Origin of the sequence: Pseudoalteromonas sp. SR45-6, from assembly GCF_014163545.1 — a bacterium.
GTDB lineage: Bacteria > Pseudomonadota > Gammaproteobacteria > Enterobacterales > Alteromonadaceae > Pseudoalteromonas > Pseudoalteromonas rhizosphaerae.
Genome location: NZ_JACJDM010000012.1, coordinates 1 through 86,897, shown reverse-complemented (window position 1 = coordinate 86,897; position 86,897 = coordinate 1). Strand labels below are relative to the sequence as shown.

At 40.4% G+C, this 86,897-nt stretch carries 78 protein-coding genes; 54 read left to right on the top strand and 24 right to left on the bottom strand.

Annotation, left to right across the window (positions count from 1 at the left end):
• The first annotated feature begins 246 nt into the window (after positions 1 to 246).
• On the top strand, positions 247 to 498 hold the full coding sequence (locus H5158_RS08075; RefSeq protein ID WP_182739804.1) for a hypothetical protein: 252 nt from the start codon (positions 247 to 249) through the stop codon (positions 496 to 498).
• Here the strand turns inward: H5158_RS08075 and H5158_RS08070 are convergent.
• A protein-coding gene (locus H5158_RS08070; RefSeq protein WP_182739803.1) for an IS3 family transposase occupies positions 491 to 1,671 on the bottom strand; the annotation gives its coding sequence in 2 pieces (ribosomal slippage) (positions 491 to 1,413 and positions 1,413 to 1,671; 1,182 coding nt in all). The two genes, H5158_RS08075 and H5158_RS08070, sit on opposite strands and share 8 nt — an antisense overlap.
• 66 nt (positions 1,672 to 1,737) lie before the next feature.
• Here H5158_RS08070 and H5158_RS08065 point away from each other — a divergent pair.
• From H5158_RS08065 to H5158_RS08030, 8 genes are all read left to right on the top strand, one after another.
• Entirely contained in the window at positions 1,738 to 2,103 is a 366-nt protein-coding gene (locus H5158_RS08065; RefSeq protein WP_182739802.1) for a DUF413 domain-containing protein, read from the top strand.
• 454 nt (positions 2,104 to 2,557) lie between these two features.
• The gene (locus H5158_RS08060) at positions 2,558 to 2,815 is read left to right on the top strand and encodes a type II toxin-antitoxin system Phd/YefM family antitoxin (protein ID WP_145241243.1); all 258 of its coding nucleotides are present in this window, start codon (positions 2,558 to 2,560) and stop codon (positions 2,813 to 2,815) included.
• Entirely contained in the window at positions 2,803 to 3,102 is a 300-nt protein-coding gene (locus tag H5158_RS08055) for a type II toxin-antitoxin system RelE/ParE family toxin (RefSeq protein WP_182739801.1), read from the top strand. The genes H5158_RS08060 and H5158_RS08055 overlap by 13 nt, the downstream gene beginning before the upstream one ends.
• A gap of 315 nt (positions 3,103 to 3,417) precedes the next feature.
• Positions 3,418 to 3,933: a hypothetical protein gene (locus H5158_RS08050; RefSeq protein ID WP_182739800.1), complete on the top strand. Its 516-nt coding sequence runs from the start codon at positions 3,418 to 3,420 to the stop codon at positions 3,931 to 3,933.
• A 563-nt stretch (positions 3,934 to 4,496) separates the two neighbouring features.
• Positions 4,497 to 5,492, top strand: coding sequence for a fatty acid desaturase (locus H5158_RS08045; protein WP_149981415.1), 996 nt, complete (start codon positions 4,497 to 4,499; stop codon positions 5,490 to 5,492).
• 83 nt (positions 5,493 to 5,575) lie between these two features.
• Positions 5,576 to 5,953, top strand: coding sequence for a VOC family protein (locus H5158_RS08040; RefSeq protein WP_182718282.1), 378 nt, complete (start codon positions 5,576 to 5,578; stop codon positions 5,951 to 5,953).
• 50 nt (positions 5,954 to 6,003) lie between these two features.
• Entirely contained in the window at positions 6,004 to 6,252 is a 249-nt protein-coding gene (locus H5158_RS08035) for a TIGR03643 family protein (protein ID WP_145241233.1), read from the top strand.
• Positions 6,253 to 6,339: 87 nt separating this feature from the next.
• Positions 6,340 to 6,747, top strand: coding sequence for a GFA family protein (locus H5158_RS08030; protein ID WP_182718283.1), 408 nt, complete (start codon positions 6,340 to 6,342; stop codon positions 6,745 to 6,747).
• Between the two features lie 28 nt (positions 6,748 to 6,775).
• Here the strand turns inward: H5158_RS08030 and H5158_RS08025 are convergent, their stop codons facing one another.
• The gene (locus H5158_RS08025) at positions 6,776 to 7,294 is read right to left on the bottom strand and encodes a carboxymuconolactone decarboxylase family protein (protein WP_182718284.1); all 519 of its coding nucleotides are present in this window, start codon (positions 7,292 to 7,294) and stop codon (positions 6,776 to 6,778) included.
• A 310-nt stretch (positions 7,295 to 7,604) separates the two neighbouring features.
• Here H5158_RS08025 and H5158_RS08020 point away from each other — a divergent pair, with 310 nt between their 5' ends.
• Positions 7,605 to 8,498 carry an AraC family transcriptional regulator gene (locus H5158_RS08020; protein WP_182739799.1) on the top strand — a complete coding sequence of 298 codons (894 nt, stop codon included), beginning with the start codon at positions 7,605 to 7,607 and terminating at the stop codon, positions 8,496 to 8,498.
• Between the two features lie 8 nt (positions 8,499 to 8,506).
• On the opposite strand, the gene H5158_RS08015 is transcribed toward H5158_RS08020, so the two are convergent.
• Positions 8,507 to 9,721: an MFS transporter gene (locus H5158_RS08015; RefSeq protein ID WP_182739805.1), complete on the bottom strand. Its 1,215-nt coding sequence runs from the start codon at positions 9,719 to 9,721 to the stop codon at positions 8,507 to 8,509.
• Between the two features lie 157 nt (positions 9,722 to 9,878).
• Here H5158_RS08015 and H5158_RS08010 point away from each other — a divergent pair, with 157 nt between their 5' ends.
• From H5158_RS08010 to H5158_RS07990, 5 genes are all read left to right on the top strand, one after another.
• On the top strand, positions 9,879 to 11,618 hold the full coding sequence (locus tag H5158_RS08010) for a VWA domain-containing protein (RefSeq protein ID WP_182739798.1): 1,740 nt from the start codon (positions 9,879 to 9,881) through the stop codon (positions 11,616 to 11,618).
• A gap of 180 nt (positions 11,619 to 11,798) precedes the next feature.
• The gene (locus H5158_RS08005) at positions 11,799 to 12,380 is read left to right on the top strand and encodes a sigma-70 family RNA polymerase sigma factor (protein WP_182718286.1); all 582 of its coding nucleotides are present in this window, start codon (positions 11,799 to 11,801) and stop codon (positions 12,378 to 12,380) included.
• The gene (locus tag H5158_RS08000) at positions 12,370 to 12,999 is read left to right on the top strand and encodes a hypothetical protein (protein WP_182739797.1); all 630 of its coding nucleotides are present in this window, start codon (positions 12,370 to 12,372) and stop codon (positions 12,997 to 12,999) included. Before H5158_RS08005 ends, H5158_RS08000 begins: the two co-directional genes overlap by 11 nt.
• Before the next feature lie 87 nt (positions 13,000 to 13,086).
• A complete protein-coding gene (locus H5158_RS07995; RefSeq protein WP_145241219.1) occupies positions 13,087 to 13,350 on the top strand; it encodes a helix-turn-helix domain-containing protein in 264 nt (87 codons plus the stop codon).
• A 2-nt stretch (positions 13,351 to 13,352) separates the two neighbouring features.
• Positions 13,353 to 14,570, top strand: coding sequence for a type II toxin-antitoxin system HipA family toxin (locus H5158_RS07990; RefSeq protein WP_182739796.1), 1,218 nt, complete (start codon positions 13,353 to 13,355; stop codon positions 14,568 to 14,570).
• 25 nt (positions 14,571 to 14,595) lie between these two features.
• Here the strand turns inward: H5158_RS07990 and H5158_RS07985 are convergent, their stop codons facing one another.
• The 3 genes from H5158_RS07985 to H5158_RS07975 form a co-directional block, all read right to left on the bottom strand.
• Positions 14,596 to 16,650: a TonB-dependent receptor gene (locus H5158_RS07985; protein WP_182739795.1), complete on the bottom strand. Its 2,055-nt coding sequence runs from the start codon at positions 16,648 to 16,650 to the stop codon at positions 14,596 to 14,598.
• Between the two features lie 65 nt (positions 16,651 to 16,715).
• On the bottom strand, positions 16,716 to 17,573 hold the full coding sequence (gene rhlP / locus H5158_RS07980; RefSeq protein WP_182739794.1) for a rhombotarget lipoprotein: 858 nt from the start codon (positions 17,571 to 17,573) through the stop codon (positions 16,716 to 16,718).
• A gap of 69 nt (positions 17,574 to 17,642) precedes the next feature.
• Entirely contained in the window at positions 17,643 to 19,223 is a 1,581-nt protein-coding gene (locus tag H5158_RS07975; protein WP_182739793.1) for an ATP-binding cassette domain-containing protein, read from the bottom strand.
• A gap of 400 nt (positions 19,224 to 19,623) precedes the next feature.
• Here H5158_RS07975 and H5158_RS07970 point away from each other — a divergent pair, with 400 nt between their 5' ends.
• The 3 genes from H5158_RS07970 to H5158_RS07960 all read left to right on the top strand — a co-directional run bounded on the left by H5158_RS07970 (position 19,624) and on the right by H5158_RS07960 (position 21,580).
• Complete coding sequence (locus tag H5158_RS07970; RefSeq protein ID WP_145241209.1) at positions 19,624 to 20,043, top strand: hypothetical protein; 420 nt, start codon at positions 19,624 to 19,626, stop codon at positions 20,041 to 20,043.
• Between the two features lie 101 nt (positions 20,044 to 20,144).
• On the top strand, positions 20,145 to 20,477 hold the full coding sequence (locus H5158_RS07965; RefSeq protein WP_182739792.1) for a hypothetical protein: 333 nt from the start codon (positions 20,145 to 20,147) through the stop codon (positions 20,475 to 20,477).
• Positions 20,478 to 20,491: 14 nt separating this feature from the next.
• Positions 20,492 to 21,580, top strand: a complete 1,089-nt coding sequence (locus tag H5158_RS07960; protein WP_182718292.1) for an endonuclease/exonuclease/phosphatase family protein — start codon at positions 20,492 to 20,494, stop codon at positions 21,578 to 21,580.
• Between the two features lie 88 nt (positions 21,581 to 21,668).
• Here H5158_RS07960 and H5158_RS07955 read toward each other — a convergent pair whose 3' ends face one another.
• The gene (locus H5158_RS07955; RefSeq protein ID WP_145241204.1) at positions 21,669 to 23,045 is read right to left on the bottom strand and encodes an NAD-dependent succinate-semialdehyde dehydrogenase; all 1,377 of its coding nucleotides are present in this window, start codon (positions 23,043 to 23,045) and stop codon (positions 21,669 to 21,671) included.
• A 190-nt stretch (positions 23,046 to 23,235) separates the two neighbouring features.
• Here H5158_RS07955 and H5158_RS07950 point away from each other — a divergent pair, with 190 nt between their 5' ends.
• The 3 genes from H5158_RS07950 to H5158_RS07940 are packed head-to-tail and all read left to right on the top strand — an operon-like array spanning position 23,236 to position 25,390.
• Positions 23,236 to 24,273, top strand: coding sequence for a nitronate monooxygenase family protein (locus H5158_RS07950; protein ID WP_182718294.1), 1,038 nt, complete (start codon positions 23,236 to 23,238; stop codon positions 24,271 to 24,273).
• Positions 24,266 to 24,832 carry a Crp/Fnr family transcriptional regulator gene (locus H5158_RS07945; RefSeq protein WP_149981224.1) on the top strand — a complete coding sequence of 189 codons (567 nt, stop codon included), beginning with the start codon at positions 24,266 to 24,268 and terminating at the stop codon, positions 24,830 to 24,832. The genes H5158_RS07950 and H5158_RS07945 overlap by 8 nt, the downstream gene beginning before the upstream one ends.
• Positions 24,833 to 24,883: 51 nt before the next feature.
• Positions 24,884 to 25,390, top strand: a complete 507-nt coding sequence (locus tag H5158_RS07940) for a YgjV family protein (RefSeq protein WP_149981223.1) — start codon at positions 24,884 to 24,886, stop codon at positions 25,388 to 25,390.
• Positions 25,391 to 25,411: 21 nt separating this feature from the next.
• Here H5158_RS07940 and H5158_RS07935 read toward each other — a convergent pair whose 3' ends face one another.
• Positions 25,412 to 25,924, bottom strand: coding sequence for an NUDIX hydrolase (locus tag H5158_RS07935; RefSeq protein WP_182718295.1), 513 nt, complete (start codon positions 25,922 to 25,924; stop codon positions 25,412 to 25,414).
• Positions 25,925 to 26,077: 153 nt separating this feature from the next.
• Here H5158_RS07935 and H5158_RS07930 point away from each other — a divergent pair, with 153 nt between their 5' ends.
• The 5 genes from H5158_RS07930 to H5158_RS07910 are packed head-to-tail and all read left to right on the top strand — an operon-like array spanning position 26,078 to position 31,608.
• Positions 26,078 to 27,418 (top strand): sigma-54 dependent transcriptional regulator, encoded by a 1,341-nt coding sequence (locus H5158_RS07930; RefSeq protein WP_145241198.1) that lies wholly within the window; start codon positions 26,078 to 26,080, stop codon positions 27,416 to 27,418.
• A gap of 31 nt (positions 27,419 to 27,449) precedes the next feature.
• Entirely contained in the window at positions 27,450 to 27,659 is a 210-nt protein-coding gene (locus H5158_RS07925; protein WP_145241196.1) for a histidine kinase, read from the top strand.
• Between the two features lie 21 nt (positions 27,660 to 27,680).
• A complete protein-coding gene (locus H5158_RS07920) occupies positions 27,681 to 29,165 on the top strand; it encodes an ATP-binding protein (protein WP_149981220.1) in 1,485 nt (494 codons plus the stop codon).
• Positions 29,166 to 29,627 (top strand): response regulator, encoded by a 462-nt coding sequence (locus H5158_RS07915; RefSeq protein ID WP_145241192.1) that lies wholly within the window; start codon positions 29,166 to 29,168, stop codon positions 29,625 to 29,627.
• A gap of 19 nt (positions 29,628 to 29,646) precedes the next feature.
• Positions 29,647 to 31,608, top strand: a complete 1,962-nt coding sequence (locus H5158_RS07910) for a hybrid sensor histidine kinase/response regulator (RefSeq protein ID WP_182718296.1) — start codon at positions 29,647 to 29,649, stop codon at positions 31,606 to 31,608.
• On the opposite strand, the gene H5158_RS07905 is transcribed toward H5158_RS07910, so the two are convergent.
• The 3 genes from H5158_RS07905 to H5158_RS07895 are packed head-to-tail and all read right to left on the bottom strand — an operon-like array spanning position 31,595 to position 35,309.
• Entirely contained in the window at positions 31,595 to 32,599 is a 1,005-nt protein-coding gene (locus H5158_RS07905) for a LacI family DNA-binding transcriptional regulator (RefSeq protein ID WP_182718297.1), read from the bottom strand. The genes H5158_RS07910 and H5158_RS07905 overlap by 14 nt on opposite strands.
• Before the next feature lie 11 nt (positions 32,600 to 32,610).
• Entirely contained in the window at positions 32,611 to 33,942 is a 1,332-nt protein-coding gene (locus tag H5158_RS07900; RefSeq protein ID WP_182739791.1) for a glycoside-pentoside-hexuronide (GPH):cation symporter, read from the bottom strand.
• A 20-nt stretch (positions 33,943 to 33,962) separates the two neighbouring features.
• The gene (locus H5158_RS07895) at positions 33,963 to 35,309 is read right to left on the bottom strand and encodes a GH1 family beta-glucosidase (protein WP_182739790.1); all 1,347 of its coding nucleotides are present in this window, start codon (positions 35,307 to 35,309) and stop codon (positions 33,963 to 33,965) included.
• A gap of 278 nt (positions 35,310 to 35,587) precedes the next feature.
• Here H5158_RS07895 and H5158_RS07890 point away from each other — a divergent pair, with 278 nt between their 5' ends.
• The 3 genes from H5158_RS07890 to H5158_RS07880 all read left to right on the top strand — a co-directional run bounded on the left by H5158_RS07890 (position 35,588) and on the right by H5158_RS07880 (position 40,044).
• Positions 35,588 to 36,802, top strand: a complete 1,215-nt coding sequence (locus H5158_RS07890) for a sugar MFS transporter (protein ID WP_259397251.1) — start codon at positions 35,588 to 35,590, stop codon at positions 36,800 to 36,802.
• A 16-nt stretch (positions 36,803 to 36,818) separates the two neighbouring features.
• Complete coding sequence (locus tag H5158_RS07885) at positions 36,819 to 39,326, top strand: exo 1,3/1,4-beta-D-glucan glucohydrolase (RefSeq protein WP_182739789.1); 2,508 nt, start codon at positions 36,819 to 36,821, stop codon at positions 39,324 to 39,326.
• Positions 39,327 to 39,447: 121 nt separating this feature from the next.
• Positions 39,448 to 40,044: a fumarylacetoacetate hydrolase family protein gene (locus H5158_RS07880; RefSeq protein WP_149981213.1), complete on the top strand. Its 597-nt coding sequence runs from the start codon at positions 39,448 to 39,450 to the stop codon at positions 40,042 to 40,044.
• Here H5158_RS07880 and H5158_RS07875 read toward each other — a convergent pair.
• The 3 genes from H5158_RS07875 to H5158_RS07865 form a co-directional block, all read right to left on the bottom strand.
• Entirely contained in the window at positions 39,983 to 40,924 is a 942-nt protein-coding gene (locus H5158_RS07875) for an ABC transporter substrate-binding protein (protein ID WP_182739788.1), read from the bottom strand. The genes H5158_RS07880 and H5158_RS07875 overlap by 62 nt on opposite strands.
• A 209-nt stretch (positions 40,925 to 41,133) precedes the next feature.
• Positions 41,134 to 42,186 carry an aldo/keto reductase gene (locus H5158_RS07870; RefSeq protein WP_149981211.1) on the bottom strand — a complete coding sequence of 351 codons (1,053 nt, stop codon included), beginning with the start codon at positions 42,184 to 42,186 and terminating at the stop codon, positions 41,134 to 41,136.
• A gap of 15 nt (positions 42,187 to 42,201) precedes the next feature.
• Positions 42,202 to 42,633 carry a thioesterase family protein gene (locus H5158_RS07865; RefSeq protein WP_182718304.1) on the bottom strand — a complete coding sequence of 144 codons (432 nt, stop codon included), beginning with the start codon at positions 42,631 to 42,633 and terminating at the stop codon, positions 42,202 to 42,204.
• 146 nt (positions 42,634 to 42,779) lie between these two features.
• On the opposite strand from H5158_RS07865, the gene H5158_RS07860 reads away from it, so the two are divergent.
• The 3 genes from H5158_RS07860 to H5158_RS07850 all read left to right on the top strand — a co-directional run bounded on the left by H5158_RS07860 (position 42,780) and on the right by H5158_RS07850 (position 45,801).
• The gene (locus H5158_RS07860) at positions 42,780 to 42,983 is read left to right on the top strand and encodes a hypothetical protein (protein WP_259398497.1); all 204 of its coding nucleotides are present in this window, start codon (positions 42,780 to 42,782) and stop codon (positions 42,981 to 42,983) included.
• 66 nt (positions 42,984 to 43,049) lie between these two features.
• Entirely contained in the window at positions 43,050 to 44,102 is a 1,053-nt protein-coding gene (dinB, locus tag H5158_RS07855; protein ID WP_182739787.1) for a DNA polymerase IV, read from the top strand.
• A gap of 175 nt (positions 44,103 to 44,277) precedes the next feature.
• Positions 44,278 to 45,801 (top strand): leucyl aminopeptidase family protein, encoded by a 1,524-nt coding sequence (locus H5158_RS07850; RefSeq protein WP_182718306.1) that lies wholly within the window; start codon positions 44,278 to 44,280, stop codon positions 45,799 to 45,801.
• Between the two features lie 70 nt (positions 45,802 to 45,871).
• Here H5158_RS07850 and H5158_RS07845 read toward each other — a convergent pair whose 3' ends face one another.
• Positions 45,872 to 47,509, bottom strand: a complete 1,638-nt coding sequence (locus H5158_RS07845; RefSeq protein ID WP_182718307.1) for a methyl-accepting chemotaxis protein — start codon at positions 47,507 to 47,509, stop codon at positions 45,872 to 45,874.
• 188 nt (positions 47,510 to 47,697) lie between these two features.
• Positions 47,698 to 49,923, bottom strand: coding sequence for a S9 family peptidase (locus H5158_RS07840; RefSeq protein WP_182718308.1), 2,226 nt, complete (start codon positions 49,921 to 49,923; stop codon positions 47,698 to 47,700).
• A 116-nt stretch (positions 49,924 to 50,039) separates the two neighbouring features.
• On the opposite strand from H5158_RS07840, the gene H5158_RS07835 reads away from it, so the two are divergent.
• Together H5158_RS07835 and H5158_RS07830 are read left to right on the top strand one after the other, a co-directional pair.
• Positions 50,040 to 50,435, top strand: coding sequence for an HIT domain-containing protein (locus tag H5158_RS07835; protein ID WP_182718309.1), 396 nt, complete (start codon positions 50,040 to 50,042; stop codon positions 50,433 to 50,435).
• Positions 50,436 to 50,570: 135 nt separating this feature from the next.
• Positions 50,571 to 51,314, top strand: coding sequence for an ABC transporter substrate-binding protein (locus H5158_RS07830; RefSeq protein ID WP_182739786.1), 744 nt, complete (start codon positions 50,571 to 50,573; stop codon positions 51,312 to 51,314).
• A gap of 67 nt (positions 51,315 to 51,381) precedes the next feature.
• On the opposite strand, the gene H5158_RS07825 is transcribed toward H5158_RS07830, so the two are convergent.
• On the bottom strand, positions 51,382 to 53,082 hold the full coding sequence (locus H5158_RS07825; RefSeq protein WP_182739785.1) for a dipeptidyl-peptidase 3 family protein: 1,701 nt from the start codon (positions 53,080 to 53,082) through the stop codon (positions 51,382 to 51,384).
• Between the two features lie 283 nt (positions 53,083 to 53,365).
• On the opposite strand from H5158_RS07825, the gene H5158_RS07820 reads away from it, so the two are divergent.
• Positions 53,366 to 54,205 (top strand): HDOD domain-containing protein, encoded by an 840-nt coding sequence (locus tag H5158_RS07820; RefSeq protein WP_182739784.1) that lies wholly within the window; start codon positions 53,366 to 53,368, stop codon positions 54,203 to 54,205.
• A gap of 66 nt (positions 54,206 to 54,271) precedes the next feature.
• Here H5158_RS07820 and rdgC read toward each other — a convergent pair whose 3' ends face one another.
• Both rdgC and H5158_RS07810 read right to left on the bottom strand, forming a co-directional pair.
• Complete coding sequence (gene rdgC, locus H5158_RS07815) at positions 54,272 to 55,183, bottom strand: recombination-associated protein RdgC (RefSeq protein ID WP_145241151.1); 912 nt, start codon at positions 55,181 to 55,183, stop codon at positions 54,272 to 54,274.
• A gap of 121 nt (positions 55,184 to 55,304) precedes the next feature.
• Entirely contained in the window at positions 55,305 to 57,068 is a 1,764-nt protein-coding gene (locus tag H5158_RS07810; protein WP_182718311.1) for a HAMP domain-containing sensor histidine kinase, read from the bottom strand.
• 281 nt (positions 57,069 to 57,349) lie between these two features.
• Between H5158_RS07810 and H5158_RS07805 the strand changes: the two genes are divergently transcribed.
• The 14 genes from H5158_RS07805 (at position 57,350) to H5158_RS07740 (ending at position 73,706) form a co-directional block, all read left to right on the top strand.
• Positions 57,350 to 57,715 (top strand): response regulator, encoded by a 366-nt coding sequence (locus H5158_RS07805; RefSeq protein ID WP_179959161.1) that lies wholly within the window; start codon positions 57,350 to 57,352, stop codon positions 57,713 to 57,715.
• Between the two features lie 230 nt (positions 57,716 to 57,945).
• Entirely contained in the window at positions 57,946 to 60,363 is a 2,418-nt protein-coding gene (gene thrA, locus H5158_RS07800) for a bifunctional aspartate kinase/homoserine dehydrogenase I (RefSeq protein ID WP_182739783.1), read from the top strand.
• A 9-nt stretch (positions 60,364 to 60,372) separates the two neighbouring features.
• Complete coding sequence (gene thrB, locus H5158_RS07795) at positions 60,373 to 61,299, top strand: homoserine kinase (protein WP_182718313.1); 927 nt, start codon at positions 60,373 to 60,375, stop codon at positions 61,297 to 61,299.
• A gap of 18 nt (positions 61,300 to 61,317) precedes the next feature.
• The gene (gene thrC / locus H5158_RS07790) at positions 61,318 to 62,601 is read left to right on the top strand and encodes a threonine synthase (protein ID WP_182739782.1); all 1,284 of its coding nucleotides are present in this window, start codon (positions 61,318 to 61,320) and stop codon (positions 62,599 to 62,601) included.
• A gap of 735 nt (positions 62,602 to 63,336) precedes the next feature.
• Entirely contained in the window at positions 63,337 to 64,593 is a 1,257-nt protein-coding gene (glyA, locus tag H5158_RS07785; protein ID WP_145241140.1) for a serine hydroxymethyltransferase, read from the top strand.
• A gap of 102 nt (positions 64,594 to 64,695) precedes the next feature.
• Complete coding sequence (gene nrdR / locus H5158_RS07780; protein ID WP_016708083.1) at positions 64,696 to 65,145, top strand: transcriptional regulator NrdR; 450 nt, start codon at positions 64,696 to 64,698, stop codon at positions 65,143 to 65,145.
• A 1-nt stretch (position 65,146) separates the two neighbouring features.
• The gene (gene ribD, locus H5158_RS07775) at positions 65,147 to 66,289 is read left to right on the top strand and encodes a bifunctional diaminohydroxyphosphoribosylaminopyrimidine deaminase/5-amino-6-(5-phosphoribosylamino)uracil reductase RibD (RefSeq protein WP_182739781.1); all 1,143 of its coding nucleotides are present in this window, start codon (positions 65,147 to 65,149) and stop codon (positions 66,287 to 66,289) included.
• A gap of 12 nt (positions 66,290 to 66,301) precedes the next feature.
• On the top strand, positions 66,302 to 66,955 hold the full coding sequence (locus tag H5158_RS07770) for a riboflavin synthase (RefSeq protein ID WP_182718316.1): 654 nt from the start codon (positions 66,302 to 66,304) through the stop codon (positions 66,953 to 66,955).
• A 29-nt stretch (positions 66,956 to 66,984) separates the two neighbouring features.
• Positions 66,985 to 68,097: a bifunctional 3,4-dihydroxy-2-butanone-4-phosphate synthase/GTP cyclohydrolase II gene (ribBA, locus tag H5158_RS07765; RefSeq protein WP_145241135.1), complete on the top strand. Its 1,113-nt coding sequence runs from the start codon at positions 66,985 to 66,987 to the stop codon at positions 68,095 to 68,097.
• A 101-nt stretch (positions 68,098 to 68,198) separates the two neighbouring features.
• Entirely contained in the window at positions 68,199 to 68,663 is a 465-nt protein-coding gene (gene ribE / locus H5158_RS07760; RefSeq protein ID WP_145241133.1) for a 6,7-dimethyl-8-ribityllumazine synthase, read from the top strand.
• Between the two features lie 15 nt (positions 68,664 to 68,678).
• Positions 68,679 to 69,089, top strand: a complete 411-nt coding sequence (nusB, locus tag H5158_RS07755; protein WP_145241131.1) for a transcription antitermination factor NusB — start codon at positions 68,679 to 68,681, stop codon at positions 69,087 to 69,089.
• Between the two features lie 44 nt (positions 69,090 to 69,133).
• Positions 69,134 to 70,108 carry a thiamine-phosphate kinase gene (gene thiL, locus H5158_RS07750; protein WP_182739780.1) on the top strand — a complete coding sequence of 325 codons (975 nt, stop codon included), beginning with the start codon at positions 69,134 to 69,136 and terminating at the stop codon, positions 70,106 to 70,108.
• The gene (locus H5158_RS07745) at positions 70,105 to 70,590 is read left to right on the top strand and encodes a phosphatidylglycerophosphatase A (RefSeq protein ID WP_145241127.1); all 486 of its coding nucleotides are present in this window, start codon (positions 70,105 to 70,107) and stop codon (positions 70,588 to 70,590) included. The genes thiL and H5158_RS07745 overlap by 4 nt, the downstream gene beginning before the upstream one ends.
• Positions 70,591 to 70,619: 29 nt before the next feature.
• Positions 70,620 to 73,706, top strand: a complete 3,087-nt coding sequence (locus tag H5158_RS07740; protein WP_182739779.1) for a ligand-binding sensor domain-containing diguanylate cyclase — start codon at positions 70,620 to 70,622, stop codon at positions 73,704 to 73,706.
• Positions 73,707 to 73,830: 124 nt separating this feature from the next.
• Here H5158_RS07740 and H5158_RS07735 read toward each other — a convergent pair whose 3' ends face one another.
• The 4 genes from H5158_RS07735 to H5158_RS07720 form a co-directional block, all read right to left on the bottom strand.
• Complete coding sequence (locus H5158_RS07735; protein WP_179959160.1) at positions 73,831 to 75,993, bottom strand: hypothetical protein; 2,163 nt, start codon at positions 75,991 to 75,993, stop codon at positions 73,831 to 73,833.
• Positions 75,994 to 76,389: 396 nt separating this feature from the next.
• Positions 76,390 to 78,255 (bottom strand): 1-deoxy-D-xylulose-5-phosphate synthase, encoded by a 1,866-nt coding sequence (gene dxs / locus H5158_RS07730; RefSeq protein WP_145241123.1) that lies wholly within the window; start codon positions 78,253 to 78,255, stop codon positions 76,390 to 76,392.
• Positions 78,256 to 78,360: 105 nt separating this feature from the next.
• On the bottom strand, positions 78,361 to 79,248 hold the full coding sequence (gene ispA, locus H5158_RS07725; protein ID WP_182718318.1) for a (2E,6E)-farnesyl diphosphate synthase: 888 nt from the start codon (positions 79,246 to 79,248) through the stop codon (positions 78,361 to 78,363).
• Positions 79,249 to 79,251: 3 nt separating this feature from the next.
• Positions 79,252 to 79,494 (bottom strand): exodeoxyribonuclease VII small subunit, encoded by a 243-nt coding sequence (locus tag H5158_RS07720; protein ID WP_145241119.1) that lies wholly within the window; start codon positions 79,492 to 79,494, stop codon positions 79,252 to 79,254.
• Between the two features lie 301 nt (positions 79,495 to 79,795).
• On the opposite strand from H5158_RS07720, the gene pomA reads away from it, so the two are divergent.
• The 4 genes from pomA to H5158_RS07700 all read left to right on the top strand — a co-directional run bounded on the left by pomA (position 79,796) and on the right by H5158_RS07700 (position 84,099).
• Positions 79,796 to 80,563, top strand: coding sequence for a flagellar motor protein PomA (gene pomA / locus H5158_RS07715; RefSeq protein WP_145241117.1), 768 nt, complete (start codon positions 79,796 to 79,798; stop codon positions 80,561 to 80,563).
• A 2-nt stretch (positions 80,564 to 80,565) separates the two neighbouring features.
• Positions 80,566 to 81,486, top strand: a complete 921-nt coding sequence (locus H5158_RS07710; RefSeq protein WP_145241115.1) for a flagellar motor protein MotB — start codon at positions 80,566 to 80,568, stop codon at positions 81,484 to 81,486.
• A 147-nt stretch (positions 81,487 to 81,633) separates the two neighbouring features.
• Complete coding sequence (locus tag H5158_RS07705) at positions 81,634 to 82,116, top strand: hypothetical protein (RefSeq protein WP_149981193.1); 483 nt, start codon at positions 81,634 to 81,636, stop codon at positions 82,114 to 82,116.
• A 72-nt stretch (positions 82,117 to 82,188) separates the two neighbouring features.
• The gene (locus H5158_RS07700; RefSeq protein WP_182718319.1) at positions 82,189 to 84,099 is read left to right on the top strand and encodes a DNA topoisomerase III; all 1,911 of its coding nucleotides are present in this window, start codon (positions 82,189 to 82,191) and stop codon (positions 84,097 to 84,099) included.
• 16 nt (positions 84,100 to 84,115) lie between these two features.
• Here the strand turns inward: H5158_RS07700 and H5158_RS07695 are convergent, their stop codons facing one another.
• Positions 84,116 to 85,426 (bottom strand): M20 family metallopeptidase, encoded by a 1,311-nt coding sequence (locus H5158_RS07695; protein ID WP_182718320.1) that lies wholly within the window; start codon positions 85,424 to 85,426, stop codon positions 84,116 to 84,118.
• Positions 85,427 to 85,526: 100 nt separating this feature from the next.
• On the opposite strand from H5158_RS07695, the gene H5158_RS07690 reads away from it, so the two are divergent.
• Positions 85,527 to 86,384, top strand: coding sequence for a tetratricopeptide repeat protein (locus H5158_RS07690; RefSeq protein ID WP_145241107.1), 858 nt, complete (start codon positions 85,527 to 85,529; stop codon positions 86,382 to 86,384).
• Positions 86,385 to 86,897 lie beyond the last annotated feature (513 nt).

Here is an 86,897-nt window from a genome sequence, read left to right as displayed (position 1 = left end):
GAAAAGCTGCAAAACAGGACGCATTAATAAAGGTAAGCTGCTACCTCTCCAAATAAGCCACTTAAACACCTGTCATACCTTCCAAAACGCCCATTAAAGCAACAGCAAATCCTCTTTTTATATTTTACGTAAAATCGAAGTAACCGATTGAATCAAAATAGGAACTCGGCTATGGTTAATGCATCAATAAAAATAAATTAAAAACGAGTTATTCTACAGCCTCGTTAGGGCTGCAAGGAGGGTTTTGTGGATTATTTGATACCAAAAGATTTGCCTTATGAATTCTTGAATTCACTTGGTATATCAACGGTTGAGCGAGTTTCTATTGAGCCGTTCAGTGGTAGTAAGAAGGTTGAGTGCTACAACAACGTTCTAAAATTCTTAGAGACAAACAGCGGTGATATCCAATTTGGTTGGTCATTTTCTCAACTTGGGAAGATAGTCCTTAAACTTACGGGTCATGTTGTCATAAAGCTTCCTGATGTAGTGGTCAACTAATTTTGGCCACAGTTTTAGAATCTTGGTATCTAACCTCAGATTCATTTGGTGCTAAACCTGCATTATAATGATGTGGTCTAACATTGTTGTAATATCCGTTGATATAATCACTCACACTATATTTAGCTTCTTCAAAGTTTTCATATCCAACTTTTGGCATCCACTCCGTTTTAAAGCTTCTAAAAAATCGTTCCATTGGCGCATTATCCCAACAATTTCCGCGCCGACTCATGCTTTGTGTGATTTTATAGCGCCATAAACGTTGGCGATACTTCAAGCTTGTATAGTGGCTTCCTTGGTCTGAGTGAAACATCAGTCCTGTCGGTTTTCCTCTGCTTTCATACGCGAGTTCAAGCGCTTTTAGCGTTAAGTTAGTATCTGGCGACAATGACATTGCCCAACCAACGACTTTGCGTGCAAATAAATCAACAACGACCGCTAAATAAGCCCAGCGATTGCCTATCCAAATATACGTCACATCACCGCACCACACCGTATCCGGCTCAACAACATCAAACTGTCTATCTAGAAAATTCGGGATTTCAAGGTGCTCATTACCACCGCGTTTATATTGATGTTGTGGTACTTGGCAGCTCTCTAGTTTTAGTTTAACCATCAGCTTAGCGGCGCGATAACGGCTTAATTCAAAACCGTTATTCGTTGCAATTGCTGCGATTGTCCGTGCCCCAGCCGAACCACCACTCATTGCATGTATAACTTTAACTTCCGCTTCTAACCTTACTTGCTCTGGTGTCGATGTTGTATCCCGTATGGCCCAATATTTATAGCTGCTGCGATGCACATTGAATACGCTACACAACACGCTGATTGGGTAACGCTCTCGTTGATTTAATTTCTCAATTAACGAGAATTGCTCAGGGAGTCGGACATCAAGAGAGCGGTAGCCTTTTTTAATATATCCTTTTCTAATTCAATGCGTTGGATTTGCTTTTTAAGTTCGCGGATTTCAATTTGTTCAGGCGTCATTGGTGAAGCCAATGGGGACTGGCCATTCCGTTCTTGCTTTAATTGAGTTACCCACTTACTTACAGTTGATTTACCAACCCCCATAGCTTTAGCTGCATCTTCTTGCGTGTAGCCTTGATCAACTACAAGCTGAGCTGTTTCTAATTTGATTGCAGCAGAATACGTTGCGCGTTTTAATTTCGTCATTTTTTCACCCAAATTTGTATGCTTATTAGCATAACATTTCTTTCTTAATGGGTGGCCAAATTAACTATGCCACTACAGTATAGCATGCAATGTAAAACAGAGGTGTTTACACTTGCCGAGCTTGAAATTATTAATAAATATGGAGCATGGTTAAGCGCTCTTGCGTCAAATCAGATTAATCCTGAAACCAAAGGTCAAAAGCTATTTGTAGAAGAGTGTCAGCGCTTCAGAGCACTTAATTTGAAGGAAATGCTTTCTTATTTTAGCAATCGTGATAAGGGTGGTTCAATTCAATCTGTATGGTTTAAGTATCTTTGTCGTTTAAAATTTGAAAGAGACAATCCAAGTATTATCAACGATAAAATAAAAGTTGATTGGGGTTGGCAAGGGCCACCAATAGAGTCAGGTGAATATGTTTTCTTTTCCAGATAGAGCATATAACACATATGAGCCTTAACTCTGTCAATAGGCACTAGTATTCTTTTTGACCGTTTTTATAAATGGACGGTCAATTTTAAATCAATAAACAAATTCGTTTACTTCGTCTGTCGATGTGGCTGTTAAGCAAGTTGCTTACGGCAAACACATATAGGCGCGTTACGCAGTAATAGATTATTGCGATCTCATCGCAGCCAGGTTTTTCCCATATCCTTTTGGGGTCGCTGGGGCACTACGACCAAATGGATTTAGAAGGTAGAGCGAAGCAGTATGCCTGAGCCGAGACATTCATCGGTTAACTTCATCATGGCACTACTCAAGGGGGCTGGTTTCATCAATCGAATATGTCGTCTCGTTTAGTTTAATTTTAATCTACATGCTCGTTAGCCGTGTTTCCTAAATTGCTTACTCAGTGCTACTATAGTGATACATTTTTGTGGAGGTTATTATGAGAGTAGAGTTAGTAACAACATTGAAACGCCAAGCGACGAAAATATTATCTGAACTGCATTTAACTAAAGAGCCCGTATTAATCACCGAACATGGGCAACCGTCAGCGTATCTTGTTGATGTTGATGACTTCGAATTCATGCAAAAACGTATGCAAATCCTTGAGGCGTTAGCTAAAGGCGAGCAGGCAATAAGTAGAGGAGAAACTATGTCTAATATTGAAGCTAAAGAGAAAATGAATAAATGGCTGAAATAATCTGGACAAATCCTGCTCTGGAAGATCTAAACGATATCGCTGAATATATTGCATTGAGTAACTTGCTGTCAGCTAAAAAGTTGGTGGCGAAAATCTTTGCTAAAGTTGAACGCCTTGAAGAGTTCCCTGAATCAGGGAAAACACCGATTGAACTATCAAATCTGAATTACCGTGAAGTGATAGTTAATCCTTGTCGTATATTTTACAAAATAGACAATGATAAGATTTTTATTTTACACATAATGAGACAAGAGCGTGATTTACGTAAGTTCTTGTTGCAAATGTAGCTTACACTAATCGGGTAGCCTGAGCTCTTTCAACATCACCCATATGCGCTTATTATTTACAGTAAGTGCAGTGGGCGGTTCATATCCTGTAATCACGATGTACTGATAAGGCTAGGCACTTACCGCCTAAAATAAGCCACTCAAACACTTGTCAGACCTTCCAAAACGCCAATTAAAACAGCAGCAAATCGTCTTTTATATTTTACGTGAAAGCCAGTTGTCGATTGAATCAAAATAGCAACTGGGCTATGGTTAATGCATCAATAAAAATAAATTAAAAACGAGTTATTCTACAGCCTCGTTAGAGTTTTCTGTATGTCTCTTGTAAACGGAATTCCAATTTCAGAACTACCAAAGGTTCTTAATCTTATCTTTGAAGATGATGTTCTTATTTACGAAGCTTATTCAGATTTCGATAAAGAAATACAAATTTTTTCTAATCGGAAGGATTTGAATGAATATGCTAATTTCAAACTATCTGAGAATGACTTTAGGTGTAAAGATATCAACTTGACTCTCCACTACTCTGACACTGGTGGGGAGGTTTACATTGAGAAACATGATTTGGTTCCAGATAAGTGTGATGGTGCTACCTATAGATATACAGCAGATGGCTGGGGCACAATCAATTTCAATATTTTTATTGAAGGAGATTACTTCGTGTTGTTTTCGCTTCATGCAAGAGATAAAAAGGAAGCAAAAGAGTGGCAGGATACTTATCCAGAGTTTGGGTCTTTTTTAGTTTGGGAATGGAAAAATGTCAGTAAGCATTTAAAAAGACTAGAGACGTCATACAGTGCAATTCATAATAAGTTGGCAAAAAAACTCTAACAAGTCGATTATGTTCGCCCAACAATTTGGGCTGAGACTGCAAACCCGCGCGCCATATCGAAGAAAAACAGCATCAGGTCTTGCATCTTGCATTTTATTATAAAAGTCAAAAAGAAAGACCTGCCGACGGAACCATGCGAAGGTTATAGTCTCTGAAAAGGCAAAAGCTATCCCAACTTGTCAGCTAGTGATTCAAATTACTCATGCTCTAAATATCAACCGTGGGAAGCTGAAGCGTTTGAACTAGAAGATAGAGTAAGAGAAGCTTTATATAACAGGATCCCAGAATTAAAATGCTAATAACAAGCAATTAGGATCGGCAACGTCCGTTCATGGCACTCTGTCGCCATAATAATTCTTACAGGTCAAAAGACTGCTATTTTAATTTAAGTCGATTTAGCTACGGCTAACTTAACCAATTGTAGTTAAATTAAAAAAACATGCTTGACTTAAATTAACGGCACTTTTATTTTTTCGTTGCTCGTTGCTCGTTGCTCGTTGCTCTAGCAGCTTTTTATTTATTCGGGTATCATTTGCGCAACTTTGATTATCAGTTGCTATTTATGACCACGTTAAGTGCTAAGGAAAATATTCAAGCCATTGTTAAGGCTATTAAAGCTGAAGAAGCTAAGCTTCGTCAAAAGCACCCGTTATTAGCCCATCAAAATACTATCGGGATGGCTATTTTATTATTATCACTCAGTGCGTTAATTGGGGTTGGTGCGCTTTATTACTTTGCTATTATCCCCGCGTGGTTATGTATTATTTTAGCTGCTATTGCTGCGTCAATTTCCCACGAGCTTGAACACGACCTGATCCATAAACAGTATTTTAGTAACCAGCCTTTTCTACATAACTTTATGATGCTAACAGTGTGGCTAATGCGCCCAAATACTATTAGCCCATGGTATCGCCGTAAAATGCATTTACATCATCATAAAGTGTCGGGTACTGAGCAAGACTTAGAAGAGCGCTTAGTGGGTAATGGCATTAAAAAGCCATTGTTACGGGCGTTGGTAATTGTTGATGGCTTACTCGGCTTGTTGATTAACGCTAAACGTTTTAGTAAGGAAATCAAAGGGTTTAGCTTTTTTAAGGTATTTAACGCAGGGTTTCCGGTTACCACAGCGTACTTTGCTATTTTATATAGCGTAATTGTGTTCCATTTAGTTGATTTATTTACCCCACTTGCGGCTAATTCGCCGGCGTTGTTGCTGGACATTATGGCGGTGTTTGAGTTTTTAATGGTGGTGTTGATTGTGCCTAATATTGTGCGTTCAAGTTCATTAAATTTTGTGACTTCATCAATGCATTACTATGGCGGCGTTAATAACATGCTGGAGCAAACGCATGTTTTAACGAGTCGCTTGTTCGCACCGTTTAACTTGTTTTGTTTTAACTTTGGCCATACCCATACGATCCACCATTTTGTGCCGAATCAACCGTTTTATTTACGCCAAATGATCAGCAAGAAAGTACTTGAGGTAATGAAAAAACACGGTGTTCGCTTTAACGATTTTGCTAGCATCAAACAAGCAAATCGCTATCAAGCTTCTTAATATCAAGATACAAATTACTAATTGACCTCAAGTTAAGTTAAGGTTTTAAAGTCGTTATCTAACTCAATATTTAGGTAACGACTATGAACCTTAATCAAATCACTTTACCTGTCTGTGACATCGAAAAAGCAAATCAATTTTACCTGGCCATGGGCTTTACACAAATTGTAAAAACGGATCATTACTCACGCTTTGAGTGCCCTAATAAAGCTACATTTTCTTTATTATTAACTGATGATGTGTTTAGTAATGGTGCGGTTATATATTTTGAAAGCGCAGAACTAGAAAAGTGGGTCGCCTCCTTAAAAGCTAAGGGCTTTGAGTTTGAATCAGTGATCACCGTGCAGCGTTATTTATGGCGAGAAGCGGTGTTAAAAGACCCATCAGGCAATAAAATTAAACTTTATTGGGCGGGGTGTAATCGGCTGAATCCATCATGGCGAGTTGAAGTTACAGATTGATCGTATTCTTGCTATGTCGGGTATAAAGATATTTTGTAGAAGAGTCTGTTATGTTTGATAGTAGCCAAGTGTCTAGAATTATCGAGATGGCATGGGAAGATCGCACGCCATTTGAAGCCATTGAAAACCTTTATGGTTTAAATCATTCCCAGTTAGTTAGTTTTATGCGCGACAATATCTCATCGGGTTCGTTTAAAGTCTGGCGCAAGCGCCATGCTGGCCGTACAACAAAACATTTAAAATTACGCAATCCCGCTATTATGCGCAGCCACTGTAAAACCCAGTATAAAAACCGTTAATGACCTAAACGTTTGTTGAAAATACAAGGGAAGTTGGCGTAAAGTGATACCACTTTAGTTAGTTAAAATTCTATGTAGGGATCTTAAATGCAAATTACCGGACGTTGTCATTGTGGTGAGGTTACTTACCATGCTGAAGTTGATGAAAATAAAGTAATAAATTGTCATTGTACTGATTGCCAAATTATCGCAAGTTCCCCATTTCGCACTGTGGTTATATCACATCCTAACGCGGTTACGTTTACTGCAGCTGCGCCGAAAGAATATATAAAAACAGCCGAAAGTGGTAATAAGCGTGCACAGGGATTTTGTGGTAATTGCGGCACCTCTTTGTATGCAACGTCAGTCGGTGATGGCGATAAAATTTATGGCCTACGTATTGGGGCTATTGAGCAGCGTGAGCAACTTATTCCTAAAGCACAAATTTGGTGTCGTTCAAGCCCATCTTGGTTAAAAGAGCTAAACACTATAACTGGCTTTGATACTGTGCCTTAAGCGTCTAATTTCGTAATGTATATTACTACTATGCGCGCTCTAACAATTTTGCAAAAGATAAATTAGCGCGCATTGCTACGTTTATATCTGCTTTAATAGCCAGTGAATTGATCACGGCATTTATGTGTGCTGCTTCAAATTGCGAATCAAGACATGTAACTAAATGGGCTTGAAGCAGAGCTTGAAAATTATCTTCCACTGCCAATGCCCCCAGCTTTATTGCCAAGTAACAGTGATGAGAAAGCCTGCTTTGGGCGCTGTTTATTTTAGTCGTGGATAGGTGTTCAATTTCTTGCTCAACCAATGCTGTACGATTTGGCTGTCTTTGCAAACATATTTGTTTTAGCACGTTTAGGCTATTTAACGACCGAGGGACACCAATGTAGGTAACCATATAAGAAAATGCACTATTAAGCTCATCAATGGTATGTCCTTTATCTAAGGCTTCGTTCAACAAGTTTTTTAGACGATATAACTCCCCCATTGCTGCAAGTGCGGCAATAGCTGCAACAAACGGGTATTTTGTGTGGTTATTTACTTTAAGCATAATGTCTCTTTAAAAATTAAATTGTTAAAAAGCAAAAATATCGCAGTAGGTAAGCTTTACCTTAGGCTGCTTAATTTGCTGTTTAAAATAGTGCGTAGAGAAGTGAATTATTTGGGTTTTTATAGTGATAACCTGTCAGCGCATTAATATGCCTGAGCGAATATTTATTATTACTGATAATGGCTAAATGTGTTTGTTAAAACCAATGTGTTTTTTGCCTAAAACAACAGATCGTGATTGTTTTTAATATTTATGAGTGTGCTTAGTGCTAAGCTTTGATTAAAGTATGATGAGATCAAATTAAAACGCGATGACTAGTAAACAGACCTTAACCGAATCCGTGTTAGCAATTGCTACACACGATGGTATTTTTAACACTCAGATAGATGCGCTTAAATTAGTACGTCGCAGCAATGTGTCTGAGCCTATGCCATGTGTTTATGGGCTTGGTTTAGGCATTACTGTGCAAGGTGGCAAGCGTGTTATCTTGGGCGAAGATATTTATGATTATGCAGAAGGACAAACATTAGTTGCCTCTGTTGATGTGCCAGTTGTAAGCCATATTACTTCAGCGTCTATACAACGACCTTTTTTAGGGTTGCACTTATGTATCGACAGTAAAGTTTTAGGTCAAGCAGTTGCTAATATGGATTTTTCATCTCAAGATCATGTAGCTCGTCAATGTGCTATGTCGGTAGTCGATGCTGATGAGGGGCTTTTAGATGCTATAAATAGGCTGATTAAATTATTAAACGAGCCTAAGCTGCTTTTGCAACTCGCCCCTTTAATCCAAGAGGAGATTGTTTTTCGGTTATTACAAAGCCCACATAGTTATCAATTAAGGCAAATAGTAACCGCAGGATCCGCTAGTCAAAAAATAGCTAAAATTTTATATTGGTTAAAACAAAATTATAAAGATGATTTTTCGATAGTTGACTTAGCTGTTGAGGCGCATATGAGTGAATCAACGTTTCGCCAGCACTTTCGAGAAGTGACTAAACTCAGCCCTTTGCAATATATCAAGAATTTACGTTTACAAGAGGCGAGGCAATTAATGCTGAATCAGCGCCTTGATGCGAATACGGCTGCTTTGCAAGTGGGCTATGAAAGCGCCTCACAATTTAGCCGAGAGTACACCCGATTTTTTGGTCGTCCTCCTCTTAAAGATATAAATGCATTGCGTTTAAGCAATGCATTTATTTAGGCATGTAGTTAGGTATTGCTGTCACTTCTCATGGTGATATTACGTCCACCTAAATAACCAAATACGGCGCACAATGCACTCGCAAAAGCACATAACCATAAGGTGGTTGTCCAATTGCCAAAGTAGCTATGTAATGAGCCTGCGATAATCGGCCCAGAGGCGGCAAGTAAATAGCCCAAGCACTGTGCCATGCCTGAAAGTGATGTAGCCTGACGGGTGTCATGAGTACGTAAGCTAATAAACGATAAACCTAAAATAAAGCAGGCGCCTGAGCAAAATCCTAAGGTGACTGCCCACAAAGAGGCAAACTCAGGTAAATAGAGCAGCCCAAGTGAGCATGTTGCGGCTATTAGTGCTAACAAGCTGGTTAAAATACGTTGATCTTTAAGCTTTGCCAGCAGTGGTATTAAGATAATGCCAGGCACTGCAGACGCTACTTGAAAGGCACCTTGTAGCGCACCCGCATGCTGAGCTGTATGGCCACCTTCAAGCAAAATGCTCGGCAACCAACTAATCATAATATAGGTAAAAAATGAATTTAATCCCAGCAGTAAGGTAATCTGCCACGCAAGCGCCTCGTGCCATACTTTGTTGGTGTTGACACTCGCCAGTAGATCTTTTGTTGGCTTAGTATGAAGTTTTAACTGTGGTAGCCAAATAACAATACTCACTAGGGTAAGTAAGCCATAACAAGCAAGGGCTAATTGCCAGCCGATACTTTTATATTCAGCCAGCGGAATAATAAGCGCGGCATAACTACCACCAAAAATTCCCATCGCTAGTACGTAAGTAGAGGTCATCACTGCCACTTTATGCGGGAAGTCGCGTTTAATTAAGCTCGGTAACAGTACGTTACCAATTGCGATACCGATGCCAATGACTGCTGTACCTAAGTAAAGCATTGGCATAGAGTCAATTAGCCGCGAAGCCAAGCCCAAACCAATCAGAATAAGCGCAATAAACAGTGATATTTCTAAGCCTTGTTTTTTAGCAAGACTTGCCGCCATCGGGCTGGCTAAAGCAAAGGCAATTAACGGCAGTGTTGTGAGCATACCGGCTTGCGAAGGGCTTAAGTTAAAGGTCAAAATTATTTGCTCAAGCACAGGAGCAATCCCTGTAACCGGTGCGCGTAAGTTAGCGGCAATAAAGATAATGCCTAAAATTAAAATAGCAGAAGAAAAAGCAGTTCTTTTAATGGCAGTCGAGTTCAAAACTAAAATCATCAATAAGAAAGAGGGAGCGCAATTATAACTCAGCACTCGTAACGTAGATATTAAATGGGACGAATAGATGCTCATTAAAAAATAATTAACCCCACTTTTTAAAGTCATCCGTTAATAGCCTTAGTGAACCTCATTTGATAGACAACAAGGTGATTTTATGAATAACAAAATTAGTAACACCCAATCAATTAATTTGCGTTTAACTGTGCTGAGCCTTGCGGTTATAGTTGGTTTAACTGGCTGTGATCACACATCACGTAGCTCTGTTAAAGAGCAAGAGCAACAAACAGATGCGATCGAAGTAACGCAAACTGAAGTAGATAGTCAACAGGGGCTTGAGCAGCAAGTTCAGCTGCAAAAACGACAACGATTACACCCGGTAAGCTACGCAGCAAGCCCTCAAGGTTTAACGCATGCAAGTGTTATGTTAATGCCGCAAATGCCACAACCAATGCCTATTGATGATGTGGTATTTGCTACTGAACAAGAACGTGAAAACTATTTGAAATCCCAGCAAAACCCAGTAAAACAAGTTGGTACTGAACCGGTTTCAACCTTTTCAATTGATGTTGATACGGGCAGTTACAGCAATACTCGGCGTATGCTCAATATGGGGAAATTACCACCTAATGACGCAGTACGTGAAGAAGCTTTTATTAATTATTTTGACTACGGTTACAGTGCACCCAATAGCATAGCTACACCTTTTAATGTTCATACCGAGATGGCAACAGCTCCTTGGAATGAGCATCGGCAACTATTAAAAATTGGCATTAAAGGTTTTGAGATTGAAAAAGCCGATTTAAAAGCGGCGAATTTAGTGTTTTTACTGGATGTATCTGGCTCTATGAATACACCAAATAAGTTACCCTTATTAAAAACCAGTTTAACCATGTTAACTAAACAGTTAGATGAAAATGATTCAGTTGCAATTGTCGTGTATGCCGGTGCCGCAGGCATGGTTTTGCCAGCAACGAAAGGCAATGAGCAACAAACTATCAGCGCCGCGTTAGATAAACTGGCAGCAGGCGGCTCAACTAATGGCGAGCAAGGTATTGAACTGGCTTATCAAATTGCGGCCGAAAATTTTAAAAAAGGAGGTATTAATCGGGTGATTTTAGCCACTGATGGCGACTTTAATGTGGGCACCCAATCAATCGATAAACTCAAAGAGCTGGTGGCATCTAAGCGCAAAACGGGGATTGCCTTAACTACTTTGGGGTTTGGCCAAGGTAATTATAATGATGGCCTAATGGAGCAACTGGCAAATATAGGTAACGGCCAGCATGCTTACATAGATAACATAAACGAAGCACGCAAAGTACTGGTCGATGAACTCAGTAGTACCATGCAAATTATTGCCAAAGACGTAAAAATTCAAGTGGAATTCAATCCACAGCAGGTGGCTGAATATCGTTTAATTGGTTATCAAAATCGCGTACTCGCTAATGAAGATTTTAATAACGATAAGGTCGATGCCGCAGAGTTAGGGGCTGGGCATAGCGTGACTGCGCTGTATGAAATAACCTTAGCCAACTCTGATCATAAACAAATTGATGAGCTGCGTTACCAATCTAAAGAAGACAAAAAACTGGCTACCAGCAATGAACTCGCCTTTGTAAAAGTGCGTTATAAACAGCCTGACGCTGAGCAAAGTAAGTTGATTACTCAAGCTGTTGCAACACCTAAAGGTGAGCTGCCTTTATCGCAAGCCAGCCAAGACTTTAAATTTGCCGCCGCAGTGGCTGGTTTTGCGCAGTTATTAAAAGGTGCAAAATATACCGGAGACTGGCAGTATGAAGATTGCGCTAAATTAGCAACCGCTAACAAAGGCATAGACACATTTGGCTATCGTAGTGAGTTTGTGCAACTCGTTAATAATGCTGCGGCACTGTGATACCAATCAACTTAAATATTTAGCCATTCTAGCGTGCTAAATAAAGCGCTAACTGTGTTATAAATTTCTCAAATAGAACAACTATATGTCAAAGTTTATGCCTTGTTATCACTCTATTTATATGTCGCTATAAATGACTAATAACTTAACACGATTGGTATGATTTAAGTAAAGGACGTTATGACAGAACTAGCTGATGAGCAATTAATGTTGAGTTATGGACAAGGTGATGTACAGGCTTTTACCCAGCTGTACCTGCGCCATAAAAATAGCTTATATCGTTATTTTTTACGCCAGTGCGCAAGCCCGCAAGTAGCTGAAGAGCTCTATCAAGAAGTCTGGAATAAGCTGATAAAAGCGCGCTCACAGTATCAAGTGAGCGCTAAATTTACCACTTGGTTGTATCGTATTGCGCACAATGAATTGATTGATCATTACCGCCGTACTGGTACGCAAAACAAATGGTTAGACGGTGATAATCAAGACATTGAAATTGCCGAATTTGCTGATCATAACAGTCGACCAGATACTGAAAAGCTCGAGCAGGCTCAGCAAGCAGCGCAGTTAAAAGTGTGCCTAGCGCAATTACCACGTGAGCAAAAAGAGGCGTTTTTACTTAAACACGAAGCTGATTTTACCCTCAAAGAAATTGCCGAACTAGTTGTAGAAACAACTGAAAATATCAAAAGCCGCATCCGTTACGCGCTAGCCAAGCTAAAGCAATGTATCAAGTATAAAATGGAGACTAACAATGAGCGATAAGTTAACCGATCATGATATTGCTTCACTTTATAAACGTGGTGCAACGGAGCAACCAAGCTTACAACTTGATGAGCAAATATTAAAACGCGCAGCTGATGAGGTTGCAGATAATAACGTAACCAATATTAATAAGCGCAAACGCTTTTACCAAACGTGGTATGGGCAATTATCTACTGCGGCATCACTGGTGTTAGTCGCGGTTTTATATATGCAAAATACTACTCAGTATCTTAAGCCGTCAGAGGCAATGAATGATCTACAAATTTTAGCCGATGAACAGACTGCTTTAGCACCTGCAGCCTCGCCTGAAATGATGCAAAGCGAAGTGCTAGAACAAAAGCAGCTAGAGCAATTAAAGCAAACTCAAAGGCTTCAACGCAGTACACAGTCTTACATGGCAGGACGGCAATTTGAGCCGCAAAGCATGACCGCTAAAAGTGAAGTATTATTAGAGCTTGAAGTGATCACCGAAGACGTTGCGAATAAATTTAAGCGTATAGATAAACTTATTGCTGATGGTGAAACAACCGCCGCTAAAGCTCAGCTTGCTGAGTTATTAGTAGCGCACCCAGAACTCAAGGTGCACTTAACTGAGCAGTATAAACAGCTATTACAGTAAAAGGTAATCTAGTTATGTTCGCTATATAGCTATATTTTTTGTTTTATACTACCATGTTCGCTATATGGCGAGTTTCTGGTGGCTGCGATGAATAGAATAGAAATAGGAAAAGCGCTTGCTCAGGCGCGAAAAGAAAAACAACTAACACAACGAGAAGTGCAAAAATTGACGAACATTAATAAAAGCACACTATCTGAAATTGAAAACGGTAAATTTACAGGATCATTGGATATCCTTGAGCGTTATACTCATTATTTAGATTATGAGCTAGCTGTAGTACCAAGAACTTTGTCTAAATCACGGTTACCTCGTTGGGATGAATTAAACGATCTTTTTAGTGAGGATAGCTAGTGATGGCTTTTAACCTACCTGAAAAAGTACAAAAGTTGACAGTGTGTATAGATGACAAAGAGCTGGGTGTGCTAACTCATGATGCAATACACGATTATAAGCAAACGCAAAATGAGTTTAATCTATCATTAACTATGACTGAAAAAGGCATGGATGATAGTTATCGATCTGGTGCATTGCATCCTATTTTTGCGCAAAATTTGCCTGAAGGGCATAACCGTAGATACATTGCACAAAGGCTTGCTCGTTACGCCAAAGTTAACGACATGTACTTATTAGCTTTGCAAGGAAGTGATGGTATTGGCATGTTATCTTACCAAGGTGACTTTAAATTACCGCAAGTTGATAGCGTGTCACTTAACGATATTCTTACGTATTCGCATGCACAGCCTTTATTTCCGCAGTTATTAGAAAAATACTATCTCAGGAATACCTTGTCAGGAATGCAACCCAAAGTAAGTATTCCAAGTGTTGAGCGAACAGTTCATCAAAAAGATCTGATCGTAAAATCATTTGATGAAGAGTTTGAGCTGCTTACTGTTAATGAATATGTGTGCATGCAAGCAGCTAAATATTGCGGTCTAGCACCGCCAAATACGTATTTATCTGATAACCTTGAAACATTTGTGATTGAACGCTTTGATCGTGGTGAAAGTGGCACTCAGTTGCTAGGTTATGAAGACTTTACAACTTTGATGAAGCGCTCTTCAGATCCCGATGAAAAATATCGGGGAAGTTACGAAACCCTACTGAAAGCAACCTATTTGTACACGAATAATATGCTCGAAGTTGAAAAAATGTATAAGTACATCGTTTTCAGTTGTTTAATTGGTAACGGTGACGCCCATCTTAAAAATTTTGCGCTGCAGTACACGCCAGATATGAGCAATATTTTTGTTTCTCCACCTTTTGATATTACTCATACATTAATTTATCCAACCATCAATAATAAAATGGCACTTAATATTTGTAAGAGCAAAGAGTTTCCAGACTGTGATCACTTAATTAAGCTGGCTAATCAAGGTCATATCGTAATTAGGAATGCGCAAGAGATTGTTGAATCGTTAGCTCAAGGGGTTATAGAGTATGTTTCAAGGTCACAAGAAGTCTTGCTCTTAAGTGGTTTAAAAGAGTCGATTTTAGCTGGAGTTGATAAAGTGATGACTGCAACTTACAATTCAAAATCATATCGACATGATAAAAAGAAAAAGTTTGAGTAATAGCAGAAATCACTTAATTCAATATTTACCAAGCGTAACTTGCTGAGAACATTATATTACGTGGTCGCCCAGGAAAATAACGGTCGCCAGTAAAGCTGGTGTAATCGGCACGCTCTGCATAGGCGGTATCAAATAGATTGTTAATGCGCGCGGTTAGTTTCAATTGTTCAGTCAGTTGCCATGCTGCGCGTAAATTTAGTAAGTCATGGCCTGCGTAACTGTGTTGGTTTTCAGGATCGGTGAAATAGTCACTGACATGATGCCACTCAATAGCAATTAAGGTGTTATTGGTGACTTGCCAGTTAGCTTGTAGGTTGGCGATATTACGCGGTGCTGTGTCTATGTCGTTACCGTTAATGTTTACTTCAGATAAAACTTGGTCATAGTCGTATGTGTGTATTGCATGGCTTGCTGCTAGGGCAAGTTGAATCGACTGAGTAAGTTGATAATCCAGCTCCAGTTCAATACCACGGTGCTGAGTTTGCCCATCATTAATGGTAAAAAAGTCGCTGTCGCGAAAAATCACGTTTTGTTTATTCATCGCATACGCTGAGAATACATAATGCAGTTGTTGATATTGCCCTTTGAGGCCCACTTCTAGATTGTCTGCTGTTTCAGATTCGAGATCAGCCACTTGTTGTTCGCGCTGTAGCTGATAAAGTTCAGCCGCTTGCGGCGCACGGTAACCGCGAGATAGGTTTGCATATAAATAATTATCAGCACTTAATTGATAACTCAAGCCAAGTTTAGGCGATGTATTTGTAAAGGTATTCTTACTACTTGGCGGGCGCGAGTAACGACAACCGCCAAATCCACATTCGCTGCCATTCTCGTCAGTGCGACCAGCCAGCATATTATTGGTGTAGTCGTAATCAAGCTGCTCAAAGCGTGCGCCTAAACTGATAGCGAGTTGTTGCCATTGCCAATCAAGGCTAATAAAAGGGGCGAGTAGGGTGCTGGTTACATCGTAATCGTAATGCTTACCTTGTGGCACAGTTGCTACTAAAAATGCTGAACCTTGAGTTGGCTCGTCTTGATATTGCAAAAAATCTGCACGGGTGTATTCGCTGTCTAGCCCTAAATTAACAGTTAATTCGTTTGAATACGCATGCTGCCAAAGTGATTGCACGCCAACGCCATTTTGGCTGTTTTCTTCAAGCGGTGTGCCCGGTAAAAAATGCTTAAAGAAGGTCATACTTTGATTGCGCACATACGGGGTAATGGTTAGCGTATCTTTTGCTGTTTGCCATTGTGTTTTTGACCAAAGCCGAAATGAGCGGGCTTTTCTAAATGCATCAGGATCAAAGTTTTGCTGGGCTATTTCATCGTTTTTATAGCTTTCAAAGCCTTCAATAAATCCGGCAGTTTTTTGATCTAAGTGGGTATAGCTCAATCCTGTAGTGACGGATAGATCATCACTTGTATAGCGATGGCGCAGATTGAGCTTTTCTTGGTCTACGCTTTCGTCATCACGGTATCCGGTATCGCGAGTGATACTGGCATTAATACCAAATCCTTGATTGCCTAAATCTTTTCCGCTGCGCAGTTTGAACCGGTTGTAACCGTAAGAGCCTAAATCAACGCCGAGCAAATGTTCATCATAAGTGGTATCAGGGGTGATCACATTAATTACGCCATGCACAGCATTTGAGCCGTAAAGGGCAGAGCCTGGGCCTTTTAAAACTTCAATACGTTGCGCCATTTCGGTGTGCGCTTCAAACAATTCGTTAATATTGCAAAAGCCTGCCGCACGCAGGGGGATGCCATCTTCGGCTGTTAAAATACCGCCACAGGCGCCAGCGCCAGAAAGCACCGGAGAGCGCAGTGCGGGCAAATATTCTTGACCGTTACCATGTTGTACATTGGCACCTGCAACTTGCTTTAATACTTGCTCGATATGGGTCGGTGCGATTAAATCTAACTGCGCTTTAGTGATACTGCTTATTACTAAAGGTAGAGGATCGGCGCGTACCTCAGCACGAGATGCTGTAGTGGTAATGCGTTCAATGTCGTTTTGCGCGGCGAAAGAATTAAAGGCTGTAGGTGTGATCAGCGCCAGAGGTAATAATCGAGAAAGCATGAAAGCCCTTTATCTAAGATATTTCAAAAGGGCAGGATATAACCTTTTTTAGGAATTCTAAAGCTTTAGCGATAAACGCTTGTTAGTTTAATGTAGAGCTGTTTAGTTATTTGCTCGTGTTGTTTTAAAATTAACATAGCAGTTAGTAACATTAATAAGAAATATAAACTGCCACCACTGCTGCCGTCTTTATGATTAACATTGGCTATTTTGTCTTCTTTGACACGGGTTTTAAATGACCCAAGTTCAGCATCTAAGTTTGTGATCATGTCATCAACAGCTAAGCTAAAGCTGCCTTGCGACTGCTCGTTTAAGGTTTCATCAATACCGACGGCTGTACTGCGTTGCTCTACTTTGTTAATTCCCGGAGCTCGAAACAGCATTTTTCTACTTTTCACATCGAAAACAGCTGTATCAACAAAAGTTTGTACGGTGTTTTCGTTGCCAGGAATAACGTATAACCCCACAATTGTTAAATATAAGAATGCAGCATTATTTTCGAGAGTTTGTGATACTTGGTCATATGATACCAGCGCAATAATATCAACGTCATATAATCTAGATACTTGCTCAAGAGTGGTAAATCCTTGACCTCCTTTTAAATAACTACTAGGAATAACTTCAATACGGTCAATGTAGTCATATTGCATAAACTGTTTTTTTACTTTCTCAAGCAAGGCAATTTCGTCGTTACTGCGAATGCCAGAGTCATATTGGTTAGGAATAAATGCGATACCTACAGTTGCGGGTAAGTTAAGCGTTGGTATGCTTGGTTGATGAGCCTGACGGCTTTGTTCATCAGGGTATAGAAAATCCACGAGACTACTTGAGCGAGTTTTTTGATTCGTATTTTGGCTGAGCATACTACTGCAGCCAGCTAACGAAGTAATTACAATCACCAAAACCAATTGTAGAGTTTTCATATTATTCCTTTTTATAATTAAGTGATCCGATGAGTTTGAACCTGAAACGATGAAAAAGTTCTCGCTGTGCTATTTTAAGATAATGTTAGTTAGTACATTAGATTGCTTAATAAACTCCTCATCGTGGCTCACCAATATAAAGCTGCCAGTAAAATCAGCCAGATTTTGCGCAAGATGTTGCTTGTTAGCCAAGTCCAAGTGGTTATCGGGTTCATCGAGTAACAATAAAGAGTGCTGCGCATTTTGCGCCGCTATAAGCATGGCTAATTGCATTTTCTCGCCGCCGCTTAATTGGCTAATTGGCCGATAAATATTCTCTCCCTTAAAGCCAATATTCGCAAGCAAATGGCGTACTGTTTGTTGTTTTAGCTGACAGTGTTTTTCTAATGCATTGCATAAAGTGTCTGTTGCTCCTAAAAAAGAGCTGTGTTGATCTATATAAAGCACTTTACTATTTAATTGAAGCGCTGTTGATACTGGTGAATTTGCCGAGTCATTAATCATCCGGAGTAATGTTGACTTACCGCTGCCATTGGATCCTTTTAGGTGTAACTTATCACCACTAAAAATTTGCAGGGTGATTGCTTTATTAGCGCTTGAAAATGGCAAAGTAAGTTTTTCAATAAATAGTAGGCGTTTATTGCTAGTCGGTTGCGTAAACTTTACTGTTTTAGCTTTACTATTTGGTAACTGCTGTTGAAGTGTTTGGCGTTTTTCGGTTAGGGCTTTGCGTTTGGCTGAGGCTAGCCGCTCAGAAGCGCCTTTACTTGCTTGGGCACTGTTTTTCTTAAAGTCTAACATCACTTTTGGTTGGCTGGTGGTGTTACGTTTTTTATTACCTTGTGCTGCTCTTTGTTGGGCTTTTTCACGATTAAGCTGGGTTTGCTGAAGGTGTTTTTGTCGCTCCTTGTCAAGATTATTAATTTGCTTTGTAAGCGCAGTTTGTTGCAGCGATTTCTGTTGGCTAAAATGCCGATAGTTACCCGTTTCATAATGAACACCTTGGCTGCTGAGCTCAATAATAGCATCGCATTGATTAAGTAATTGGCGGTCATGACTTACTACAATTACTTGCCCTTTAAACGCATGTAATTGGTCAATTAGCCATTGCTTTGCTGATTGGTCTAAATGGTTACTTGGCTCATCTAAAATCAGTAAATCAGGCTTTGTTTGCAACGCGCAAAATAGCATCAAACGCCGCTGTTGACCGCCGCTTAAATGCTTAATTGGCTGGTTTAATGAGGTATCAATAGCAAGGGCTAAAAGTTGTTGTTTGTAATATTGCTCGCATAACCAATCATCATCGATTAGGTTAAAGTCAGCCTCATGGCAGCTTCCTTGTTCAATACGATTAAGGGCGGCTAACTTTTTATCAACTCCTAATAGTTGTGCAATCGTGGATGACGATGTTTGAAGGTGCTGCTCACTTAATTGTTGCTGTGAAATAAGCACGCGAGTACCACTAAATTCAACATGTCCCGAACTAGGTTGTTGTTGGTTTGCCAATATACTCAACAATATTGATTTACCGCTGCCATTAGCACCAATGATCGCGGTGAGCTTTTCATTTATTGAAAAACTAAGTTGTTTAAATTGAGTTTGGCCATCTGGGTGTTGATAGCTTAAATTGTGGATGTGTAATGTATGCATAATGCCTCTGGAGTGTTCAGGGCATGGCGCGCAAAGCAATTAAAATTAACTAGGTATCGTTAAGTCGATAGCAAGATATATGACGAATTTTGCGCCCACTAACCCTGTAAATTCAAAAAATAAAACGAATTTCAACAGGTGTTAGTTATTCATTAATGCGCAAACTCCAGTAAGGTCAGTGAGTTAATAATATACGAATATGTTGTGAGCTGTCAGCCAGTTTTTATTATTTATTGTTTTACAGCATTTTATTTTCTTTAATATAGCTAACTAATTGTTTGTTAAAACACAAAACTGTAAGCACTCACTATCTTTACAAAGTTTACAATTCATTTCATCTTTCATTCAGGCTGACTTGTTAGGCTTTAGTTATTCACACAGATTATGCTAGGAAGTAGCTATGAATAAATTAATCCCCCTGTCTTTGGCTGTACTTGGTTTGAGCCTATTACCGTTTGCAGCAAATGCTAAGCACGAGCGCGAACATGATCGTTATGAACATCGCCATGAGCATCATCATGAGCATAAAAAGCACAGTAAAAAGTACCATAAAAAATATTATAAAAAACACCATAAGTCAGCAGATTATAAAAAGTTGCCGCCGGGTTTATACAAGAAAGTAGGCTACGGGCATGGCTTACCGCCGGGTTGGTATAAAAAATATCATCGTGGCGATCGCCTTGATAGAGATATTTACCGCCGTGGTCGAGTTGTTGAGCGTCATGACCGAAAGGGGATAATTTTACTGGAAGTTGATGATCAGCTAATTCATTTAGTGCATGACACTCGAGAGATTCTCTCTATTGTTACTCGTCACTAAATTTTTACCAAGTCACAACTTGATGTCGGTTATTTAATTTACTTCATAACGAGTTCATGAATTATTGCTATTCTTTAAATGAACTAAATAGGGAGTAAAATATGAAAGCACTTCTATCTACTGCTTTGCTTGGCTTAGTGCTTTGCAGCGGCGCAGCTTTTGCAAAAAATGATAACCATGACAAAGACAAAAATAAAGGTAAAGGGAGTTTACCGCCAGGATTACAAAAAAAAGTTGATAATGGTGGTCAATTGCCTCCTGGTTGGCAAAAAAAGTACCACAAAGGTGACAGATTAGATTACGATATCCATCGCCATGGTCGAGTAGTAAAACCGATAGACCGTGATGGTCGTATTACGATTGAAATAGACGATACCATCATTCATATGGTGCATGATACTCGCGAAATTTTGTCAATTTTAAGTCGTTATTAATAAAGGGTTATTGAATGCTAATTGTGCTGGTAAGTATATTAAGTGTGTTATTAGTTGTGACACTTTTACCTATGTCTTTCAGCCAGCATTATTTAATTCGTAGTTGCGACTTTGTTCGTTTACAGGTTTTTTATCTTGCATTGGCTGGGTTGCTTTTAGGTGTTTATTTTGCATTAAGTGGACTATCGCCTTTGGTTGTATCGTCGCTAATCATGGCAACTGTAATTTTGCTTATTCAAGGTAAATGGATATATCCTTATACTTGGCTTGCTAAAAAAGAAGTGGCGCAAAGTCCCGCAGGCAGTGGGCATAGTATTCGTATTATGTCGGCTAATGTGTTGATGTCGAACACTCGCTACCAAGACTTAATAGATTTAGTCCATGAACACCAGCCAGATTTACTTATTACGCTTGAGTCAGATACTAAATGGCAACAGCAACTTGCAGCCATTGAAGAAGATTATCCATACAAAATATTTTGCCCGAAAGATAATCGCTACGGCATGCATTTATACAGTAAATATAAGATAAAAAAACAACAAGTATGTGAGCTTGTAGAAAACGATATTCCCTCAATTCACGTTCTATTTGAGACTGCAGAAGGTCTTGAAGTACAAGGTCATTTTATTCATCCTGCTCCTCCAAGTCCTACTGAAGAAGATACCTCTAGGCCACGAGATACCGAACTTATTTTGCTTGCTAAGGCTTTAAAGAACAACAAACGTCCAACAATTGTTGCCGGCGATTTAAATGACGTTGCTTGGTCAAGAAGTACCCGTTTATTTATGGAAATCAGTGACTTTTTAGATCCACGCAAAGGCCGAGGTTTTTTTAATACCTTTCATGCTGGGTATTTCTTTATGCGCTGGCCGCTTGACCACTTATTCCATAGCCATGGCTTTACTGTTAAACGTATAAAACGGCTAGAAAAATATGGCTCGGACCATTTTGCTCTTTTAACTGAGTTAGTGCACAAACCTGGTAATAGTAACCAGCAACTAGATGACGACATGGACATTCAAAAGGCGGTTAATGAATTGCAAATGGAGAATACTTCTAGCCGAGAAGTGCCTACCTTTAATGATGAAGTAAGTAAAATATAGCGAATAACAGTTATTGTACACTTAACTTATTTAGTCATAAAAAAAAGGGCCAATTAAGGCCCTTTAGAGTATTTTTTATTAGGAGTAGTTAGCTATTAATCATAATCGCTTTAATATTAACAAACTCTCTCATACCAAAACCGCCGTGCTCACGACCATAACCACTGTCTTTAACACCACCAAATGGTAAGTTTGGCTGGGCCAGCCCATAACCATTTATGTTAACCATACCGGTATCAAAATGCTTTTTAGCAAGCTCAATGGCTTTCTTTTCATCTTTACAAAGTATGCCGCCACCTAGACCATAGCGAGAGTCGTTGGCAATGCGCATCGCATCTTCGTTATCTTTGGCTTTGATGAGTGAAGCGACCGGGCCAAATAATTCATCGTCATAGGCCGGCATGCCGGGAGAGAGATTCTCAAGTAATGTGGCTGGATAGAAATAACCCGTTTGCTTAGGTATTTCGCCACCAGTCACAATAGACGCACCAGCCTCAACTGATTGCATTACTTGTTTATGAATTTTGTCTCTTAAATCCTCGCGTGCCATTGGGCCAAGATCGGTGTTTTCATCCATAGGATCGCCAACTATTAAGGCGTTAAATTGCTCTGTTATGCCTTTTTTAAACTCATCGTATAAGGCTTCAACAACCACAAAACGTTTTGCAGATACACAAGTCTGACCATTATTGATCATCCGTCCTTGCAGGCAGGTTTTAATTGCCAGCTCTAAATCTGCATCATCAAGTACTAAGTAAGCGTCGTTACTACCAAGCTCTAGGACAGTCTTCTTCACGTGTTTACCTGCTTGCTCAGCCACTTTTTTACCAGTGCCATCACTGCCAGTAAAGGTAACACCACGGATTGCTTTATGGCTAATAAGCTCGCTGGCTGTTTTACCGTCAATCAGTAAATTTTTAAATACATGACTAGGGAAACCTGCATCGGAGAACATTTCTTCAATTTTTTCAGCCATACCAAACACGTTACTAGCATGTTTAAGTACTGCCGTATTACCAGCCATAATGTTAGTCACGGCATAACGAATTACTTGGTAGAGAGGAAAGTTCCAAGGTTGTATGCCTAGTAACACACCTGTCGGTTGATATGTAATTATAGCGCGACCGTTTTCCATAGGGCGTTCTTCATCCGCTAATATCGTTTGGCCATGTTCGGCGCTGTAACGACATATAGCTGCACAAAGCTCTACTTCTTGTAGACCTTGATTGTATAATTTGCCCATTTCTTGAGTCATCAATGTTGCTAGTGACTCTTTTTGTTGCTCGAATACATGTGCAAGTTTGTTTAAATACTTAGCACGATCGGTCAATGAAATATGGCGCCACTCTAAGAAAGCCTCATGACTTTTATCTATCTCATTTTTTGCTTGCTCTAGGTTAAGCAATGTATAGTCTGCAATAGTTTGTTCAGTGGCAGGATTAATTGTCGTTACTGTGTTAGTCATTTTCATCTCCTTACAAATAATATTGAGTAAAGGAGTGCAAAGCTAACGCCAACTCTGCGCTAAACTATTTAATTATTTTAAGTTGTTGCTATAAAACAGCTTTTAATTTTTTCATTATTATTTTTACTCAGCTATTATTTTTGTATCGGTAAAAAGTTCTGGTGGCTGAAAAAGTTACAAGGAGAAAGTGATGGCGTTATCTTTATTTAATACTCAACGACCCCTCATTCAGGCGCCAATGGCGGGTGTGCAAGATTTTCGTTTAGCTGCTGCGGTGAGTAACGCAGGTGGTTTAGGATCATTACCCTGTGCAATGCTCTCAAAACAACAGTTAGTGAGCGAGCTTGATAAACTGACTCAAGCGACCAGTAATCCCTATAACCTTAACTTTTTTTGTCATACGGTCGGTGATTACACCAGCCAACAAAAGCAGCAATGGCATAATTTGCTAGCGCCTTATTTTGATGAGTATGGTATTGATGCTGAAAGCTTAACTGCAGGGGCTTCTCGTCAACCTATTAGTCAACCGGTTGTTGATATTATTGCCCCTTATAAACCCGCAGTGGTGAGTTTTCATTTTGGTTTACCTGAGCAAACGATTATGGCGCAAATCAAAAGCTGGGGCACTAAAGTGATTTCAACTGCTACCACTTTAGATGAAGCTATTTGGCTGAGTGAAAATGGCGCTGATGCTATTATTGCGCAGGGTTTAGAAGCAGGTGGCCATCGAGGACATTTTTTATCAATGGATTTGGCTTTGCAGAAATCTACCGCAGTATTAGTCGAGCAATGCGTGGCTGAACTAAATGTACCCATCATTGCGGCAGGTGGTATTGCAACCACTGAAGATGTACAGCAGATGTATGCGCTAGGCGCCGAGTTGGTGCAAGTAGGAAGTGCCTACTTATTGGCTCAAGAGGCAACTACTTCAGCGCTGCACCGCGACGCTATTTTACAGCAGTCAGCGAATAGCACGGCGCTGACAACGGTGTTTTCTGGGCGCGCTGCCCGAGGGATTGAAAACCGCATTATGCGTGAACTTGGCGCCATGCCGCAGCAAGCTCCTGCATTCCCATTTGCCAGTATTGCGCTAAGTGCATTGCGATCTAAATCAGAAGCACAAGGCAAAAGTGATTTTTCGCCGTTATGGTGCGGGCAAAAATACATTGCAAGAGAGGGGATTAGTGCTGCTGAAATCACTGAACTGTTAGCACCAGCCAATGCATAATTTAGCGATGTTGCCGTTAGGAGATAGTTATCATGCATTGGCTAATGATTTGCTTGTTAAATGTGAGCAGCAATTTGCAGTGAAAACATTTTCTCGCGGTGAGGTGATCTTACAACAAGGCGATAAGCAGCAGTATGGTTACTTAATTTTAGAAGGCGTACTCGCTGCATTGCACACTACTGAAAGTGGCGGGCAAAAATGCAAAGAATATTATTTTAAGGACGAGTTTGCTCTTTTATTTGCTAACTGGCTTACCAATACTCCTGGGCTTTATCAGTTGCAAGTGGTTAAATCAGCGCGATTAATTGCCATTCCGTTAGCTGTATTTGAGCAGCCCGATTGGCAACAACTAAAACAACATTTATTGACCCAACAATTAGTGTTTAAAGAAGCTAAAGAGGCTTTTTTATTATTAAATACACCAGAGCAGCGCTATCGCTATTTATTAGCGCAAAAACCACACTGGATTGCGCAATTGACGCTAACCGAAGTGGCGATGTATATCGGCATTTCTGCTATTTCTTTATCACGAATTCGTCAGCGCCTTAACTTAAGTTAAGGCGCTGCAAGGCTAGGTTAAATTAGACTGCTGTTTTTTTCAGGAGTCACTATGTTTTTAGTTTCACAATGCTTAGTCGCTATCGCTACTTTATTAGATTTAGCGTCATTTCAATTTAAATCTCGAAAATTAATATTGCTGTGCTTATTCAGCTCTGTGCTTTTAACCGCTACACACTTTTTTTTGCTGGATAAAATAAGTGCTAGTTTATTAATGTTGATAGCGGCAGTTCGTTATTTTTATTGTATTTTTAATCGTAGTCAGTGGGCAATGTTGGGTTTTATGTTGTTAAGCACTGTGGCTGTTATATTAACTTGGCAGGGTTGGTTAAGTGGTTTAGCATTGCTAGCAACATTAATACAGACGTTTGCTTCTTTCCAACCGCGAGATATGTTGTTGCGACTATTTATGGTGTTCGGCACTGCATTGTGGATAAGCCATAATCTACTGGTGGGTTCACCGATGGCAGTATTGATGGAGTGCTTGTTTTTGCTCAGTAATTTAGTCGGGTTATGGCGTTTTTACTTCTGGTCGAAAGAAGCTAACAGAGCAGATTAACTTCTTTACAGGGCTGTGATCCTAAAGTTGCTTAGCTATCTGTTTTAATAAGTAGGTTTCGCGAATGATTGATAGCCCTTGCTTATAGCTGTTTGCTAGCGTTCGCTCATTATGAGCAATGGCATCATAAATATTAACCCATTTAGCAACCATGCCATTTTGTTGCTCATAATGTTCTAGTTGCGCTTGCCCTAATTGCGTATCAAGACTACAAAAATAGCAGTAAGACTTTATATGGATCACTGCATAATCATCTTTATACCAAGGGCGGTATTCTTCATAAAGGCCAAACTCACCGAGTACTTTGATGTTTTGTGCGCCAGTTTCTTCTTGTAGCTCGCGGATTAATCCTTGCTCTATGCTTTCACCTTCATCAATGCCGCCGCCAGGCAAGCTGAAATCTTCATAGCGGGCAGTGTACATTAATAAAATATCAGTGCCTTTTAAGGCAATAGCACGGCTCGTTAGGCGAGTAAATTGACGTGGCTCGCTGGCACTCACACTGGGATGAACGGTGCTTTTAAGTAAGCGCATCAGAATGTTCCTTAAAATTTAATTTAAAAATTATATCTCAAAAAAGATCTAAATCTATTTAGATAGCGTAAATTTCCAGTTAAGCATCGATTTTGTAGAATAAGGCAGTTAAGATGTGGGGCTGGGCAATGATAATAAGCATAGGGATTTATCATGTTAAACATACTGTTAGTTGATGATGATAGCGAGTTTAGTGATGTCGTTTGTCATATCGTAGAGTTTTTAGGACATAACATTAATACTGCTGCTAATTTAGCAGAGGCTGAGCAGTGGTTTGTAAATAATACCTTTGACCATGTATTGTTAGACTTTATGCTGCCTGATGGAAGTGGTTTACACTTGGTTGAGCACCTTAAAAGTATTGGTCAAAAACCAAAAATAACCCTTATTTCAGGTCATCCTTCAGTCAAAGGTAAGTTGGCTGAAATGTGTGAGCCTAACGTTGGTCATCTAGTTAAGCCCTTGCAGCGCGAAGATATTGAGCGCCTTCTCAACCCTAAAAAAACCACGGCTAAGAAAAAAGCCGAGCCAAGTATTAAAAAGCATTTTGGCACCTTAATAGGTGAATCGCCGCAAATGCAGCATTTGTATACCATGATTGAGCGCGTTGCTAACACCAACGCCAACGTAATGTTAATGGGTGAAAGTGGTGCTGGTAAAGAAGTTGTCGCACAAGCGATTCACAATGCTAGCGCATGTACAGGACCTTTGGTGGCTACTAACTGCGGTGCGTTATCGAAAGAACTTATTGGTAGCGAATTATTTGGCCATGAGAAAGGGGCTTTTACTGGTGCTATTGCCCGTAAAGACGGTGTATTTGAGCAAGCAACCGGCGGAACATTATTTCTAGACGAAGTGACTGAAATGCCAATAGATATGCAGCCTAATCTATTGCGCGTGTTAGAAACTAAAAAAGTAACCCGAGTAGGTGGCAGTAAAGAAAGTGCGGTAGATTGCCGAGTGATTTCTGCGACTAACCGTTCATTAGAAGATTTAGCGCAAAATAATGTTATTCGTGAAGATATCTACTTTCGGTTAGCGGTATTTCCTATTGATATTCCACCACTGCGTGAAAGAAAAGAAGATATTGCCTTATTAGCCAATGCTTTTTTAAATCAATTAAATGAAGAAAACAATACCGACTTTCAATGGCAAACTGCACAATTAAAGTTACTTGAAAGCTATGATTGGCCAGGCAATGTTCGAGAACTGCGCCACGGCATTCATCGTGCTTTTATTATGAGTGATCCAAAAGGTAAAGCGATTACTTTGCCAGATAACTTAGAGTCACCATTTTCACGAGTGAATAAGCAAACTCAAGCAAATCAAGTGACTGCAGGGCAAACTATTGAAGAAGTTGAAAAAGAGCTGATCCACGCTACGTTGGATAAAGTACAAGGTAATAAAACGCTTGCAGCGCAAATGCTAGGTATAAGTACTAAAACTTTATACAACCGTCTAAATGCCTATGGTGGTATTGGCGAATATAGCTAAATTAAACTCAAGTAATCAATAAAGGGGTAGCATGGCTAATAACGATAAAATCAATAAGTTGATTCATGATGCACGCGGACCACTGAATCGTATATCGATGAATGCAGAATTGATTAAATTAGTGCTAGAAAATGATATGCCAAAAGAAAAAGCATTGGCAGCACTTGATAAAATAATAAGTAATTGCCAGCAATGCAGTGACAGCTTAGAACAAATATCGAATCTCGGCGTCGTTGAATAAGATAATATAAAAGGATTATAAATGAAGCTGCAAAAGCAACAAGGTAAGGTCAAGGTAACCTGGGCCAGTTTTATCGCGGTGCTGCTGTGTATTGTGGTGGGGAATGCGATTTTGGCAATGAATACCATTCAAAGCCTGACTCAAACCCAACAGCGTTTAGATGATACTAATATGTTAAACACCGCAATTGAGAAGCTTCATCTTTCAATTGTGCAGGCAGAATCAGGACAACGTGGTTACTTATTAACGGGCGATAAAGATTATTTAGCACCCTACAACGACGCTATTATGCAGCTCAACTCACAAGCTACACTGGTTAAAAATTTACGTACTGAAATTGCAGGCCAAGCAGATAAAGTAGCGCGATTACTATTTTTGGTTGATGATAAAGTTGCGGTATTAACCAGAACCGTTGATTTAGCATTAGCAGATAAAGAACGCCGTGCTCATTATTTACTAGAGACGCATCAAGGCCGTAAGCTTTACGAGCAAATTAGAGAGCTCGCTGATGAAATTCAAGATGCGGAGTCTGCTTTTAAAGCTGTGCAGTTTCGAAAGTTAGGGCAAATTAAAAAAGAAGCCAAACTCACTTTTGCAATTACTGCCGTAACCAGTGCTTTATTGATCCTTGGTATGTTTATGCTCACGCGTATTAACTTACATACAGCGGCAAAATATCAGCAGGAACTTGAATATCAAAACGAAACACTGGCTAGTAAAGTGACCGAGCGTACACAAGAGCTGACCTTGTACTCTGATGAACTAAGTCGCAGTAACCGTGAGCTTGAAGAGTTTGCCTTTGTAGCGAGTCATGATTTGCAAGAGCCACTGCGCAAAATTCAAGCATTTAGTGATCGCTTAGAAACCATGTTTAAAGACGAATTGGGTGAAAAAGGCATTGATTATATCGCGCGTATGAAAAATGCAGCGCAAAGAATGTCTAATTTAATTAATGACTTGTTAGAGTTTTCGCGAGTGACAACACGTGGTAAAGACTTTGCCGATACGGATTTAAAGCAAGTACTTGATGATGTGCTAAGCGATTTAGAAATTGCGATTAAAGAGTCAAATGCGCAGGTCAACGTGGGCGAAATGCCAGTAATACAAGCAGATCTGAGCCAAATGCAGCAGCTATTTTTGAATTTGATTTCAAATGCGGTGAAATTTAGACGTCCAGATGTGGCACCAATTATCACTATTGAGTATCAGCATCAGACTGAATTTAATGATGATTATAATACAGAGCTGGAATGGCAAATCATTACAGTTAAAGATAACGGTATTGGTTTTGCGCCAGAATATACCGACAAAATTTTTGTTCCGTTTCAACGTCTGCATGGGCGTTCGCAATATAAAGGCACTGGGATTGGTTTATCCGTGTGCCGACGTATTGTAGAGCGTCACGGCGGTACGATAGCGGCACAAAGTGAAACCGGTGAGGGAGCAACCTTCATCATAAAACTACCTGTGGAAAGCGAGCTTTTCACATTGCAAGGAGAGGCTTAAATGCCATTTTCTAAAGTAAAGCCAATCACCATTTTAATGGCTGATGATGATGAAGATGATCGTTTATTAACGCAAGACGCACTCGCTGAAAGCCGTGTATTAAACGAGTTATACTTTGTTGAAGATGGTGTGGAGCTTTTGGAGTACCTAGAGCGTAAAGGTAAGTTTGAAGACAAAAACTCATCGCCACGACCTGGGTTGATTTTATTGGATTTGAATATGCCACGCATGGATGGACGCGAAGCGTTGCAAGCGATTAAAGGCAATTCAAACTTAAAAGGTATTCCTGTAGTTATTTTAACCACGTCTAAGCAAGAGGAAGATATGGTTAAGGGTTACGATTTAGGCGCGGCTTCATACATTACTAAACCAGTTACGTTTGATGGCTTAGTTGAACTAATGAAAACGTTAGGTAAGTACTGGGTGGAGTTTGTAGAGTTACCTAGTACGTTTAATGACTAAATAAAAAACTGGAGACGCTATGTTAGATAAGGCAACCAGACTGTTACTTGTTGAAGACGATGAAGATGATTATATTTTAACCTGTGATTATCTAGAGCAGCTGAGTTCGCATACATTTGATATAGAGTGGATCAGTGATCCCAAGCAGGCAGTTAAGGTGCTGAGTAAAAATCATCATGATATTTGCCTGCTTGATTACCGCTTAGGGGCTTCAGACGGCTTAGCAGTATTAAAACAAGCTGTAGAAAATGGTTTTAATGGCCCTATCATTATGCTCACCGGGCAATCAAACGACGCCCTTGATTTAGCCGCTTTGGATGCAGGAGCTGTTGATTACCTCGTAAAAAGTGAAATGAGCTCAAGTCGCTTTGCCCGCTCTATTCGCTACGCATTAGCCCGACGCGATGTTGAAGATGAACGCCTTGAACGACTTAAAGCAGAGGCTGAGAATCGTTCTAAAGACCGCTTTTTAGCACATTTAAGCCATGAGCTACGCACCCCGTTATCGTCAATCTTGGGCTATACCGAGTTGCTTATGCAAAGTGAATTTAACAATCATGCCAATAATGAGTTAGGGGTTATTTATCGTAATGGTAAGCATCTACTTAGCTTGTTAAATGATGTTCTCGATTTATCAAAAATAGCTGCCGATAAACTGGAGCTCAGCTGCAGTGATGTCAACCTTGATAGTTTAATGGCTGATGTGTTTACCTTAATGCGAGTATCTGCGCTGGATAAAGGGCTGTCGCTGCGTTTTGAGTCATTACAACCTTTGCCTCTTGTAATTAGTATTGATGCGACACGGTTTCGGCAAATTTTAATTAATATCATCAATAATGCGATTAAGTTCACCGAGCAAGGCGATATCATTGTTCACGCATGGACAAAAGTTATTGATGGCCGTGAAATGCTGTTTTTTAGTATTAAAGATTCTGGAATGGGTATTGCCCCTGAGAAACAAGCACTTATATTCAAACCATTTGAACAAATAGCCGATGTAGAATCGCGCTCAGTTGGCGGCGCGGGGTTAGGTTTAGCTATTTGCTCTGAATTGTTGAGTCGTATGCAGGGCGGGATCACATTAGAGTCTGCTATTGGTCATGGATCTGAATTTACTATTTCAGTGTATCCGGGCAATATTCAATATGTAGAGCGCAGTGTATTGAAGCTCGATTTGACACCTAATATGCAGCAAAAAATGGCCCCTTGTAAAGTCAGTGGCCGAGTATTGGTGGTTGATGATTTACGAGATTTACGGGTGTTAGTTGGGCATATGATCTCTTCTGCTGGTGCAAAGGTTGATTATGCTGAACACGGTAAGCAAGCACTTGATAAAGTAACTAAAGCACAACAGCAAGGTGATCCGTACGACATTATATTTTTAGATATTCATATGCCGGTGATGGGGGGCAAAGAAACTACGATTGAACTTAGAAAAATGGGTTTTAAGGGTGCGGTAATCGCGCTTACTGCTGCCACGATGAAAGGTATACATAGCGAGTTATTGGCGCTGGGCTTTAACGATGTGATAGGCAAACCTGTTGATTCAAGCTTACTTTATCAGTGCTTAACTAATTACTCTATGGCGGCTAATAAGCCCGTTGATAAATTAGCGCAACCAGCGCGAGTAAAAAGTTGTGCGCGTTTTTTATTGGTTGAAGATGATGCAGATGCGGCGCAAATCACCCAGTTATTACTGGAAAGTTTAGGGGTTGAAACCGTTGTTGCAACTAGTTATGAGCATACTTTAGCAATTCTAAAAAATGACTCTCAATTTGATAAAGTGTTATTAGATATGCATTTGCCTGATGGCAGTGGCTTGGATTTAGCTCGTTATACAAAGCAGTATTATCCAGATTTAAAGCGAGTAATCGTCAGTGGTATACAGCCAGAACCGAAGCAAATTGAACTCCTTGAGATAGAGCAAGTATTACTTAAACCGATTAATTTAGCATTACTAACCCAACTTATTGAGGGTTAGTAATAATTGATTGACGGACGATCAGTTCTGGCTCAAATAATGTTTGTAACGGTAATTCACCCTTACCGTAAACTTTGCTTAAAATCCACTTTGCTGCCATTTTTCCTATATCATTAATTGGGTAGTTAATAGTCGTTAGTGGCGGGTAAATATGACGGGTAAAAAATACGTTGTCATAACCCATGATCGACAATTGTTCGGGAAGCTTAATGCTATATTCTCGGGCTGTGGCCATTGCACCAATGGCCATTTCATCATTAGCACAAATTAAAGCTGTAAAAGCGTGGTTACTTTCATGGAATAACTTAAAACCTGCCGAGCCGCTGGTTTCCATAAAATCGCCTTGATAAAGCAATTGTTCATTAAATTCTAAGTCAAATTCAGCGAGAGCCTGTTTATGGCCGGTTAAGCGATCCTGAGCATCTTTTTTCCAAAGTGGCCCGCTAATGTAAGCTATGTCACGATGGCCTTGCTCAAGGACATACTTGGTTGCTAAATATCCACCTTTGATATTATTTAAAACGATACACCGATCGGCAAGCTCTGGGATCAAACGGTTGATCAGTACAAAGGGGGTGCTGCCTTTACTCAGTTCTATCAAGTAGTCGTCGCTGATGGCTTCAACATGTAAAATCAAGCCATCACAATTGCGACTAATTAAAAACTCAATCCCTTGCTGTTCACGATCGGCATCACTGTGGCCTGCGGTAATAATGACGTGTTTACCTTGATTACGAAACGCATTTTCAATGTCGCTCATCATCGGTCCATAAAATGGCCCGTGTAGCTCAGAAACGAGCAAGCCTACGCTATTCGAGCAATTAGATGCGAGAGATTGTGCAATGGAATTAGGCCGGTAACCAAGCTGTGTCATCGCAACGGTTACCTTTTTTCGCGTTGCATCACTGACATTAGTATTATTATTCATTACCCTTGAAACGGTCGCTAATGAGACCCCAGCAAGTTTTGACACCTCATAAATGGTCGCCATGATATTCCTTGTTAAGTACTACTTCTTTGGGCTAAATCAGCGTTTATTTTCTCTAAGGTATTATTATCAAGAATATACCTTTTCATGATCAACGCGACAAGTACACTACCAATTGCAGGAAACAGTGTAAACGAGGTTAAAATACCGGCTTTAGTTGCTTCATTAAGCTCAGTGTTAGCCTGATAGCCATAGTAAGCCAGTAACCAACCAGCAATAGCTCCGCCCAGTGCAAGGCCTAGTTTAATAAAGAACACCACGCTTGCATAGACCAAGCCAGTTAGCCGATGGCCATTTTGCCATTGTCCGTAGTCAATTGCATCTGCCATTTTTGCCCATAACAATGGAGTTGCCATTTGGGTGAAAAAACACCATAAAAAATAGACTGCAAACGCGAGCACTAATTGGTCGTCAGATAAGAAAAATGCAAAACAGCTTATGGCCGCAGAGATGTATTGGAGATATATATATGCTGCTTTTTTATCAACCCGTTTACTCAGTGGTTGTGCGCAGGCGCAGCCAAGGATATTACCGATCATTCCCAAGGTAACAAATTGCGTAACTAAGTCGGCTTCACCAAGAACATATTTTACGTAATAAATTGCTAAAGTCGTACGCAGCACCATACTCGTGAGCAGCATAATGGCAGCACCACAGAGTATTTTAAAAGGACCGTTTTGCCACAACGTTGCCATTTGTGCTTTGAGGCTAAGGGTTTGTTGCTGTGGTGCAACCACGCGTTCTTTAGTAAAGCGAAAGCAGGTCAAAAATAATATCACACCGAAACAGCTCATCAGTAACATAGTAAGCTGATAGCCAAGAGCATTATCGCCTTTACCAAACCAGCTTACTAATGGCAATGTGCAAGCACTGACGAGTAAGCCACCGAGCATACCAAATACAAAACGATAAGATTGAATGGATACGCGTTCACTCGGATCGCGACTTAGTACTCCACCCAAAGCTGAATAAGGAATATTAATTGCGGTATAAACCAGCATTAATAGCGTATAGGTGACAAACGCGTAGATGACTTTTCCTGTCGCGTTTAAATCTGGTGTGGTAAAAGTAATTACACTAACCAGCCCAAACGGGATCGCGAGCCACAATAGGTAAGGCCGGTAGCTACCATATTTGGTTCGGGTTGCATCGGTGAGCGCCCCCATTAACGGATCGGTGATTGCATCAATAACTCGCACCACTAGGAACAGAGTACCAACGATGGCCGGAGAAATACCAAATATATCGGTATAGAAAAAAGTTAAAAATAGCATCACGGTTTGAAAAATGATGTTACTTGCAGTATCACCTAAGCCATAGGCTATTTTTTCTTTTCTAGTTAGCATAATTGGCACTCATGTTGTTATTATTTTTTGCGCTGTGTGAGCAATGCGCGATATTGTATTGCGCTCTCTTTTAGTATGCGTTGCTGGTTTTCATAATCAACATAAACGAGACCAAAGCGTTTTTCATAGCCGTATGCCCATTCAAAGTTATCCATTAAGCTCCATGCAAAATAGCCTTGTATATCAACCCCTTGCTCAACTGCGTCATGCACTGCATTGAGGTGGCTATGATAATAACTAACGCGCTCTGTATCGAGTACTTGGCCATCTCGTAGTGTATCTGCCATGGCCGCACCATTTTCAGTTACATAAACTTTAGGTAGTTGGTATAGCTCATTTAATGATACTAACAACTCAGTTAAACCTTGTGGATAGACTTCCCAGCCCATGTCAGTCACAGCTATGTTGTTGATTTGTGCTTCGGCAAACCAGTTATCATCAGTGTTTTTGTAGTGTATGCGGGTATAGTAATTAACGCCAATAAAGTCGATTTTTTGACTGATTATCGCCATATCATTAGCAGCTATATGGGGTTGCACTTCACTACTGAGGCTATTTAAAAGCGCCGGATACTGACCTTCTAAAACTGCTTTGATATACCACTGATTGTGATATTGATCGGCTAATAATGCTGCTTGTGTATCGTTTTCTGTCATTGGATAAGCTGGGCTGAAGTTAAGAACAATACCAGCTTCTATATTAGGGCAATTGGCGCGCAGTACTTGCATGGCAAGACCATGGGCTAACAATAAATGATGAGCCGCCTGACGACCTGCTTGTTGGCTTTTAATACCGGGTGCATGTACACCCACTTCATAGCCTAAATAGGCACTGCAAAAAGGTTCATTTAAAGTCGCATAAGAGTCAACTAAACCTGTCAACTGCTTGGTAACTAAATCAGTATAGTGAGCAAATGCATAGGCGGTGTCACGGTTTAACCAGCCACCGTTATCTTCCAAGTGTTGGGGTAGATCCCAGTGATATAAGGTGACATAGGTCTTGATATTGCGTGCTTTTAAAGCCGTTAATAAATCACGATAAAAGCCAATGCCTTGCTGATTAATACTGCCATCTTGATGCAATACGCGCGGCCATGAAATTGATAATCGGTACGCATCAACGGCTAAGTCAGCAATCATTGCGATATCTTGTTGCCATAGTTCAACATGGTTACAGGCTGTATCGCCATTGCTATTGTCGGTGATAGCCCCTGGTTGGTCACAAAAAGTATCCCAAATAGATGTCAGGCGTGCGTTGCGAGCTCCCTCAATTTGAAATGAGGCTGTGGCTACACCAAAGGTAAACTGAGGTTTAAGTAGCGCAGAGCTAGGCGGCAGAGAAATAGTTTTAAACACGATTAGGTGCATCCTTTAACATTCAGTTTTGGCAATTACTTTTACATTAAGCGCAGCATAGTTATTAAAATGGAAGCGCTTACAGAATATTTGTAAATAAATTGCTAATTTCGATTTATATGATATAAATGTAAGCGCTTACATTTTATGTTGCAACTATTATTTGCTTTTTTTAAGTAATGAAAAAGTACTTTAATAAACGTAACGAACTGATAATTAAAATAATTAGAGAGTTTAATATGGCAAACGTCACACACAATTTGGCAACGAATGAACATAGCCTACAACCAATGGGCAAACAAACGTTTGCTTTAACGTCGTTGACCACCTTATTTTTTATGTGGGGGTTTATTACGTGTCTAAACGATATTCTGATCCCCTATTTAAAAGGGATGTTTTCACTCAATTATACCCAAGCGATGTTAATCCAATTTTGTTTCTTTGGGGCTTATTTTGTGATGTCGATACCCGCTGGTAAGTTGGTGAGTAAAATAGGTTATCAATTTGGTATTGTGGTGGGCTTGGTGGTGGCAGCGGTTGGTTGTGCATTATTCTATCCCGCAGCCGTAGCGCATGTTTATGAGCTGTTTTTATTGGCGCTATTTGTACTGGCCTCGGGGATTACCATCTTACAAGTGTCAGCCAATCCATACGTAAGCGTACTTGGCGCTGCAAAAACAGCGTCGTCGCGTTTAACCATGACCCAAGCATTTAATTCGTTAGGTACTACGGTTGCGCCAATCTTTGGTGGCTGGCTTATTCTAACCGAAGTCAGCCAAGCAACCGCAGAGCAAGTTAAACTTCCTTATCTAATGCTTTCAGCAAGCTTGCTGGTACTTGCGGTTATTTTTGCTTTTTTAAAATTACCTAAACTTGGCAAAGCAGCAGATGCTGAGAGTGAAAATCAATATGTTGAGAACTTTATTGATTTAGGTAGTGTTTGGCAGTATCGCCATTTAATTTTAGGAGCCATTGGCATTTTTGTTTATGTCGGTGCTGAAGTCGCAATCGGCAGCTTTTTAGTAGGCTTTTTAACCTTAGATCATATTGCGGGTTTTACTGAGCAGCAAGCAGCACATTATATTAGTTATTACTTCGCTGGCGCCATGATAGGTCGCTTTATTGGTGCTGCCATCATGCAAAAACTCAATGCCGGTAAGGTATTGGCATGTCATGCACTACTTGCCATGGTACTGGTGTTAATGGCGATGACAGGACAAGGGGCATTAGCAATGTGGGCTATTTTGTTGGTCGGATTATGTAACTCAATTATGTTCCCAACCATCTTCAGTTTAGCCCTACAAGGCCTTGGCAAATATACCTCTCAGGGTTCAGGTATTTTATGCTTAGCTATTGTCGGTGGTGCAATTATTCCATTATTACAAGGCGTCCTAGCTGACAATTTTGGTGTGCAATTAGCACTATTACTGCCGATCGGCTGCTATTTATATATTACTTACTTTGCGCTATTTGGCTCAAAAGTAACAACCTCAACTCGTCATTGATAACTAGGTGGACAACATGACAATAACAAAACCACGTACTCTTTTGGTAATGATGATTGCAGCAATGGCGATGAATGGCTGTTCGCAATCAGAACAAACAGCAGCGACCAATGATATTTGGCCGATGATCAAAAGCGGTGTTAAAGACGATGCCAATATGGAGCAAAAAATTGCTGACTTGCTCGGCTCAATGAGCTTAGAACAAAAAATAGCCCAGATGATCCAACCTGAAATTCGCGATATTACAGTGGAAGATATGCGTCAATATGGTTTTGGTTCTTACCTTAATGGCGGTGGGGCTTTTCCTAATAATAATAAACATGCCACGGCTGCTGATTGGATTGAACTAGCCGAAAAAATGTACCAAGCATCAGTAGATGATTCCCTTGATGGTAGCCGTATCCCAACTATGTGGGGAACCGATGCAGTTCATGGTCATAATAATGTTATTGGTGCGACGTTATTTCCACACAATATCGGTTTAGGTGCGGCTAACAATCCACAATTGATTGAAAAAATTGCTGCAGCGACCGCGCAAGAAGTGATGGTAACCGGTATAGATTGGGTGTTTGCACCTACCGTTGCTGTGGTACGAGATGACCGCTGGGGCCGCACTTATGAAGGGTATTCAGAAGATCCACAAATTGTTAGAGATTATTCAGCCGCAATAGTAAAAGGCTTACAAGGCGCAGTTGATCAAGACTTTTTATCAGATAGACGGGTGATCAGTACGGTTAAGCATTTTATTGGTGATGGTGGTACACAAGGCGGTGATGACCAAGGTAATAATATTACCAGCGAAGCAGAGTTATTTACCATTCATGCGCAAGGTTATGTGGGAGGCTTAGGTGCTGGAGCACAAACAGTTATGGCGTCGTTTAATAGCTGGCATGGCGAAAAAATCCATGGCAGTAAATATCTCTTAACTGATGTGCTAAAAGGCAAAATGGGTTTTGATGGCTTTGTTGTGGGTGATTGGAATGGTCATGGACAAATTCCTGGTTGTACCAATGGAAACTGTGCACAAGCCGCTAATGCCGGCCTTGATGTATACATGGTGCCTACTGATGCATGGAAGCCACTTTATGAAAACCTTATCGCACAAGTTAACAATGGCACAATTGCGCAATCACGAATTGATGATGCGGTAACGCGTATTCTGAGAGTAAAAATGCGTGCGGGTTTATTTGATAAACCAAGTCCTGCAAATCGTCCACTTTCAGGAAAAACAGAGGTCATTGGTAGTGCTGAACATCGTAAAATCGCAAAACAAGCAGTTCGCGAATCTTTAGTACTCCTAAAAAACAAACAACAGTTACTGCCGCTTTCGCCAAAAGCAAATGTGTTAGTAGCCGGTCTAGGTGCTGATAATATCGGTATGCAATCTGGCGGTTGGAGCATTACTTGGCAAGGTACGGGGAATCAAAATAGCGATTTCCCAGGTGGCACGTCGATTTTGGATGGTATTGAACACACTGTTAAGCAAGCGGGCGGGCAAGTTCAGCATGACTTAAACGGTGAGTTCAATACTCGTCCAGATGTCGCTATTGTAGTATTTGGTGAGCAACCTTACGCAGAAGGCAATGGGGATTTAGATAATCTTGAATATCAGCGGGGTAATAAAACGGATTTAGCGCTACTGCGAAAATTAAAGCAAGCCGGTATTCCCGTTGTATCATTATTTATTAGCGGCCGCCCAATGTGGGTAAACGCAGAACTTAATGCCAGTGATGCGTTTGTCGCGACGTGGTTGCCAGGTAGCGAAGGGGATGCAATTAGCGATGTGTTATTTGCAAATGTAGATGGCTCAGTAAATCATGATTTTAAAGGCAAGCTGTCGTTTTCTTGGCCGAATAACCCAGTTGATAACGAAAATCGTGGTGATAAAGATTATTCGCCATTATTACCGTATGGTTTTGGCTTAACTTATTCAGATAAAAACACCTTGCAAGATGATCTTGTTAAGCAAACAGGAATATCACAGCAGCTTGATGATTTAGTATTGTTTGAGCGCGCGGTTAAAGCGCCATGGAGTCTGCATTTACAAAGTGGTGAGCAGCAAAAAGTGATGGCAAGTAGTCGCGAATCAATCGGAGCTGTTAGCGTTAAAACCTTTGATAAAGACGTTCAAGAAGATGCGCGTGCAATTACCTTCAGCGGCGATGAACTAGCAGCAGTGCGTTTAAGTGCGGCATTCCCATCTGATTTACGTTCGTTTGTTGAAAAAGCAGGGCAATTACAAATGCAAATTAAGGTTGAGCAAAGTGCCGATGCCCCGCTTTGGCTTGGTATGCAATGTGGTGATGATTGCCAAGGTAAATTGGATATTGCTAAGCAGCTAAATGCAACCAACGAATGGCAGACTTTAAACATTGATTTACGGTGTTTTGCACAGCAAGGTGTTAATTTAGGTCAAGTATTTTCACCTTGGCAGTTAAGTACAGCTGCGCCATGGCAGGTATCGATTGCGAAACTCAACATCACCAGCGAGCATGTATCTACTGAGGTTATTTCATGCCAGTAATGCCTTTGTTAGGCTTAACACCACTGACATCGATCTAGATAAATAGCAATACGAAGTTAATTGCCAATAAACGTCATAAAAAGTAGTCTAGGCTGCTTTTTATTGAATAGGAAAGATCGAAATGAAACCAGTGAATCCATCAAAAGTCATTTGTATTGGTCGTAACTATGCTGCGCATATTGCTGAGCTTGGTAATCAAGAGGCAGACGAAATGGTGGTGTTTTTAAAGCCGCCAAGCGCGATAACAAATACCTTAATGTGTACTCATAAGGATGAGCAATTACATTTTGAGACTGAAATTTGTTTTCAAGTTAACAATGGCTGTTTAGCTGCTGTGGCGGTGGGACTGGATTTAACTAAGCGAGATTTACAGAGTAAATTAAAAGCCAGCGGTTTACCGTGGGAACGCGCGAAAGCCTTTGATGGCTCTGCATTGTTTAGTGAGTTTGTACAAATAGACGAACAAGCTATTGAGCATTTAAGCTTAACCTTACTGATAGATAATAAGGTGCGACAACAAGGCGGCGTTGAGTTAATGCTTTATAAACCTGCGGTTATTTCAGCCCAAGTTAGTGAGTTTATGACTTTAATTGATGGCGATATTATTATGACTGGCACACCTGCAGGGGTAGGAGCTGTGAACGCAGGAAGTAAATTTATTGCTCAGTTACACTTGGGCTCAGACTTATTGGTTCAGCAAGAGTGGTTGGCTGAGTAAGTTTTAATATCTGTTGTTGATATTGTTGATCGAACTCTGCAAAGGTATTTTCAAGCAATACACGCTGTGTTTGCTGGTACTTTGCAGACGGCAGTATGCTATTTGTTAGCACTCGATTTATTTTTTTTAAAGCATTATTAGCAAAATTATTAGGGGCATTGGTTGAGCAGCCAATCGCACCTAAAACCAGCTTATCGGCGTGATCGGCAATAGGTAAGGTTACTACATTATCAAATTCGCTGAAGCGGTTGTAGTAATCGGCTAAAAAAGGATAGTCGATAGTGTAATCAATATACCCATGATTGAGCCGATTGATCACCGAGCTGCTTTCGTTTTCACTGTTCCAACTTAATGATGTATTTTGGTCGCTTTTAGTATTTCGAGCGATGGTATTTAACTCTGGAGTAAATTTACGCGCAGCGGATTGACCAAAAATAAATTTATTATCTGTCAGTAGTTTAACTAAATTTATCGGTGAACTGTGTTGTTGGCTAATTACTTTCGCTGTTTTAGCTGAGGCAATGATAGCAAATGGTGGGTACACCGTTGTTGGCACCGAATAGATCACTCGCGGGGTGTTAACTTTACGGTGGATCATACAAGGGTAACATGCTTGTTGACCTTCATCGAGGTACTTGCCTATACGTTTTTGCGGCAACATTTCGCGGGTATGCTCTATATCGGGTAACTCAATGATGAGCTGTTCGACTAAGTAATCACATAAGCCTCCATCTGGAGTTTGCGCTGTTTTAGCCAGATGAAAAGGCGCCGCATCACTTTGGAGCCAAGTTATGTGAGTTACTTCATCGGTATTATTAGCAAGTACATAGGTGCTTGAAAAAAAATAAAATAATGTAACGAAGTAATAGACAATACGCATAGCTATATTTACTTTATCCGCTAACAATTTAAATCGAGTATACAATAACTAATATTTTGCGCTACTAAAGGATGGTAAATTATTGCATTAAGTTAATTTTTTAATGCTTTAGTGGTGTTTTTTTGATTCACTATTTGTGAGTAGGTTGTTTTTCAAGTGTTTTAATCTGGTGGAAAGCCCAAGCATTGATAATGATTGGGCTTTATTGATTAAAATGGCATTGGGTATTGCTTAAATACATTACCAATATCAGTTAAAGCTTGTTCGCTTAATTCGATGTTGAACGCGGCAATGTCATCTTTTAGTTGTACTAAGCTGGTTGCACCAATAATTGAAGAAGTAACACCATCAACTTGGTCACACCATGCAAGCGCTAATTGTGCTGGGGTTATTTGGTATTGCTGGGCAATTTCAACATAGTGGCTGATTGCTTGTTGCGATTGTGCTGTGTCACGGAATAAACCATTACGCTGCACCAGTGTCCAGCGGCTACCATCGGGACGTGCGCCATTTAAATATTTTCCACTTAACATACCGCCTGCTAAGGGTGACCAAGGTAAATAAGCAATATCTTCGTGAATACATTGCTCTATTAGATAAGGCCAATCTTTAGCGTGTAATAAACTAAATTCATTTTGAATAGAGACCATGCGCGGTAAATTGTGTTGTTCACTTAATCGTAAAAATTGGCTAATACCCCATGGCGTGTCGTCAGAGAGACCACAATGTTTAATTTTACCAGCTTTAACACAGTCGTTTAAACCTTCAAGAATATCGAGCATACCCGCTGTGTGTTGCTCTGTATTGGCGTCACTAAAACGGATCATACCTGGCCATTGTTTGCTAAAGTGCGGTGATTGACGATTCGGCCAATGTAGTTGGTATAAATCAATTACATCGGTTTGTAGGCGTTTTAATGACTCGTCAACTGCATGAACGACTGCTTGACGAGTAATATCGCCGCCATCGCGTATCCAAGCTAGGCCATTGCCAGCAATTTTAGTGGCGAGCACAATATCGTCTCGCTTACTTGGATTACGCGCTAACCAATTACCGATAATTTGCTCTGTTTTTCCGTACGTATCTGGAGTGGGAGGGATGGCATACATTTCTGCAGTATCAATGAAGTTTACGCCATGCTCTAAGGCATAAGCAATTTGCTCATCAGCATCTGCTTGATTATTTTGTACGCCCCACGTCATGCTGCCTAAGCATACACGAGACACATTGAGACCACTGCTACCAAGTGGGTTGTAACGCATAATGATTCCTTACTTTTATGATTCTCGGCTGTACTTATGTAATGCAGCCAATAATGGCTCACTTAATTGTGCTTTCTTACCCGTTTTAAAATTAAACATCACCACTTGCGATGACCCTAATGTAGTCAAGGCATTTTGCGCTTGGCTAAATACTCTGTAGTGCATCATAAAACGGTCTTTTTGAATATCACTGATGGTAACGCCTACCAACACTGTATCAGGAAATGTGACAGGGCGTTTATAACGCGCGTTATTTTCACTGATCACAGGACCAATACCTGTTGTTTGTAAATCTTCGAGTAAATTTATTTGATTAAAAAAATCAATTCGAGCAGTTTCAAAATAACGAAAATACACCACATTATTGACATGTTGTAAGGCATCCATTTCTCCCCAAGCAACATTAATTGCTGTATGGATAGGATGTTGTTCTATGAATGATTGCATATTCGACAGCTCTTTAAAGTAAAAACGTAGATTAGCAATTGGTGCTGTTTAGCTCAAGATAATTAGGAAAACAGTGAAAATGTGCTAGTTTTAGTAGTTCACGGTTACGTAAATGAATACTTTAATCTGATTTAAAGGAGCTAATTATGAATACAGTGACAGCAAAAATAATGAAACGCTTAGCGCTACTGGTGGTGATCTGTTTGGCATTAGTTTGTTATGCGATGGGCAATGCTTCTGGGATGGTGATACTAATCGTAGTTGGTTTTATTTTAGAAGGTGCTTTTTGGTTATTCGGTGCGAGGTTATTTAATCGTAAAAAATCTTCACAGCAAGAATCATCGAGCTGATGACTTGCTAATAAATCAAACTTAATGAATAATAACTGTTCATTTGTACAGTGCTTGGTTTGAGGAATGAAAAAGTTTATTCATATTGACATGGATTGCTTTTACGCAGCGGTCGAAATGCGCGATAACCCCGCGCTTGCTAATGTACCTTTGGCAATTGGTGGCAATAGTCGCCGTGGAGTGCTCTCTACAGCAAATTACATCGCCCGCGAATACGGTGTGCGATCTGCGATGTCTAACTACCGTGCTAAACAATTATGCCCAGATTTAGTGATTGTACCAGGGCGTATGCAAGTTTATAAACAAGCCTCTTCGCAAATTCGTGCTGTATTTAAGCACTATACCGATCTTATAGAGCCTCTTTCTTTAGATGAAGCTTACCTTGATGTGACTGACAGTAATGCATGCCATGGTAGTGCGACCTTAATGGCAGAGCAGATCCGCGCCGATATTTTTGCAGCCACCGGTTTAACTGCTTCGGCTGGAATTGCGCCGATAAAATTTATTGCCAAAATTGCCAGTGATGAAAATAAACCGAATGGTCAATTTGTAGTATTGCCTGAGCAAGTGGATGACTTTTTAGCGCAATTACCTTTGGGTAAAATACCCGGGGTCGGTAAGGTTACCCTTGAAAAACTCAATTTAAAAGGCTTATACACCGGTGCTGATGTGCGCGCTAAAGGGGTTAATTGGATGCAGCAACACGTTGGTAACTTTGGGGTCTCGCTGTATCAAAAATGTGCCGGTTTACATATTGGTAAAGTATCCACAGAACGTACCCGTAAATCGCTCAGTGTTGAGCATACCTACGAATATAATAAAACCAGCTTACAAGCGTGTTTAGATCAATTGCCAATATTATTGGCTGAGCTTCAACGTCGATTAACAAAACAGCAATTAGAGCAACGTATAAATAAACTCAGTGTCAAAGTGAAGTTTGCTAATTTTGTGGTTACATCGGCCGATCAAACTTGCCACCGACTTGATGAAACTATCTTGGCTGAGCTGCTGAGCAAAGCATATCAACGTGGCTTGCAGCAGCCAGTGCGGTTACTCGGTGTAGGAGTCGGTGTTAAAAATGAACCGCAGCAACATCTACAGCTGAGTATATTAGATTAAGATACTGCGCGCTATTTGCTTCAATAAATGATAAGTGGGCAGTGAGTAACTGCTGTATTTTACACTGTAACTCCAAGTTGCCAGCGTTATGTTAGCTCGTCGTACATTGCTGGCAATAGCTATTTAAATCAATGATAATAAGCTCCTACGTATTTTGACAACAGGACCTTTTTTTATGGCATATCCTCACGCAGTTGCAGCCCCGCAATTAGATAACGCAAAACATGATGCGCTTATTATTATTGCCGATAATTTTTCTGAGTTAGACGATCCGAATCTAAGCCAAGCTATTAAAGCGCAAATGGCGGTTGATGCACGTATTGGTAAGCAAGTCACGCTGCTTGTTGTTGATTCTAAACGGGTAATTTTAGCGCCGACAGGTCCATTAAATCGTGATTATGACGATGTACGTCGTTATTTTGATGCAGCTAAATTGGCTATCAATGAAGCTAAAGCATCAGGCAGTACAAAACCTGCTATTTACTTACCACAAGCAAGCCAAGATAGCCGTTATCAGTATGCCTTAGAAGTTGCTTATCTTGGTGCTTGCCAAGCGTTGTGGCAGCCGCTTGAGGCACGCGAGTTTCATGGTGAAAGCATTGAACCGATCACTCAAATAGCCTTGTTTGGTGCTAATGAGCAAACAATTAAAGCGGTGAATGCCATTGCCGCAGGGCAGTATGCTGCTCGTGATTTATGTGGCACTGAGCCTGAGCGTATGGCGCCACCACGTTTTGCTGATTACTGTGTAGATTTATTTAAAGGCAGCAAGGTCAATGTTGCAGTGATTGCAGATATTGCCACGATTGATAAAGAGTACCCGATGATGAGTACCGTAGCTCGCGCTTCATATGCGGTTGAGCGTCATCACCCTCGGGTTGTAAAACTTGAATATGTACCAGAGGGCGAAGTAACACGTACCTTAATGTTTGTCGGTAAAGGCTTAGTATATGACACCGGTGGTGCCGATTTAAAAGTGGGCGGGCATATGGCCGGTATGAGCCGTGATAAAGGCGGCGCAGCCTCTGTTGCTGGTTTTATGAAATCAGTGGCAGACTTTCAACCACAAGGCGTTAAAGTTATTGCTTACTTAGCAGTAGTTCGTAACTCAATTGGTTCTGATTGTTTTGTACCAGATGAAATTATTACTAGCCGTGAGGGCGTACGTGTTCGCATCGGTAATACGGATGCAGAAGGGCGCTTAGCTATGGGGGATTTACTCAGCGAGATGAAAGATTTAGCAAAAGGAGAAGTTAATCCTGAAATCTTTACGGTCGCAACGTTAACCGGACATGCAGCTCGTGCAATGGGACCTTACAGTGCATACGTTGAAAATGGCCCTGCACGTGCGGCTAATATTTCTCGTAAGCTGGCTGACAGTGGTGACTTATGGGCTGATGGTGCAGAAGTTTCTCGCAGCCGTCGCGAAGACTATGATTTTATTAAACCGCGTACTTTAGCTGATGACGTATTATCAAGTAACAATGCAGCATCAGCAGTTACCGCACGTGGTCATCAGTTCCCTATGGCATTTTTAGCTATTGTTGGTGGCCTTGATAAGCATGGTTGTGAGTCAGCACAGCCTTTACCTTATGTGCATATGGATATTGCCGGTAGTGGTGTTGAAGGTGGTGATTGGCAGCACGGTAAACCAACTGCAGCAGGCCTAAGCAGTTTATTTGCTCGTTACTGCTTATAATAAGCAGTATTAAATACAACAGCCCCGTCATATAAAATGACGGGGCTTTTTTGTAATTTGTTTTTGTTAATTAATCTAATTTAAAGCGATTAACCACATCAGTTAGCTGTTGGCTACTGTGTTTAAGATTATCGCTCGCACCAGAAAGTTGTGATGTATTGGCCAGAGACTGTTCGGTTGATTGCGATAGTTCATTAATTCGCAAATTGACTTCATCCGCAGCACTTGATTGTTGCTCAGTCGCACGGGCTATTTGACCATTCATATCGGTGATCACTGACACCAGACGTTCAATTTCAGTTAATGAGGTATTGGCAGATCCGGCTTGTTGTACTGTGCTGGTGGATAATTGTTGGCTAGCTGTTACCGCCTCTACGGCCGCCTTTGCGCCTTTTTGTAATTTGGCTATCATCGCCTGAATTTCGTCTGTACTCTTGCCTGTGCGACTTGCAAGAGTGCGTACTTCATCAGCTACAACGGCAAACCCCCGGCCTTGTTCGCCAGCACGTGCCGCTTCGATTGCAGCATTGAGTGCCAGTAAATTGGTTTGCTCCGCAATACCGCGTATCACGTCTAGTACCGATCCTATATTATTACTTTCTTGAGCTAAATCAGCGGTAACTTGACTCACAATCTCAATATTTTTGGACAGTGTTTCTATGGCTTGAATTGTTTTAGCAACGACTTCTTTACCTTCAGATGCATTCACCGCGGCTTGGTTAGCGGCTTGTTCAGCCGCTTCGGCATTGCGACTTACATCATGAATTTGGTGGGTCATTTGCTCCATTGCTGCAGCGACTTGCGTTGAGCTATCGTTTTGCAGTTCAATAAAAGAATGATTGGTTTTACTCGCATCATCCACTGTTTGGGCATGCTGGTTAACATCATTGGCATTATTTGCCACTTGTTTAAGTGACTCACGCATTTTGGTAGTAAATAAATTAAAGTGGCGAGATAACCGTGATACCTCATCATTACCATTTTCATCTAAGGTTTGGGTTAAATCCCCTTCACCTTGAGAGATACTTTTCATCATATTTGCAGCAAGCCGAGTTGGTAATAAAATACTTCTGGCGATTAAGTAACTTAAACTAATTAATAGCAAAATAATCACTGCGGCATTGAGAATAACTAAATTCCGTAAGCTGGCAAAAGCCTCATCAATAGTATCAATATAGACACCTGAACCGACTATCCATTGCCATGGGGTAAAACCTTTCACATAGGCTATTTTATCAACTGGCTGATCTTTGCCTGGTTTAGGCCATTTGTAAGGGATAAAACCTTCACCACTTTGCTTAACTATTTTAACCATTTCAACAAATAACGGTACGCCATCGGGGTCTTTACTGTTGCTGAGTGATTTACCGTTTAACTCTGGTTTAAAAGGGTGCATAACCATGGCTGGCTGAAAATCATTGATCCAGAAGTAATTGTCATTGTCATAGCGAATACTAGCTATCGTAGTTAGTGCACCTTGTTGGGCTTGTTGCTCGGTGAGTTCGCCGCTTTGTTGTAATGAATGATAATGGGTAATAACACTATAAGCAGCTTCAACCAGATTTTTTGTTTTCGTATATTGGCCTGCTTTGAGTGAACTATATTGCTGAGTTAAACTGGTAATACTTAAAAAAAGTAAACCAACAACGACCAAACTTACCAAGATAGCTAAGCGCTGAAAAATAGTAAAACGGCGTAGGTACGACATAAAAAATCCTTTAGAAGTGCTCGCAGTAGGCGCGCATATATTAAGCGTAGTAAATATTACTTTAAAATCTAGTTAACTGTCCCTTGTTTTGGTCTAAATTATTTTAAATAAATAGGATTATCATTAAGTCAAAAAAAAGGCCGATTTTTCAATCAGCCTTTAGTCTAACTTGGGGAGTCAATACTGACTTACTCTACATCAAAATGACGATTAAAGAAGTTAGTGATTGTTTGATGCAAGTGAGTTTGCACTTGTTTACCCCGTAAGCTGTGCTTGGAACCTGGGTAAGTCATCATTTCAAATTGCTTTTCGTTATCTTGCAATTGTTTGAATAACTTAGTGGCATGGGTAAACAATACGTTATCGTCGGCCATACCATGGTAGATCATTAATGGCCCTTTCAAGCCATCTGCGTATGGAAATACCGCACTGTCTGCATAGCCTTTGGCATTTGTATCAGGATGTCCTAAATAACGCTCGGTATAGTGAGTATCATACAGTGCCCAATCAGTCACTGGCGCTCCAGATACGCCTGCTTGAAAATAATCACCAGCTTTAAACATGGTCATTAATGCCATATAGCCACCGTAACTGTGACCATAAATACCAATGCGTTGTGGGTCAACATAATCAAGCGTACGTAAAAATTCGACGCCTTTTATTTGATCAGCCACTTCAACCACACCTAAATGTTTGTAAATGGCATCTTCAAACTTTTTACCACGATTATACGAACCACGATTATCTAATTGGAATACCACATAACCTTGCTGTGCCATATATTGGAAATATAAGTTTTTGCTGCGCCAACTATTGGTTACGCGTTGTGCATGTGGGCCGCCATAGACATTGACAAGAACAGGGTGCTTTTTACCATCATTTACCGTTGCAGGTTTAAATAAACGATAGTGCATCACTTGACCATCATCAGCAGTCAAAGTGCCATATTCAGGCTCAGCTAGATCAGCAAGATAAGGGGTCAGTGGATGGTTTTCATCAAGTTTATTTTGCTCTAACCAAGTAACAAATTCACCGTTTACTTTACGCAGTGCCGCTGAGTTTGGTTTGTTAACCGATGAACTGTTATCAATAAAAGTTTTACTGTCTTTTGCCATTACCACATTGTGATAAGCACCTTGCTCCGTGATACGTTTAATATCGCCCTTTTTAAACAGTGGAACACTGTATAGCTGGCTTTCCAAAGGCGTGTCTTTGCGTCCGGCAAAGTAGACAATGCCTTTTTTCTCATCAATACCTTTTAAGCTATCAACCACCCAGTCACCATCGGTGATCTGACGCACTAACTTACCATTGGTACGATATAGATATAAATGCTTAAAGCCATTGCGCTCAGAGGCCCAAACAAAATGTTTTTTATCTTTCAAAAACTGTAGATCAAAATGTAAGTTGATCCAGCTATCACTAGTTTCTGTTAAGGCTACTTTTTGCTCTGTAGTTTCGCTGTTATAAAAGCGCAATTCTAAGTTGTGCTGTGAGCGGTTTTGCCACTGATACGATAGCGTTTTATCATCTTCTAACCATTTTGCACGGGCAATGTAAATGTCTTCATCTTTACCTAAATCAACCCAATCAGTTTTTTGATTATCAAGCTTAACCACACCAAGTTGAATTTTTACATTATTAGTGCCGGTAAATGGGTAGCGTTGGTTAAACAGTTTCACTTCATCAGCGTAAATTTCATTGCGGATAGCTTCTTTAACTGGGCTTTCGTCAATGCGAGTGAAGGCTATTTTTGATTCATCACCAGACCACCAATAACCTGTCATTCGGCCCATTTCTTCTTGCGCGACAAACTCCGCCATGGCGTTTTTGATCACACCGCCGCCATCTTTACTCAGCTGAATTTCTTTACCTGATTTAAGATTTAGCGCATAAAGATTTTGTTCACGGACAAACGAGACAAAGTTTCCTTTTGGTGAAAAGCGTGCGTCGGTTTCAAATGCCTCAGTATCGGTCAGTTTACGGCTTTTTCCTGCTCCTAGCTCGTAATAATAGAGGTCACCATTAAGTGGAAATAACAAGGCTTTACCGTCTTTAGACCATTTGTATTCTAAAATACCTTTACCAAAAATACGTTGGCGCTCACGGCGTGCTTTTTCTTCGTCAGAGAGGTTTTCAGGGCCTGAAAAAAGTTTGGCAGAGTCGACTAAAATACGATTTTTGTTATCTTTTAAATTATATTCCCACAAATCATAACGGTTGTAATCGTCGCTTTTACCTTGCAGGTAGGTAACTCGGCTACCGTCTGGTGAAAACTTAAGCTGTACAGGTGCTTTACCCGCTAAACTTGGATCATCAAAAATACGTTCTAAAGTAAGAGGCTTCGCTTGCACTGTGATGGCTGTTGCCACCAAAGGTAGCAAGTATGAGAGGTGTTTAATTTTTTTTAACACGTGTTTACCTTCGCTCGAATAAAAACTGCAACGATGGTAAAGCCAAGCGTGGGCAACTGCAACTAAATGCTATAAAGTAGCGAAAATGTAATGCACTTAATTTGTAAGGAATAAAAATGACCGTTGAATTCTCTTTAGCTCCAGAACTTGTACGTGATTGTATTGAACTGGCCGATTGGCCATTATGCAAAGTGTTACTTATGAATGATAGTCAATACCCGTGGTTTATTTTAGTGCCTCGTAAAGCGAATTTAAAAGAGAGCATTGATCTAAGCGAGTCTGAACAGGTATTGCTAATGCAAGAGTCAGCGAAGTTAAGTCGGCTACTCAAAGAGGTACTTAACCCAGATAAACTTAATGTCGCAGCGCTTGGTAACATGGTTCCACAGTTACATATTCATCATATTGCTCGCTATAAAACCGATGTCGCATGGCCTGCGCCAGTATGGGGTAAATATCCCGCAGTGCCTTATAGTGAAGAGCAATTGGCACGTTTAAAAACACATTTTTAATCGTGGTTGAGTGTTTACATAATAGAGTTTGATCACAGTATTATGATTTTTCGTTGGGTAAAAATAGACTATGCTTAGGGTCACTAAATCGTGGCTGTTTATTACACTCAGTATATAGGGATTGCAAACTAACTGATGAAAGCTTTTGTATTGTTTACCTTGCTAAGTGTATTTTCGCATCACAGTGCTGCAAATACATTTTACTTTGTTGGTACCACCTTTCCGTCGGTACTTGAAAAAAATGAACAAGGTCAAATAGAAGGCTTAGGCGCCGACATCGCAGGTGAAATTTGCCTGCGTTTAGGTTGCCAAATTAAAATTGATATTTTGCCTTTTAAACGGGCGCTAAAAATGGTTGAGCTTGGTAAGGCTGATGCATTTATAGGTCCTTATAAGTCGGCTATTAGAGAGCAGTATATGGTTTATAGTGAGGCTGCTTTCTATCAAGACCCGCTGGTTTTTTATGTCAAAAATAGTAATGAATTTCAGTGGCATAATAATTTAGAGACATTAAAAGAGTTATCGATAGGGTTAACCCTAGGTTGGAACTATAGTGACGATTTTGAGCGATATAAAAGTCAGTTAGAAATTTCTGAAGTGGGCACTGTTGAAGCCAGTTTTTTGCAATTAATTCATGACCGTGTCGATATTATAGTGACTCATCCAAGAGCCGCACAGCCCGTTATTAAGCAGTTAAGTTTAGCCAATCAAGTGAAACAGTTACAGCCGCCATTAATTGTTAATAAAGGCTACTTTGGTTTTTCAAAAAAACGTAATTTAAATGAGTTTATTACCTTATTCGATAAAGAATTAAATAATATGATTGCTAATGGTGAAGTAAAAAAAATGAGTGAAAAATATGGTTTAGCATTCCCGTAATAGCAATATTGAATTAAAAAAGGCGTTTTAGGTGAGCCCCTAAAACGCCTTTTTAGTATTAATTATATTACTCTAAACCTAACTCTTTCTTACCTTGTTTAAAGGTGACATCTACAGGGATATTAGCTTGGCTTAGTTTTTCTAAATCTTTAGCAAGTTCCACTTTGATATCACCATGTGTGGCAATCAGTTGATCAACTTTCTCATAATCACCATCACCTTGTAAGGTTAAGATCAAACCAGATAGCTTGGCCATTGCTTGGCCCATTTTTTCCATATTTACGCTGTAAAGGCCTTGCTCATTTTTAGAGAATGCACCTTCTTCTGCGAAAAAGTTAAAGCGGATCATATTTGCTTTACCATGGGCACTTGATGCGCCAAAACGCACTGAGCGGAAAATACCGGCCATAAAAGTGATGTAATAATCTTCAAGTGTTCCCTCTGTGATCTCACCTTTTTTGAGTAACTGCTCAACCATGTACAAGCCTAAGATATCGGCTTTGCCTTCTTCTAAAGCACTGGCATGTTCTTGTAAAGACTGACGAACAGTGCCTTTATCTGTGATAGTATTTTTTATCCCTAAACCATGAGCGACTTCGTGGAACATGGTATTGGCAAAAAATGCATCGAAAGTAATGTGTTTACGTTGCTCAGGAACAATTAACTGCTCAGCGATTGGCACCAATATTTTATCAAACTTAGCGCGCATAGCATTTTTCAGTTGTAAACGGCGAGTGCCTTTTTCAAGTTGTACTTGTTCGTCATTTGGTAAGTTAATGGCAATAGTTTTACTGCCAGCATTAGAATGACCTGCGTAGTAAACAACATCATATGCATTTAAGTCCGCATCAGAGCCAGGCACTTCTTGTTTGTATTTGGCATCAACAGGGAGGCCTTTTTGTAGCTCTGGTAAAAATGCTGCAAATTTAGCAAGGCGCTCTGACCATGCTAAATCTTTCACTAAGACATACGATTCAAAGGCTGCGCGAGAGCCGAACAATTGATCTTCATAGGTTTCGATTGGACCAATAACGATATCGATGGGGTTGTTCTTCATGTCCATCCAAGCAAAGTCTGATGCTTGATAATCATCGTTTTGTAGTGCATCTGCACGTAAGTTCAGGTAACTAGCAAACTCTTTATCATCGGCAAGCTTGCTCGCCTCACGTAATAAGTTAGCTGCTTTTTCAAGCGCTTTAGCATATTCAACCGAATAGGCAACGCTATACAGCTTGCCTTGTTCATCTCGCTTAATGACTGAATACAGACCATTTTTATCTGCTACGTCAGCCTTGTTTAGCTCTTCTTTAGAGATATCGGCTGGATAAAATTGAGCTCCGGCTGTTTTATCTTCATAGCCTGACAAAAAGACTTGATCGCCATTTAATCTATCCCATGGTCCATAGTTAATATCGGCAAATTTTTGTACTTTAGGATCATTGATTTTGGCTAAAAATGCCGCTTTATCTTCACCAAATGCTTGGCGCCAGAATAGATCATCCATAATTTTAGACGCATCAATAAGTTTTGCTATTAACGCTTTTTGGTTGTCGCTTAAATGTGATAAATCAGTGGTTAAACTAAAATCGGTATAGATATCAAGGCGACTAGTGTCAGCGTTAATAAGTTGTGGGCCGCTATCTTGTACTTGCTTTGTAGGGGCTGCAGCAGCATTTGACGCTTTAGGTGCGCTGGCTTGATCAGAACATGCACTAAGAAAAACGGCACCGGTAAGAATAAGTGCTTGGCTAATTTTATTGAGAGTCATTATATTGCCTGTTAAAAAGTAAGTTTAATTATAGATACCCTTGAGAGGGTATTTCGCTTCCTTGTTATGCCAGCATTAAAGCAAATCTTATGCGCAAATAGCAAGTTTCCTGTGTTGCGATGGTCTAAGCGAAGGGATATAAACTGTAGTAGAAAAATAAACTAACATAATTTCTATAATTTCCTTAACTTTAGCGGTAACTTAGACAATACTGTATCTATAAGAAATAAACATTCCATGGTTTGGATGTATTAAAAAATCAATACAAAAGGATGGCACATTTATGTCAACAGAAAACGCACTACTGACCATTTTGGTTGATCGTATTAATAATGACACGTTAGTTTTACCAACCTTGCCTGAGGTTGCGGTTCGTGTACGTCAAGCTGCCGATAATCCAGATGTAAATTTAGCGCAAATGGCTGATGTGATCTCTCATGATCCGGCATTAGCAGCACGGATGATAAAAGTCGCAAATAGTGCTTTTATGGGGCGCACAGTTAAAGTTTCTAATATAAATCAAGCGGTAACGAGAATTGGTCTGCGTCAGATCAAAAATATCGCAACAGCAATGGCGATGGAGCAACTATTTGTTTCAAATAATGAGCTGATCAAAGGTTATATGGATAAGGCATGGCAGAAAACTTTAAAAGTAGCATGTCACTCAATTACTGTGATGGAGTTTTTCCTTAAGAAAAACAAGCAGACCTCATTGAATCGTGACACCATTACACTCGCATCATTGGTTTATAACATTGGTGTATTGCCTATTTTGACGGAAGCGGAACGTCACCCAGAAGTATTTGCCAATCCAAGCTTTTTAGCGCATGCGATTCAAAAGCTTAGCGGTAAAGTAGGGGGAGCCATCATGCGCGCTTGGGAGTTTACTGATGAATTTGTTGAAGTAGCAGAAAGCTGGGCCAATCCTAACTATCGTCCAGAACATATTAGCTATGCTGATTTCATTCGTATCGGTGCGATTATGGAAGGTATTTTACAAGTTTCAGATAAGTCAGCGGCATTACAAACTTACATTGATAAAGGTGTGATCCCATCACTGGATATTTTCTCAAGTGATGAATACAACGATATGCTTGATGATGTGAAATCAGTATTTAATTAAGCTAAGTCGTCAGTTAAAAAAAGCGCCAATAGGGCGCTTTTTTAGTATTTAAAACTTAGTCAAAATTTAGGCTAAATCTTCAACGTCACCTAAACCAGCCGTAAGTTCTTCTAGCATTAGCTTAATTTCTTCAGAAGCGAGAATAAAGTCAGCATCAAGTTTGACTAACATATCTTCTTTAGGGATGTCGGCGTTTTCTTCTTTTAATGTTTCAGAGTAGCTTAAGCGCTTAATAGAGCCATCATTTTGCAGCATGAACTTCAGGCGCTCTTGCCAATCTAGTGCAAGTTTAGTTACGCGTTTACCGCTTTCAAGGTGCGATTTAACTTCATCACAAGCTAAATCATGGCCTTTAAGCTTAACTTGAGCACCGCTATCGTCTGCTTCTTCAAGCTCTGCGTCAGAGCCTATAGCAAAGCCTTCAGGTGTACTGAAGTTAGTTAACCAGTCCGTTAAAAACACATCTAAATCATAGTTTGCAAATGCAGGAACTACCGGCAATGTACCCAATGATTTGCGCAGTAGTGCCAGTAACTCTTCTGCTTTATTAAAACTACCACTGTTAACGACTACCCAGCCATTTTCTTGGTCAATAAAGGCAAACTGTAAACTCGACTTTTTAAAGGCTTGCGGTAATAAGCTATGGAGGATATTTTCTTTGAGCTCGTCTTTTTCTTTTTTCTTAACAGGGCGATTTTCTTCGGCTTCGATAAGTTCTATTTTTTCAGCAACCATGTCGTTGATAACGGATGCAGGAAGTACTTTTTCTTCACGTTTAGCACAAACCAAAATACTCTTTTGTGAGAAATGAGAAAGGGTATCACCATGTTTACCAAAGGCTTTGGTCCAGCCAAATGTACTTAAATCTTGACTACCGCAAGGGCGAAATAAATCTTGCTCTAAGGCTTTCTCAAAGTCTTCTTGGGTGTACGACACGTCTTGCTTAAAGCGGTAACAAATAAGGTTACTAAACCACATAGGGAGATTGATCCATTCGGTAAATTTGCCCAATCATAACAATAAAAAGCTGATGCGCAAATGACTGATTGGCCAAACGTTTAGCAATTAAGCAAAGTGTTAGGCAAACAGTCTCGGCGCATTAGTTATTAAATATAGACAAAGGTTTTGGCATGTCTTTAGGGAAACTAATATGATAATGCAAGCCGTTCCCCGGTGAGCTTGTCGCATCGATTTCGCCGCTCAAGGTTTGCTTAACCAAATTGAAAGTAATGTGTGTGCCCAGACCACTGCCGCCTTGATCGCGTTTAGTCGTAAAAAATGGGTCAAATAGTTTTTCAAGTTGCTGTTCGGTAACGCCATTACCATTATCTTTAAAGTCGATAATTACTTGGTCATCTTCATCTTTAATAGCAATGTCTATAATGCCATTGCTGACACCATCAAAGCCGTGGATCAATGAATTCATAATCAAGTTGGTAAATATTTGACTGATAGCACCAGCAGGTAGATTTAAGGTTAAGTCTACCGGGCAATCTAAATTTATATGATGGCTGGTATTTTTTATCTTAGGGTGTAACGAACGAATAATTTCACCAAGGTATTCTTTTAGGTTGATTGTGCGCACGGCTTCACTGGCTTGATCAACCGCAATTTGCTTAAAGCTGGCAACCAGCTCTGAAGCACGGTCTAGGTTAGTGGTTAATAGGCTAGTACTTTGTTTGGCATCATTGATAAACTCTTCAAGTGCTTTAGGCGAGAGTGTTTTATCTTTGTAAGCATTTTCAATTTGTATTAGGCGCTCTTGCAAAAAGGATGAGGCTGTAACTCCAATACCGACCGGGGTATTTATATCGTGGGTAATACCGGCGACTAAACCACCTAAAGCAGCCATTTTTTCTGAGCTGACTAAACGCTCTTGCGCCATATTGAGTTCATCAACATAGCGTTGCATTTCAGTTTGTTTGGTGAGCAGCTCTTGTTCAGTATGGCGACGCAAATCAACTTCTTCGGTGAGCGTTAGTTTTTGTTTTTCCAACTCGTATTTTTGTTGCTGTAAATCCATCATAGCTTGACTTAAATTTGATGTTTTACGTGCCACTTCTTGTTCAAGTTGTAGATTTTGCTGATCGAGCTTTTCGTTACTTATTATTAATGCTTTTTGAGTTTGTTCAAGCTCTTTGCGGTATTGCACAACTTTATCGATCAACTTATTGAATGATTGCTCCATTACTTTTAATTCGTTGTGCTCAGTTGTTTCAATTTCGATATGTTGACCTTCGAGGTCATCTAATTGAAGATCTTCAATTTGCTCTGTTAGTTGTGCTAGAGGTTCTGTGAGTAGTTTTCTAAATGCCATTAAGAATAAGATGATTAAAAATGTAGTTTTGATCATCGCATTGCCAATTAAAAAATAAATTGAGATCATAATGCGACTAAATACCACTTCTCGGCTCGAAAATAGCGTGACATCACCAACTTGGGTGGCGCGGCCAGAAAATTCAAAGATCAATGGAAAGGTATAACCGAATAAGCCAGATGGAGTATCTTCGATAATGGCTTCTTCTTGTACTAATTGTTGGCTGTATAGCTCGCGAATATCGAGTGAGCGACCTAATTGTGAGATTATTTCGCCGCTATCGTCACGCACAATAATACCTTCAATCATTGGAATTGCTAATAAGCCTTCTGCTGTGGTGATGGTTTGTTTAGTGTTTAGCTCCCAAATAGCACGGGTTAAACTACGACTAAATGTTTTTTGTAAGGTCGTCAGTTCGTCACGTATATAATCTTTCGTGTTTACATATTCTGCAATAACTTGCCCGCACGTGACTACAAAAGTTAATAAAAAGTAGACGGATAACACGCTGGTAAGTAGCTTTTTTGATAGGCTTTTTTGTAGCATCGGTGGCCTATAGCTCCTTTATTTTTTTCACAAAGCTTAATTAATACCCTAGCAACGAGTACACTCAGTACTAAAGTTAGCTAATAAATGTTTAAAAATAAATAAAATAATCTTATTTAACAGTACAAACATTGTTAATTTTCTTTTTTCAGCAAAAACTTAAGCTTATCGCTGTTAAATTTTTGTGTTATAAAATCACAACAGTATTATAACATTATTATTTACTGAGTGATTTGTTGTCTACTCAGTAATCTATTATACGTATTTTAGTTGTCTATATTATGAATTTTTCCGTACTGGTGTGTGATGATTCAACAGTAGCACGCAAACAAGTTATACGCTGTTTAAATGAGTGTATCGCAGCAGATATTATGCAAGCAAAAAATGGCCGTGAAGCGTTGGAGTTAATGCATATACATAACTTCGATTTACTGTGTCTTGACTTAACTATGCCCGAAGTCGATGGAGTACAAGTTCTTGAGAGTATTAAAGCACAAAAGATTGAATGCTTTGTGCTGGTTATCTCGGCAGATATTCAACTTGAAATGAAACAACGTGTCGCTAAGTTGGGAGCTATAGCCTTCGTTGATAAGCCGATAGATAAAACAAGATTAAATGAAATACTGCATAAATTCGGCATTCATTAGATTTCTTTATAATCAAAAAGCATAATTTATCTTTTTATTTGGGGTTGACAGAATAGGCCTGTTTAAGGCAGTCTAAGGGTTATGAAAACAAATAATCACGCATTGACCATTATTATTACAACCACCATTCTTACTGGATAGTGGCATAGGTCGGTGCAACAAATTTAAAGGCCTGTGTTCACAACGAACACAGGCCTTTTTTCGTTTTATGGGATGAGGAAACATAAAAAATGCGAGTATTAAAATTTGGTGGGTCGTCACTTGCTGACTTTGCCTGCCTACAACAGGTAGCACAGTTAGTTAAAGCACAATTAAAAGACGAAATGTTATTGGTGCTATCCGCTCCAGGTGGCATGACCGATTCATTGGTTGCACTGGCAAGCGCTGCTGAACAAGGACTTGATTATGATACACAGTGGCACGCATTAATTGAGCGTTGCCAAAGCTTAAAAGCAGCCGTAGAAGCTGAATATGGTAGTGTTCAAAACTGGCCTGATTTAAACGAACTGCAAAATAAGCTAGCGGGTGTCAAACTCATCCAATGTTGTCCAGATCAAGTGCGTGCTTATGTTATTAGTTTTGGTGAGCGCATCAGTGTATCACTGATGCAGTGTTTATTAAGCTCACATAACGCCCACTACCTCGAAGCAACCGATTGCATTGTATCAACTAATGGTCATATTGATGCGGAAGCTGATCTAGTGGCGAGTAAAATTCGTTTTCAAACGGCTTTAAAAGCTAATCCTGCGACTATTTATATTATGCCTGGCTTTACAGCTAGCAACGAACAAGGCCAGCTAACTACACTGGGACGTAATGGCTCAGATTATTCAGCCGCAATTGCAGCAGCGTGTTTAGAAGCGCAAGTATGTCAAATTTGGACTGACGTTGATGGTGTGTACAGTGCTGATCCGCGTTATATCAAAAAAGCCACTAAAGTTGATTTTTTATCATATAAAGAAGCGATGGAGCTTTCTTACTTTGGTGCCAAAGTTCTCCATCCTAAAACAATTCTACCGTGCGCTAAAGCTGGCGTGCCGTGTGAAATTAAAAATACCCATAATCCGGATGCACAAGGATCACTGATCAGTAATGATAATGTGTCATCGGAGCCGGTAAAAGCGTTATCTAGTTTACAAAATCTTGCGATGCTAACGGTTTCAGGCCCCGGCATGAAAGGTAAAGTAGGCATGGCATCAAAAGTTTTTAATGCCCTTGCTCACGATAATGTTTCGATTGTACTGATCACTCAATCGTCATGTGAATTTAGCATCAGCTTCTGTGTCCATGAATCAGATTTGCCATTGGCTCTTGAGGCATTGCAAACTGCGTTTGAGCTTGAATCACAGGCGGGACTAATTGAACCTGTACAGGTGCAGCGTAATTTAGCAATCGTTACTTTAGTGGGTGATAATATGCGCGCTCATAAAGGCTTAGCTGCTAAATTTTTCGCATCACTCGCCCAAGCACAAGTTAACATTGTCGCTATTGCCCAGGATTCAACTGAAAGTGCAATTTCAGCAGTGATTGACGGCGAGCTGTGTAATGATGCTGTAAAAGTGTGTCACGAAAATTTCTTCACTCATATCCCATCAATTGATGTATTTTTATTAGGCTGTGGTTTAGTTGGCCAAGAACTTATTAAGCAGTTAGAGCGTCAGCAAGCATGGCTTGAAAAACGTAATATCAAACTAAACTTATATGGTGTTGCTAATTCACGTCAATTACATCTTGATAGCGAAGGAATTGCTTTTGACGATTGGCAGCAAAAGTTGGCAGCATCAGAACAACCGTTTGACCTCAAACTGGTTGAACAATTTGTTAGGCAAAATCATTTAATCAATCCAGTGCTGGTTGATTGTACGTCTTCAGATGCTTTAGCGGCTCAGTATGTAGACTTTTTGAATGCCGGTTTCCACGTTGTGGCTGCAAATAAAAAAGCCAATACAAGTTCATATGCTTATTACCAAGATTTAATTACAGCAACGCAAAAAAATAATCGTAAGTTTTTATACGAAACAAATGTCGGTGCAGGTCTTCCAGTAATCGATAACTTACAGTCACTGTTTGGTGCTGGCGATGAGTTACTTGAATTTAGCGGAATTTTATCCGGTTCATTGTCATATATGTTTGGCGCATTGCAAGATGGTTTATCACTGTCTGAGGCAACCATTAAAGCAAAAGAGAGTGGTTTTACTGAGCCAGATCCACGTGATGATTTATCGGGCACTGATGTCGCGCGTAAGTTATTAATTATTGCCCGCGAAGCAGGTATGAAATTAGAGTTGAGCGATATCGAAGTTGAATCAGTGCTTCCTTCGGGCTTTGCCCAAGGTGATAACGTTGACGAATTTATGGCTAAATTGCCAAGTTTAGATGCTGCGTTTAATGACCGTATTCAAAGTGCCGCAAGTGAAGGCAAAGTGTTGCGTTATGTCGGTACTATCAAACAAGGCCACTGCAAAGTAGGTATTGAAGCGGTAGATGAAAAGCATGCTCTGGCTGTTATTCGTGATGGCGAAAATGCCTTAGCAATTTTGAGTGCATACTATCAACCACGTCCATTTGTTATTCGTGGTTATGGTGCCGGCTCAGCAGTGACTGCGGCCGGGGTATTTGCTGACATCTTAAAAACGTTATCGCGCTAGGAGAGTATAATGATCGAAGTATATGCTCCAGCCTCAATCGGTAATTTTGCAGTTGGTTTTGATGCCTTAGGTGCTGCGCTTGCTCCTATTGATGGCACGTTATTAGGTGATGTTGTTGCGGTAAGTCCTAGCGAGCTTGACGAATTTATATGCTCTGGCGATTACGCAGATAAACTACCAAGCGATGCCAGTGAAAATTTAGCGTATCAGTGTTTAGTGCATTTTCGTGAACATGTAGCGCCAACCATGCCAAGCGTTAAACTGGAATTAAAAAAGAACTTACCAATTGGCTCGGGTCTTGGTTCAAGTGCTTGCTCTGTAGTAGCCACATTTGCGGCGCTGGATCAGTTTGCAGGTACTGCACTGAGCCAAGTGCAGTTAATTGAATTAATGGCTGATTTTGAAGCGATTGTCAGTGGCGGTCGTCATTACGACAATATCACTCCGTGTTACTTGGGTGGTTTGCAGCTTACTGGTGATTTAATTCCAAATAAATCAATTGCTTTACCGGTTGATGAGCGTTGGTATTACGTAGCGGCTTTTCCTGGTTTTTCACTTAATACCGCTAAAGCGCGTTCAGTGTTACCAAAACAGCTAAGTATGCATGCGAGCGTTGAATTTGCGCAGCGCTTATCAGCGTTTAGTACTTTATTGTTAACTAGCCGATTTGATGAAGCACTCTCCATCATGAGTGATGAAATAGCGGAGCCGCATCGTGCGCCACTGATCAACGGTTTTAGTGAAGCTAAAGCGGCGCTGCCAGAGTTTGGTGCTGAGATTGTCAGTATCTCAGGTGCTGGTCCTACATTATTTACCGTGTGCAAAACGCTTGAAGCTGCACAGCAATGCGCACAGTGGCTTGAACAAAACTATATTAATGAGCAAGGCTTCTGCCACATTTGTAAACTCGATAACGCCGGCACGCGTCAGCTATAAGAATTTAAGGAACTAATAATGCAATTACATAATTTAAAAGATGATTCTCAAAAAGTGTCGTTTGTTGAAGCGGTTAAAACAGGTTTAGGACGTAATCAAGGAGTATTTTTCCCTGAATCGCTCGCGCCTTTAGCTGATGTTGATAGTTTACTCGATATGGACTTTGTTACTCGTAGCAGTAAGATTTTATCGCATTTGATTGGTGATGAATTACCTGCTGATACGGTTGCACAAATGGTGCAAAATGCCTTTAACTTTCCTGTTAAATTAGTTGAAGTTGAAGACAATATTTATTGTTTAGAGTTGTTCCATGGGCCAACGCTTGCATTCAAAGACTTTGGCGGTCGCTTTATGGCTGAGTGCTTGGCACAATTTAGCCAAGGTGAAAAAACCACAATACTCACAGCAACCTCAGGGGACACTGGGGCAGCTGTTGCGCATGCGTTCTATAACAAGCCAAATATTGATGTGGTTATCCTGTTTCCAAAAGGTAAAATCTCATTAGCACAGCAAAAATTGTTTACTACTTTGGGTAATAATATCCATTGCTACGCTGTAGATGGTAGCTTTGATGATTGCCAAGCGATGGTTAAAAATGCCTTTTTAGATGATGAAGTTAAATCTCGCTTAGGTTTAAATTCAGCTAATTCTATCAATATAAGTCGCCTTGTTGCACAAGTATGTTATTACTTTGAAGCAATAGCGCAATTACCAAAAGAGCAGCGCTCCAAAGCACATATCTCAATACCTAGTGGTAACTTTGGTAATGTATGTGCGGCGATGATCGGTGCGGTGATTGGTTTACCGGTCGCTAAACTTAGCGCTACAACCAATCAAAATGACACTGTACCGCGCTTTATCCTTGATAAAAACTGGGCGCCTAATGCCACAATCGAGTCATTGTCTAATGCCATGGATGTGAGTAAACCTAATAATTGGCCACGTGTACAAACCATGCTTGATAACAAATGGTTTAGTTATGATGATTTTTATTCAACTAGTGTTGATGAAAATGATACCCAAGCAGTGATGAAAAAAATTCATCAAACAGGCTATGTTGCAGAACCACATACAGCGATTGCTTATCAGGGCCTAAAAGCTAACTTAGCAACTGATTCTGCTGGTATTTTTCTGGCAACAGCGCATCCGGCTAAGTTTAAAGAAAGTGTTGAAGAGATTTTAAATATTGAACTTGAAATGCCAAAACCACTAGCTGATGCATTAGCTAAACCATGCTTAGCCGAAGATATCGCAGATGATTACGATATCCTGCGTGAAATATTATTAGCTAAACTAGGTTAGTTTTTACCCGCTCAGTAAAACTAAAAATAAACGGCATATGTGAAAGCAATGTCGTTTTTTATTGCTTTAAATTGTACTTAATAGCAGTAATGGAAAATTAAACTATTGAACGTGAACGGCGGTTTAGAACTCGTAAACAAAAAATTAAAATGGCTATAAGGCAGATCATAATCCCTGCAAGTATAACTAATTCATTCGCTACCCAATGGATTAGGAGTAATCCGCACATAAATAAAATAAATGGTTTAAATTCATAATAATAAAAGTGTTTGTTAACTTTAATGCGATTTACTTTATGATCTTTACGCCGTGAATTTGAGCGTAATCGCCAAATGTTGGCACCATTGAAGAATAAAAAAATACCAATGGCTGTTGGTAAAACAGTGCTGAAAAGTAAAATGCAAAGTCCGCCAACAATGACATAACAATAAGGAATTGATTCGTAGATAGGTTTAGCTAGCATAGTAAATTAGTTCATCATCCATGATTACATTGGTATCATAATAGTGTAAACAATCGCGAATGCAACAGATTAAGGTATAAATAATGTAAATGTTATTTGCTTTTATTCATTAAAATTTCTGATGCTTTAATAAAAAAATATCATTACAAAAACACTGTGAATTAAATTCAATCCCTGTTTTAATATGTTCATCTTTACACCATAGGCAAATTGACGTTTTCAGCGTATAATTCAGCCTTCAAAATACCATACACGTTGCCCTAGGAGCCCCCATGTTAGAACGTAGCATGAATATTTCGGATTTCGATCCAGAGTTATTTGAAGCAATCACTAAAGAGACTGCTCGCCAAGAAGAACACATCGAGCTTATCGCATCTGAGAACTACTGTAGCCCACGCGTACTAGAAGCGCAGGGTTCACAGCTAACAAACAAATATGCTGAAGGTTATCCGGGCAAGCGTTACTACGGTGGTTGTGAGCATGTTGACGTGGTTGAACAACTAGCGATTGACCGTGCAAACGAATTGTTTGGCTCAGATTATGCTAACGTTCAGCCTCACGCAGGTTCACAAGCAAATGCTGCTGTGTTCTTAGCTTTATTAGATGCTGGCGATACAGTGTTAGGTATGAGCTTAGCTCATGGTGGTCACTTAACGCATGGTTCACATGTAAGCTTCTCTGGTAAGCTTTATAACGCAATCCAATACGGACTTGACGAAGCGACTGGCGAGATTGATTACGCACAAGTTGAAGCACTTGCACTTGAGCACAAACCAAAAATGATCATCGGTGGTTTCTCAGCATACTCAGGTATTGTTGATTGGGCTAAATTCCGTGAAATCGCTGACAAAGTAGGCGCTTACTTGTTTGTTGATATGGCTCACGTTGCAGGCCTTATTGCTGCTGGTGTTTACCCAAGCCCAGTACCACATGCACATGTTGTTACTACAACTACGCATAAGACATTAGCCGGCCCACGTGGTGGTTTGATTATTTCTGCTTGTGGCGACGAAGCTATTTATAAAAAGCTTAACAGTGCAGTATTCCCTGGTGGCCAAGGTGGTCCTTTATGTCACATTATCGCTGCCAAAGCAGTGGCATTTAAAGAAGCACTACAACCAGAGTTTAAAGTATACCAAACTCAAGTTGTGAAAAATGCTAAAGCTATGGTTGCAGTAATGCAAGAGCGCGGTTATAAGATCGTATCTGATAAAACAGAAAACCACTTGTTCTTACTTGATCTAATTGATAAAGACATCACTGGTAAAGACGCAGATGCGGCTTTAGGTAATGCTAATATCACCGTAAATAAAAACTCAGTACCAAATGACCCACGTTCACCGTTTGTAACGTCTGGTTTACGTATTGGTTCACCGGCAATCACACGCCGTGGTTTTAAAGAAGCTGAGTCTAAAGAGCTTGCTGGCTGGATCTGTGACGTACTAGACAACATCAACGATGAGTCAGTACAAGCACAAGTAAAAGAGAAAGTTAAAGCAATCTGTAAAAAATTACCTGTTTACGCTTAATTGAGTTACAAACAGTAATTTAGATCACAATAGCCTAGTTTTTTGCTATTATAAAGGCCGCCTAAAAGCGGCCTTTTTTGTTTTTAACGGAAGCTGATACCTATGCATTGTCCATTTTGCACCGCAAAAGATACCAAAGTGATTGACTCGCGTTTAGTGGGAGGTGGCCACCAAGTAAGGCGACGCCGTGAATGCAATGAATGTCATGAACGCTTTACTACCTTTGAAGGCGCAGAACTTGTAATGCCTCGGGTGATCAAACAAGACGGTAGCCGTGAACCTTTCAATGAAGATAAACTCCTTAATGGTCTACACCGTGCATTAGAAAAACGCCCCGTCAGTACCGAGCAAGTTGATGAAGTGGTCAATATTATTAAATCGCAATTACGTGCCACCGGCGAGCGTGAGATTTCCAGTCACCTGATTGGCGAATGCATTATGGAAGCGCTGAAAAAACTCGATAAAGTCGCTTACGTCAGATTTGCATCGGTATACCGTTCATTCGAAGATATTCGTGAATTTGGTGAAGAAATTGCCCGTTTGGGAGAGTGATATGAACCAATATCAGTTTAGCGAACAAGATTTCTCTTATATGACCCGAGCGATTGAGCTTGCCAAACAAGGATGCTTTACTACCACCCCAAACCCAAACGTTGGCTGTGTATTAGTAAAAAATGACGTTATTGTTGGTGAAGGTTTTCATCAAGTTGCCGGCCAAGGCCATGCTGAAGTGAATGCATTAGCAATGGCGGGTAGCCAAGCCTTTGGTGCAACTGCTTATGTCACGCTTGAACCTTGTAGCCATTTTGGTCGCACACCGCCGTGTGCCGAAGGTTTAAAAGCTGCTGGCGTGGTAAAAGTAATTGCTGCTATGGTTGATCCAAACCCGCAGGTGGCCAGTAAAGGTTTAGCTATTTTAGCGGACGCGGGCATTGAGGTTGCGTCAGGTTTGTTAGAACAACAAGCAAGGCTGTTAAACCGTGGCTTTTTAAAGCGCATGGAGCAAGGTATGCCATTTATTACCTGCAAAATGGCCGCAAGCCTTGATGGTAAAACGGCACTTAAAAACGGTCAAAGTAAGTGGATAACTGGCCCTAAGGCTCGCCAAGATGTGCAACTACAGCGCGCACAAAGCTGCGCTATTTTAACCGGCGCGGACACAGTATTAGTTGATAATGCAAAACTCAATGTTCGTGTTGATGAGCTGCCAGAGCCGTTACCAACGCAATTACCTGTACGCCAACCTGTACGTATTATTATTGATTCACAAAATCGTTTAACACCTGAGCTAGCATTATTTAGCATTGCCAGTGAAGTAATTATTCTTACCACTGAACTTGATAAATCACAGCAATGGCCTCATTACGTAAGCCATATTGTAGTACCAGAAAAAAATAATAAAGTTGATTTAGTGGCTGCCATGAAACTTCTAGCGCAGCAACAGTTTAATCATATTTGGTTAGAGGCAGGGGCAACCTTAGCGGGCCAAATGACTGAATGTAATTTAATTGATGAATATATTGTTTATCTGGCGCCGAAGTTGTTAGGGAATGACGGCAAAAGCTTACTAAACTTTACAGAGCTGACAAGTATGCAAGACGTTGTTAATTTATCAATTAATGAGTGTGTGTGTATCGGTGACGATATTCGTATCACGGCGACACCACGCAAAGCCTCATCTAAACCAAATAATTAAAGAGTAACCACTATGTTTACTGGGATCATCGAAGCGACGGGCACTATTAGCGAGTTACAACAAAAGCAAGGCGATTTAGCTATCCGCATTAAAAGTAATAACCTTGATATGGCCGATGTAAATTTAGGCGATAGCATTGCAACTAATGGGGTTTGCTTAACGGTTGTGGCCAAGCACAGTGATGGATTTAGCGCTGACTTATCAAATGAGACGATCAGTTTAACGGGATTTGCTCACTATAAACAAGGGCAAACTGTAAACCTTGAGAAAGCCATGCAGCCAGTATCTCGTTTAGGTGGCCACTTAGTTTCAGGGCATGTTGATGGCATCGCGACTATTACCGCAATTACGCCTAATGCGCGTGCCGTTGAGTACTGGTTAAGCACCGATGTAGAACTAATGAAATATATTCCTTATAAAGGCTCGGTATGCATTGATGGTATTAGCCTAACAGTAAATGCAGTAGCAGATAATAAATTTAAACTGACAATTGTGCCGCACACTAGTGAGCAAACAACTATTGCTGATTTTAAAGTAGGCACGCAAGTGAACTTAGAAGTAGATCAAATCGCGCGTTATTTAGAGCGTTTGATCAAAGGGGCAGAGCAGCCAGCTAGTTCAGATATTTCGATGAGTTTACTCGCCCAAGCCGGTTTTATTAAATAAACGCACTCCACAACTTACACGAGCAGATTATGAATTTACACAGCGCACAAGAAATTATTGATGACATTAAAGCCGGTAAAATGGTTATTTTAATGGATGATGAAGACAGAGAAAATGAAGGCGATTTAATTATCGCAGCCGAGCACATTAGTGCTGAAGCGATCAATTTTATGGCCACTCATGGTCGCGGCTTAATTTGCCTAACAATGACTCAAGAGCGCTGTGAGCAACTTGATTTACCATTAATGGTAAAAAACAATGGTGCGGCATTTTCGACTAACTTTACGATGTCGATTGAAGCATCGAAAGGTGTGACTACGGGAATTTCTGCTGCAGATCGCGCTCGTACTGTGCAAGCTGCGATTGCCAAAGGTGCTGTACCAAGTGATATCGTTCAACCTGGGCATATCTTTCCTATTATGGCACAACCAGGTGGCGTATTAACGCGTGCCGGTCACACTGAAGCCGGTTGTGATTTAGCCCGCTTAGCCGGTTTAGAGCCTTCATCAGTAATTGTGGAAATTCTTAATGCTGATGGCACCATGGCGCGTCGTCCTGATTTAGAAGTATTTGCTGAGCAACATAATATCAAAATTGGCACTATTGCTGATTTAATTGAATACCGTAACATGAATGAAACCACTATTGAGCAAGTGGCAAAATGTAAGTTGCCAACCGTACATGGTGAGTTTGACTTAGTTACTTATAAAGATACCATTGACGGCCAGTTACATTATGCGCTGTTAAATGGTGAGGTTAAAACGAATGAACCAACCTTAGTACGGGTTCATTTAAAAAGTACCTTCAATGATATTTTGTTATCTGATCGCAGTGCCGATAGAAGCTGGGGCTTGTCAGATGCCATGGCTTATATTGCAAAGCATCAAGGTGTGTTAGTTATTCTAGGTAAGCAAGAATGCACCGAAGAACTAGAAGCGACAGTCAAAGCGTTTGCTGCAGAAGATGCTGGTGAGACGGTAGCGCATCGTAAATTCCAAGGTACTTCACGCACCGTAGGCGTAGGGTCACAAATTTTAGCTGACTTGGGCATTGAAAAAATGCGTTTGATGAGCTTACCTAAAAAGTACCATGCGTTATCGGGCTTTCACTTAGAAGTGGTTGACTACGTAGAGCCACAATAAGCACAACGCTTAAACTAGGCTATTATTTTATTTATATGGTATGATGCGCAGCAATTTTTGCGCAATCGCAACCGCTTGAACTTATTTTTTAGGGTTATCGAATGAAAATTATTGAAGGTAATAAATACGCTCCTGGCAAGAAATTCGCTATCGTTATTTCTCGTTTTAATGACTTTATTGGTAGCAGCCTATTAGCTGGTGCTGTTGATGAATTAAAACGTACTGGTGGTGTATCTGATGATGATATTACCGTAGTTTATGTACCAGGTGCGGTAGAATTACCTTTAGCGGCGAAACGCGTTGCAGCAAAAAAAGAGTATGATGCAATCATCGCTTTAGGCGTTGTGATCAGAGGTGGTACACCACATTTTGATCTTGTCGCTGGCGAATCAAATAAAGGCTTAGCGCAAGTGTCGCTTGAGTATGATATCCCGATTGCATTTGGCGTATTAACCACTGAAAGCATTGAGCAAGCGATTGAACGCGCTGGCACTAAAATGGGCAACAAAGGCGGCGAAGCTGCTTTAGGCGCACTTGAAATGGTTAATGTGTTAGATAAAATTTAAGTTTAAGGAATTTTTGTGAAACCAGCAGCAAGACGTAAAGCACGTATCTTAGCACTTCAAGCCGTTTATTCTTGGCAATTAAGTGGCAATGCCATTGCCGATATCGAACAACAAATGTTGATCGAAAACGATGTGACTAAAATTGATGTTGAATACTTTAAAGATCTTTCGCGTGGTGTTGCTATAAATCATAAGCAACTAGACGAAGCAGTATCGCCACATTTAACTCGTCCATTTAACGAGTTAGACCAAGTTGAACGCGCTATTTTACGTTTAAGCAGCTATGAGCTGAAATTCCGTGAAGATGTACCTTATAAAGTTGCTATCAACGAAGGTATTGAGCTTGCTAAGATATTTGGCGCTGAAGACAGCCATAAATTTGTTAATGGTGTACTTGATAAAGCGGTAAAGCATTTACGTAAGTAATGCGACCGTAAAAGGAGAGCCGGCATAGGCCGGCTTTTTTGTGTATGAAGGAATTTGAATTAATAAATCGCTACTTTAAAGGTCGTGGCATAATTCGTCGCGATGTTAATTTAGGGATTGGTGACGATTGTGCATTGGTTACTGTTCCTGAAAATTGTCAGTTAGCGATTACCACCGATACACTGGTAGCAGGCGTACACTTTTTTGATGACATCGATCCGCGTGCATTAGGCCATCGTGCTCTTGCCGTAAACTTAAGTGATTTAGCTGCTATGGGGGCTGAGCCTACGTGGGTTTCGGTTGCTTTAACGTTGCCAAATATTGATGTTGAGTGGCTGGAAGAATTCACCGAAGGCATGCATGAAATCGCAGAGTATTTTAATGTGCAAATCATTGGTGGCGATACCACGCAAGGGCCGTTAACAATTACTATTTGTGCTAAAGGTACAGTGCCTGCAGGTAAAGCACTGCGCCGAAGCGGTGCTAAAGTAGGTGACTGGGTTTATGTTACAGGGCCGCTAGGTGATGCCGGGCTTGCGATTGAAGCTCGTAAGCAAGAGATTAAGATTGCTCCAGAGCACTTAAGGTACGTTAATCAACGATTTGATTACCCAACTCCGCGTGTTGCTGCGGGGCAAGTATTACGCGGTTTAGCATCATCAGCGATTGATATCTCAGATGGTCTATTGGCAGATCTTGGGCATATTTTAGCTCTGTCGCAAGTTAGCGCTTGTATTGATGTGAATAAAATACCAACCTCGGATGCATTGCGTGCTACTTTAGAACGAGATCAACAACTGCCGTTTATCCTCAATTATGGCGATGACTATGAGTTGTTATTTACGGTACCTGATAGCAATAAAAGTATGCTGGAAATGAAATTGCGCCAGTATGGTGTAGATGCAGCCTGCATTGGACAAATAAAAAGTGGTGAAGGCGAGGTTGAGCTGATGCTCGATGGCGAAAAATTAGCATATGATGATGCTGGTTTTGAACACTTCACCAAGGAGTCGGTTTGAATAAACCTGCATTATTTAATTTAAAGCGCCCTCATCAATTTTTTGGTTTGGGCTTTGGTTTAGGGTTAGCGCCTAAAGCGCCGGGTACGTTTGGTACCTTTGCTGCGCTACCGTTTATTTTTACTACTATGTATTTCCCGCTGTGGTTACAAATTGTATTTGCGGTAGTTATTAGTATTTTTGGTATATGGGCATGTGGCAAAACCGCTGATGATCTGGGAGTACATGATCATCCCGCGATTGTATGGGATGAAGTTGCCGGATTTTACATTACCATGATCGGAGCTGCATTAAGTTGGCAGTCTTTGTTAGTGGGTTTTTTGTTATTTCGTTTTTTTGATATCGCTAAACCAGGTCCTATTCGCTTTCTTGATAAGCGGGTTCATGGTGGTGTAGGTATTATGGCGGATGATGTTTTAGCTGGTATATTTTCTTTAATTTGTGTTCAGGCATTGTTTAAAATGGGTTATTTGCCCTTTTAACCTTAGTTTTGCAACGAGGTATTGACGTTATGATGCGATTTTTATTGGTTATTATTGTGCTGTTCTGCAGTATGCCAAGTAAGGCGTCAATTACCGACTATGTTGTAAAACAATGGAATATGCAAAATGGCTTACCATCGCAGTCACTTAAAAGTGTCGTGCAAGATAAGCAAGGCTATATGTGGCTGGGAACTCAGTTTGGCCTCAGTCGCTTTGATGGCAATACATTCACTAATTACAACACCTTAAATAGTAATTTCTTACCCAGTAACGGCATTAATAAATTACTAGTCGATAGCGAAGGCTATTTATGGATTGGTACTAAAGATGGTATTGTGGTCATCGATCCCACCACTATGGCAGCGCAAGAGTTTAGTGTAAAAGGCCCTGTACGCGATGTTATCGAAGATGCGAAAGGCAGTATTTGGATAGCAGCGAATGGCCTGTACTTTGTATCTCGCAATCAGATCAATGTCAGCGCAGTGCATGACTTACTAGTCCCTGTAATGAGTGCCAGTTCAGTAAAGCAGATTGTTGGTACTGTCAGTCAGCTGGCATTATCGCCAGAAGGGATCTGGCTGGTGAATGAACGATACTTGCTACGGTTAACTAATTCCTCCTCTGATTTTGCAAAATTACGCTTAGAACTAACTGCTAAGGTATCTATACCTGAGCGTTTAGCACAAACGATTATTCATGATTTAGCATGGCTGGAAGGCAACTTATATTTAGCGTCAGAGCTCGGTGCTTACTTTTTAGATTTAGATGACGAGTTAAGGCCCTTTCCACTGCCCAATGCGAATAACTCAGCGGTTTATAAATTTATGAGTGACTCAAATGGAGCACTGTGGATTTCGACCTATGGGCGCTTACTGTTTCGAGACAACTCCGGCGATTGGCAATGGGTTGAACCGAGCCAACTTGACCAAAGTATTTGGTTTGCTGATTTATATCGCGATAATGATAATAATATTTGGCTTGCGAGTTTTAGTGAAGGATTATGGCTTGCGCACGAAGGCCGAATAGAACGTCACTCAGCTATATCACAAATGACCGAAGCGGTTATGGCCATTAGCCAAGCGCCCGATGGGAGATTGTGGGTCGCTAACCGCAGTGGTGTAGGCTACTTTGATTTAGATAAAAACTTTATCAATCAAATCCCAAGTAATCAATACGGACGTGCAGCCGTGCATGATTTACAGTTTGATGGCTCACGTTTATATATCGCCACTGGACGTGGTGTGTATATTTATGAAAACAACACCTTGTTCACTGTCCCTGGACGCGCTTTAAAAGATAACCCGGTGTTTGCGATTAGTCGCTCCAGCAAAGGAGGCTTTTGGCTTGGTACTGGCCGGGGTATGTATCGGCTTAGTTACGGTGGTTTAACCCCATTTGCTTATAACGCATTTTTAGGCAGTAAGTTTATTACTTATGTCGTTGATGAAGCTAATTTTGGTTTAATTGGCACTAGCAAAGGCGCTTACTACTTTACTGATCGTGGTATTGAAAAAATTGGCGATCAAACTAGTCTTGAAAGTGCTTATGTTACAAGCATCTTAAACATTGATGGAGTTGGTATATTAATCGGCTCATTAAATGATGGTTTATTTTATCGAAGCACACAAGGGCATTGGCGTCAGTTAGATGCTACCAATGGCTTACCTTACGGTTCTATTTTTAGTTTACGTTATGATGAAAAGCTCAAGCGCATATGGGTTAGTACCATGAAAGGTGTCTACCGAATGCCGGTTGAACAGTTTAGTACCGATATTGAAAGCTTAAAAGTAGAGCAGGTTATTTCGTCATACGATCGTCAACTTGACGGTAAGGCCAGCCAGTGTTGTACCGGCCTTGGCCATGACGCTGTGGCGGAGTTAGGTAATTCAATGTGGTATCCGAGCCTACAGGGGGTCGTGGAGATCCCTAAGGATATTGAGCTGTTTGGCGTTAAACCATTACAGCCAAAGGTTGAGAGTTTAAATACTGGGATACGTAAACTTGCAACAGCTGCATTAGGGCGTAATCCTGAATTAGAAATCGATGAACGTGATATCACCCTTAAATATACAGCGATAGACTATTATGCACCGACCAGTATTGAGTTTCGCTATCGTTTAACTGGTTTAGACAGCGATTGGCGTTATGCTAATACCCGTCGTGAAGCTATTTATACCAATTTACCGCCTGGTGCATTTTTGTTTCAACTTGAGGCTAAACGACAAGGTGAAGGCTGGCAGAAGGCGCAACGTACGGAATATTCATTTGTGGTACCAAGACGGTTTGATGAAACAATTTATTTTCGGTTGTTGATCACTGGTAGTTTTATTTTATTATTTTATTTAGTGTTTTGGGTATTTAGAAAGCAAGAGCGCCGTAAGCAAACCGCGCTTGAAAGTCTGATCACGGAGCGCACCGGGGAGCTGCGACAAGCTAATGATAAGCTAAATCAAGTTAACTCACAGCTAAAGCTTATGAGTCACTCAGATGAGCTTACTGGGCTGAGAAGTCGTCGCTTCTTATTTGATCAACTACCAAAAGATATAGAGCACTTTCAGCGTAACTCACAATCATTACAAGCGCAGGGAAAATCCTTGGTGTTGCTAATCATTAATTTTGATAATTTTAGCCGCATTAATGACGCTTATGGACCGATTGGTGGTGATAGTTGTTTGCAGCAAATGGCTGCATTGCTTAACTCTCGTACCCAAGGATCTGATTATGTTGCCCGTTGGAGTGGTGATGAATTCTTGTTACTGCTACGTGACTTTAAACGCACTGCAATCGATAGTTATGTTGCGCAGCTATGTAAAGTAATCGCTGATCACACATTTAAGTTGCCCAGTGGTGACAGTATAAACTTGACCGCATCGATTGGCTTTTCATTTTACCCATTACCATTATTAGGTGGTCAGGTTATTGGTTGGGAAACCTCTGTCAACTTAGCGGATATCGCGCTACATCAAGTTAAAAAGCGCGGTGGCGATGGTGTTGCAAACATCACCTTTGATGAACAATTAGATGCCTTTGAGTTTGAGCAAACCAACAATGTTGAGCAACAACTGAGTGTATTACAAGCTAATGGTTTAGCAGATATCAAAGTGTGGATGCGCTAATTGGCTAATTATGCGTTTGCTTATTCTAAGACTGCTGTTAGTTAAAGATAAGAAATGCCTTAACTCGAAAAGTTAAGGCATTGGGAGGCCAACTAAAGGCAGTTAATTTAACTGTCCTTGATGGTTAGCGATTTAGCCAGCTTGGTAAAATAGCAACAGACTCAGGAGCTGTGAATGAGTAGCTTACGCTGGCTGCAATATCACCGCTGGGGCTATTGAGAATATTATCAAACCGCATGACTAAGCCATTTGATTTTTCGGCTACGTATAAATGATTGCCGGTAAACATAATATCGACAGGATTACCGAGCATGGTTGCAGGTCCGGCGATATTGACACTGACATTGTTCAAACCTGATCCGGTTCCTGCATTATTTAATACAAATAATTTACCATCAGTGGCGTCAGCGGCACTGCCTACATCTGAGACAATTAATGAGTCACTTAGTGGATCGTAATCAATGCCATGTATATTGGTAGGGGCTGGGAATGCGACTCCTGCTGTTGCGGGTGTAATTAAGCGATCTTCCCCGGTTACAGTGCTCATACCCGCCATTAGCTTGCTTTTAACTTCATCAAAAACAGCAATAGTCCCATTGGTTAATGCCACAAATGCTCTATCAGTAGTGACATCATAGTCAACATCCCATGGACGTGCACCACCGCTTGCTGTGAGCGTCAAAAGGGGCGTTACATCACCCGTAGTACATGTTGAGAATATTAATATTCCCGGTGTTGTGGCATTGTTTTCAGCGACAAAAATCATCCCACTGTCTGATGCTACATCAATACCTTTTGGCGAGATTAGGCCGGTATTACTGCCGCTGATGATAGAATCTTGGCTTAGTGTAAATACCTCGCCATCACGGTGCATCGCGACTTTATTGGAAATAACAATTCCACCTACAGAGGTTGTGCTGTTATCAAAGCTCGCATAGCTGTTACCGGCTTTATCAAAGGCAACACTTTCGATTGTTTGACTTGCATTATAACTGCCAATTTCACTTGTTAACTGTGCATTTAGACGTGAAATTTGTCCTGTTGTAGGGCCTGCCGCGCTTGGATTACTACTTACAGCAATACCCATCAATGGCATATTAGTCATATAACTGTCAGATACATCAGGCATATCATTATGCATCACTGTTGCGGTTATTGACTCTGGCTTAATCGTTGCGGTGACGCTATCTGGACTAATGTCACCACTGACGCCATTAAAGATATTGCTAAATACCAGAATTGCATCATTAGATTTTTCTGCAACGCGTAAGTCGCTACCAGTCAGGCTGATATCCACAGGGTTACCAAGCATAGTAGCAGGGCCAGCGATACTGCGAGCAACCGTGGTATTGCCAGTAGCAAGGGATGCGTTGTTGATCACAAATAATGCGCCGTCGGTTGCATCACTGGCACTGCCGACGTCAGAAAGTACTAATTTATTTGTATCAGCATCATAAACGATACCATGAATATTAACGGAAACTTTGTTACCGCTTGCATCACTGGGTGTGATTGTACGAGTTGCCATAGCGGTAAAGCCACCATCTACATAATTATCGTATACTGCAACATCACCATTAGTGAGTGCCACATATAAGCGATCGTTTATATCATCGTATGTTACATCCCACGGTTTTGCGTCTGTAACTGTACTAGCTAAAGGCGCTGCATTTCCTGCGGCGGTAGCACCAAAGACAGTGATCTGCATGGCATTAAAGTCAGCGGCAAAAATGAGTCCGCGCTTATTTGATATATGAATACCTTTGGGATTGACTAACGTAGTGTTGCTGCCGGTAATGGTACGATCACGATTACTGTCAAACATACCCCCATCGGCACGGCTTAATACTTGGCAAACGGTGCTAAGAGCGCCATTACCAGAATCGCTGGCTTGAATTAAATTACCTAAGCTATCAAATGCAACACCTTCATTTGCACCACTATTAAATGTTTTTAACTTTGCAGCATTTTGATTAATCAAATCAACGGTGCCTGCATTATCAGCACCATTATTAGCCAAAATAAAAGTTGCTGCTGCAAATCCTGGAGTACCATCTGATCCATTCGTGCCATCGCTACCATTTGTCCCATCAGCGCCATTACTACCATCGACGCCGTCCATGCCCATTTCACCTTGCGGGCCTACAGCGCCATCTTTTCCATCATCGCCACTACAGCCGGTTAAGCCAATCAAAATTGCTAGAGTAAGCGCAGACAAACAAAGTTTACTGGTCATTAATTGTGCGTGAATAGATTTGGTGCTTTCGCCTGATTTTAACGTTTTCATAACTTGTACCTTCTTAAATATTCCATCAAATGTGAACATACAAAGAGCTTGGCTTAAAACAGCTTATACCAATCGTGTTAAGTTGTTAGTCATTTATAGCGACGGATAAATAGAGTGATAACAAGGCATAAATTTTTATATGTAGTTGTTCTACATGAAAAATTCATAACGCCGTTAGCGCTTTATTTAGCACGCTAGAAAGGCTAAATATTTAAGTCGATTGGTATTATATAAAAGCGTGAACACTTTGCTCACGAGCTAACCTCAGTGAATAAACGTGGCAGGGAAATAATTGGATGCAAGAAAGTTGAAAAAAAGTGAGATTTTTTTAAATGTTTGAAAATAAATAACAAAGGAGCCTACGCTCCTTTGTTATTTTATTAACTTAAACGTTGGTTACTTAGTAATAAAGTTTTTTATGCTATCGAGTATACCTTGTGAGCCTAAGCCCATTTCATCATGCATTTGTTCTTGCGTGCCATGCTTGATGAACTCATCAGGAATACCTAAATTAAGGATGCTTACTGTTGCTTTTATAGCTGCTAAATATTCATTAACAGCAGAGCCTGCACCACCAACAATCGCGTTATCTTCAAGGGTTACAATGACGTCATGATCGGCTAATAAAGTGTCGATTAGTGCGCTATCAAGAGGTTTAACAAAACGCATATCAACGAGGCTAGCATTTAATTCATTGACTGCCAGTTGAGCGTTTTCAAGTAAAGTACCAAAGGATAAAACTGCGATTTTAGCGCCTTGTTTAATCACACGACCTTTACCAATTTCAAGCTCAGTCATTTGCTCGCAGATTTCAGTTGTGCCAGCACTACCACGAGGATAACGAACTGCAACAGGGCTGTTACAACGATAACCAGTGTACAGCATTTGACGACATTCATTAGTATCACTCGGTGCCATGATAATCATATTGGGGATACAACGGATAAAGCTTAAATCGTATGCGCCTTGATGAGTTTCGCCATCAGCACCAACAATACCAGCACGGTCAATTGCAAATAACACGGGTAAGTTTTGCAGAGCAACATCGTGAATAAGCTGATCGTAGGCACGTTGTAAAAAGCTTGAATAAATAGCGACAACTGGTTTTAAGCCTTCGCAGGCAAAACCTGCGGCTAAAGTAACCGCGTGTTGCTCGGCAATGGCAACATCAAAATATTGCTCAGGGTATTCTTTTGAAAAACGCACCATGCCTGAGCCTTCACGCATAGCCGGGGTGATTGCCATAAGCTTTTCATCTTGACTTGCCATGTCACACAACCAATCGCCAAATACTTTAGAAAAAGTCGCAGCGCCTGGTTTTGATTTTGGTAGGCTGGAAATCGCAGGGTCGAACTTAGGTACGCCGTGATAGCCTATTGGATCTGCTTCTGCTGGTTTATAGCCTTTACCTTTCTGGGTTTTGATATGCAGTAACTGCGGCCCTTTTAGGTTACGCATATTGCGCAGTGTATCAACCAACATGTTTACATCATGACCATCAATTGGGCCAATGTAATTTAAGCCTAACTCTTCAAAAAAGGTGCCTGGGATAACCATGCCTTTTAAGTGCTCTTCCATGCGGCTGGCTAATTCTTTTACTGGTGGCACGCCAGATAGCAGCTTTTTACTACCTTCACGAATGTTAGTGTAAAAACTGCCTGATAAGATACGAGCGAAATGATTAGTTAGTGCACCGACATTTTCAGAAATCGACATTTCGTTATCGTTTAATATGATCAGCATGTCAGATTTAACATCACCTAAGTGATTCATTGCTTCAAACGCCATGCCCGCGGTAATCGCACCATCACCAATAACCGCTACTGTTTTTCGTCCTTTGCCTTCTTTTTGCGCCGCAATTGACATGCCTAAAGCAGCAGAAATCGAGGTGCTTGAATGGCCAACACTAAAAGTGTCGTAGTGGCTTTCTTCACGAAATGGAAACGGATGTAAACCGTCTTTTTGGCGGATCGTGTGCATTTGATCACGGCGCCCTGTGAGAATTTTATGTGGGTATGCTTGATGGCCTACATCCCATACTAAGCGATCTTCAGGGGTGTTATATACATAATGAAGCGCTACAGTAAGCTCAACTGTGCCTAAACCTGATGCTAAGTGACCACTACTTTGCGAGACTGAGTTTAGTAAGTAATCACGTAACTCATTACTAAAAGCAGGTAATTTGTCTTGCGCTAAATCACGCAACTGGGCTGGTTCGTCAACCAAACCTAATAATGGATACTTGCTACTATCAAGTGTCATGATTTTTAATACATCCTTCGCTAACCAGAGGTCATTATAGCGTAATATTACTCTGATTCTTTAGTTATTTTGTACATCATTACTTGCTCAAGCTAGAGCCTAGAATTAATAATCGCGTTCAACAATATATTTTGCCAAGTTTTCTAGCTCAGAAGTGTCAGCATCTATTGCTGCTAACGCATCGAGTGCGCATTTTAGTAATGATTGTGCTTTTTGTTTTGCACCTGTAAGCCCAAGTAGAGCAGGGTAGGTCGCTTTATTTGCTGCAACATCGGAGCCTTGTGGTTTACCTAAGACTTGGGTATCACCTTCGATATCAAGAATATCGTCTTGCACCTGAAAAGCCAGCCCAATTGCATCACCAAACTGTTTTAATTGTAATAATGTTTGTTGATTTGTATCAGCTGCGCATAATGCACCTAAAGTAATTGCACAATTTAACAAAGCACCTGTTTTTAATTTATGGATACGTTCGAGCTCAGCTAAATTGACTAATTTGTCAGTCGCTGCAATATCCAGTGCTTGACCACCGACCATACCTTCAATACCCGATGCTTTGGCAAGTGCTGCAATCATTTTTAACTGTTGCTGTGCAGGAACGTTAAATGAATGGTTAGCAATTAAATCAAACGCTAATGTTTGCAGCGCATCACCGGCTAAAATAGCATGAGCTTCGCCATAGACAATATGGCAAGTCGGTCTACCACGTCGCAGGTCGTCGTCATCCATCGCGGGTAAATCATCATGAACTAACGAATAACTATGAATACATTCAATAGCAGCAGCCAACACGTCTAAATCTTGTTTATTTGCGCCAAGCATTTTTCCCGTGGCATACACTAAAAATGGTCGTAATCGTTTACCGCCATTTAAAACGCTGTAGTGGGTGGCTTGTTTGATGCTGTGCTCGGTATCGAGCGGTTGCTCAAAATACCGATTGAGAGTGGCTTCAACATCTTGTTGAGCACATTTTATTTGCTCTGTTATTAACACCCGTTATTCCAAATCATTATCAAAGTTAGTAAGTGGTGACTGACTATCACTACCCATTAAAATAGCTACTTTTTGTTCAGCTTGTTGTAACTTACTTGAAGATGCGCCGGCTAAAGCAATACCGCGTTCAAACTGTTTTAATGATTGCTCAAGGGAAAGCTCTCCTTGCTCCATTTCTGTGACGATTAAGGATAATTCATCAAGCGCTTGCTCGAAGCTTAGGTTCTCTGGTTTTTTCGTCGCCATACTGATTTAACTTAGATGATAGAAATGTGAGGCCAATTTTAGGGGGAATGCTAAACTAGGTCAAAGGGTGATGCATTTTTTTTGAATAATTAATTGTTTTCTTGCCACTTTTAATTATTTATACCTTTACTTAAGCCTTGCAGGTTATCAATGGTAGCTTAAAATGCTAAACAGGGTTGAAAACTTTCATTTCATTTTTTTCATTAAATGGTTTAAGTAATTCAATAGATTGCCGATAAGCTGTTAATAATAAAAATTTGTTGCTGGTAGCAACAAAGCATCGATTCCTCTGGAGGGGTAAGTGGATTTAGCAACCATTATAGGTATTCTCGGAGCTATTGGTCTTATTGCTATGTCAATGGTACTAAGTAGTGGCGGCGAAGTGGCTATGTTTTATAACACGCCATCGGTGGTTATTGTTTTCGGTGGTTCGATTTTTATAGTGTTATCAAACTATACGATGAGTCAATTCCTCGGTATCGGTAAAGTCGCGGCTAAAGCCTTCATGTTCAAAATAGAGTCACCTGAAGAGCTTATCGAAAAAGCAGTTGAACTTGCAGACTCGGCCCGTAAAGGCGGATTTTTAGCACTTGAGGAAGCAGAAATACCCAATGCGTTTATGCGTAAAGGGGTTGATATGCTTGTTGACGGTCATGACGCTGATGTTGTTCGTGCCACCTTGCAAAAAGATATTTCTCTTACTTCTACTCGTCATGAATCGGGGGCCGGTTTGTTTAAAGCGCTTGCCGATATTGCGCCTGCGATGGGTATGATAGGTACTTTGATTGGTCTAGTTGCGATGTTGTCGAATATGGATGACCCTAAAGCGATTGGTCCTGCGATGGCGGTAGCGCTTTTAACAACATTATATGGTGCGTTTTTAGCAAACGTGGTGGCAATTCCTATCCAAGTAAAATTGGAATTGCGTAAAGACGAAGAAGCAATGAATCAGCGGCTAATTTTAGATGCGGTATTAGGTATACAAGATGGCCAAAATCCAAAAGTCATCGAAGGTATTTTGAAAAACTACCTCGCTGAATCAAAACGAAAAGTGGATACTGAGGAGTAAGCATGTCAGATCAAGAGTGCAAGTGTCCACCACCCGGGTTACCAGCATGGATGGGTACCTTCGCGGATTTGATGTCACTATTGATGTGCTTCTTTGTACTTTTACTCGCGTTTTCAGAAATGGATGTACTTAAATTTAAACAAATCGCAGGCTCAATGAAGTTTGCCTTTGGTGTACAAAATAAAATAGAAGTAAAAGATATTCCCAAAGGAACATCCGTTATCGCGATGGAGTTCACCCCAGGTAAACCTGAACCTACTCCAATCGAAACCATTCAACAGCAAACTGTCGAAATGACCCAGCAAATGCTTGAGTTTCAGGCTGGTGATGAAAGCTCAGCTGGCGGTCGTCAAGAGCAACGCGGTAATAAGCGTGGCGGTGAGTCACAAAGTACAGCGCAACAACAAGCATCAGAACAATCTATTTCTGCAGCTGATCAAGAGCAGGTTAATGAGTTAGTTAAAAAGATAGCCCAGCAATTGGAACAACAAATCATGGATGGTGCTGTTGAGTTGGAATCATTAGGTCAGCAAATTATTATTCGTATTCGTGAAAATGGTTCATTTCCATCTGGGAGTGCATTTTTACAACCTAAGTTTAAACCAATCATTCGTGATATAGCTGCGTTACTAAAAGATGTGCCAGGTGAAATTACGGTGTCTGGTCATACTGATGATTTTCAAGTTTCGAATGAGCTGTATACCAATAACTGGGACTTATCATCGAAGCGTGCAGTTGCGGTTGCAACTGAAATGCAAAAAGCGCAAGGCTTTGATAAAACCAGAATGGTTGTTGTCGGTCATGCCGAAACTCGACCACTTGTTCCAAATGATTCTGATGCGGATAGACGACGTAATCGCCGCGTGGAAATTTCAATAATGCAAGGCAAGGCTAAGGAATCAGATCCGATAGATGTTCGTTAAGATGCTTGGCAAAGTACCTAATTTAGCTTAAAGTAGTTTTTTAACAAGTGTAACGGAGTGTCTGATGAAAAACGTTGATAAATATAGTTATATGCCGGGCAATGGTTCTGGTGGCGATGATGAAGAGAAGAATGTTAAGTAACGTCAATGCCTAATTGGGTGAACAATTTAATTTTTATACTTGAATATAGCTGGGTGTTATTTTTACTCCCAGCTATTTTTGTATTTTACATACGTAAGGATTGGTTGGCATTACGCTTTGTCTTGATTACAGCTGTTTTCTTCTTGTATGGCGCTGTGATTTATTCAAGCCTTAGAGAGTTAGATGACCCTTATATTTGGCGTTATGTAGTTTGGGCTTTTAATGATATTGCTTGGATGGCTTTGATTGCTTACTGGGCTATTAAAGATAAAGTGTATCTTTGGCAAAGTGTGATCGGTCAGTTGGTTGTAATTAGTGCGCCTATCTTACAATTATTTAGATTAGTGGATCGCCACCTTTGGGATTTATCGTATAGCACTATGCTATATAAAACGTTATTACCTTTAATCAATATTGGCACTGTCGTTGTGTGCTACCTTCCTCTGTTGTATTTATTTATGCGAAAAAATCGCAGTTTAAAGAGCTAATCATTAACTATTTGTAGATTAAATTACGTGTGCTAAACTACTGTGTAAATAACCAGTTGTTGATAGTGCCCTATGAAACTTTATATAGCCGAGAAGCCATCTTTAGGTCGTGCCATTGCTGATGCGCTACCAAAGCCTCATAAAAAACATGATGGCTATATTGAAGTGGCTAATGGCGATTGTGTTTCTTGGTGTATAGGTCACTTGCTCGAGCAGGCAGAGCCTGATGATTATAATGAGCAATATAAAAAATGGCGCTTTGATGACTTACCGATTATCCCACAGCAATGGCAGTTAAAAGCAAAATCTAAAACTCGTAAGCAACTTACGGTACTTAAAAAGTTAATCAAACAAGCTGATCAACTTGTTCATGCTGGTGATCCAGACCGAGAAGGGCAATTACTTGTTGATGAGGTGATTGAGCAAGTTAAACTTAGCCAAGCCAAAAAACAGCAAATTCAACGTTTATTGATCAGTGATTTGAATGTTAGCGCGGTTAAAAAGTCGCTGCAAAACGTTCGCTCTAACCGTGAATTTATTCCACTTAGTGTATCTGCTTTGGCGCGTTCGCGAGCTGATTGGCTGTTTGGTATGAATTTAACGCGCGCCTATACGCTTGCAGGTCAAAAAGCAGGGTTTGGTAATGTATTATCAGTAGGGCGTGTACAAACACCAATATTAGGATTGGTTGTTCAGCGTGATAACGAGATTGCTAATTTTGTGCCAAAACCTTTTTATGAAGTATTAGCCCATTTAAGTACCGAAAATAAAGAGCCGTTTACAGCAAAGTGGCAACCAAGCAAAGCGTGTGAACCTTATCAAGATGAAGAGGGGCGAGTGCTCCATCGAGGCCTTGCTGAGAATGTTGCGTCGCGAATTTCTAATCAATCAGGTGAAGTTACTGCGCTTGAACAAAAGCAGAAAAAGCAACAAGCACCTTTGCCGTATAATTTGTCAGCGTTACAAATTGATGCTGCGAAAGCTTTTTCAATGCCTGCACAAAAGGTATTGGATATTTGTCAAAATTTATATGAGCGTCACAAGCTAATTACCTATCCACGTTCAGACAATCGTTACTTGCCCAAAGATCATCACCAAGAAGCAGCCAGTATAATAAAGGCAATTGCCATCAATGGCGGGCAAAATGACACTCATTGCCAAGGCGCAGATGTGAGTAAACGCAGTAAGTGTTTTAACGATGCTAAGGTGGCTGCGCATCACGCCATTATTCCTACCGCTAAGCAGCAAAAGTCAGCAAGTTTGAGCGTTGAAGAAGGTAAAGTGTATGGTCTTATTAGCCGTCATTATCTGATCCAGTTTTATCCAGACTACATTTACAATGAAACAAAGGCTGAAATAACAATTAATGGTGGTATCTTTAAAGCCAACGCAAAACAAGATGTAAGTTTAGGCTTTAAAGCGTTAATGGGAAAAACCGCATTAAAAGATGAGCAGATATTGCCGCCATTAATTAAAGGGCAACAGTTGCAGTGTGAACGCGGTGAAGTAATTGATAAAATGACCAGCCCGCCAGCTCATTTCAATGATGCAACGCTGCTTAGTGCAATGACAGGTATTAGTCGGTACGTTAAAGATCCAGAAATCAAAAAAATACTCAAAGAAACAGATGGCTTAGGAACCGAAGCAACCAGAGCGGGTATTTTAGAGTTATTATTTAGAAGACAATTTTTAAGACGTCAAGGTAAACTCATTTTAGCAACCGATACAGGTAAAGCATTGATCAGTGCGTTACCGCATGGTTTAGCCAGCCCAGACCTAACCGCAAAATGGGAAGTATCGTTGGGCGACATAGCAGAACAACAAATGAGTTATCAACAATTTTTAAATCCTTTATTAGTGGATTTAGCGGCTTTTGTGGAACTTGCCAAAAATTGTGATAGCAACGTATTTGCACAATTACCAAAAACGCCGCAAAAGCGGCGTTTTACAAGAAAAACTAAACCAAAAACAAAATCGGCTTAGTCATCCATTGCTAAGATTATTGATTAAACAAAGCCACCGCAGCGTTACTCATTGCAGTGATACCTGTGGGGATTGCAACTTTATAGTCAGGTGCAAATTTACTTGAATGTAGTGAAGGTAAAGTTGCCCCTGATGTTTGTGCCGCTTGATATTGAGCTTGCTCTACACCACCTAACCAAAATAAGGTGATAGGGATGTTTTTATCTGTGCGGCCATATAAACCAAAATCTTCCCCTGCCATAACCGCTTCGGTTTCAAGTACATTACTTTGTCCAATCGCCGAGCTAATCGCACTACGTACAATATTAGTTTGTGCAGGGTCGTTATATGTAGATGGGATTGACTCATCTTCATGTACATAAACCACAGGTATTAAGCTTTCATCCAATCCTGCACTTAATGCAATGCCTTTAGTTATACGTTTTATAGCTGCAATTTGTTGCTCGCGAATTTTAGGATTATAACTTCTAAGTGTCAGCTGTAGCTTTACTTCATTCGAAATTACATTATGTTTAGCTCCACCGTGAATTGAACCCACTGTAATTACTGAGGGTTCAAGAGGTGATAATTCGCGACTGGTAATTGTTTGCAGTGCCAACACTATTCGTGATGCGATAACAACAGGGTCAATAGTCATATGTGGGTAAGCACCATGACCACCTTTACCTTTAACCGTAATATCTACTGAATCCACACTGGCCATGGTGTACTCATTTTTCATACTGACTTGTCCTGCAGGAACACTCGCACTAACATGCAAAGCGATAACGTGATCAGGAGTCGGATATTTACTAAATAAACCTTCTTTGAGCATCGCTTTTGCACCGCCTCCCACCTCTTCAGCAGGTTGTGCCACCATCATTAAGGTTCCTTGCCATGCATCTTTATGTAGCATTAATTGTTGCGCAGTACCAATAAATGAACTCATATGAATATCATGACCACATCCGTGCATCACACCAACGTTTGCTCCTTCATCATTCATAACAGTGACTGTTGAAGCATATGATTTACCAGTTTGTTCTATGATTGGTAAGCCGTCTGTATCAGTACGGATCATTATTGTCGGGCCATCACCATTTTTATATAAGCCTACTACACCAAAGCCACCCACATTGTCGGTCACCTCATAGCCAAGCGCACGTAATTTGGTGGCAAGCTTTTCTCCCGTTTCTTGCTCATGGTATGAAAGTTCTGGGGACTGGTGTAAATCTAAGTAAAACTTTTCAATAGCAGGCATCGTTTTATCTAACTTCAGCTCCAAGGTTGTTGAGCTTGCTAATGGACTAAGCAGTATAAGTGCAGCGTATAGACTATGAAATTTCATAAAAGACCTTTTTGATTTATGGCTTGTGATTCTGGGCTTGTAATTATTATGTTTGCCTCCATATAAAACCCTAAATAGTCTGATATGGCAATCAATAGCAATGAATAATATGGTAAATGTTAATCCGCAAAATCTTCAACAAGTGCTGGGTGAAACATCACAACAAAAACTAGTCCTGTTAAGTTTCTTTTCAGCACAAAGTCCAGAGTGTCAATCTCAAGCAGCTATTTTACAGACAATAGCCAAAGATTATGGTGACTATATATTAGTTGCCACATTAGATTGTGATTTAGAGCAAGCACTCGCAGCACAACTAGCACAGCAAGTTGGACTACAAACATTACCAACCTTAGTGCTATTAAAAGATTCAGCACCTGTTGATGTATTAGCCGGTGCACAAGCTGAAACTCAAATCAGAGAAGCGTTAAGTAAACATTTACCGCAGCCTCATGAAATGTTGTTAGAACAAGCCAAGCAAGCACTGATCGCTCAGGATTTAAATCAAGCGTTTAATTTTGCCAAGCAGGCTTACGAATTAGACAATACAAATGCGCGTATAAAATTAGTATTGGCAGATATATGCATTCAAATTCATAAACTGGATGACGCGCAAGCTTTGTTAGCTTCAGTAAATGAAAATGAGCAAGATGCATACTTTACAAATATTCAAGCAAAGTGCGCACAAGCACTTCAAGCACAAGAATCGCCAGAGCTAAAAGCATTACAAGCGAAAGTTGAAAAGTATCCTAACGATCTTGAATTAAAAGTTGAACTAAGTGCAGCATACGACCAAGCAGGCAAAAAAGAGCAAGCGTTAGAGTTACTATTTACAGTGTTGAAAAAAGATTTGAATTTTGCCGATGCCAAGGTAAGTTATTTAGCTATTATTGCCTCTTTACCGGATGGTGATAGTTTAGCGGCTAAATATAGAAGAAAGCTTTACAGTATCCTCTATTAACACGTTTTTATTTTGTTTTATGGAAAGCGCCGAAGTTAATGGCGCTTTTTTTATGCCAAAAACTTGCGAAATATCGATAATAGATAATACTGAAGATCCTTTCAGGGAAAAGTCGTTGTTATTTTGTACAGTTGACTAGGGGTTTTAGCGTGTTTAGCGCGTAAATTGAACGAACAGCACTTTATTTCAAGTTTTCTTTAAAAAACGCTTGCGTAAAATTCGCCGCGCCCTATAATGCGACCCCACTGAGACGGCAGACAGCAACGCTTAAGCTGCAAGAGTTAATCAGTTAGTCGAGTAAAACTTAAGTTTAGATTTTTAAGAAAGTTTAAAATTAAGTGTTGACAAAAAAATAGGAAAGCGTAGTATGCGCAGCCCTAGCGAGATAAAGTTTAACTTTAACCGCAACGTTCTTTAACAATATAAAGCAATCATCTGTGTGGGCACTCGTACAGATTGAGTTCTAACAGCCAAGCTTAGTTCGCTAAGCAAGGCAAAAAATTTAGAGTCTCA

Coding starts and splice junctions, on each gene's coding strand:
- H5158_RS08065 (WP_182739802.1), top strand. CDS start 1,738: ATGCCACTACAGTATAGCATGCAATGTAAAACAGAGGTGTTTACACTT.
- H5158_RS08060 (WP_145241243.1), top strand. CDS start 2,558: ATGAGAGTAGAGTTAGTAACAACATTGAAACGCCAAGCGACGAAAATA.
- H5158_RS08055 (WP_182739801.1), top strand. CDS start 2,803: ATGGCTGAAATAATCTGGACAAATCCTGCTCTGGAAGATCTAAACGAT.
- H5158_RS08050 (WP_182739800.1), top strand. CDS start 3,418: ATGTCTCTTGTAAACGGAATTCCAATTTCAGAACTACCAAAGGTTCTT.
- H5158_RS08045 (WP_149981415.1), top strand. CDS start 4,497: ATGACCACGTTAAGTGCTAAGGAAAATATTCAAGCCATTGTTAAGGCT.
- H5158_RS08040 (WP_182718282.1), top strand. CDS start 5,576: ATGAACCTTAATCAAATCACTTTACCTGTCTGTGACATCGAAAAAGCA.
- H5158_RS08035 (WP_145241233.1), top strand. CDS start 6,004: ATGTTTGATAGTAGCCAAGTGTCTAGAATTATCGAGATGGCATGGGAA.
- H5158_RS08030 (WP_182718283.1), top strand. CDS start 6,340: ATGCAAATTACCGGACGTTGTCATTGTGGTGAGGTTACTTACCATGCT.
- H5158_RS08025 (WP_182718284.1), bottom strand. CDS start 7,294: ATGCTTAAAGTAAATAACCACACAAAATACCCGTTTGTTGCAGCTATT.
- H5158_RS08020 (WP_182739799.1), top strand. CDS start 7,605: ATGACTAGTAAACAGACCTTAACCGAATCCGTGTTAGCAATTGCTACA.
- H5158_RS08015 (WP_182739805.1), bottom strand. CDS start 9,721: ATGATTTTAGTTTTGAACTCGACTGCCATTAAAAGAACTGCTTTTTCT.
- H5158_RS08010 (WP_182739798.1), top strand. CDS start 9,879: ATGAATAACAAAATTAGTAACACCCAATCAATTAATTTGCGTTTAACT.
- H5158_RS08005 (WP_182718286.1), top strand. CDS start 11,799: ATGACAGAACTAGCTGATGAGCAATTAATGTTGAGTTATGGACAAGGT.
- H5158_RS08000 (WP_182739797.1), top strand. CDS start 12,370: ATGAGCGATAAGTTAACCGATCATGATATTGCTTCACTTTATAAACGT.
- H5158_RS07995 (WP_145241219.1), top strand. CDS start 13,087: ATGAATAGAATAGAAATAGGAAAAGCGCTTGCTCAGGCGCGAAAAGAA.
- H5158_RS07990 (WP_182739796.1), top strand. CDS start 13,353: ATGGCTTTTAACCTACCTGAAAAAGTACAAAAGTTGACAGTGTGTATA.
- H5158_RS07985 (WP_182739795.1), bottom strand. CDS start 16,650: ATGCTTTCTCGATTATTACCTCTGGCGCTGATCACACCTACAGCCTTT.
- rhlP (WP_182739794.1), bottom strand. CDS start 17,573: ATGAAAACTCTACAATTGGTTTTGGTGATTGTAATTACTTCGTTAGCT.
- H5158_RS07975 (WP_182739793.1), bottom strand. CDS start 19,223: ATGCATACATTACACATCCACAATTTAAGCTATCAACACCCAGATGGC.
- H5158_RS07970 (WP_145241209.1), top strand. CDS start 19,624: ATGAATAAATTAATCCCCCTGTCTTTGGCTGTACTTGGTTTGAGCCTA.
- H5158_RS07965 (WP_182739792.1), top strand. CDS start 20,145: ATGAAAGCACTTCTATCTACTGCTTTGCTTGGCTTAGTGCTTTGCAGC.
- H5158_RS07960 (WP_182718292.1), top strand. CDS start 20,492: ATGCTAATTGTGCTGGTAAGTATATTAAGTGTGTTATTAGTTGTGACA.
- H5158_RS07955 (WP_145241204.1), bottom strand. CDS start 23,045: ATGACTAACACAGTAACGACAATTAATCCTGCCACTGAACAAACTATT.
- H5158_RS07950 (WP_182718294.1), top strand. CDS start 23,236: ATGGCGTTATCTTTATTTAATACTCAACGACCCCTCATTCAGGCGCCA.
- H5158_RS07945 (WP_149981224.1), top strand. CDS start 24,266: ATGCATAATTTAGCGATGTTGCCGTTAGGAGATAGTTATCATGCATTG.
- H5158_RS07940 (WP_149981223.1), top strand. CDS start 24,884: ATGTTTTTAGTTTCACAATGCTTAGTCGCTATCGCTACTTTATTAGAT.
- H5158_RS07935 (WP_182718295.1), bottom strand. CDS start 25,924: ATGCGCTTACTTAAAAGCACCGTTCATCCCAGTGTGAGTGCCAGCGAG.
- H5158_RS07930 (WP_145241198.1), top strand. CDS start 26,078: ATGTTAAACATACTGTTAGTTGATGATGATAGCGAGTTTAGTGATGTC.
- H5158_RS07925 (WP_145241196.1), top strand. CDS start 27,450: ATGGCTAATAACGATAAAATCAATAAGTTGATTCATGATGCACGCGGA.
- H5158_RS07920 (WP_149981220.1), top strand. CDS start 27,681: ATGAAGCTGCAAAAGCAACAAGGTAAGGTCAAGGTAACCTGGGCCAGT.
- H5158_RS07915 (WP_145241192.1), top strand. CDS start 29,166: ATGCCATTTTCTAAAGTAAAGCCAATCACCATTTTAATGGCTGATGAT.
- H5158_RS07910 (WP_182718296.1), top strand. CDS start 29,647: ATGTTAGATAAGGCAACCAGACTGTTACTTGTTGAAGACGATGAAGAT.
- H5158_RS07905 (WP_182718297.1), bottom strand. CDS start 32,599: ATGGCGACCATTTATGAGGTGTCAAAACTTGCTGGGGTCTCATTAGCG.
- H5158_RS07900 (WP_182739791.1), bottom strand. CDS start 33,942: ATGCTAACTAGAAAAGAAAAAATAGCCTATGGCTTAGGTGATACTGCA.
- H5158_RS07895 (WP_182739790.1), bottom strand. CDS start 35,309: ATGCACCTAATCGTGTTTAAAACTATTTCTCTGCCGCCTAGCTCTGCG.
- H5158_RS07890 (WP_259397251.1), top strand. CDS start 35,588: ATGGGCAAACAAACGTTTGCTTTAACGTCGTTGACCACCTTATTTTTT.
- H5158_RS07885 (WP_182739789.1), top strand. CDS start 36,819: ATGACAATAACAAAACCACGTACTCTTTTGGTAATGATGATTGCAGCA.
- H5158_RS07880 (WP_149981213.1), top strand. CDS start 39,448: ATGAAACCAGTGAATCCATCAAAAGTCATTTGTATTGGTCGTAACTAT.
- H5158_RS07875 (WP_182739788.1), bottom strand. CDS start 40,924: ATGCGTATTGTCTATTACTTCGTTACATTATTTTATTTTTTTTCAAGC.
- H5158_RS07870 (WP_149981211.1), bottom strand. CDS start 42,186: ATGCGTTACAACCCACTTGGTAGCAGTGGTCTCAATGTGTCTCGTGTA.
- H5158_RS07865 (WP_182718304.1), bottom strand. CDS start 42,633: ATGCAATCATTCATAGAACAACATCCTATCCATACAGCAATTAATGTT.
- H5158_RS07860 (WP_259398497.1), top strand. CDS start 42,780: ATGAATACAGTGACAGCAAAAATAATGAAACGCTTAGCGCTACTGGTG.
- dinB (WP_182739787.1), top strand. CDS start 43,050: ATGAAAAAGTTTATTCATATTGACATGGATTGCTTTTACGCAGCGGTC.
- H5158_RS07850 (WP_182718306.1), top strand. CDS start 44,278: ATGGCATATCCTCACGCAGTTGCAGCCCCGCAATTAGATAACGCAAAA.
- H5158_RS07845 (WP_182718307.1), bottom strand. CDS start 47,509: ATGTCGTACCTACGCCGTTTTACTATTTTTCAGCGCTTAGCTATCTTG.
- H5158_RS07835 (WP_182718309.1), top strand. CDS start 50,040: ATGACCGTTGAATTCTCTTTAGCTCCAGAACTTGTACGTGATTGTATT.
- H5158_RS07830 (WP_182739786.1), top strand. CDS start 50,571: ATGAAAGCTTTTGTATTGTTTACCTTGCTAAGTGTATTTTCGCATCAC.
- H5158_RS07825 (WP_182739785.1), bottom strand. CDS start 53,082: ATGACTCTCAATAAAATTAGCCAAGCACTTATTCTTACCGGTGCCGTT.
- H5158_RS07820 (WP_182739784.1), top strand. CDS start 53,366: ATGTCAACAGAAAACGCACTACTGACCATTTTGGTTGATCGTATTAAT.
- rdgC (WP_145241151.1), bottom strand. CDS start 55,183: ATGTGGTTTAGTAACCTTATTTGTTACCGCTTTAAGCAAGACGTGTCG.
- H5158_RS07810 (WP_182718311.1), bottom strand. CDS start 57,068: ATGCTACAAAAAAGCCTATCAAAAAAGCTACTTACCAGCGTGTTATCC.
- H5158_RS07805 (WP_179959161.1), top strand. CDS start 57,350: ATGAATTTTTCCGTACTGGTGTGTGATGATTCAACAGTAGCACGCAAA.
- thrA (WP_182739783.1), top strand. CDS start 57,946: ATGCGAGTATTAAAATTTGGTGGGTCGTCACTTGCTGACTTTGCCTGC.
- thrB (WP_182718313.1), top strand. CDS start 60,373: ATGATCGAAGTATATGCTCCAGCCTCAATCGGTAATTTTGCAGTTGGT.
- thrC (WP_182739782.1), top strand. CDS start 61,318: ATGCAATTACATAATTTAAAAGATGATTCTCAAAAAGTGTCGTTTGTT.
- glyA (WP_145241140.1), top strand. CDS start 63,337: ATGTTAGAACGTAGCATGAATATTTCGGATTTCGATCCAGAGTTATTT.
- nrdR (WP_016708083.1), top strand. CDS start 64,696: ATGCATTGTCCATTTTGCACCGCAAAAGATACCAAAGTGATTGACTCG.
- ribD (WP_182739781.1), top strand. CDS start 65,147: ATGAACCAATATCAGTTTAGCGAACAAGATTTCTCTTATATGACCCGA.
- H5158_RS07770 (WP_182718316.1), top strand. CDS start 66,302: ATGTTTACTGGGATCATCGAAGCGACGGGCACTATTAGCGAGTTACAA.
- ribBA (WP_145241135.1), top strand. CDS start 66,985: ATGAATTTACACAGCGCACAAGAAATTATTGATGACATTAAAGCCGGT.
- ribE (WP_145241133.1), top strand. CDS start 68,199: ATGAAAATTATTGAAGGTAATAAATACGCTCCTGGCAAGAAATTCGCT.
- thiL (WP_182739780.1), top strand. CDS start 69,134: ATGAAGGAATTTGAATTAATAAATCGCTACTTTAAAGGTCGTGGCATA.
- H5158_RS07740 (WP_182739779.1), top strand. CDS start 70,620: ATGATGCGATTTTTATTGGTTATTATTGTGCTGTTCTGCAGTATGCCA.
- H5158_RS07735 (WP_179959160.1), bottom strand. CDS start 75,993: ATGAAAACGTTAAAATCAGGCGAAAGCACCAAATCTATTCACGCACAA.
- dxs (WP_145241123.1), bottom strand. CDS start 78,255: ATGACACTTGATAGTAGCAAGTATCCATTATTAGGTTTGGTTGACGAA.
- H5158_RS07720 (WP_145241119.1), bottom strand. CDS start 79,494: ATGGCGACGAAAAAACCAGAGAACCTAAGCTTCGAGCAAGCGCTTGAT.
- H5158_RS07710 (WP_145241115.1), top strand. CDS start 80,566: ATGTCAGATCAAGAGTGCAAGTGTCCACCACCCGGGTTACCAGCATGG.
- H5158_RS07705 (WP_149981193.1), top strand. CDS start 81,634: ATGCCTAATTGGGTGAACAATTTAATTTTTATACTTGAATATAGCTGG.
- H5158_RS07700 (WP_182718319.1), top strand. CDS start 82,189: ATGAAACTTTATATAGCCGAGAAGCCATCTTTAGGTCGTGCCATTGCT.
- H5158_RS07695 (WP_182718320.1), bottom strand. CDS start 85,426: ATGAAATTTCATAGTCTATACGCTGCACTTATACTGCTTAGTCCATTA.
- H5158_RS07690 (WP_145241107.1), top strand. CDS start 85,527: ATGAATAATATGGTAAATGTTAATCCGCAAAATCTTCAACAAGTGCTG.